The sequence below is a fragment of the Streptomyces sp. NPDC042201 genome (assembly GCF_055582185.1).
In genome coordinates this window covers 1-115,343 of record NZ_JBVJDS010000015.1, presented here as the reverse complement: position 1 = coordinate 115,343, position 115,343 = coordinate 1, and the positions used below count along the sequence as shown (strand labels likewise).

95 protein-coding genes, 2 pseudogenes and 1 riboswitch (1 of these 98 running past the window's edge) are annotated in these 115,343 nt (G+C 71.5%); of the genes and pseudogenes, 63 read left to right on the top strand and 34 right to left on the bottom strand.

The features are described 5' to 3' along the window. Positions 1–709, top strand: the 3' portion of a protein-coding gene (locus tag ACZ6MZ_RS30060; RefSeq protein ID WP_469355504.1) for an MFS transporter. Its footprint begins 686 nt before the window's first position; the window shows 709 of its 1,395 coding nt (coding positions 687–1,395); its start codon lies beyond the left edge, outside the window; it ends in the stop codon at positions 707–709. A gap of 53 nt (positions 710–762) precedes the next feature. Beyond that, positions 763–2,214: a pyridoxal phosphate-dependent decarboxylase family protein gene (locus ACZ6MZ_RS30055; RefSeq protein WP_469355540.1), complete on the top strand. Its 1,452-nt coding sequence runs from the start codon at positions 763–765 to the stop codon at positions 2,212–2,214. A gap of 154 nt (positions 2,215–2,368) precedes the next feature. On the opposite strand, the gene bldD is transcribed toward ACZ6MZ_RS30055, so the two are convergent. After that, a complete protein-coding gene (bldD, locus tag ACZ6MZ_RS30050; RefSeq protein ID WP_030355502.1) occupies positions 2,369–2,869 on the bottom strand; it encodes a transcriptional regulator BldD in 501 nt (166 codons plus the stop codon). Positions 2,870–3,078: 209 nt separating this feature from the next. On the opposite strand from bldD, the gene pyrR reads away from it, so the two are divergent. The 13 genes from pyrR (at position 3,079) to metK (ending at position 17,646) form a co-directional block, all read left to right on the top strand. Then, positions 3,079–3,675 carry a bifunctional pyr operon transcriptional regulator/uracil phosphoribosyltransferase PyrR gene (gene pyrR, locus ACZ6MZ_RS30045; RefSeq protein WP_384189978.1) on the top strand — a complete coding sequence of 199 codons (597 nt, stop codon included), beginning with the start codon at positions 3,079–3,081 and terminating at the stop codon, positions 3,673–3,675. 93 nt (positions 3,676–3,768) lie between these two features. Then, positions 3,769–4,779, top strand: a complete 1,011-nt coding sequence (locus ACZ6MZ_RS30040; RefSeq protein ID WP_469355501.1) for an aspartate carbamoyltransferase catalytic subunit — start codon at positions 3,769–3,771, stop codon at positions 4,777–4,779. 2 nt (positions 4,780–4,781) lie between these two features. Beyond that, positions 4,782–6,068, top strand: a complete 1,287-nt coding sequence (locus tag ACZ6MZ_RS30035; protein WP_469355499.1) for a dihydroorotase — start codon at positions 4,782–4,784, stop codon at positions 6,066–6,068. Continuing rightward, entirely contained in the window at positions 6,065–6,643 is a 579-nt protein-coding gene (locus ACZ6MZ_RS30030; RefSeq protein ID WP_384189971.1) for a PH-like domain-containing protein, read from the top strand. The genes ACZ6MZ_RS30035 and ACZ6MZ_RS30030 overlap by 4 nt, the downstream gene beginning before the upstream one ends. Beyond that, positions 6,640–7,785 (top strand): glutamine-hydrolyzing carbamoyl-phosphate synthase small subunit, encoded by a 1,146-nt coding sequence (gene carA, locus ACZ6MZ_RS30025; RefSeq protein ID WP_389787373.1) that lies wholly within the window; start codon positions 6,640–6,642, stop codon positions 7,783–7,785. Before ACZ6MZ_RS30030 ends, carA begins: the two co-directional genes overlap by 4 nt. Continuing rightward, entirely contained in the window at positions 7,778–11,089 is a 3,312-nt protein-coding gene (carB, locus tag ACZ6MZ_RS30020) for a carbamoyl-phosphate synthase large subunit (RefSeq protein ID WP_389787374.1), read from the top strand. The genes carA and carB overlap by 8 nt, the downstream gene beginning before the upstream one ends. A 132-nt stretch (positions 11,090–11,221) precedes the next feature. Next, entirely contained in the window at positions 11,222–12,331 is a 1,110-nt protein-coding gene (locus ACZ6MZ_RS30015; RefSeq protein ID WP_469355496.1) for a quinone-dependent dihydroorotate dehydrogenase, read from the top strand. Next, on the top strand, positions 12,328–13,203 hold the full coding sequence (pyrF, locus tag ACZ6MZ_RS30010; protein WP_469355494.1) for an orotidine-5'-phosphate decarboxylase: 876 nt from the start codon (positions 12,328–12,330) through the stop codon (positions 13,201–13,203). Before ACZ6MZ_RS30015 ends, pyrF begins: the two co-directional genes overlap by 4 nt. 310 nt (positions 13,204–13,513) lie before the next feature. Continuing rightward, entirely contained in the window at positions 13,514–13,837 is a 324-nt protein-coding gene (locus ACZ6MZ_RS30005) for an integration host factor (protein WP_384193264.1), read from the top strand. A gap of 38 nt (positions 13,838–13,875) precedes the next feature. Continuing rightward, the gene (gene gmk, locus ACZ6MZ_RS30000) at positions 13,876–14,439 is read left to right on the top strand and encodes a guanylate kinase (protein ID WP_389787382.1); all 564 of its coding nucleotides are present in this window, start codon (positions 13,876–13,878) and stop codon (positions 14,437–14,439) included. Between the two features lie 77 nt (positions 14,440–14,516). Continuing rightward, positions 14,517–14,789, top strand: a complete 273-nt coding sequence (gene rpoZ, locus ACZ6MZ_RS29995; protein ID WP_003970369.1) for a DNA-directed RNA polymerase subunit omega — start codon at positions 14,517–14,519, stop codon at positions 14,787–14,789. 111 nt (positions 14,790–14,900) lie between these two features. After that, a complete protein-coding gene (gene coaBC, locus ACZ6MZ_RS29990; RefSeq protein WP_469355491.1) occupies positions 14,901–16,145 on the top strand; it encodes a bifunctional phosphopantothenoylcysteine decarboxylase/phosphopantothenate--cysteine ligase CoaBC in 1,245 nt (414 codons plus the stop codon). 292 nt (positions 16,146–16,437) lie between these two features. Continuing rightward, positions 16,438–17,646: a methionine adenosyltransferase gene (gene metK, locus ACZ6MZ_RS29985; RefSeq protein ID WP_389787387.1), complete on the top strand. Its 1,209-nt coding sequence runs from the start codon at positions 16,438–16,440 to the stop codon at positions 17,644–17,646. Positions 17,647–17,747: 101 nt separating this feature from the next. Here metK and ACZ6MZ_RS29980 read toward each other — a convergent pair whose 3' ends face one another. The 4 genes from ACZ6MZ_RS29980 to ACZ6MZ_RS29965 form a co-directional block, all read right to left on the bottom strand. After that, positions 17,748–18,911, bottom strand: coding sequence for a hypothetical protein (locus ACZ6MZ_RS29980; protein WP_469355489.1), 1,164 nt, complete (start codon positions 18,909–18,911; stop codon positions 17,748–17,750). After that, entirely contained in the window at positions 18,908–20,917 is a 2,010-nt protein-coding gene (locus ACZ6MZ_RS29975) for a hypothetical protein (RefSeq protein ID WP_469355487.1), read from the bottom strand. The genes ACZ6MZ_RS29980 and ACZ6MZ_RS29975 overlap by 4 nt, the downstream gene beginning before the upstream one ends. Continuing rightward, positions 20,914–21,660 carry a toll/interleukin-1 receptor domain-containing protein gene (locus ACZ6MZ_RS29970; protein WP_469355485.1) on the bottom strand — a complete coding sequence of 249 codons (747 nt, stop codon included), beginning with the start codon at positions 21,658–21,660 and terminating at the stop codon, positions 20,914–20,916. The genes ACZ6MZ_RS29975 and ACZ6MZ_RS29970 overlap by 4 nt, the downstream gene beginning before the upstream one ends. Positions 21,661–21,742: 82 nt before the next feature. Further along, the gene (locus ACZ6MZ_RS29965) at positions 21,743–23,005 is read right to left on the bottom strand and encodes a helix-turn-helix domain-containing protein (RefSeq protein ID WP_469355483.1); all 1,263 of its coding nucleotides are present in this window, start codon (positions 23,003–23,005) and stop codon (positions 21,743–21,745) included. Between the two features lie 257 nt (positions 23,006–23,262). On the opposite strand from ACZ6MZ_RS29965, the gene ACZ6MZ_RS29960 reads away from it, so the two are divergent. Next, complete coding sequence (locus tag ACZ6MZ_RS29960) at positions 23,263–25,407, top strand: primosomal protein N' (protein ID WP_469355481.1); 2,145 nt, start codon at positions 23,263–23,265, stop codon at positions 25,405–25,407. Positions 25,408–25,652: 245 nt separating this feature from the next. Here ACZ6MZ_RS29960 and ACZ6MZ_RS29955 read toward each other — a convergent pair whose 3' ends face one another. Further along, entirely contained in the window at positions 25,653–26,204 is a 552-nt protein-coding gene (locus ACZ6MZ_RS29955; RefSeq protein WP_384330242.1) for a hypothetical protein, read from the bottom strand. A gap of 271 nt (positions 26,205–26,475) precedes the next feature. Here ACZ6MZ_RS29955 and fmt point away from each other — a divergent pair, with 271 nt between their 5' ends. The 6 genes from fmt to ACZ6MZ_RS29925 all read left to right on the top strand — a co-directional run bounded on the left by fmt (position 26,476) and on the right by ACZ6MZ_RS29925 (position 33,605). After that, positions 26,476–27,420: a methionyl-tRNA formyltransferase gene (gene fmt / locus ACZ6MZ_RS29950; RefSeq protein ID WP_389787392.1), complete on the top strand. Its 945-nt coding sequence runs from the start codon at positions 26,476–26,478 to the stop codon at positions 27,418–27,420. A gap of 32 nt (positions 27,421–27,452) precedes the next feature. Further along, positions 27,453–28,886, top strand: a complete 1,434-nt coding sequence (locus ACZ6MZ_RS29945) for an RsmB/NOP family class I SAM-dependent RNA methyltransferase (protein WP_469355479.1) — start codon at positions 27,453–27,455, stop codon at positions 28,884–28,886. A 190-nt stretch (positions 28,887–29,076) separates the two neighbouring features. Next, positions 29,077–29,760: a ribulose-phosphate 3-epimerase gene (rpe, locus tag ACZ6MZ_RS29940; RefSeq protein ID WP_389787397.1), complete on the top strand. Its 684-nt coding sequence runs from the start codon at positions 29,077–29,079 to the stop codon at positions 29,758–29,760. Between the two features lie 181 nt (positions 29,761–29,941). Continuing rightward, the gene (locus ACZ6MZ_RS29935; RefSeq protein ID WP_469355538.1) at positions 29,942–30,958 is read left to right on the top strand and encodes a sugar-binding transcriptional regulator; all 1,017 of its coding nucleotides are present in this window, start codon (positions 29,942–29,944) and stop codon (positions 30,956–30,958) included. Positions 30,959–31,155: 197 nt separating this feature from the next. After that, positions 31,156–32,619 carry a GuaB1 family IMP dehydrogenase-related protein gene (locus ACZ6MZ_RS29930; protein WP_389787448.1) on the top strand — a complete coding sequence of 488 codons (1,464 nt, stop codon included), beginning with the start codon at positions 31,156–31,158 and terminating at the stop codon, positions 32,617–32,619. 110 nt (positions 32,620–32,729) lie between these two features. Beyond that, entirely contained in the window at positions 32,730–33,605 is an 876-nt protein-coding gene (locus ACZ6MZ_RS29925; protein ID WP_384193291.1) for an RNA polymerase sigma factor SigF, read from the top strand. A gap of 66 nt (positions 33,606–33,671) precedes the next feature. Here the strand turns inward: ACZ6MZ_RS29925 and ACZ6MZ_RS29920 are convergent, their stop codons facing one another. After that, positions 33,672–34,076 (bottom strand): ATP-binding protein, encoded by a 405-nt coding sequence (locus ACZ6MZ_RS29920; RefSeq protein WP_469355477.1) that lies wholly within the window; start codon positions 34,074–34,076, stop codon positions 33,672–33,674. A 139-nt stretch (positions 34,077–34,215) separates the two neighbouring features. On the opposite strand from ACZ6MZ_RS29920, the gene ACZ6MZ_RS29915 reads away from it, so the two are divergent. The 4 genes from ACZ6MZ_RS29915 (at position 34,216) to ACZ6MZ_RS29900 (ending at position 38,429) form a co-directional block, all read left to right on the top strand. Then, the gene (locus ACZ6MZ_RS29915) at positions 34,216–34,671 is read left to right on the top strand and encodes an Lrp/AsnC family transcriptional regulator (protein WP_384188678.1); all 456 of its coding nucleotides are present in this window, start codon (positions 34,216–34,218) and stop codon (positions 34,669–34,671) included. 320 nt (positions 34,672–34,991) lie between these two features. Beyond that, positions 34,992–35,561, top strand: a complete 570-nt coding sequence (locus tag ACZ6MZ_RS29910) for a TetR/AcrR family transcriptional regulator (protein WP_469355535.1) — start codon at positions 34,992–34,994, stop codon at positions 35,559–35,561. A gap of 256 nt (positions 35,562–35,817) precedes the next feature. Next, positions 35,818–36,615, top strand: coding sequence for a carbon-nitrogen hydrolase family protein (locus tag ACZ6MZ_RS29905; protein ID WP_469355475.1), 798 nt, complete (start codon positions 35,818–35,820; stop codon positions 36,613–36,615). A gap of 107 nt (positions 36,616–36,722) precedes the next feature. Then, positions 36,723–38,429, top strand: coding sequence for a flavin monoamine oxidase family protein (locus ACZ6MZ_RS29900; RefSeq protein WP_469355473.1), 1,707 nt, complete (start codon positions 36,723–36,725; stop codon positions 38,427–38,429). 119 nt (positions 38,430–38,548) lie between these two features. Here ACZ6MZ_RS29900 and ACZ6MZ_RS29895 read toward each other — a convergent pair whose 3' ends face one another. The 5 genes from ACZ6MZ_RS29895 to ACZ6MZ_RS29875 all read right to left on the bottom strand — a co-directional run bounded on the left by ACZ6MZ_RS29895 (position 38,549) and on the right by ACZ6MZ_RS29875 (position 43,948). Beyond that, positions 38,549–39,478, bottom strand: a complete 930-nt coding sequence (locus ACZ6MZ_RS29895) for an LLM class F420-dependent oxidoreductase (protein ID WP_469355472.1) — start codon at positions 39,476–39,478, stop codon at positions 38,549–38,551. Positions 39,479–40,100: 622 nt separating this feature from the next. Beyond that, positions 40,101–40,589 carry a glycine-rich domain-containing protein gene (locus ACZ6MZ_RS29890; protein ID WP_389787412.1) on the bottom strand — a complete coding sequence of 163 codons (489 nt, stop codon included), beginning with the start codon at positions 40,587–40,589 and terminating at the stop codon, positions 40,101–40,103. Between the two features lie 345 nt (positions 40,590–40,934). Further along, positions 40,935–41,501 carry a hypothetical protein gene (locus ACZ6MZ_RS29885; protein ID WP_469355470.1) on the bottom strand — a complete coding sequence of 189 codons (567 nt, stop codon included), beginning with the start codon at positions 41,499–41,501 and terminating at the stop codon, positions 40,935–40,937. Positions 41,502–41,715: 214 nt separating this feature from the next. Continuing rightward, on the bottom strand, positions 41,716–42,927 hold the full coding sequence (locus ACZ6MZ_RS29880) for a helix-turn-helix domain-containing protein (RefSeq protein ID WP_389787417.1): 1,212 nt from the start codon (positions 42,925–42,927) through the stop codon (positions 41,716–41,718). A gap of 241 nt (positions 42,928–43,168) precedes the next feature. Continuing rightward, a complete protein-coding gene (locus tag ACZ6MZ_RS29875) occupies positions 43,169–43,948 on the bottom strand; it encodes an SDR family NAD(P)-dependent oxidoreductase (protein WP_389787454.1) in 780 nt (259 codons plus the stop codon). A 54-nt stretch (positions 43,949–44,002) separates the two neighbouring features. Between ACZ6MZ_RS29875 and ACZ6MZ_RS29870 the strand changes: the two are divergent. Further along, positions 44,003–44,644, top strand: a pseudogene (locus ACZ6MZ_RS29870) (alginate lyase family protein); the annotation flags it as partial. 21 nt (positions 44,645–44,665) lie between these two features. Here the strand turns inward: ACZ6MZ_RS29870 and ACZ6MZ_RS29865 are convergent. Continuing rightward, positions 44,666–45,880: an MFS transporter gene (locus ACZ6MZ_RS29865; protein WP_384188688.1), complete on the bottom strand. Its 1,215-nt coding sequence runs from the start codon at positions 45,878–45,880 to the stop codon at positions 44,666–44,668. 137 nt (positions 45,881–46,017) lie between these two features. Between ACZ6MZ_RS29865 and ACZ6MZ_RS29860 the strand changes: the two genes are divergently transcribed. The 11 genes and pseudogenes from ACZ6MZ_RS29860 (at position 46,018) to ACZ6MZ_RS29810 (ending at position 56,480) form a co-directional block, all read left to right on the top strand. Beyond that, the gene (locus ACZ6MZ_RS29860) at positions 46,018–47,232 is read left to right on the top strand and encodes an ROK family transcriptional regulator (protein ID WP_389787420.1); all 1,215 of its coding nucleotides are present in this window, start codon (positions 46,018–46,020) and stop codon (positions 47,230–47,232) included. A 172-nt stretch (positions 47,233–47,404) separates the two neighbouring features. Continuing rightward, positions 47,405–47,535, top strand: a riboswitch (FMN riboswitch). Positions 47,536–47,717: 182 nt separating this feature from the next. Next, a pseudogene (ribD, locus tag ACZ6MZ_RS29855) lies at positions 47,718–48,764 on the top strand (bifunctional diaminohydroxyphosphoribosylaminopyrimidine deaminase/5-amino-6-(5-phosphoribosylamino)uracil reductase RibD); the annotation flags it as partial. A 78-nt stretch (positions 48,765–48,842) separates the two neighbouring features. Then, on the top strand, positions 48,843–49,451 hold the full coding sequence (locus tag ACZ6MZ_RS29850) for a riboflavin synthase (protein WP_389787423.1): 609 nt from the start codon (positions 48,843–48,845) through the stop codon (positions 49,449–49,451). Next, entirely contained in the window at positions 49,448–50,098 is a 651-nt protein-coding gene (locus ACZ6MZ_RS29845; RefSeq protein WP_386878802.1) for a nicotinamide mononucleotide transporter family protein, read from the top strand. The genes ACZ6MZ_RS29850 and ACZ6MZ_RS29845 overlap by 4 nt, the downstream gene beginning before the upstream one ends. Then, entirely contained in the window at positions 50,095–51,438 is a 1,344-nt protein-coding gene (locus ACZ6MZ_RS29840; protein ID WP_389787426.1) for a bifunctional 3,4-dihydroxy-2-butanone-4-phosphate synthase/GTP cyclohydrolase II, read from the top strand. Before ACZ6MZ_RS29845 ends, ACZ6MZ_RS29840 begins: the two co-directional genes overlap by 4 nt. Before the next feature lie 78 nt (positions 51,439–51,516). Beyond that, entirely contained in the window at positions 51,517–52,002 is a 486-nt protein-coding gene (gene ribH, locus ACZ6MZ_RS29835; RefSeq protein ID WP_384188697.1) for a 6,7-dimethyl-8-ribityllumazine synthase, read from the top strand. Between the two features lie 34 nt (positions 52,003–52,036). Next, the gene (locus ACZ6MZ_RS29830) at positions 52,037–52,309 is read left to right on the top strand and encodes a phosphoribosyl-ATP diphosphatase (protein WP_365649386.1); all 273 of its coding nucleotides are present in this window, start codon (positions 52,037–52,039) and stop codon (positions 52,307–52,309) included. Positions 52,310–52,374: 65 nt separating this feature from the next. Then, positions 52,375–53,223: an ATP phosphoribosyltransferase gene (hisG, locus tag ACZ6MZ_RS29825; protein WP_389787430.1), complete on the top strand. Its 849-nt coding sequence runs from the start codon at positions 52,375–52,377 to the stop codon at positions 53,221–53,223. 26 nt (positions 53,224–53,249) lie between these two features. Further along, positions 53,250–53,714, top strand: coding sequence for a PH domain-containing protein (locus tag ACZ6MZ_RS29820; protein WP_389787433.1), 465 nt, complete (start codon positions 53,250–53,252; stop codon positions 53,712–53,714). 211 nt (positions 53,715–53,925) lie between these two features. Then, the gene (locus tag ACZ6MZ_RS29815; RefSeq protein ID WP_389787436.1) at positions 53,926–55,383 is read left to right on the top strand and encodes a hemolysin family protein; all 1,458 of its coding nucleotides are present in this window, start codon (positions 53,926–53,928) and stop codon (positions 55,381–55,383) included. Beyond that, positions 55,380–56,480, top strand: a complete 1,101-nt coding sequence (locus ACZ6MZ_RS29810; protein WP_389787438.1) for a hemolysin family protein — start codon at positions 55,380–55,382, stop codon at positions 56,478–56,480. The genes ACZ6MZ_RS29815 and ACZ6MZ_RS29810 overlap by 4 nt, the downstream gene beginning before the upstream one ends. 39 nt (positions 56,481–56,519) lie before the next feature. Here the strand turns inward: ACZ6MZ_RS29810 and ACZ6MZ_RS29805 are convergent, their stop codons facing one another. Together ACZ6MZ_RS29805 and ACZ6MZ_RS29800 are read right to left on the bottom strand one after the other, a co-directional pair. Further along, on the bottom strand, positions 56,520–58,424 hold the full coding sequence (locus ACZ6MZ_RS29805) for an AAA family ATPase (RefSeq protein ID WP_389787441.1): 1,905 nt from the start codon (positions 58,422–58,424) through the stop codon (positions 56,520–56,522). 362 nt (positions 58,425–58,786) lie between these two features. Beyond that, a complete protein-coding gene (locus tag ACZ6MZ_RS29800) occupies positions 58,787–59,410 on the bottom strand; it encodes a uridine kinase family protein (protein WP_389787456.1) in 624 nt (207 codons plus the stop codon). Positions 59,411–59,644: 234 nt separating this feature from the next. Between ACZ6MZ_RS29800 and ACZ6MZ_RS29795 the strand changes: the two genes are divergently transcribed. After that, positions 59,645–61,000, top strand: coding sequence for a peptidase C39 family protein (locus ACZ6MZ_RS29795; protein ID WP_469355465.1), 1,356 nt, complete (start codon positions 59,645–59,647; stop codon positions 60,998–61,000). Between the two features lie 129 nt (positions 61,001–61,129). Further along, the gene (locus ACZ6MZ_RS29790) at positions 61,130–61,810 is read left to right on the top strand and encodes a TetR/AcrR family transcriptional regulator (RefSeq protein WP_384188710.1); all 681 of its coding nucleotides are present in this window, start codon (positions 61,130–61,132) and stop codon (positions 61,808–61,810) included. Positions 61,811–61,875: 65 nt separating this feature from the next. Here the strand turns inward: ACZ6MZ_RS29790 and ACZ6MZ_RS29785 are convergent, their stop codons facing one another. Continuing rightward, positions 61,876–63,120 carry a glycoside hydrolase family 18 protein gene (locus tag ACZ6MZ_RS29785; protein ID WP_389792063.1) on the bottom strand — a complete coding sequence of 415 codons (1,245 nt, stop codon included), beginning with the start codon at positions 63,118–63,120 and terminating at the stop codon, positions 61,876–61,878. A gap of 356 nt (positions 63,121–63,476) precedes the next feature. Between ACZ6MZ_RS29785 and ACZ6MZ_RS29780 the strand changes: the two genes are divergently transcribed. After that, positions 63,477–64,649 carry an acyl-CoA dehydrogenase family protein gene (locus ACZ6MZ_RS29780; RefSeq protein ID WP_389792065.1) on the top strand — a complete coding sequence of 391 codons (1,173 nt, stop codon included), beginning with the start codon at positions 63,477–63,479 and terminating at the stop codon, positions 64,647–64,649. 71 nt (positions 64,650–64,720) lie between these two features. Here the strand turns inward: ACZ6MZ_RS29780 and ACZ6MZ_RS29775 are convergent, their stop codons facing one another. Next, the gene (locus ACZ6MZ_RS29775; RefSeq protein ID WP_389792067.1) at positions 64,721–65,110 is read right to left on the bottom strand and encodes a hypothetical protein; all 390 of its coding nucleotides are present in this window, start codon (positions 65,108–65,110) and stop codon (positions 64,721–64,723) included. A 204-nt stretch (positions 65,111–65,314) separates the two neighbouring features. On the opposite strand from ACZ6MZ_RS29775, the gene ACZ6MZ_RS29770 reads away from it, so the two are divergent. From ACZ6MZ_RS29770 to fxsA, 4 genes are all read left to right on the top strand, one after another. Further along, a complete protein-coding gene (locus tag ACZ6MZ_RS29770; RefSeq protein WP_384330287.1) occupies positions 65,315–65,755 on the top strand; it encodes an Lrp/AsnC family transcriptional regulator in 441 nt (146 codons plus the stop codon). Between the two features lie 519 nt (positions 65,756–66,274). After that, positions 66,275–67,951 (top strand): amidohydrolase, encoded by a 1,677-nt coding sequence (locus ACZ6MZ_RS29765; RefSeq protein WP_469355462.1) that lies wholly within the window; start codon positions 66,275–66,277, stop codon positions 67,949–67,951. A 559-nt stretch (positions 67,952–68,510) separates the two neighbouring features. Further along, on the top strand, positions 68,511–69,278 hold the full coding sequence (locus ACZ6MZ_RS29760) for a polyprenol monophosphomannose synthase (RefSeq protein WP_389792072.1): 768 nt from the start codon (positions 68,511–68,513) through the stop codon (positions 69,276–69,278). Positions 69,279–69,351: 73 nt separating this feature from the next. Further along, positions 69,352–69,957 (top strand): FxsA family membrane protein, encoded by a 606-nt coding sequence (fxsA, locus tag ACZ6MZ_RS29755; RefSeq protein WP_469355460.1) that lies wholly within the window; start codon positions 69,352–69,354, stop codon positions 69,955–69,957. Between the two features lie 137 nt (positions 69,958–70,094). On the opposite strand, the gene ACZ6MZ_RS29750 is transcribed toward fxsA, so the two are convergent. The 4 genes from ACZ6MZ_RS29750 to yczE form a co-directional block, all read right to left on the bottom strand. After that, positions 70,095–70,469, bottom strand: coding sequence for an RNA polymerase-binding protein RbpA (locus ACZ6MZ_RS29750; protein WP_003959706.1), 375 nt, complete (start codon positions 70,467–70,469; stop codon positions 70,095–70,097). Between the two features lie 255 nt (positions 70,470–70,724). Beyond that, positions 70,725–72,071 carry an MFS transporter gene (locus tag ACZ6MZ_RS29745; protein WP_384188726.1) on the bottom strand — a complete coding sequence of 449 codons (1,347 nt, stop codon included), beginning with the start codon at positions 72,069–72,071 and terminating at the stop codon, positions 70,725–70,727. A 40-nt stretch (positions 72,072–72,111) separates the two neighbouring features. Continuing rightward, positions 72,112–72,876, bottom strand: a complete 765-nt coding sequence (locus tag ACZ6MZ_RS29740; RefSeq protein ID WP_469355458.1) for a glycerophosphodiester phosphodiesterase — start codon at positions 72,874–72,876, stop codon at positions 72,112–72,114. Continuing rightward, entirely contained in the window at positions 72,873–73,541 is a 669-nt protein-coding gene (gene yczE / locus ACZ6MZ_RS29735; protein WP_469355456.1) for a membrane protein YczE, read from the bottom strand. Before yczE ends, ACZ6MZ_RS29740 begins: the two co-directional genes overlap by 4 nt. A gap of 100 nt (positions 73,542–73,641) precedes the next feature. Between yczE and ACZ6MZ_RS29730 the strand changes: the two genes are divergently transcribed. Further along, complete coding sequence (locus tag ACZ6MZ_RS29730; RefSeq protein ID WP_469355453.1) at positions 73,642–75,141, top strand: SCO1417 family PLP biosynthesis transcription factor; 1,500 nt, start codon at positions 73,642–73,644, stop codon at positions 75,139–75,141. Between the two features lie 58 nt (positions 75,142–75,199). Here ACZ6MZ_RS29730 and ACZ6MZ_RS29725 read toward each other — a convergent pair whose 3' ends face one another. Both ACZ6MZ_RS29725 and ACZ6MZ_RS29720 read right to left on the bottom strand, forming a co-directional pair. Then, positions 75,200–76,861: a P-loop NTPase family protein gene (locus tag ACZ6MZ_RS29725; RefSeq protein WP_469355451.1), complete on the bottom strand. Its 1,662-nt coding sequence runs from the start codon at positions 76,859–76,861 to the stop codon at positions 75,200–75,202. Positions 76,862–76,902: 41 nt separating this feature from the next. Next, positions 76,903–77,097 (bottom strand): hypothetical protein, encoded by a 195-nt coding sequence (locus ACZ6MZ_RS29720; protein WP_384188735.1) that lies wholly within the window; start codon positions 77,095–77,097, stop codon positions 76,903–76,905. 292 nt (positions 77,098–77,389) lie between these two features. Between ACZ6MZ_RS29720 and ACZ6MZ_RS29715 the strand changes: the two genes are divergently transcribed. The 6 genes from ACZ6MZ_RS29715 (at position 77,390) to ACZ6MZ_RS29690 (ending at position 86,382) form a co-directional block, all read left to right on the top strand. Beyond that, positions 77,390–77,782, top strand: coding sequence for an ankyrin repeat domain-containing protein (locus tag ACZ6MZ_RS29715; RefSeq protein WP_469355448.1), 393 nt, complete (start codon positions 77,390–77,392; stop codon positions 77,780–77,782). 198 nt (positions 77,783–77,980) lie between these two features. Continuing rightward, positions 77,981–79,399 (top strand): HEAT repeat domain-containing protein, encoded by a 1,419-nt coding sequence (locus tag ACZ6MZ_RS29710; protein WP_469355446.1) that lies wholly within the window; start codon positions 77,981–77,983, stop codon positions 79,397–79,399. Positions 79,400–79,551: 152 nt separating this feature from the next. Continuing rightward, positions 79,552–80,670 (top strand): glycosyltransferase family 4 protein, encoded by a 1,119-nt coding sequence (locus ACZ6MZ_RS29705; RefSeq protein ID WP_469355444.1) that lies wholly within the window; start codon positions 79,552–79,554, stop codon positions 80,668–80,670. Further along, entirely contained in the window at positions 80,667–81,833 is a 1,167-nt protein-coding gene (locus ACZ6MZ_RS29700; protein ID WP_469355442.1) for a glycosyltransferase, read from the top strand. The genes ACZ6MZ_RS29705 and ACZ6MZ_RS29700 overlap by 4 nt, the downstream gene beginning before the upstream one ends. Continuing rightward, complete coding sequence (locus ACZ6MZ_RS29695; protein ID WP_469355441.1) at positions 81,830–82,768, top strand: SGNH/GDSL hydrolase family protein; 939 nt, start codon at positions 81,830–81,832, stop codon at positions 82,766–82,768. The genes ACZ6MZ_RS29700 and ACZ6MZ_RS29695 overlap by 4 nt, the downstream gene beginning before the upstream one ends. Further along, a complete protein-coding gene (locus ACZ6MZ_RS29690; protein ID WP_469355439.1) occupies positions 82,765–86,382 on the top strand; it encodes a hydantoinase B/oxoprolinase family protein in 3,618 nt (1,205 codons plus the stop codon). Before ACZ6MZ_RS29695 ends, ACZ6MZ_RS29690 begins: the two co-directional genes overlap by 4 nt. Here the strand turns inward: ACZ6MZ_RS29690 and ACZ6MZ_RS29685 are convergent, their stop codons facing one another. Genes ACZ6MZ_RS29685 through ACZ6MZ_RS29675 form a run of 3 tightly spaced genes read right to left on the bottom strand, consistent with a single transcriptional unit; the run spans position 86,383 to position 88,624 of the window. After that, complete coding sequence (locus ACZ6MZ_RS29685; protein ID WP_469355437.1) at positions 86,383–87,249, bottom strand: 5-oxoprolinase subunit C family protein; 867 nt, start codon at positions 87,247–87,249, stop codon at positions 86,383–86,385. After that, a complete protein-coding gene (pxpB, locus tag ACZ6MZ_RS29680) occupies positions 87,246–87,863 on the bottom strand; it encodes a 5-oxoprolinase subunit PxpB (RefSeq protein WP_469355435.1) in 618 nt (205 codons plus the stop codon). Before pxpB ends, ACZ6MZ_RS29685 begins: the two co-directional genes overlap by 4 nt. After that, the gene (locus tag ACZ6MZ_RS29675) at positions 87,860–88,624 is read right to left on the bottom strand and encodes a LamB/YcsF family protein (protein WP_389792096.1); all 765 of its coding nucleotides are present in this window, start codon (positions 88,622–88,624) and stop codon (positions 87,860–87,862) included. The genes pxpB and ACZ6MZ_RS29675 overlap by 4 nt, the downstream gene beginning before the upstream one ends. 233 nt (positions 88,625–88,857) lie before the next feature. On the opposite strand from ACZ6MZ_RS29675, the gene ACZ6MZ_RS29670 reads away from it, so the two are divergent. From ACZ6MZ_RS29670 to ACZ6MZ_RS29655, 4 genes are all read left to right on the top strand, one after another. Further along, positions 88,858–89,562 (top strand): GntR family transcriptional regulator, encoded by a 705-nt coding sequence (locus tag ACZ6MZ_RS29670; protein ID WP_469355433.1) that lies wholly within the window; start codon positions 88,858–88,860, stop codon positions 89,560–89,562. 55 nt (positions 89,563–89,617) lie between these two features. Next, the gene (locus ACZ6MZ_RS29665) at positions 89,618–91,162 is read left to right on the top strand and encodes a hypothetical protein (protein WP_469355432.1); all 1,545 of its coding nucleotides are present in this window, start codon (positions 89,618–89,620) and stop codon (positions 91,160–91,162) included. Between the two features lie 279 nt (positions 91,163–91,441). Then, a complete protein-coding gene (locus ACZ6MZ_RS29660) occupies positions 91,442–92,401 on the top strand; it encodes a hypothetical protein (protein ID WP_469355430.1) in 960 nt (319 codons plus the stop codon). A gap of 96 nt (positions 92,402–92,497) precedes the next feature. Continuing rightward, positions 92,498–97,270, top strand: a complete 4,773-nt coding sequence (locus ACZ6MZ_RS29655; RefSeq protein ID WP_469355428.1) for a hypothetical protein — start codon at positions 92,498–92,500, stop codon at positions 97,268–97,270. Between the two features lie 52 nt (positions 97,271–97,322). Here ACZ6MZ_RS29655 and ACZ6MZ_RS29650 read toward each other — a convergent pair whose 3' ends face one another. After that, positions 97,323–97,775, bottom strand: a complete 453-nt coding sequence (locus ACZ6MZ_RS29650; RefSeq protein WP_384188758.1) for a hypothetical protein — start codon at positions 97,773–97,775, stop codon at positions 97,323–97,325. A 412-nt stretch (positions 97,776–98,187) separates the two neighbouring features. Between ACZ6MZ_RS29650 and ACZ6MZ_RS29645 the strand changes: the two genes are divergently transcribed. The 4 genes from ACZ6MZ_RS29645 to ACZ6MZ_RS29630 are packed head-to-tail and all read left to right on the top strand — an operon-like array spanning position 98,188 to position 102,342. Then, positions 98,188–100,911, top strand: a complete 2,724-nt coding sequence (locus tag ACZ6MZ_RS29645) for a nitrate- and nitrite sensing domain-containing protein (protein WP_469355426.1) — start codon at positions 98,188–98,190, stop codon at positions 100,909–100,911. Then, a complete protein-coding gene (locus tag ACZ6MZ_RS29640; RefSeq protein WP_389792782.1) occupies positions 100,908–101,351 on the top strand; it encodes a roadblock/LC7 domain-containing protein in 444 nt (147 codons plus the stop codon). Before ACZ6MZ_RS29645 ends, ACZ6MZ_RS29640 begins: the two co-directional genes overlap by 4 nt. A 9-nt stretch (positions 101,352–101,360) precedes the next feature. After that, positions 101,361–101,756, top strand: a complete 396-nt coding sequence (locus ACZ6MZ_RS29635) for a DUF742 domain-containing protein (RefSeq protein ID WP_386878822.1) — start codon at positions 101,361–101,363, stop codon at positions 101,754–101,756. Further along, a complete protein-coding gene (locus ACZ6MZ_RS29630) occupies positions 101,737–102,342 on the top strand; it encodes a GTP-binding protein (protein WP_384188765.1) in 606 nt (201 codons plus the stop codon). Before ACZ6MZ_RS29635 ends, ACZ6MZ_RS29630 begins: the two co-directional genes overlap by 20 nt. 161 nt (positions 102,343–102,503) lie before the next feature. Here ACZ6MZ_RS29630 and glpK read toward each other — a convergent pair whose 3' ends face one another. From glpK to ACZ6MZ_RS29610, 4 genes are all read right to left on the bottom strand, one after another. Beyond that, positions 102,504–104,015, bottom strand: coding sequence for a glycerol kinase GlpK (gene glpK, locus ACZ6MZ_RS29625; protein ID WP_389792779.1), 1,512 nt, complete (start codon positions 104,013–104,015; stop codon positions 102,504–102,506). 58 nt (positions 104,016–104,073) lie between these two features. Then, positions 104,074–104,832 carry an MIP/aquaporin family protein gene (locus tag ACZ6MZ_RS29620; RefSeq protein WP_384188769.1) on the bottom strand — a complete coding sequence of 253 codons (759 nt, stop codon included), beginning with the start codon at positions 104,830–104,832 and terminating at the stop codon, positions 104,074–104,076. Between the two features lie 206 nt (positions 104,833–105,038). Further along, positions 105,039–105,401 (bottom strand): Mpo1-like protein, encoded by a 363-nt coding sequence (locus tag ACZ6MZ_RS29615; RefSeq protein ID WP_384330347.1) that lies wholly within the window; start codon positions 105,399–105,401, stop codon positions 105,039–105,041. 41 nt (positions 105,402–105,442) lie between these two features. Then, positions 105,443–106,249 (bottom strand): M15 family metallopeptidase, encoded by an 807-nt coding sequence (locus ACZ6MZ_RS29610; protein WP_469355423.1) that lies wholly within the window; start codon positions 106,247–106,249, stop codon positions 105,443–105,445. A 60-nt stretch (positions 106,250–106,309) separates the two neighbouring features. On the opposite strand from ACZ6MZ_RS29610, the gene ACZ6MZ_RS29605 reads away from it, so the two are divergent. Next, positions 106,310–106,849 carry an NUDIX domain-containing protein gene (locus tag ACZ6MZ_RS29605; protein WP_469355421.1) on the top strand — a complete coding sequence of 180 codons (540 nt, stop codon included), beginning with the start codon at positions 106,310–106,312 and terminating at the stop codon, positions 106,847–106,849. A 78-nt stretch (positions 106,850–106,927) separates the two neighbouring features. On the opposite strand, the gene ACZ6MZ_RS29600 is transcribed toward ACZ6MZ_RS29605, so the two are convergent. Next, positions 106,928–109,300, bottom strand: coding sequence for a glycoside hydrolase family 31 protein (locus ACZ6MZ_RS29600; protein WP_469355419.1), 2,373 nt, complete (start codon positions 109,298–109,300; stop codon positions 106,928–106,930). A 218-nt stretch (positions 109,301–109,518) separates the two neighbouring features. Between ACZ6MZ_RS29600 and ACZ6MZ_RS29595 the strand changes: the two genes are divergently transcribed. Further along, on the top strand, positions 109,519–111,510 hold the full coding sequence (locus ACZ6MZ_RS29595) for an acetoacetate--CoA ligase (protein ID WP_469355418.1): 1,992 nt from the start codon (positions 109,519–109,521) through the stop codon (positions 111,508–111,510). Between the two features lie 99 nt (positions 111,511–111,609). Next, complete coding sequence (locus ACZ6MZ_RS29590) at positions 111,610–112,545, top strand: hypothetical protein (protein WP_469355416.1); 936 nt, start codon at positions 111,610–111,612, stop codon at positions 112,543–112,545. Between the two features lie 73 nt (positions 112,546–112,618). Here the strand turns inward: ACZ6MZ_RS29590 and ptsP are convergent, their stop codons facing one another. Then, positions 112,619–114,289: a phosphoenolpyruvate--protein phosphotransferase gene (gene ptsP, locus ACZ6MZ_RS29585; RefSeq protein ID WP_389792767.1), complete on the bottom strand. Its 1,671-nt coding sequence runs from the start codon at positions 114,287–114,289 to the stop codon at positions 112,619–112,621. Positions 114,290–114,378: 89 nt separating this feature from the next. After that, complete coding sequence (locus ACZ6MZ_RS29580; protein ID WP_389792765.1) at positions 114,379–114,828, bottom strand: PTS sugar transporter subunit IIA; 450 nt, start codon at positions 114,826–114,828, stop codon at positions 114,379–114,381. Positions 114,829–115,343 lie beyond the last annotated feature (515 nt).

Sequence of the window (115,343 nt, the reverse complement as noted above, 5' to 3'; positions counted from 1 at the left end):
GTCCCACCGGCCCTTCCTGTGGCTGCTGGGGGCCTTTGTCGTCCAGGCCGCCGCGACCGGGCTGATGCTCGCGGGCACCCAGTACTTCGCCACGTACATCCTCGGCCGCCCGAGTGCGACCACCCTGCTCTTCGCCTGCCTGATCGTGCCCTCGCTGCTCGCCATGCCGCTGTGGCTGGCCGCCGGACGCCGTACGGGCAAACGCGCCGCGGCGCTCACCGCCTCGGTCTGCTTCCTGGCCGGCGCGCTGGTCGCGGCGGCGGCCCGGGAGCTGCCCGCGGCGGCGGTCTACGGCGGCGTGGCCCTGGCCGGTGTCGGCTACGCGGGCATGCAGATGCTCCCGATGGCGATGCTCGGGGACACCATCGCCGCCGACGCCTTCACCCACGGCCGGCGCAGGGCGGGGCTCTTCACCGGACTGTGGACGGCGGGGGAGACCCTGGGGCTCGCCCTCGGGCCCGGGCTGTTCGGTCTGGTGCTGTCCCTGGGCGGGTTCGTCTCGTCCGACGCGGCCCACCGGGTCGCCCAGCCGGGGTCCGCCCTCACCGCGATCGTCGTCGGCTTCGGCGCGCTGCCCGCCGCGCTGCTGCTCGTCAGCCTGCCGCTGCTCGCCCGCTACCGGCTGTCCGAATCCGAGCTGGTACGGCTGCGCGACGCGTCAGCGGGCCGTCCGCACGACCCTTCCGCAGCGACCGTGGAGCGCCCGTGAGCACTGACCGTACCGATGCCCAGGCCCATGCCGATGTCCCTGCCGATGCCGCTATGGGTACGGAGGCCGCCGACCGGCGGATCCTCGGCCGGCTCTCCGCCCTGCGCGAGGGCGACCTGCCCGTACGGGGCGGCAGGACCATGGCGTACGTGTACGACTCCGGTCTCGACGGGGTCGAGGAGCTCGCCTCCGAGGCCGCCGCCCGGTTCGCGGGCGTCAACGGGCTGGACATGACCGCCTTCCCCAGCGTGGTCACCCTGGAGAACGACATCGTGGCGCGGGCCGCCCGGCTGCTCGGCGGTGACGGGCACACGGCGGGGACCTTCACCAGCGGCGGTACCGAGAGCTGTCTGCTGGCCGTGCTCACCGCCCGCGAGCAGGCCCGGCGCACCCGTGGGGTCACCGCGCCGGAACTGGTGCTGCCCAGCACTGCCCACGCCGCGTTCCACAAGGCGGCGAAGCTCTTCGGGCTCACCCCCGTGGTGGTGCCGGTCGACCCCGCCACGTACCAGGTCTCCGCCGAGGCGATGGCCGCGGCGATCACCGAGAACACCGCGCTGGTCGTCGTCTCCGCGCCCTCGTACGCGCACGGGGTCATCGACCCGGTCTCCGAGGTGGCCGGGGAGGCCGCCCGCCGCGGGGTGCTGTGCCATGTGGACGCCTGCATCGGCGGCTGGTATCTGGGGCATCTGCGGCTCGCGGGCCCGGAAGTGCGGCCGTTCGATCTCGCCGTGCCCGGCGTGACCTCGCTCTCGGTCGATCTGCACAAGTACGGCTACACCGCCAAGGGCGCGTCCGTGCTGCTGTTCCGGGACGCGGAGCTGCGCCGGCACGGCTGGTTCGCGTATGCCTCCTGGCCCGGCTATCCGGTCGTCAACGCCACCCTTCAGGGCACCAAGCCGGCGGGTCCGCTCGCCGCGGCCTGGGCCGTGCTGGAGCGGATCGGCACGGACGGCTACATCGCGCTGTCCGCCCGGGTCCACCGGGCGACGACGGCGCTCGCCGAGGGCATCGGCCGGATCGACGGCCTGCGCGTGCTGGCCCGGCCCGAGGCCTCGCTGCTGGCCGTCGCCTCCGACGATCCGGGCGTCGATCCGTTCGTGGTCGCCGACGAGATCCGCAGCGAGGGCTGGTATCTGCAACCGCAGCCCGCCGTCGCCGGATCGCCGGCGAATCTGCATCTGACGGTGACGGCGGCGGTGGCGGACGAGGAGACCGTACGGCTGCTGCTCGACGCGCTGGGCGGGGCGGTGGCGCGGGCGAGGGAGCTGGGCCCCGCGCGCGTCGATCCGGCGCTCGCCGAAGCGGCGGCGCTGCTCGATCCCGAGCTGCTCGGGCCCGAGGAGATCGCGCTCGCCCTGGAGCTCGCGGGCATCGGCGCGGACGGCGCGCTCCCGGAGCGGATGGCGCCCGTGCTGGCCGTGCTCCAGTCGCTCCCGCCGCGCCTGACCGAACGCCTGCTGCCGGAGGTCATCGGCCGGCTCTACCGCACCGGCGCTCCCTGAGAGGAACCGGTGCTCCCTGAAGGCACCGGCGCTCCCTGAACGCGCCGGCGCTCCGGCCCCGCTCGCGCACGCTCCGAACGCACCGAAGGGCGGACCCGTGGCCACGGGCCCACCCTCCGGAGGTGACGTTTCTGCTGATTTGCGCCAGGCGCGATCAGCCCTCCTCGTGGGCGACCGCGCGACGGGCGTCCGCGTCCAGGACACCCCAGCTGATGAGCTGTTCGGTCAGGACCGAAGGCGACTGGTCGTAGATCACGGCCAGGGTGCGCAGGTCGTCCTGGCGGATCGACAGCACCTTGCCGTTGTAGTCGCCGCGCTGGCTCTGGATCGTCGCCGCGTAGCGCTGGAGCGGGCCCGCCTTCTCCTGCGGTACATGGGCCAGTCGCTCCAGGTCAAGGACGAGCTTCGGCGGCGGCTCGGCGGCTCCGCCGGGCGTGGTGCCGGGAAGGAGCTCCTGTACCGGGACACCGTAGAAATCCGCCAGCTCGGCGAGACGCTGCACCGTAACGGCACGGTCGCCGCGCTCGTACGAACCGACCACGACGGCCTTCCACCGGCCCTGGGACTTCTCCTCCACACCGTGGAGGGAAAGGCCCTGCTGGGTGCGGATGGCGCGGAGTTTGGCCCCGAGCTGCTTTGCGTATTCGCTGGACATATAGCTCCCCGGACGAAGTCTGGTAACTCACTGTGAGGTTACGCAGCGTTACTTGGATGCGTCAAGCCGAGGGAGTGGCACCGCGGTCCTCACCGCCTCCCGACAGGGGCCGCCACCAGGTGATCCGTCGGCTCCTGGTAGCGTGGGTGGCGTAATTTCGACGTCCTTTAAGGTCCGTCCCGTGAGGCGGAGAAGGAGGTCCGTTTCATATGGACACTGTCAATACTGGCACCACGGCAGACAGCTCCGGCGCGGCCCGCCCGGTTCTGGAAGCCCCCGACATCGCACGGGTCCTGACCCGCATCGCCCACGAGATCGTCGAACGCGCCAAGGGCGCCGACGACGTGGTGCTGCTCGGCATTCCGACCCGAGGCGTCTTCCTGGCCCGCCGGCTGGCCGCGAAACTCGCGGAGATCACCGGCCGCACGATCCCGGTCGGCTCCCTCGACATCACCATGTACCGCGACGACCTGCGCCTGCGGCCCGCCCGGGCGCTGGCCCGCACCGACATCCCCGCCGACGGCGTCGACGGACGTCTCGTGGTCCTCGTCGACGATGTGCTCTTCTCCGGCCGTACGATCCGCGCCGCGCTCGACGCGCTCGGCGACATCGGCCGCCCCCGGGCCGTACAGCTCGCGGTCCTGGTCGACCGAGGCCACCGCGAGCTGCCGATCCGCGCCGACTACGTCGGCAAGAACCTCCCCACGTCGCTGCGGGAGACGGTCAAGGTCCAGCTCTCCGAGGAGGACGGGCGCGACACCGTGCTGCTCGGTCTCCAGCAGCCCGCCGCGTCCGGCGAGCAGTAGCCCGCACAGAGCTCCGTACGCCACTGATCCCGTACGGATTCCGCCTGCGCGCCCGCACGCCCGCACACCTCCACACACCGGAGCACACTCCAGATGCTGCGCCTCCCAGGGGCAAGCCCCCGCACCCCCGGCCACCTCATCTCCGCCGCCGATCTCAGCCGCGACGACGCCGTCCTGATCCTCGACACCGCGGAAGAGATGGCCCGGGTCGCCGACCGGCCCATCAAGAAGCTGCCGACGCTGCGCGGACGTACCGTCGTCAATCTCTTCTTCGAGGACTCGACCCGCACCCGGATCTCCTTCGAGGCCGCCGCCAAACGCCTCTCGGCCGATGTCATCAACTTCTCCGCCAAGGGCTCGTCCGTCTCCAAGGGCGAGTCGCTCAAGGACACCGCGCTGACGCTGGAGGCGATGGGCGCGGACGCCGTCGTCATCCGTCACCCCGCCTCCGGCGCCCCCTACCGGCTCGCCACCTCCGGCTGGATCGACGGCGCGGTCGTCAACGCCGGCGACGGCACCCATGAACACCCCACGCAGGCGCTGCTCGACGCCTTCACGCTGCGCCGCCGCCTGGTCGGCGCGGACGCCGGCATCGGGCGCGACCTGGACGGGCAGCGGGTCACCATCGTCGGCGACGTGCTGCACAGCCGGGTCGCCCGCTCCAATGTCCTGCTGCTCCACACGCTCGGCGCGCAGGTCACGGTGGTCGCCCCGCCGACCCTCGTCCCCATCGGCGTCGAGCACTGGCCCTGCGAGGTGTCGTACGACCTGGACCGGGTGCTGCCCGCGTCGGACGCCGTGATGATGCTGCGGGTGCAGCGCGAGCGGATGAACGCCGCCTTCTTCCCGACCGAGCGCGAGTACTCCCGCCGCTACGGCCTGAACGGCGAGCGGATGGGCCGGATGCCCGAGCACTCCGTCGTGATGCACCCCGGCCCGATGAACCGCGGCATGGAGATCACCGCCGAGGTCGCCGACTCCGACCGCTGCACGGCCGTCGAGCAGGTCGCCAACGGTGTCTCGATCCGGATGGCCGTGCTGTACCTGCTGCTGGGCGGCAACGAGCCCGCCGTCACCCACGCCCGTACCGAGGAGAACAAGTAATCATGAGCAAGATCCTTATCCGGGGCGCGAAGGTGCTCGGCGGCGAGGTGCGGGACGTCCTGATCGACGGCGGGACCATCGAGGCGGTGGGCACCGGCCTCGACGCGGGTGACGCCACGGTCGTCGAGGCCGGCGGACAGGTCCTGCTGCCCGGTCTCGTCGATCTGCACACCCATCTGCGTGAGCCGGGCCGCGAGGACTCCGAGACCGTCCTCACCGGCACGAAGGCCGCCGCGGTCGGCGGCTTCACCGCGGTCCACGCCATGGCCAACACCTTCCCGGTCGCCGACACGGCCGGTGTGGTGGAGCAGGTCTGGCGGCTGGGCAGGGAGTCCGGCTACTGCGACGTACAGCCCGTCGGGGCCGTCACGGTTGGCCTGGAGGGCAAGCACCTCGCCGAGCTGGGCGCCATGCACGACTCGGCGGCGAACGTCCGGGTCTTCTCCGACGACGGCAAGTGCGTCGACGACGCCGTGATCATGCGGCGGGCGCTGGAGTACGTGAAGGCCCTCGACGGCGTGATCGCGCAGCACGCCCAGGAGCCGCGGCTCACCGAGGGCGCGCAGATGAACGAGGGCGTCGTCTCCGCCGAGCTGGGACTCGGCGGCTGGCCGGCCGTGGCCGAGGAGTCGATCATCGCCCGCGATGTCCTTCTCGCCGCCCATGTCGGCTCCCGCGTCCACATCTGCCATCTCTCCACGGCCGGCTCGGTCGAGCTGGTCCGCTGGGCGAAGTCCAAGGGCTGGAACGTCACCGCCGAGGTCACCCCGCACCACCTGCTCCTCACCGACGAACTCGTACGGTCCTACAACCCCGTCTACAAGGTGAACCCGCCGCTGCGTACCGAGGCCGATGTGATGGCGCTGCGCGAGGCGCTGGCCGACGGCACGATCGACTGCGTCGCCACCGACCACGCACCGCACCCGCACGAGGACAAGGACTGCGAGTGGGCCGCGGCCGCCATGGGCATGGTGGGCCTGGAGACCGCGCTCTCCGTCGTCCAGCAGACGATGGTCGACACCGGTCTGCTCGACTGGGCGGGGGTCGCCGACCGGATGTCGTTCCGGCCGGCCCGTATCGGACGTCTGGAGGGCCACGGCCGTCCCGTCTCGGCAGGTGAGCCCGCCAACCTGACACTGGTCGATCCGGCTTACCGTGGTGTCGTGGACCCCGCGGGCTTCGCCTCCCGCAGCCGCAACACCCCCTACGAGGGGCGTGAGCTGCCGGGACGCGTGACCCACACCTTCCTGCGGGGCCGGGCCACGGTCGTCGACGGGAATCTGGCGTGACAAGTGTGAAGCTCCTCCTGCCCCTGGCCGCCGAGCAGAAATCGGCGGACGTGACCGACTGGGCCGCCCGCATCGGCTGGGTCGTCGGTCTGCTGCTCTTCATCGCGTTCGTCTACTGGCTGATGCGCCAGGGCTGGAAATGGCGCGGCAGCCTGCAGTCCGGTCTGCCCGCACTGCCCACCGCGCCGGAGACGCCCGGTGAGGCGAGGCTCTCCATGGCCGGCCGCTACCACGGGTCCACCACCGCCGGGCACTGGCTCGACCGCATCGTGGCCCACGGCCTGGGCGCCCGCAGCCGCGTGGAGCTGACCCTCACCGACGCGGGCCTGGAGGTCGTACGCCCCGGGGCGAACGACTTCTTCGTCCCGGCCGGGTGCCTGCGCGAGGCCCGGCTCGACAAGGGCATCGCCGGCAAGGTCCTCGCCGAGGGCGGGCTGCTGATCGTCACCTGGCAGCACGGCGACACGCTGATCGACTCCGGATTCCGCTCCGACCGCTCCGCCGAGCACCCCGCATGGGTCGAGGCGGTCAACGCCATGAACCCATCCATCACGACGGAAGGCCCCGCACGATGACCACCTCCACCCGGGGAACCGCCCAGCCAAAGGCGCTTCCCGCCGTACTCGTCCTGGAGGACGGCCGCAGCTTCCGCGGCCGCGCCTACGGGGCCGTGGGGGAGACCTTCGGCGAGGCGGTGTTCTCCACCGGCATGACCGGCTATCAGGAGACCCTCACCGACCCCTCGTACCACCGCCAGGTCGTCGTGATGACCGCCCCGCACGTCGGCAACACCGGCGTCAACGACGAGGACCCCGAGTCGCGGCGGATCTGGGTCTCCGGCTATGTCGTCCGCGACCCCGCGCGCGTGCCGTCCAACTGGCGCTCCCGGCGCTCCCTCGACGAGGAGCTGGTCGCGCAGGGCGTCGTCGGCATCAGCGGCATCGACACCCGCGCGCTCACCCGCCATCTGCGCGAGCGCGGCGCCATGCGCGTCGGCATCTTCTCCGGCGCGTCGCTGTCCGACGAGGCGACGCTGCTCGCCCGCGTCCAGCAGGCCCCGGAGATGACCGGCGCGGACCTCTCCGCCGAGGTCGCCACGGAACAGGCGTACGTCGTCCCCGCGATCGGCACCAAGCGCTTCACCGTCGCCGCCCTCGACCTGGGCATCAAGGGCATGACCCCGCACCGGATGGCCGAGCGCGGCATCGAGGTGCATGTCCTGCCCGCCACCGCCACCCTCGACGAGGTGTACGCGACCGGGCCCGACGGAGTCTTCCTCTCCAACGGCCCCGGCGACCCGGCCACCGCCGACCTGACCGTCGTCAAGGGCGTGCTGGAACGCGGCACACCGCTCTTCGGCATCTGCTTCGGCAACCAGCTGCTCGGCCGCGCGCTCGGCTTCGGCACGTACAAGCTGAAGTACGGCCACCGGGGCATCAACCAGCCTGTGCAGGACCGGACGACCGGCAAGGTCGAGGTCACCGCGCACAACCACGGGTTCGCCGTCGACGCCCCGCTCGACCAGGTCACCGACACCCCCTACGGCCGCGCCGAGGTCTCCCACGTCTGCCTCAACGACAACGTGGTGGAGGGCCTCAGGCTGCTCGACCGGCCGGTCTTCAGCGTCCAGTACCACCCCGAGGCGGCAGCGGGTCCGCACGACGCCGCGTACCTCTTCGACCGCTTCGTATCCCTGATGGAGGACCAGCGTGCCTAAGCGCACCGACATCCAGTCCGTCCTGGTCATCGGTTCAGGACCGATCGTCATCGGCCAGGCCGCCGAGTTCGACTACTCGGGCACCCAGGCCTGCCGGGTCCTCAAGGCCGAGGGCCTGCGCGTCATCCTGGTCAACTCCAACCCGGCCACGATCATGACGGACCCGGAGATCGCCGACGCGACGTATGTCGAGCCGATCACCCCCGAGTTCGTCGAGAAGATCATCGCCAAGGAGCGCCCCGACGCGCTGCTGCCCACCCTCGGCGGCCAGACCGCGCTCAACACCGCGATCTCGCTCCATGAGGCGGGCGTCCTCGACACCTACGGCGTCGAGCTGATCGGCGCCAATGTCGAGGCGATCAACAAGGGCGAGGACCGCGACCTCTTCAAGGAGGTCGTCGCGGCCGTCCACGCGAAGATCGGCCACGGCGAGTCCGCGCGCTCGGTCATCTGCCACTCCATGGACGACGTCCTGGGCGGCGTCGAGACGCTCGGCGGCTACCCCGTCGTCGTACGCCCCTCCTTCACCATGGGCGGCGCGGGCTCCGGCTTCGCGCACAACGAGGACGACCTGCGCCGGATCGCCGGACAGGGCCTGATGCTCTCCCCGACCACCGAGGTGCTCCTCGAGGAGTCCATCCTCGGCTGGAAGGAGTACGAGCTGGAGCTGATGCGCGACAAGAACGACAACGTCGTGGTCGTCTGCTCCATCGAGAACTTCGACCCGATGGGCGTGCACACCGGGGACTCGATCACCGTCGCGCCCGCGATGACCCTCACCGACCGCGAGTACCAGACCCTGCGGGACGTCGGCATCGCCGTGATCCGCGAGGTCGGGGTCGACACCGGCGGCTGCAACATCCAGTTCGCGGTCAACCCCGAGGACGGCCGGGTCATCGTCATCGAGATGAACCCGCGTGTCTCCCGCTCCTCCGCGCTCGCCTCCAAGGCCACCGGATTCCCGATCGCGAAGATCGCGGCCAGGCTCGCCGTCGGCTACACGCTGGACGAGATCCCTAACGACATCACCGAGAAGACCCCGGCGTCCTTCGAGCCCACGCTCGACTACGTGGTCGTCAAGGTGCCGCGCTTCGCCTTCGAGAAGTTCCCGGCCGCCGACGCCAGCCTCACCACCACCATGAAGTCGGTCGGCGAGGCCATGGCCATCGGCCGTAACTTCACCGAGGCGCTGCAGAAGGCGCTGCGCTCGCTGGAGAAGAAGGGCAGCCAGTTCTCCTTCACCGGCGAACCGGGCGAGAAGGACGCGCTTCTGGAGACCGCCAAGGTCCCCACCGACGGCCGGATCAACACCGTCATGCAGGCCATCAGGGCCGGCGCCACCCCCGAGGAGATCTTCGACGCGACGAAGATCGATCCGTGGTTCGTCGACCAGCTGTTCCTGATCAAGGAGTACGCGGACGAGCTGGCCACCGCCGCCGAGCTCTTTCCCGAGCTGCTCGCCGAGGCCAAGCGGCACGGCTTCTCCGACGCCCAGATCGCCGGGATACGCGGTCTGCGCGAGGACGTGGTCCGCGAGGTCAGGCACGCCCTCGGGGTCCGCCCCGTCTACAAGACGGTCGACACCTGCGCGGCCGAGTTCGCCGCGAAGACCCCGTACTTCTACTCCTCGTACGACGAGGAGAACGAGGTCGCCCCGCGCGAGAAGCCCGCCGTGATCATTCTCGGCTCGGGCCCCAACCGCATCGGCCAGGGCATCGAGTTCGACTACTCCTGCGTCCACGCCTCCTTCGCGCTCAGCGAGGCCGGCTACGAGACCGTGATGGTCAACTGCAACCCGGAGACCGTCTCCACCGACTACGACACCTCCGACCGGCTCTACTTCGAGCCGCTCACCCTGGAGGACGTCCTGGAGATCGTGCACGCCGAGTCGCTGGCGGGACCGATCGCGGGCGTCATCGTGCAGCTCGGCGGCCAGACCCCGCTCGGCCTCGCCCAGGACCTCAAGGACAACGGCGTCCCCGTCGTCGGTACACCCCCCGAGGCGATCCACGCCGCCGAGGACCGCGGAGCCTTCGGCCGGGTCCTCGCGGAGGCCGGGCTGCCCGCGCCCAAGCACGGCACCGCCACCACCTTCGCCGAGGCCAAGGCCATCGCCGACGAGATCGGCTACCCCGTCCTCGTACGGCCGTCGTACGTCCTCGGCGGACGCGGCATGGAGATCGTGTACGACGAGACCAGGCTCTCCTCGTACATCGCCGAGTCCACCGAGATCAGTCCCACCCGGCCGGTCCTGGTGGACCGCTTCCTCGACGACGCCATCGAGATCGACGTCGACGCGCTGTACGACGGCACGGAGCTGTACCTCGGCGGCGTCATGGAGCACATCGAGGAGGCCGGCATCCACTCCGGTGACTCGGCGTGCGCCCTGCCCCCCATCACGCTGGGCGGCTTCGACATCAAGCGGCTGCGCGCCTCGACCGAAGCCATCGCGAAGGGGGTCGGGGTCCGCGGACTGATCAACATCCAGTTCGCGATGGCCGGCGACATCCTCTACGTCCTGGAGGCCAACCCGCGCGCCTCCCGTACGGTCCCCTTCACCTCGAAGGCGACCGCCGTACCGCTCGCCAAGGCCGCGGCCCGTATCTCGCTGGGCGCCACCATCGCGGGACTGCGCGCCGAAGGCATGCTGCCGGCCCACGGCGACGGCGGCACGCTGCCCCTCGACGCGCCCATCTCCGTCAAGGAGGCCGTGATGCCGTGGTCGCGCTTCCGCGACATCCACGGCCGCGGGGTGGACACCATCCTCGGCCCGGAGATGCGCTCCACCGGCGAGGTCATGGGCATCGACTCGGCCTTCGGCACCGCGTACGCCAAATCGCAGGCCGGCGCGTACGGCCCGCTGCCCACCAAGGGCCGCGCCTTCATCTCCGTGGCCAACCGCGACAAGCGCTCGATGATCTTCCCGGCGCGCGAGCTGGTCGCCCATGGCTTCGAGCTGCTCGCCACATCTGGCACGGCCGAGGTCCTCAGGCGCAACGGCATCAGCGCCACCGTCGTACGCAAGCAGAGCGAGGGCGAGGGCCCGGACGGCGAGAAGACCGTCGTCCAGCTGATCCACGACGGCGCGGTCGACCTCATCGTCAACACGCCGTACGGCACCGGCGGCCGCCTCGACGGCTACGACATCCGTACGGCCGCCGTGGCGCGCGGTGTCCCCTGCCTGACGACGGTCCAGGCGCTGGCCGCGGCCGTCCAGGGCATCGACGCCCTCAAGCAGGGCGACGTCGGAGTCCGCTCCCTCCAGGAACACGCGCGACATCTGATCGCGGCACGCGAGGAGTAGCCACCAGCCCGAAGCGGGGGACACCGGATCCGGTGTCCCCCGCTTCATGAGGCCATCGCATGAGGTCACCCCATGAGGTCTGCTTCATGCGGTCATCGAGTTTCATGAGGTCATCGAGGAGAGACCCACTCCATGTACAGATTCTTCTTCCGGCTGGTCTTCCGGCGGATGGACCCGGAGCAGGCCCACCGGCTGGCCTTCCGGTGGATCCGGTTCGCCGCCCGTATCCCCGTGCTGCGTACCGTCGTCGCCGCTGTCCTCGCGCCCCGCTTCCAGGAGCTGCGCACCAAGGCGTTCGGCCTGCGGATGCACGGCCCCTTCGGCCTCGCCGCGGGCTTCGACAAGAACGCCGTCGCCATCGACGGCATGGCGATGCTCGGCTTCGACCACATCGAGATCGGTACGGTCACCGGCGAGCCGCAGCCCGGCAACCCCGGGAAGCGGCTCTTCCGGCTCGTGGCCGACCGCGCGCTGATCAACCGCATGGGCTTCAACAACGAGGGCTCGGCCGCCGTGGCGGCGCGGCTGGCGGCCCGCACGCCGGTCTTCAGGACCACCGTCGGCGTCAACATCGGCAAGACCAAGGTCGTCCCTGAGGGTGAGGCGATCGGCGACTACGTCACCTCGGCGGAGCGGCTGGCCGGCCACGCCGACTATCTCGTGGTCAACGTCAGCTCGCCCAACACCCCGGGATTGCGCAGCCTCCAGGCCGTCGACCAGCTGCGGCCGCTGCTGACCGCCGTACGCGAGGCGGCCGACCGGACCGTCACGGACCGCCGGGTTCCGCTCCTGGTCAAGATCGCGCCCGACCTCGCGGACGCGGACATCGACGCCGTCGCCGATCTCGCCGTCGACCTCGGGCTGGACGGCATCATCGCCACCAACACCACCATCGCGCGGGACGGACTCGGCCTGACCTCCGGCGTGGCCCTGACCGCGGAGACCGGCGGACTGTCCGGTGCGCCCCTCAAGGCGCGCTCGCTGGAGGTCCTGCGCCGGCTGTACGCGCGCGTGGGCGACCGGATCACCCTGGTCGGGGTCGGCGGCGTCGAGAACGCCGACGACGTCTGGCAGCGCATCCTCGCGGGCGCGACGCTGGTCCAGGGCTACAGCGCCTTCATCTACGAGGGCCCGTTCTGGAGCCGCGCGATCCACCGGGGGCTCGCCGCGCGCCTGGCCGCCGGCCCGTACGCCACGCTCGCCGACGCGGTCGGCGCCGACACCCGGAAGGTGATCGCATGACCCCTCAGGTGACCCCTCGGGCGACCCCTCAAGACCTCGAACGGCCGTTCGGGGCCCGGCTGCGGCACGCCATGGACACCCGGGGACCACTCTGCGTCGGCATCGACCCGCACGGCTCGCTGCTCACGGACTGGGGCCTCAACGACGACATCGCGGGCCTGGAGCGCTTCACCCGTACGACGGTGGAGGCCCTGGCCGGCCGGGTCGCCGTCCTCAAGCCCCAGTCGGCGTTCTTCGAGCGCTTCGGGTCGCGCGGCATCGCCATACTGGAAAAGGCCGTCGAGGAAGCACGGGCGGCCGGCGCGCTGGTCCTGATGGACGCCAAGCGCGGTGACATCGGCTCGACGATGGGCGCGTACGCGGCGACCTATCTGGACAAGGACTCGCCGCTCTTCTCGGACGCGGTCACGGTCTCGCCGTACCTCGGCTTCGAATCCCTGCGCCCGGCGCTGGACGCGGCCGCCGTCTCCGGCGCGGGAGTCTTCGTCCTGGCCCTCACCTCCAACCCGGAGGGCGCCGAGGTGCAGCGGGCCACCACCGCCGACGGCCGGTCGCTCGCGCAGCTGATGCTCGACCACCTGGCCGCCGAGAACGCCGGTGCGACGCCCCTCGGCTCGGTCGGCGCGGTCGTCGGCGCCACCCTCGGCGACGCGGGCGTGGATCTCGCGATCAACGGGCCGCTGCTCGCCCCCGGGATCGGCGCGCAGGGCGCGACCCCGGCGGACCTGCCCGCGGTGTTCGGCTCGGCGGTCGGCAATGTGGTCCCGAGCATCAGCAGGGGCGTCCTGCGGCACGGTCCGGACGTCGTCGCACTGCGGGACGCCGCGGAGCGCTTCGCCGACGAGGTACGGGCGGCCGTCGGCGGCGCGTGAGGAGTCCGGCGGGAGCCCGGCGAGAGCGGTCGGGGCGTCCGCGGACGTCGCCCGGCGCGACCTCGGACGCCGCTCGGGAAGTCCGATCACGGGGCTCGGGACAGAAAAGCAGGGCAAAATGACCGATATGTCGGCCCCGATCGATGCTGACCAGGACTTTTCGTCTGTTCTCGCTGACTCAGGCGGCCTTGGCCGCTAGTCTCCGTCGAGAGCCAACGTGCAGTCCGTTGCCCGTTGCTCGCCTGGTGTGGGGCGATCAGGTCCCGCACCGGTCCGTATCCGACAGTTCGACATCCGAGGTGACGTAGGCGTGGCTCTTCCGCCCCTTACCCCTGAACAGCGCGCAGCCGCGCTCGAAAAGGCCGCCGCGGCTCGCCGGGAGCGGGCCGAGGTCAAGAATCGACTCAAGCACTCCGGCGCATCCCTCCATGACGTCATCAAGCAGGGTCAGGAGAACGACGTCATCGGGAAGATGAAGGTCTCCGCCCTGCTCGAGTCCCTGCCCGGCGTCGGCAAGGTCCGCGCCAAGCAGCTCATGGAGCGGCTCGGTATCTCCGAGAGCCGTCGCGTGCGCGGTCTCGGCTCCAACCAGATCGCCTCCCTGGAGCGCGAGTTCGGCGGCAGCGGCGCCTGACGTTCCCGGGCACTCCCGGGAACCTGGATAATCGCTGCATGGCAGCAGAGGTACGACCGCGGCTGACCGTGCTCTCCGGCCCCTCCGGGGTCGGCAAGAGCACGGTCGTCGCGCATATGCGCAAGGTCCACCCCGAGGTATGGCTCTCGGTGTCGGCCACCACGAGAAAGCCCCGCCCCGGCGAGCGCCACGGCGTCCAGTATTTCTTCGTCTCCGACGAGGAATTCGACAAGCTGGTCGCCAATGGCGAGCTGCTGGAATGGGCGGAGTTCGCGGGCAACCGCTACGGCACGCCCCGCCGGGCGGTCCTCGACCGCCTGGAGGCGGGCGAGCCCGTGCTCCTGGAGATCGATCTCCAGGGCGCCCGGCAGGTCAAGGAGTCGATGTCCGATTCCCTGCTGGTCTTCCTGGCGCCGCCGAGCTGGGACGAGCTGGTGCGCCGGCTCACCGGCCGGGGCACCGAATCACCCCAGGTGATCGAGCGCCGGCTGGCGGCCGCCAAGGTCGAGCTGGCCGCGGAATCGGAGTTCGATACGACGCTGGTCAACACCTCCGTCGAGGACGTCGCGCGCGAGCTGCTAGCCTTGATGCAAGTTGCATGATCTTTTGTGGGCTTTTCCTGAATGGTGAATCCCACGATTACCGGTTTCTCCCTGAATTTTCTTCGGAAGGCTAGAGAGTGTCCTCTTCCATCACCACGCCCGAGGGCATCATCAACCCGCCGATCGATGAGCTGCTCGAGGCCACGGACTCGAAGTACAGCCTCGTGATCTACGCGGCCAAGCGCGCGCGCCAGATCAACGCGTACTACTCGCAGCTCGGTGAGGGCCTGCTCGAGTACGTCGGTCCGCTGGTGGACACCCACGTCCACGAGAAGCCGCTCTCGATCGCCCTGCGCGAGATCAACGCGGGCCTGCTGACCTCCGAGGCCATCGAGGGCCCGGCTCAGTAGGCGGTACAGGCTCTTCATCCAGGCCCGGCAGCGCGACTGCCGGGCCTGTGGTGTGTCATAGGTGCTGTCATTGGGTGCGGGACCGTAGGTGTTCGAGAGCGGGGAGACACGGTGGACAAGCCGAAGGTCGTTCTGGGGGTCGCCGGCGGGATCGCCGCCTACAAGGCGTGCGAGCTGCTGCGACGGCTGACCGAGTCCGGCCATGACGTACGGGTCGTACCGACCGAGTCCGCGCTTCATTTCGTCGGCGCCGCGACCTGGTCGGCGCTCTCCGGCCACCCCGTCTCCACCGGCGTCTGGTCCGATGTCCATGAGGTGCCCCACGTACGGATCGGGCAGTCCGCCGATCTGGTCGTCGTCGCCCCGGCCACCGCCGATCTGCTCGCCAGGGCGGCGCACGGGCTCGCCGACGACCTGCTCACGAACACGCTTCTCACCGCCCGCTGTCCGGTCGTCTTCGCCCCGGCCATGCACACCGAGATGTGGGAGCACCCCGCCACCCAGGAGAACGTCGCGACGCTGCGCCGCCGCGGCGCCGTCGTCATCGAACCCGCCGTCGGCCGGCTCACCGGCGTCGACACCGGCAAGGGCCGGCTGCCCGATCCGGGGGAGATCTTCGAGATCTGCCGCCGCGTACTGGCGCGCGGCGCCGCGGAGCCCGACCTCGCCGGCCGTCATGTCGTGGTCAGCGCGGGCGGTACGCGCGAGCCGCTCGACCCCGTCCGCTATCTCGGGAACCGCTCCTCGGGGAAGCAGGGGTACGCCCTGGCCCGTACGGCGGCGGCCCGGGGCGCCCGGGTGACCCTCATCGAGGCCAACACGGGGATGACCGACCCCGCCGGAGTGGACGTGGTCCATGTCGGGACGGCCGTACAGCTGCGCGAGGCCGTGCTGAAGGCGGCGGCGCGGGCCGACGCCGTGGTCATGGCGGCCGCCGTCGCGGACTTCCGGCCCGCGTCCTACGCCGAGGGCAAGATCAAGAAGAAGGACGGTGAGGAGCCCGTGCCCGTCGTGCTGGTCCGTAACCCGGACATACTCGCCGAGATCTCGGCCGAACGGGCGCACGCCGAACAGGTGGTTGTCGGCTTCGCCGCAGAGACGGACGACGTCCTCGCCAACGGCCGGCAGAAGCTGCTGCGCAAGCGATGCGACCTGCTGGTCGTCAACGAGGTCGGGGAGCGCAAGACCTTCGGCGCCGAGGAGAACGAGGCGATCGTGCTCGCGGCGGACGGCGCCGAGACCCCGGTGCCGTACGGGCCCAAGGAGGCCCTCGCGGATGTCGTCTGGGATCTGGTGGTGCCGAGGCTGGGACCGGAGCACCGGGACACGGGAACACCGGGACACCGGAACACCTGAACGCGACACGTTGCTCGGATGAATTCTTTGTTTCGCCTCTTTCGGGGCGCCCCTTCGGATCCGTCGCCCCGGCGCTCAAGAACCGCTCAAATCCGGCGTAGCGGCCCCTGGCCAGGGTTGTTCGGCGTATCGCATAATGCAGTGCCGCGGGCGTCGGGACTCCCACAGATCGAGACACTTCGCCCCGTGGCCTCATACGACCGATAAAGTGGTCGTGGACCGTCGCGGGGCTGCAGCCCCCCGCCGGTCCGCCAATGATCAGCCAGCAGCCGCTGCAACCTCAGGGAGCGATGTGTCCCGCCGTCTGTTCACCTCGGAGTCAGTGACCGAAGGTCACCCCGACAAGATCGCTGACCAGATCAGCGACACCATTCTTGACGCGCTCCTGCAGGAGGACCCGTCCTCCCGGGTCGCCGTGGAGACCTTGATCACCACCGGCCTGGTGCATGTGGCCGGCGAAGTGACCACCAAGGCCTACGCCCCGATCGCGCAGCTCGTGCGGAACAAGATCCTGGAGATCGGCTACGACTCCTCGAAGAAGGGCTTCGACGGCGCCTCCTGCGGCGTTTCGGTGTCCATCGGCGCCCAGTCGCCCGACATCGCGCAGGGCGTCGACACGGCGTACGAGCAGCGCGTCGAGGGCGACGAGGACGAGCTGGACAAGCAGGGCGCCGGCGACCAGGGCCTGATGTTCGGCTACGCCTGCGACGAGACGCCCGAGCTGATGCCGCTCCCGATCCACCTCGCGCACCGGCTCTCGCGCCGCCTCTCCGAGGTCCGCAAGAACGGGACCATCCCGTACCTGCGCCCCGACGGCAAGACGCAGGTCACCATCGAGTACGACGGCGACAAGGCCGTCCGCCTCGACACGGTCGTCGTCTCCTCGCAGCACGCGTCGGACATCGACCTGGACTCGCTGCTCGCCCCCGACGTCCGTGAGTTCGTCGTGGAGCACGTCCTCAAGGAGCTCGTCGACGACGGCATCAAGCTGGAGACCGACGGCTACCGCCTGCTGGTCAACCCGACCGGCCGCTTCGAGATCGGCGGCCCGATGGGCGACGCCGGTCTGACCGGCCGCAAGATCATCATCGACACCTACGGCGGCATGGCCCGCCACGGCGGCGGCGCCTTCTCCGGCAAGGACCCGTCCAAGGTCGACCGCTCCGCCGCGTACGCCATGCGCTGGGTCGCCAAGAACGTCGTGGCCGCCGGCCTCGCCTCGCGCTGCGAGGTCCAGGTCGCGTACGCGATCGGCAAGGCCGAGCCGGTCGGTCTCTTCGTCGAGACCTTCGGCACCGCCAAGGTCGACACCGAAAAGATCGAGCAGGCCATCGCCTCGGTCTTCGACCTCCGCCCGGCCGCGATCATCCGCGACCTCGACCTGCTCCGCCCGATCTACGCCCAGACGGCGGCATACGGCCACTTCGGCCGCGAACTCCCGGACTTCACCTGGGAGCGCACCGACCGAGTAGACGCCCTCCGCAAGGCCGCAGGCGTCTGACCCACCCCACACCGCTCACCAGAACGGCCCCGGACCGCACGACGGTCCGGGGCCGTTCTGTATGCGCCTGGTACACCGTGAGACGTCAGGGGTGCGTGACGTCAGGAGTGAACGATGGAATCCGGCGGTGTCACGACGTCCGGGCCCGCACCGTTCATTCCTGAAGACACGGGATCCGGACTGCCGGCCGGCTCCGCTGGAACGTCGACGAGCCGCCGGATTTCCGCGGCCTGATCCTCGTCGCGGTGGTCGAGTGTCGACGCCACGTACTCGGCGAGCAGAGCGCTCTCGCTGTCCTCGGGCGAGAGCCCGGCTGCCTGCAGGAGGTGTGAGAACGCGCGACCGACTTCCCCTTCCGCAGGTGGAGTCGGTGCGTAGGCGGCCGTGTGAGGATCCCAGCCCGGCACGTGCGGTCCCGGACGGTATGGGGGGTCCGCGGCCGGCGGATCTCCTGGGTCCTGCCCGGGAAACGGTGACGGCACCAGATGCCGAAGACGTTCAGTGATGTCCTCGTTGTTGGCCGCCGAGGTGAGCTGGGCCAGTAGACCGAGGTCCTTGACGGTTTTGTCGATCCGGTCATCGTTCCTGTGCAGCCACCACACGACCGCACTACCGGTGCTCCGGAGCACATCGCCGCCCAGGTAGGCCCGGCGGCTCTGTTCGTACTTGCGCTCGTGTTCCCACACCGCCTCGTCCTTACGCACCGCGGCGAGTTTGGCGAGTCGTACGTGATCCTGCTCCGAGAGCGTGAGAGTGACCTCCAGGGCCATGGCCTGCACCCTGCCGGCGGCGTCCTCATGCATGGTGGCAAGAGTCCCGTTGAGCTCGTGCTGCACCAGAGAACCGCGGGCGGGATGGCGGACTGCCGTGATGCGCGCCGCCCGTTCCAAGACGGCTTCTACCGCAAGTCCGCTCTGGCTGATGGGCGGGGATCCGGCCGGAGCTGCCACCGGGCACCAGCGCACCGTTGCGGAAAGGAGGAAGTCGTAGTCATCCAGCTGGCTGGGCAGTGCGACGTCAGTGATACGCAGTTCACGGCGTTCCACGGGAGGTAACGGCCTGTCGGGCTCTTGAAGGTACTGCGGCGGGAACGGATCCTGACGCCGCGCCGCGAGGCGTACCGCGACCACGGGGGCGGCAAGGAGCGCGAAGGCCGCCGCCGGCCATGCCCACAACGGCCAGCGCGTGGAGAAGCCGACAATGGTAAGGATCAGCCCGCAGATAAGGGTGAGAAAGACCGTCACGGTCTTGTGGCCGGAACTCATGGCGTTGTTGTCTCCCGCGCGAAGGGGGCCTGGACTCGTTGGGCTGCGCTGATCTTCTGGAAGAGACGGGCGGGCAGCCCCTTGGCGCGGGCGTCCTGGACAGGTTGCCCTGCCGCCCAGCCGCGGCCCGTGCGATACAACAGCCCGAGATGGTCGCCGCGTTTTCGGCATGCGGCGACCAGGACGTCGAGGAACAGGTCCTCGACGGGGGACTGTGCACAGGCTGCGCTCAGCCAGGCGTGTGCGGGGGCGATCCACCGCTCGGCAGGCAGCCTGCCGAACATGGTGGCCCACCCGACCGCGAGATCCTTCCGCACCGTCCACTCGGCGATCAGGGGTCGGGAACGGGTTCCAGGATCGCCGAGTCCCCCTGGGACGCTGAATGCGAGGAAGAGGTCCATGTCCGCCGCCAGGTGGGTCTCGGCGCTCCTTCCGTGGGCGGCGGTGAAGGTGGTCACGAGGCGGGCCAGCATGCGGCGGCGGAGCCGGTGGTCCTCGTCCACCAGCCGAAGCAGGGCATCGCGCGCCAGGCTGCCAGGGTTCTCACGGCGAGCCAGATGATGGAGGCGTACCAATGCCGCGTGGGGATGGCGGACGGCCATGTCCTCATGACAGACGGCGACGAGCACGCGTCGTAGCTCAGGAGAAGGCCCCTGGCCTATCGACCAATCGTAGATACGACTGCGGAACTTCTTGCCGAACTCACGACTGTGGAGTCCGTGTCTGAGGGCGTGCACAGCCGCTCGCTGACTGCTCGGTATGCGGGCCCAGCGCTCCGCGAGGGTGAGCAGGTCGTCGGGGCGGCGGCAGGCGAAGCACTGCTCCGCGAACCGCTGGACCAGTGCGTCCCGGTCGCAGTCGTCCAGTTCCGGCAAGTTCACGATCTTGCCGACCCATTCCCGCAAGGCCTCCCGCAGGTCGGGAAGGTCGTTCCACACTCGAGTCCGGACAGCGGCATCGAGCTCGAGTCCCGAAAAGGTGACTCGCCCCTTGGAGTCGGCCCGGGCCTCGATGTCTTCCAAACGTTCGGACAGCGGCCTGTGTTGCAGAGCCGGTCGAGTCGGCGCCGTCGGATCCACGGCGCTGAGCAGGAGAGCAGCTGCCCGGTGTACGGCGTCGCCGCGAGCCTCATGCAGCATCGCCGCCGCCACCAGAAGGGCCCGTGGGGCTCCTTTTCGTACGGAACGCAGCAGCGACGCGGCATGTTCGGGCTGCCCTCGGAGGGCGTCGAGGGCGCGGGCACACCAGGCATCGAACGAGCCGCCGTCGGCCGCCGTCCGGCACAGGTATTGGGCAAAGGTGGCGACCTCGGTGAGTGTGCGCCCGCCGGCCAGGAAGCCCTTCAGCACATCGGGGACAGACTCCAAAAGCGTGGGGTCGAGTCCTTCCAACCGCAGGTGGCGCTTGATGATGTCGAGTTCCAGGAGCGGGGGCCGTGAAATGACGCATCGCAGATCCGCCAGCTCGGAGGTGAGGAGGTGTCCGACCCCGCGCGGCAGAACCACCACCAGACCGGCGTGCCGGTCCCGGACCGACGCTCGGTACGACGAAAGTTCTGCCTGAATGCCAAGCCAGCGCCGGTCGTCCTCCCCGGACAGGTCCAACAGCAGCCGGCCCTCATCCTCGATCAGTTCAGGGTCGAGGAGGCGGGAGGAATCCTCATTGTCCTTTTCGGGCAGAAGCTCACGCATCGTGCCGCGGCTATGCGGAAGCCGGTGGAGCAGCACCCTGGCTGCCGCGTTCCGTCCCTCTCCGGCTTTCCCGTCCAGCAGAACCGTGCCGCGCTCCTCCAGCTTCGCGACTGCGTCAGCGAAGCCGTCCGGAGCTTGGAAGCGCCTCTGTAGCCAGAGAAGTTCTTCTTCCGCGACGGCGCGCGGTGTCTTGCCCTCGGAGTTCTTCGACAGTGACGCTTCAGCCACGTACTGGTTGTAGATGTACTGGCTACCGGAACCCGTATGGGTGCCGGACCTCACCTCGCCGATCTGTGTCGTCGGCGCCTCGTTCATCGAGCGTCGTCCCGGCGTCGGGGTTCTGTGCCGAATGTGCGGCGGTTGCCGCCGCCATGCTGGTCTCCGGCCACATACGACGAGCCGTCGCCCGTCAGATGCGGGGCATGGTGGTGCTGGTCGCCCGGCCCGGTGTGCAGCGGGCCGTGGGCCTCTCTGATGATGGTGCCGCCGACGTCACCGGAGATGTCCCGGGCCTGAACCGCGGTGCCTCCGCTCACCGCGCCCATGGAGTAGTGAGTGGAGCCGGGTTCTGGCTGCTCCTGGGGCTGTGCTGCCTTTTCCGCTTCGGCCAGCGCCGGTATTTCCTCGGCGAGGAAGTCGCCGAGGCGGAGCAGGTCGTACTCCGAGTTCTGGGTGTCGTAACGGATTGACTGGCACCGTGCGAGTTTGCGCAGTGCGGACGGCAGCCCTGCTGGCTGCAGCCGTTTGGTCTCTCGGCCCACGAGGACGGGCACCACGGTAATGGCGCAGCGAAACGCCTCCAGGATCTCCTTGCGCACCCAGTCGTCACGGTCGTGCAGCCGGGGCGACTCGGCCCAGTGTGTTCCGATCACCGCGATGAGTACGGAGCTGGTCCTGACGCTTGCCAGCAGCTTGTCGTCGAACAACTGCCCGGGACGGATGGACGGGCTGGCCCGGAAGATCCGCCCCTCCCCGAAGCGCTGGGTGAGGTTCTGTTCGAGGGCGACGGCGGTTTCTTCTCCGTCGCCCGTGCGGTAGTTGATGAAGACGTCGGTCATAACGTGCTGTCCTTTCGACAGATGAGCGGGGCCTGGAAGCGAATCCACGGACAACGGCATCCGTGTCCGATGTTCGCCGGAGCTACAGGACTTGTGCGGTAGGAGAGAGCGCGAAGGCCAGCAGAGGGGCCAGTTCCTGTACAGCCGGATTCTTCGGGTGGCGGCCCAGCGTCCGCGAGAGCCTGCGGAGATCCAGGGCGATGGTCGCGGATCCGACAGTGTGAGCCGCGCTCAGCAGACCGCGGGCCAGCTCGCACGCATGGTCGATCTCTCCGGCCAGCGCGTGGGCGAGGGCTCGGCGCGCACCGTAGCGAGCGTGGGTCCGCATCGCCTTGGCGGGTATCCGTCCGATCTCTTCGTCCAGGATCTTCGCGGACTGTCGTGGCTTACCCAGATCGAGCAGGCACCATCCGGTAATCATCGCTACCGGATCCGTGAGATGGGTCGTGCCGAGTACCGGGCCCGCACCGTCGTTGGCACCCTGGGCTAGCAGACCGCGCGCACGGTCCAGCTCGCGCAGACACGCGGCCTGATCCCCGGCGAGCGCATGCCCCTGGGCTTCACGCTGAGCCGCGAGACCAAGAATGCGGCGCGGCAGCCGACGCGACCGGGCACCCTGGGCGAGTGCCACGGTTCCGGCCGCGTCGCCCCGGTAGTAGGCGACGAGTCCTCGGCGTACCAGGGCGTATGAGGCGAGGCTCTCGTCGCCGGTTGCGGCGGCGAGTTCCACCGCGTAGTCCGTCCACCGCAGGGCGGCTTGTTCCTCACCGGCTTCTTGGGCCATCCACCCGGCGAATTCGGCATACCGAGCGGACAGTGTGAGCAGTCCGTGCCCTGTACGAGGACCGCTCCGGGCGGCCAGCGCTCGCAAGGCACGGGTCTGTTCCGCCAGCGCCGGCAGAACCGCGCCCGGCGGTGCGGTCTGTCCGAGTCGGCGGAACTGGTCGAACAGCGCGCTGGAGGCATCGAGCAGAGTGCCGTCGGCCAGGGAAGCGACAGGAGGCTGATTGTTGGGGACCGCCACCCCGAGCACGGATGCTGCGCCCGCGGTCAGCACCTGCCGTCGTCGAGGAGGATCCCACCGTGAAGATGTGGTCCGTGCGTCAGGTGAGGGCCCTTCGCTGCGGGGGCGGTCCGGCACGAGGGCGATCAGAGCGCCGCTGTTGTCCAGTGCCGCGTCACAGAGACGGGCCAGCTCCGAGGTAGGGCGCTTGTGCCCTGTCTCCACCTTGCTGAGCTGGCCTTTGCTGTAGTGGACGAGTGAGGACAGCTCGGCAAGTGTCATTCCGGCCGCTAAGCGCGCCCGTCGAAGTTCGCTGCCGAACGTGGATGGCTGTTCCAGCATGCTCTCCCCCTGATGCTGTTCACGGTCGGCTCCGTGGGCCGCCCGTCGATGCGTGCCAGCGTCGTCCCGGCAAGTTCACACGTGCAAGGCGGTCGGTGGAGTTTCCCGTTTCCGGTTCTGGAGGCAACCGGATCCGGCTGTACCTGTCGAGACAGCCATATCGGCCACTTGCGGCCGACGGCAGTCGGGAGGGGCCCGGAGTGGGCGAGCGGCTGTGGGTAGTGGTGGTGTCAGTGCGGTCTGGTAGGTATGAAGCTGTGAGCAGCGATGACAGGCAGTCTGAGGATCCCGGGGGTGGGGGGCCTGAGCAGCTTGCGCTTATTCGGGAGAGTGTGCGGAAGGCCAAGGTGCCGCGGGCGAAGCCGCGGACGTGGCGGGGGGCCGCGTTGGCCGGGGAGTTGCCGGTTGCGCGGGTGGTGGTCAACAAGGGGGTGCTGCATCTTGATCAGTTCTTCGACTACGCCGTGCCGGAGGAGCTGGACGAGGTGGCGCAGCCGGGGGTGCGGGTGCGGGTGCGGTTCGGGGCCGGGGCGCATCAGGTGCGGGGTGGGCGGCGTGAGGGCGGGCGGCTGATCGACGGGTTCGTCGTCGAGCGGCGGGCCGATTCCGACTATTCCGGGCCGCTCGCGGCGCTCGCCGATGTGGTGTCGCCGGAGCCCGTGCTCAGCGCCGAGCTGCTCGGGCTCGCGCGGGCCGTCGCCGACCGCTATGCCGGGAGCCTCGCGGACGTCCTGCAGCTCGCGGTCCCGCCGAGGAACGCGCGCGCCGAGTCGAAGCCCTCCCCGGAGCCGCTGCCGTCGCCGGCCGCGCCGGAGGCGGGGACGTGGGAGCGGTACGTGAAGGGGGCCGCGTTCCTGGACGCGCTGGCCGGGGGTGGCGCGCCGCGGGCCGTATGGACCGCGCTGCCCGGACCCCACTGGGCGCAGGAGCTGGCGCGGGCGGTGGCGGCGACGCTGGCATCGGGCCGGGGGGCGCTCGTCGTCGTACCGGACGGGCGGGTCGCGGCGCGGGTCGACACCGCGCTCACGGCGCTGCTCGGCGAGGGCCGGCACGCGCTGCTCACGGCGGAGGCGGGGCCGGAGAAGCGGTACCGGGAGTGGCTCGCCGTACGGCGCGGTTCGGTGCGGGCGGTGGTCGGTACCCGCGCGGCCATGTTCGCGCCGGTACGGGACCTGGGACTCGTCGCCATCTGGGACGACGGGGACGGCAGCCACAGCGAGCAGCACGCCCCCCAGCCGCACGCCCGCGAGGTGCTGCTCCTGCGCGCCGCCCACGACAAGTGCGCTTTCCTGCTGGGCAGTACGGGATGCACGGTCGAGGCGGCCCAGCTGGTGGAGACGGGGTGGGCGTTGCCCCTGGCGGCGGGCCGCGAGCAGGTGCGTACGGCCGCGCCGCTGGTCCGTACCGTCGGCGACGGTGAGCTGGCCCGGGACGAGGCGGCGCGCGTGGCCCGGCTGCCCAGTCTCGCCTGGCAGGCCGTCAGGGAAGGACTGAAGACCGGTCCGGTGCTGGTGCAGGTGCCCCGGCGCGGCTATGTGCCCAAGCTGGCCTGCGAACGCTGCCGTACGCCGGCCCGGTGCCGCCACTGCGCGGGCCCGCTGGAGGCTCCGCAGGAACGTGAGCTGCACTGCGCGTGGTGCGGCCGTGACGAGCCGGGCTGGCAGTGCGTGGAGTGCGGGAACACCCGGCTGCGCGCGCAGATCGTCGGAGCGCGGCGGACGGCGGAGGAGCTGGGCCGGGCGTTCCCGGCCGTCCCGGTCCGTACCTCGGGCCGGGACCATGTGCTCGATTCCGTGCCGGGCCGCCCGGCGCTCGTGGTCAGCACCCCCGGGGCCGAGCCGGTGGCGGAGGGCGGTTACGCGGCCGCCCTGCTGCTGGACGGCTGGGCGATGCTCGGGCGGCCGGATCTGCGGGCGGGCGAGGAGGCCCTGCGGCGCTGGATGCAGGCGAGCTCCCTGGTGCGCGGGCAGAGCGAGGGCGGCACGGTGGTCGTGGTGGCCGAGCCGACACTGCGGCCGGTGCAGGCACTGGTGCGCTGGGATCCGGTGGGCCACGCGCAGCGCGAGCTGGCGGAGCGGGCCGAGCTGGGGTTTCCGCCGGTGTCACGGATGGCGGCGGTGACCGGCCGGGCGGAGGCGGTGGGCGTCTTCCTTGCGGCCGCCGAACTGCCGGGCGACGCCGAGGTGCTGGGCCCCGTACCGCTGCCGCTCACGGATCCGGGCAGGCCGCGCAGACCCGGCGACCCCCCGCCGGGGGAGCGCTGGGAGCGGGCCTTGCTGCGGGTGCCACCGGGCAGTGGCGCCGCGCTGGCCGGCGCGCTGAAGGCGGCGCAGGCAGCACGGCTGGCCCGGGGCGGCGGCGATCCGGTACGGGTCAGGATCGATCCACCGGACATCGGCTGACGGCGCGGCGAACCCGGCTGTTTGCGTACCGGGTGGGGGAAGGCCCGTTCGCCCCCCGGGCATAGGTGGCCCGGGGGCGGTGCGGCCGTGCGGCTGCCGGCCACACCGCCCCGTCCTTCGTCCGCACGAGCAACGCCGGGCGGGGCCGGTGTGTGGAGTGGCCCCGGTGCCCTCGCCGCGCGTACGGCCGGTCATGTCCCGCACAGGGCCGTCCCCCGGCCCGGCCCCGGCTCCTCCTCCCGGGATCAGCCGCCACGTGGGCCGGGGAAGGCGCCCGGGCGGGTTTCCTCGCGGAGGGAGTGGGTGCTCGCCGTCGGCTGCGGGGGCATCGACCGCGCGGCGGGGACCGCGGGTACGGCGCCCGGTACGGCCTGCAGGGGCGGGCGGGGCGCGGTGGGGTCCTGCGGCGGGCGGTCCGCCTCGACCGCGGCGGGCTGCTGCTGTGCCGCGGCCCGCCGGGTGCCGTAACGGCGGTGGACCGCCTGCTTGGTGACACCCAGCGCCGAACCCACCGCGTCCCACGAGAAGCCCAGCGAGCGGTCGAAGTCCACGGCCGCGGTCACCAGGGTCTCGACGCTGTCCCTCAGCTCCTGCGCGAGACGGACGGTCGGAGCGGGGGCCCTGCCGTAGACGACGAAGCCCGTGGACGGGCCTGAGCGGCGCGGGCGGTAGACATTGCCCAGCTGGGCGGTGAGGGTGCGCAGCGCGTCCACCTGCCGTCGGACCCGCTCGATGTCCCGCACCAACAGGTGCAGACTTGCCCGGGCTTGTGCGTCGTGGGTTGCGTGGTCGGCCATGAACAAGCCTCTCGAACCGGCGTTGAAAAGGATCCGGGCCGCACCGGTGCGGCCCGTGTTGGTCAATCTCCCTTGACAACGCGCCACCCGGCGTTGTGGTCACGCTGTGGGGGCGTATCCGCATATGTGCGGGGGCGCGCGGGCCGTCGTACGCCCCCCGTGGCGCGGGCCCATAGACTGGTGCGCTGCTCGATCACCGCGCGCACCGGCCCGAGATCACGCACCGGATCACGCACCGGTCCTCACCAGTCCGAGAGGCAGTCAGCCACCGATGAAGCTCGTCTTCGCCGGCACCCCCGAGGTCGCCGTACCCGCCCTGGACGCACTCATCGCCTCCGACCGGCATGACGTCGTCGCCGTCGTGACCAGGCCCGACGCGCCCGCGGGACGCGGCCGCAGGCTGGTCGCCAGCCCCGTCGCCCAGCGCGCGGAGGAGGCCGGCATCGAGGTGCTCAAGCCGGCCAAGCCGCGTGACGAGGACTTTCTCGCGCGGCTGCGGGAGATCGGTCCCGACTGCTGCCCGGTCGTCGCGTACGGCGCCCTGCTGCCCAAGGTCGCCCTCGGCGTACCGGTCCACGGCTGGGTGAATCTGCACTTCTCGCTGTTGCCGGCCTGGCGCGGCGCGGCGCCCGTCCAGCACGCGGTCATGGCGGGCGACGAGATGACCGGCGCGGCCACCTTCCAGATCGAGGAGGGCCTCGACTCCGGGCCGGTGTACGGCGTGATCACCGAGCATGTACGGCCCACCGACACCAGCGGTGATCTGCTGACCCGGCTCGCCTTCGCCGGCGCCGGCCTGCTCTCCGCGACCATGGACGGGATCGAGGACGGCACCCTCAAGCCCGTACCGCAGCCCGCCGAGGGCATCTCCCTCGCCCCCAAGATCTCCGTCGAGGACGCACAGGTGGAGTGGGCGGCGCCGGCGCTGCGCGTCGACCGCGTGGTCCGCGCCTGCACACCCGCGCCCGGCGCCTGGACCGTCTTCCGCGGCGAGCGGCTCAAGCTGGTGCATCTGGGGCTGCTGCCCGGGCGTACGGAACTGGCGCCCGGGGAGCTGGCCGTCGGCAAGAACAATGTCTACGCGGGCACCGGTTCGCACGACGTCGAGCTGCTCTGGGTCCAGCCGCAGGGCAAGAAGCCGATGCGCGCCGCCGACTGGGCGCGCGGGGTGCGGATCGCCCCGGGCGAACGGCTCGGCGCGGCGCACGTAGGCTGAGAGGGATCGACTCTTCTCACCGCGGAGCACCTTTGAACGAGCAGGCCCATCGCCGTCCCCCCAAGCCGTACCGCCGCCCCAAGAAGGATCCCGTGCGGATCCTCGCCTTCGAGGCGCTCAGGGCCGTCGACGAGCGGGACGCGTACGCGAACCTCGTCCTGCCCCCGCTGCTGAAGAAGGCCCGCGAGGACAGCGCCTTCGAGGCGCGCGACGCCGCGCTCGCCACCGAGCTGGTGTACGGGACGCTGCGCCGCCAGGGCACGTACGACGCGATCATCTCGGCGTGCATCGACCGGCCGCTGCGCGAGGTCGACCCGCCGGTGCTGGATGTGCTCGCGCTCGGCGCGCACCAGCTGCTCGGGACGCGGATCCCGACCCACGCGGCGGTCTCCGCGAGTGTGGAGCTGGCCCGGGTGGTGCTCGGCGACGGCCGCGCCAGGTTCGTCAACGCCGTGCTGCGGAAGATCGCGCAGGACGATCTGGACACCTGGCTGGAGCGGGTCGCTCCGCCGTACGACGAGGACGCCGAGGACCATCTCGCGGTCGTCCACTCGCATCCGCGCTGGGTGGTCTCCGCCCTCTGGGACGCGCTGGGCGGCGGCCGCGCCGGTATCGAGGATCTCCTCGAAGCCGACAACGAACGGCCCGAGGTGACGCTGGTCGCCCGTCCCGGCCGCTCGACCACCGATGAGCTGATGGAGGTGCTCGGCGAGGACGCCGGGACGCCGGGCCGCTGGTCGCCCTATGCCGTACGGCTCACCGAGGGCGGCGAACCGGGCGCGCTCGACGCCGTACGCGACGGGCGGGCCGGCGTCCAGGACGAGGGCAGTCAGCTGGTCGCGGTCGCCGTCGCCAACGCACCGGTGGACGGCTCCGACGCCCGCTGGCTCGACGGCTGCGCGGGGCCCGGCGGCAAGGCGGCGCTGATGGCCGCGCTGGCCGCCGAACGCGGCGCGTTCCTGCTCGCCGCGGAGAAGCAGCCGCACCGGGCGCGGCTCGTCGAACGCGCGCTCGCCGGGAACCCCGGCCCGTACCAGGTGATCACCGCGGACGGCACCCGGCCGCCGTGGGTTCCCGGCTCCTTCGACCGGGTCCTGGTCGATGTCCCCTGCTCGGGCCTCGGCGCACTGCGGCGCAGGCCGGAGGCGCGCTGGCGGCGGCGCGCGGCGGACCTGGAGGGCTTCGCGCCCCTTCAGCGCGCCCTGCTGCGCGAGGCGTTCGGCGCGGTACGGGTCGGCGGCGTCGTCGGGTACGCGACCTGCTCCCCGCATCTCGCCGAGACCCGGGTGGTCGTGGAGGACGTCCTCAAGGGGCGCGGCGGCCCTGCCGTCGAGGCGGAGTGGATCGACGCCAGGCCGCTGATGCCGGGCGTACCGGCGCTGGGGGACGGCCCGGACGTCCAGCTGTGGCCGCATCTGCACGGCACGGACGCCATGTACCTGGCCCTGCTGCGCCGTACCGCCTGAGAAGCGCCGGCCGGCCGACGGCCGTGGCGACCAGCACGGGGTACGGCCGACGGCCGCGTGCCGCCGGCCTCGCTGAAACGCGAGGATTGCGCGGACTGTGCCGTTCCCGTCCGGCACCGGCTCGTACAGAGGTCCGTATCCAGGCCCGGAAGAGGTCGGGAACACGTCCGGAGCATGGCAGGCTTGGCACATGGCCCAGATCAACCCCAGCATCCTGTCCGCCGACTTCTCCCGACTCGCCGAGGAGGCGAAGGCCGTCCAAGGCGCCGACTGGCTCCACGTCGATGTCATGGACAATCACTTCGTGCCCAATCTGACCCTGGGCGTGCCCGTGGTCGAAGCGCTCGGCCGGGCGACGGACATCCCGCTGGACTGCCATCTGATGATCGAGGAACCCGATCGCTGGGCCCCGCAGTTCGTCGAGGCGGGCGCCGGTTCCGTGACCTTCCACGTGGAGGCCGCGGCCGCCCCCGTACGGCTGGCGCGCGAGATCCGCGCCAAGGGCGCCAGGGCGTCCATGGCGCTGAAGCCCGCGACGCCCATCGAGCCGTACGAGGATCTGCTCCCCGAGCTCGACATGCTGCTGATCATGACGGTGGAGCCGGGCTTCGGCGGCCAGGCCTTCCTGGACATCATGCTGCCCAAGATCCGCCGCACCCGGGAGCTGATCTCCAAGCACGGCCTCGAGCTGTGGCTCCAGGTCGACGGCGGGGTCTCGGCCGCCACCATCGAGCGGTGCGCCGAGGCCGGCGCCGATGTCTTCGTCGCGGGATCCGCGGTGTACGGGACGGACGATCCGGCCGCGGCGGTACGGATGCTGCGCAACCAGGCGACCGAGGCGACCGCCTCCGCCCCCTGGGCGTGCGGCCACTGACGCGGCCCCCGGGCCGGTCACCGCACGGCCCCGGAACCGGTCGCTGAACCGACCCCGGGCCGGCCACCGAGCCACAGGAACATGAACGGGCCCATCAGGGCTGATCGAGGACCGTTGCATCTGACAGGATGAACAGCGAGTCCAGAGTGTGAACAGCAGTGAGGAGATCGCGGTGTCTGGTATGTCGGCAGGTCGGCCAGCCCTGCGGATGGGACCCGCGGAACTGGTGCAGGCGGCGGCCATGGCACGCCGCTTCTACCTGGAGGGCAAGTCCAAGATCCAGATCGCCGAGGAGTTCGGCGTCAGCCGCTTCAAGGTGGCGCGGGTCCTGGAGACGGCTCTCGAACGCGATCTTGTACGGATCGAGATCCGCGTCCCCGCCGAACTGGACGCGGAGCGCTCCGACGCGCTGCGCGCCCGCTACGGCCTGCGCCACGCGGTGGTCGTCGAGTCGCCCGCGGAGGGCGCGGACGAGTCGCCCGACCCGGAGAACCTGGGCGAGGTCGCCGCCGATCTGCTCGGTGAGCTGGTGGTCGAGGGCGATGTGCTGGGGCTGGCCTGGGGCCGGTCCACCATCCATATGGCGGCCGCGCTCGACCGGCTGCCGCCCTGTACGGTCGTCCAGCTCACCGGTGTGTACGACGCGGGGACCGCCGAGCGCGGCTCGGTCGAGGCGGTACGGCGTGCCGCCCAGGTGTCCGGGGGAGAGGCACACCCCATCTACGCCCCGATGCTGCTGCCCGACCCGGCGACGGCCGCCGCGCTGCGCAGCCAGACCGGTATCGCGCGCGCCTTCGAGTACTTCGACAAGGTCACCGTCGCGGCCGTCTCCATCGGTTCGTGGGAGCCGGGCATCTCCACGGTGCACGACATGCTCACCGACGAGGAGAGGGCCCACTACGCCTCGCTCGGCGTCGCCGCCGAGATGTCCGCGCATCTCTTCGACGCCGACGGCCGCCGGGTCGGCCGCGATCTGGGCGAGCGGTGCATCACGGTCGAGGCCGACCGGCTGCGCCGCATCCCGGAGGTCGTGGCCATCGCGGGCGGGCTGCGCAAGGCCGTGGCGATCGGCGCCGTCCTGCGCTCGGGCCTGGTCACCAGCCTCGTCACCGACACCGCGGCGGCGGACTTCCTGCTCACCGAGTTCACGCCCGCGCCACGGCCCGCGCTGGAGCGGTCCGACCCGGACGGGGAGTAACCCGGTCGGGGAGTAACCCGGTCGGGGAGCGTCCCGCCCGGCCGTTTGGCGGCGGGACCGCCGGGGCAGCCATGGGAGCATCGCACCAGGACACCCCTCCTGAACTGGACGTTTCTCCCCGATGGGGTACGCGGTCCGGCATGGGAGAATGAAGTACGTGCGCTTTCCCCGGCTCCACCGACCGGGGTCCGACTCCGATCGACTGGGATGTTCAGCACGTGCGTTTCCTCAATGACTTGCAGCCGCCGTACGACCTGACGTACGACGACGTCTTCATGGTGCCGAGCCGTTCGGCCGTGGGCTCCCGCCAGGCCGTGGACCTCTCCTCGCCCGACGGCACCGGGACCACCATCCCCCTGGTCGTCGCGAACATGACCGCCATCGCCGGCCGCCGGATGGCCGAGACCGTCGCCCGGCGCGGCGGCCTCGTCGTCATCCCGCAGGACATCCCGATCGAGGTCGTCACCGACGTCATCTCCTGGGTCAAGACACGCCATCTCGTGCTCGACACCCCGATCGTCCTGGCCCCGGCCCAGACCGTCGGCGACGCGTTGTCGCTGCTGCCCAAGCGGGCGCACGGCGCGGGTGTCGTGGTGGACGAGGAGAAGCGGCCCGTCGGGATCGTCACCGATCACGATCTGACCGGCGTCGACCGCTTCACCCAGCTGTCCGAGGTCATGTCCAAGGACCTGCTGCTGATCGCCGCGGACATGGACCCGCGCGAGGCGTTCACCACGCTCGACAACGCCAACCGCAAGCTCGCCCCGGCCATCGACGCCGACGGCAGGCTGGTCGGCATCCTCACCAGGAAGGGCGCGCTGCGCGCGACCCTCTACACGCCCGCCACCGACGCCCGGGGCAAGCTGCGGATCGCCGCCGCCGTCGGCATCAACGGCGATGTCGCGGGCAAGGCCAAGCAGCTCCTCGACGCGGGCGTCGACACACTCGTCGTCGACACGGCGCACGGTCACCAGGAGTCGATGATCGCCGCCATCAGGGCCGTACGGGCGCTCAGCCCGGAGGTGCCGATCGTGGCGGGCAACATCGTCGGCGCGGAGGGCGTACGCGATCTGATCGAGGCCGGCGCGGACATCATCAAGGTCGGTGTCGGGCCCGGCGCGATGTGCACCACCCGCATGATGACCGGCGTGGGCCGGCCGCAGTTCTCGGCCGTGCGGGAATGCGCCGCCGAGGCGGGGAAGTTCGGCAAGCACGTGTGGGCCGACGGCGGAGTCCGGCACCCGCGCGATGTCGCCATGGCCCTCGCCGCCGGCGCCTCCAATGTCATGATCGGCTCCTGGTTCGCCGGTACGTACGAGTCCCCGGGCGACCTTCAGGAGGCTGCCGACGGACGGCTGTACAAGGAGTCGTTCGGCATGGCCTCCGCGCGCGCCGTACGGAACCGTACGAGCGAGGAGTCGGCGTACGACCGGGCCCGCAAAGGGCTGTTCGAGGAGGGCATCTCGACATCGCGGATGTTCCTCGACCCGTCGCGTCCCGGTGTCGAGGATCTGATCGACTCGATCATCGCGGGGGTGCGCTCCTCCTGCACCTACGCCGGTGCGAACTCCCTGGAGGAGTTCGCGGAGAAAGCGATCGTCGGCGTCCAGAGCGCCGCCGGCTACGCCGAGGGAAAGCCCCTGCACGCCAGTTGGAGCTAGAGCTCCTCCCGGCTACCCTGCGGCATATCTCAATCTGGAATCAACAGGCATGAGTGCGTCAGGACGGGGTATCCGGGTCCTGCACTGATCACGGAGCAGGGGAGGACGAAGTGTCCATCGCGAGCACGGTCCCGACCGAACGTACGCGGTACGGAATCCGGTGGCGGGCCGACGCGGCCGAGCTGGACCTTCCGTACGTGGAGAGCCCCGGGGATGTGGCACCCAAGGACGCACGGGAAATCTCGAAGCTCTTCTTCGTCCGGCTGACCCAGCTGGACGAAGGCACGCACGAGTACCAGTACGTGCGCAACACGCTGATCGAGCTGAATGTCGCGCTGGTCCGCTACGCGGCCACGCGCTTCCGGAACCGCGCGGACCAGATGGAGGACATCGTCCAGGTCGGCACCATCGGCCTGATCAAGGCGATCGACCGCTTCGAACTCAGCCGCGAGGTGGAGTTCGCGACCTTCGCCGTCCCGTACATCGTCGGCGAGATCAAGCGGTTCTTCCGGGACACCAGCTGGGCCGTGCACGTACCGCGCCGGCTCCAGGAGCTGCGGATCGACCTGGCCAAGGCGACCGACGAGCTGTCCCAGCGCCTCGACCGCGCGCCCACCACGGCCGAACTGGCCGGGCATCTCGGTCTGGACGAGGACGAGATCATCGAGGGGATCGTCGCGAGCAACGGCTACACGGCCGGCTCGATCGACATGCCGACCGACGACGCGGCGGAAGCCTCCGCCCCGCTCTCCGACCGGCTCGGCGCGCCCGACGCGGGTCTGGAGACGGCGGAGAACGTCCAGGCGCTCAAGCCGCTCATCGAGGAACTCGACGAGCGGGAGCGGCAGATCCTGCGGATGCGCTTCGGCGACGAGATGACCCAGTCGGAGATCGGCGCCGAACTGGGCGTCTCCCAGATGCATGTGTCCCGGCTGCTGTCGCGGATCACCGGACGGCTGCGCGAAGGGCTGCTGGTGGTGGAGTAGGGCGGGGAGTACGGCGTTACGGAGGGGGCGGGCCCGCATCTGGGGGCCCGCCCCCTCCGTACGCCGTCAGCAGGCCGGGGCGGGGACCATGACCGCCGACCGGTGCCAGACCGCCTTCACCCGCTTGCCGTCCGGCAGCGGCGTGATCTCGACATGACCCGCGAGCCTCAGCACCATGTGCCAGCCGAATCCGCCGCCGCCCGCGAAGTCGGGCCGGCGGGCGACCGGCGGCAGCGGACTGGAGTCGTCCATCTCCACCGTCAAGGTCTCGTTTGCCGCGGTGAGATGGAGCCGCCACCACCCCGAGGTATGCCGGATGGCGTTCGTGGCGAGTTCCGAGACGACCAGCAGCACCGCGTCCAGGTCGGCCCAGGGACAGTGCTGCTTCAGGAATTCGGCGGCTGTTCCCCGGGCCGCCGCACTGTCCCGGTGCGGCGAGTCCACAACCACCACATGGGGCTCGGCACTCATCACAGGCCCGCCTACCCCATTATCCGACTTCCACCGCCACCCGGGTGGTCAGGGTCGTGTTCTACTTCCGTTACGGCCCCCCGCCGCCCCCGGACCCGCCGCCCCCGAGCGGCCACCGCAGAGAAGTGAACCACCAGCAGTGCGACTCAACGATCTCGACGAACGCATCGTCCACGCCCTCGCCGAGGACGCCCGCCGCTCCTATGCCGACATCGGCTCGCTCGTCGGCCTGTCCGCGCCCGCCGTGAAGCGGCGTGTCGACCGGCTGCGCGCCGAGGGAGCGATCACCGGCTTCACGGTACGGGTGGACCCGGCGGCGCTCGGCTGGGAGACCGAGGGCTTCATCGAGATCTACTGCAGCCGCAGAACCTCGCCCGAGGCCATTCAGCGCGGTCTGGAGCGCTACCCGGAGGTCGTGTCCGCGTCCACCGTCACCGGAGACGCGGACGCGCTCGTCCAGGTCTTCGCCGCGGACATGCGCCACTTCGAGCAGGTACTGGAACGGATCGCGGGCGAGCCCTACGTGGAGCGCACGAAGTCGGTGCTCGTGCTGTCGCCCCTGTTCAGGCGCTACTCCTCGGGCTCGCCCGGCTAAGGGCTGTCCCGTAATCCGTGGCGGGCGCACGACGACAGCTACGGCACCTCGCTGCGTTGTCGGAACGCCCGAATACATCCAGTATGCGGGCGTCCCTCCGCCTTGCGATGCACCGCATCTGACGCCGTGCGCTGATCCACCACGGATTACGGGACAGCCCTTAGGCCCTGTCCGACCTGGGACCAGCCCGGGGGGCGCGTCCTGGGTACGGGATGCCCCGCCGACCCGTCGCCCGTACGGGACCTAGAGTGGACCGAACAGTCCAGTGAGGGGAGCGGGTCGTGTCACGTGCTCTGACGCCCAAGGGGCAGGCCACGCGGATGCGGATCGTCGTCGGGGCCGCAGAGGTCCTGCGGGAGGCGGGGCTCACCGCCACGCTGGACGACATCCGGGAGCGGACGGGTACGAGCAAGAGCCAGCTGTTCCACTATTTCCCGCAGGGCAAGGATCAGCTGTTGCTGGCGGTCGCCCAGTACGAGGCGGACCGGGTCCTGGACGATCAGCAGCCGTATCTGGGCTGTCTGGACACGTGGGAGGCGTGGCACCGATGGCGGGACGTGGTCGTCCGGCGGTACACGGAGCAGGGAGACACCTGTCCGCTCGGGTCGCTGCTCCAGCAGGTCGGCCGTACCTCCCCGGGAACCCGGGCCATCGTCAGCGCGCTGATGCGGGAGTGGCAGGACCATCTCGCCGGCGGAATCCGGGCTCTGCAGAGCAATGGGCGGCTGCCTCATTCGTTCGATGTGGACAGGACGGCCGCCGCGTTGCTGGCCGGTGTGCAGGGCGGGGTGGCGATCCTGCTCTCGACGGGGAGCACCACACACCTGGAAGCCGCTCTCGACTGGGGGATCGCGCGGCTCGAGGAGGCCGCGGAGTCAGCGGCCGGGTGAGAGGCGCCGCCGGCCCCGGCGCCGGTGACGGTCCCGCCGGGCCGCACCCCGAGCCGTACCAGCCCTCCGCCAAGGGGCCGAAAACACCCTCCTGACCAGGGGAGACGCTCCCGCGCAATAAATCGCCGGGCGCGCGGCCGATCGCGCAACGGATCGATGGTCGGAACGCAACGGTCGCGTCTTGTCCGGGCCGACGGCCGGACCGTACCGTCATTGCGTCCCCCCGGAACCCCCTTCGCACCGTCCGAGGTCAGCCATGCCGCCGTTGCGCACCGCCCTGCTCCAGAGCTCCGGCCGACCCGGTTCGGTCGCCGGAAATCTCAAGGTGCTCGACGAAGCGGCGGGCAGCGCGGCGGCCGCCGGCGCCGGACTGCTGGTCTGCCCCGAGATGTTCCTGACCGGGTACGCCATCGGCGACGACATGCCCCGGCTGGCCGAGCCCGCCGACGGCCCCGGGGCCGGGGCCGTCGCCGAGATCGCCGTACGCCATGGACTCGCGGTGCTGTACGGCTACCCCGAGCGCGACGGCGAGCGGATCTTCAACGCCGCGCAGCTCATCGGTCCCGAGGGCGCGCGGCTGGCGAACTACCGCAAGACCCATCTCTTCGGCGGCTTCGAGCGTGCGTGGTTCACGCCGGGGGAGCAGCCCGTCGTCCAGGCCGAACTGGCCGGGCTGCGGCTGGGCATCATGATCTGTTACGACGTCGAATTCCCGGAGAACGTCCGGGGCCATGCCCTGGCCGGCACCGATCTGCTGCTGGTGCCCACCGCCCAGATGCATCCGTTCCAGTTCGTCGCCGAGTCGCTGGTGCCGGTGCGGGCCTTCGAGAGCCAGATGTACGTCGCGTACGTGAACAGGACCGGCCAGGAGGGCGACTTCGAGTTCGTCGGGCTGAGCTGTCTCGCCGGCCCCGACGGCGCCACCCGGGCGCGGGCCGGACGCGGTGAGGAACTGCTCCTCGGCGAGGTCGACCGCGAGCTGCTGAACGCTTCCCGGGCGGCCAATCCGTATCTGCGGGACCGCCGCCCCGGCCTGTACACCTCCCTCGTCTGAGCCGCCCGCACCGCCCGAATCGCCCGAGCCGAGCCGCCCGAGCCCGCCAAGCCGTCCCAACGCCCGCCCTTGTTCTTCTCCGCCTCCGCGCAAGGAGTCCGTACCCCATGACGTCCACGCTGCCCACCGCCGTCCAGCACACCGACGCGCAGCCGCCGATCACCATGTTCGGGCCGGACTTCCCCTACGCGTACGACGACTTCCTCGCGCACCCCGCCGGGCTCGGCCAGATCCCCGCGACCGAGCACGGCGCCGAGGTCGCGGTCATCGGTGGCGGGCTCTCCGGCATCATCGCGGCGTACGAGCTGATGAAGATGGGCCTGAAGCCCGTCGTGTACGAGGCCGACAAGATCGGCGGACGGCTCCGCACCGTCGGGTTCCAGGGCTGTGACCCCGAGCTGACCGCCGAGATGGGCGCGATGCGCTTCCCGCCCTCGTCGACCGCGCTCCAGCACTACATCGATCTGGTGGGCCTGCGGACCCGCCCGTTCCCCAATCCGCTGGCCGCCGGAACCCCGTCGACCGTGGTCGACCTCAAGGGCCGGTCCCACTACGCCGAGACCATCGGCGATCTGCCGCAGGTCTACCGCGACGTGATGGACGCCTGGAACACCTGTCTGGAGGAGGGCGCGGACTTCTCCGACATGAACCAGGCCCTGCGCGAGCGGGATGTCCCGCGGATCCGGGAGATCTGGGCGCGGCTGGTCGAAAAGCTCGACAACCAGACCTTCTACGGTTTCCTCTGCGACTCCCCGGCCTTCAAGTCCTTCCGGCACCGGGAGATCTTCGGCCAGGTCGGCTTCGGCACCGGCGGCTGGGACACCGACTTCCCCAACTCCATCCTGGAGATCCTGCGGGTCGTCTACACCGAGGCCGACGACCACCACCGCTCCATCGACGGAGGCAGCCAGCAGCTGCCGCTGCGGCTGTGGCAGCGCGAGCCGCGGAAGATCACACACTGGCCCGCCGGGACCTCGCTGTCCTCGCTGCACGGCGGCGAGCCGCGGCCCGCGGTGACCAGACTGCACCGCACGGCGGGCAACCGGATCACCGTCACGGACTCCTCGGGCCATATCCGTACCTACCGCGCGGCGATCTTCACCGCCCAGTCCTGGCTGCTGCTCGCCAAGATCGCCTGCGATGACTCGCTCTTCCCGATCGACCACTGGACGGCGATGGAGCGCACCCACTACATGGAGTCCTCCAAGCTGTTCGTCCCGGTCGACCGGCCGTTCTGGCTGGACGAGGCCGTCGACGACACCGGACGTCCCACCGGGCGTGACGTGATGTCGATGACGCTCACCGACCGGATGACGCGCGGCACGTATCTGCTGGACAACGGCCCCGACAAGCCGGCCGTCATCTGCCTCTCGTACACCTGGTGCGACGACAGCCTCAAATGGCTGCCGCTGTCCGCCGAGGAGCGGATGGAGGTCATGCTCAACTCGCTGCGCGAGATCTATCCCAAGGTCGACATCCGCCGTCACATCATCGGCAGCCCTGTGACTGTCTCCTGGGAGAACGAGCCGTACTTCATGGGCGCGTTCAAGGCCAATCTGCCGGGTCACTACCGCTACCAGCGGCGGCTGTTCACGCACTTCATGCAGGACCGGCTGCCCGCGGACAAGCGGGGGATCTTCCTGGCCGGGGACGACATCTCCTGGACGGCGGGCTGGGCCGAGGGCGCCGTTCAGACCGCGCTCAACGCGGTGTGGGGTGTGATGCACCACTTCGGCGGCGCCACGGACGACACGAACCCCGGGCCGGGTGACCTGTACGACGACATCGCGCCCGTCGAACTGCCCGAGGACTGAAGGGGATCCGGGATCGGCCGGGGCCGGCCGCCGTCGGGCGGCGAGCCCCGGCACGATCACCGTACGGTCAGTGGCCGGCGAGCGACCGGCCCCCGGTCAGACACCGGCCGGCCCCCCGGTCAGACGCCGGCCGCGCGCGCCGCCGCGTACACCTCCGCCGCCACATCGCTCAGCTCCGCGGCGTCCCGCGTCGAGTTCTGGAGGTCCAGCAGGATTTCCGGTACGCCCACCTCGGCGTGCGCCGCCAGATCCTCCACGATCTGCGCCACGCTGCCCTGGAAGGGGTGGCGGTCCTTGCCCTCGAACGGCTTGGCGCTGTACTGCGCGTTGGCGCGGGCGCAGGCGTCGAGCGGCCGCTCCCGGCCGCGCTCGGCGGCCACGTCCCGTACCCGCTGCCACTGTTCCGCCAGCTGCGCGACGCCCATGGCCACGGGCATCCAGCCGTCCGCACGGTCCACCAGCCGGCGGGTGGCGCGCGGGCTGTTCGCGGGCAGATAGACCGGGATGGGCCGGACCGGCTTCGGCCCGACCTCGGACGGCGCGATGGTGGTCAGTTCGCCCTCGTACGAGACGGGGTCGGGGCCCCAGACGGCCGCGCACACGTCCAGCAGCTCGTCCAGGACCGCGCCGCGCTTCTCGAACGGCGCGACCGAGGCGGCGGCGAACTCGTCATGCGACCAGCCCGTACCGATCCCCGCGACCACCCGGCCGCCGCTCGCCACATCCAGCGAGGCGAGCGAACGGGCCAGCTGGAACGGCATATGCAGCGGTGCGACCAGGACGCTCGTGCCGAGCCGTGGCCGCTCGGTGGCCGCGGCCGCCAGTGCGAGCGTCACCAGCGGTTCGGCGACCGAGCGGTAGTGGTCGGGCCAGGGCAGCCCCGGGATGTTGTACAGCCCCTGGGTGGCGGGCTCGGGGAAGAGAACGCGCTCGAAAACCCACAGACTCTCGTAGCCGGCCTCCTCCGCTGCCCGCGCCACGGTGGCCACATCGCGGCCGATGTCGTACTGCTTCGTCTGCGGAAGACCGAGACCGAGCTTGACCGGCATACGTGAACTCCTTCGTGCGGACGCTGAAGGTAATCACCGTATGGCAGAAGGTTATTGATTCCTCGAACTGACATCCCGGCCGCGTCTGACCCATTGTCAGCGTTATCCGCCGCCCCTACGCTCGCACGGTCTCGTTCATGAACTTCGTTCATATACATGATGGGAGTGCTTGATGAACGGAAGCTACCCAGCCGGCCCCGGAGTCGCTCGACGAGCAGGATAGCGAGACGTCCGACGGGTCGGCCAGGTCGACGTTACGGGCCTCACCCGGCGGTACCAGCGATCCCACTCTGGGGATGCTGCTCCGTATCGCTTCTGCAGTCGGTGTCCCGCTCGGCAGGCTCGTACGAGAGGAGCCCCGGCCGCCATCACGGCGGCCGGGGCTCTGGGGCAGTGCAGCTACGACGCTGGTGCTCCGGCGCCGCAGCGCGGGCACGGGATCGTGACCGGTCCCCTGGTGGTGACCATCACGGTGAAGCCGGGGCCGTGGCAGCGACGTTTCCGAGGCCGCTCGGACCGCTGGCTCCTGACGATGCGCCACAGGCGCTGGCACTCACGGACCGCAGCCATCTGCTGGTCCCGTTCAGATGCGCTCATATCAGCACCATAGGGGCCGGTGCGGTCAGTTTGGGCCCGATTCGCATTGGACCTCGCAGTCCTTGTCCCCGCAGCCCGGGACGTGCTGGCAGTCGGCCGACGCCGTCGGGCCGGGCTGCCACAGCTCGGTGTCGACCTCGAAGCCGGCCAGCGCGATGGCGGCCTGGGTGCGCTCCAGGATGCCGGGGACCTCCTTGTGGGTGGGGTTCGGGGGCTGGGGGATGTGGTGGACGAAGCGGCCGCCGAGCCGATCGTTGAGTTCCGCGTACACGCGGGTGTGGAGAATGACGGCGTGCCAGCCTTGATCAACTACGGGGGACGGCGCCATGCGCCCGCTGGTGTGGCTGGCGGCGGTGGCCACGAACTTCAGACCCTCCAGGGTGATGCGCTGCGCGAGGACTGCGTCCATGCCCGGGTTGGCGCGCTGGACTGTGGAGACGACGCCGTCGAATTCCTCGGCCGTCAGCAGTGCGCGGGCGTCCCGCCTGGCAGGTGCCTGGGTGGTCATACTCATACGTGCCTCCTGGTCTGGTGGATGGGTGGTGCATTGACCCGCCCCGGTCGGGGTTTCCTGGCCGGATGAGTCCGGCCGGGGCGGAGATCAGTGGAGGTGCAGAGGCGCGCGACGGGCACGTACCGGCGTCCTCGGGGTGGAGCGCCCCGACCGGCGTCGACGGGGAACGAGCCGGCCGGGGCAGTAGGGGAGTTCAGGGGCGCAGAGGGTGGCGCCGGCGGGCTGTGTTCTTCGGGGGACACTCGCGGTGTACACGTACTGCTGGGGCCGCGCCGGAGCCGGTCTCGACCTCGTACGTGTCGTACGGCTGGCCGTCCAGGATCGGCCTGTCGCATTGGCTGCAGATCACGGGGTGGATGTGTCCCTCCGGGCAGTCAGGTAGGTCTGCCACAGCCGGGCGCCATCGGGGCACCGGTCCACGCCGCTGGTGCAGGTGGCGCAGCCCTTCGTGTGTGTCAGCCATGCCGAGTACTTCGTGAGGAACGGGGTGACGTCTTCGCATTTCGCCCGGCCAACTCGGAGGAACTCCACCACGGCGCTCGGGGTGCACAGCTTTCCCGCCTGCGTGATGGGTACGGTCCAGTGGATGCCGGGCGGCCGTGTGCGGTCGACGCGGGGGACGGTGAGCCATCCGCTGCGGCCGAGGACGGTCGCAAGCGGTGAGCGCCATGTCTCGGTGGTCTGCGCCGCGACTAGGGCGTAGTACTGCGCGGACGGATGGTAGATCACCGGACCGTCAAGGGTCCGCGCCAGGGCTCCGCCCACGAGGTCCGGCCGCGTGCTCTCGACTGCGGCGTGCACCAGCTCCGGAGACATTTTGACGGCATCGAAGACCACGCCGGTCCGCAGCACGGCGGGCCTGCCCATCTCCCAGTCGTGGCGGGCCACTGAGGGCGTATCGAGAGAGGACATCAGCCACCGCGCAATCGTTGCGTCGGTTTGTGCTTTGGCGTATGTGCCGCGGCTGTGTGTCATGGTCGGCTCCCGGGGCTGCATGGAGTGCGGCGCCGACCATCCCTGGCGGGGAGTAGTCGGCGCCGCGTCATGCCAATCACGCTACGAATCCGCGCGATCACAGCCCAGGGGCGGACTGTCCTACATTCTGGATCTGGTAGGGCGCAGTGTCCTACCCCACCAGGCCAAGCCGGTCGGCCAAGCCCAGAACAGCATCCCTGCGGGAGGCCCGCCCTCGCAGCTCTTCCACCAACCGACGGGAAGTGGAGTGGTAGCGCAGCCACTCGGGGGCGTTCTTCTCGGCCAGCAGGAGCGCACTCTCGGACGCCCGGTCCTTCCCGAGATCGTTGTACGCCAGGGCGCGATCGACGTGGAATCGCGCCCGCCAGGTGGGCGGCAGACTGCCCAGGTCCGGAATGCTGCGGGAGGACCGCACCGCTTCGTCGCTCTTCTCCATCTCCACCAGAAAATTCACCTTGGCGATGCCCGCGTTCGTCGGCCCGAACGGTGTGGCGTAGACGAGCAGATCCTGCCCCATGCTCTCCGCAGCGCCCTTCGCCATCCTCAGCAGGTCGGTGACCGTGTCATGCTTCTCCTGCCGCACAGCGGCAGTTGCGGCACGTAGAAGCAACACGCCCCACAGCGCGAGGTCTTCGGGGCTGGAGCGGAACCCGGGCTCGATCTGGTGCGCGCGGGCGAGCGCGACACGTTCGGCGTCGGCCAGTCGCCCTTGCTTGGTGAACACCCACGCGAGGGTCGACGCGGCCAGGGTCTCGAGGTTCGGGTCGTCACACTGGCGGATCGCGAGGAGTGAGCGCTCCATCGCGGTGAATGCGGCGTCCTCTTTACCGAGTGCCGTCAGCGTGGTGGCCGCAACCTGGTAGGCCACCGCGAGCACAGAGTTCGCCGCTGCTGCGTCGCTGCCGGTGTAGGCGTGCGCCGCCATCCGTGCGTCGCGGATGAGCTGAGGGAGTAGGGCTCCGATCTCTCCCATGCGGCCGTCGCGACGAATGGCCTCGGTCGACAGCAGTGAGGCTCGTAGTTCGGTAATGCTCGGTGGGTCATTGAGGTCTGTGTCGCCGCCCAGTAGATCGGCCACCGGGGATACGGCCTGCCGGAGTGCGAGTACGGATGGCAGGCCGTCCTCCGATTCGTTGACCTCGAAGGTGGTCGGCTGTCCGAGAAGGTAGCTCGGCTCCGTGTCGAGCGCTTGGGCCATCGCATTGATGCTGGCCAGGCGGGCCGTCTTGCGCCTGCCCTGCTCAAGTTTGCGGATCAGGTCGACGGACAGTCCGGCGGTTGCGGCCAGCTTCTCCTGGGTCATGTTTCGTCGCATCCGCAGTTCTGCAATGCGGTCGCCAAGGCTCGCTTCGGATGTGTTCACCGATACCCCCGCCAGAGAGTGAGGTCTCCACGGTACTGGTGGCGGGGAGAGCGAGGGCGCGCTTCGTCGTGCCCGTTTTCGACAGGGTGAACGGGAGCCACTGAGGCAAGGGGAACGGGAGTCGCGTTGCCTCATTCGTGAGAGGGATGGACGCGAAACGGGTTCATGATCGGCAACGAGACTGGGAAGCCACCCCTATCGAGTGGCTTGCTCGATGTCTGAGCGCCCCCCCGGTGTTGGCTCAGTGAACGGAGAATCCGCCGTCGATGAAGATTGCCTGCCCTGTGACGTAGGCGGAGGCACGGCTCGCCAGGAACACCGCTGCGCCCGCGAAGTCCTCCGCCAGGCCGTTGCGCCCGACCATCGTGCGAGCGGCCAGCGCCGCTACCCTCTCAGGATCGGACGACAGCCGTGCGTTGAGCGGCGTCATGACGAACCCCGGCACAAGGGTGTTGCAGGTGACGCCATACGGCGACCAAGTTTCGGCCTGGGAACGGGCCAGTGACTCCAACGCCCCTTTGGAGACGCCGTAGGCACCGCTCTGAACGAACGCCCTATGCGCCTGCTGGGAGGTGATGTGGATGATCCGCCCGAAGCCCCGTTCAGCCATGCGAGGCCCGAACCGCTGTCCCAGCAGATAGGGCGCCTCCAGGTTCACCGCCATCGTGGTGTCCCACACCTCCTCGCTCAGCTCGCCCATCGGGGGCCGCAGGTTGACCCCGGCGGAGTTGACAAGGATGTCGGGCTCTCCGAATACCTCTGCTGCCTCCTCAGCCGCTGCGCGCATGCCGTCGCGAGTACTCAGGTCGGCGCTCACCCAGGCCGTCCGGCAGCCGTCGGCCGCCAGCTCGCCGACCGTCTCGACCAGATCCGCCTCCTTGCGCGCCATGACCACGACGCTCGCCCCTGCGCGCGCGAGGGCCGCGGCGATAGCGCGGCCGATGCCGGAACTGCCGCCGGTCACCACGGCAACCCGTCCGTCCAGCGAGAACAGTTCGGAGAGATAGGTCTGCGAAGTCATGCCCGGACCCTAGACGGCGAGTCCCTGGCGGTACCGGTCGGGGCGTCACGTAGGTGCGTCCTCGACGCCCTCGCGGTCCTGGACACCGGAGCGCCGGGCTGGACCGCGAGCGACCGTGCCGGAATGCGGGCGTGGAACGAGGACTTCCTGGACTGGCTGGTCACGTCCCCCTTCGGCAAGGAGGAGTCGGCGGCCCAGAACAACCACGGCACCTTCATGGACATGCAGGTCGCGGGACTCGCGCTGGCCACCGGGGACAAGGACCTCGCGCGCACGGTGGTCCGCGCCGCGCGTACGAAGCGGATCGACACCCAGATCGCGGCCGACGGCAGCCAGCCCCAGGAGCTGGCCCGCACCCGCAGCTGGCACTACTCGACCTTCGACCTGGTCGCCTACACCCGCCTCGCCGCGATCGGCGAGCAGGTCGGCGTGGACCTCTGGGCCCATCGAGGGCCGCAGGGCCAGAGCCTGTTCAAGGCGGTCGGCTATCTGCTGCCCGCCGCGACCGGGGCCGCGCCCTGGCCGCATCCGGAGCTGGAGTTCTACCGCTACGCCGCGAGCGACATCGTGCACGCGGCGGCCGACGCCGGTGATCCGAACGCCCGCGCGGCCGTCCCGCGCCTCCAGGCACCGCCCGGCGGTGACCTCTGGGCCCTGCGGCCCGCCGCCGAACAGCTCGACTCGATAGCGGGCTGAGGCCGCCGGGGGCCGGCCGGTTCAGATCCGTGGACCGGGGGCTGTCGCGTCAGGGACGACGGCCTCGGCCGGCCGCCGGTCGCCGGTGCGCAGCACCCCGGCCCCCACCACCAGACCGCAGGCGAGCAGTGTCACCAGCCCGAAGGACACCACCAGTGAGGTCGCGTCGGCGACCGCGCCGATTGCCGAGGGGGCGATCAGGCCCGAGGTGTAGGTGATGGTCGCCACGCCCGCGATGGCCTGGCTGGGGTTCGGCCCGCTGCGGCCCGCCGCCGCGAAGGCGAGCGGTACGACCACGGCCACGCCGAGCCCGAGCAGCGCGAACCCGCCCATGGCGATCACCGGGTGAGGCGCCGTCACCACGAGCACGCCGCCCGCCGCCGCCAGCACACCGCCCGTCCGTACGGTCCGTACGGCGCCGAACCGGTCGACCACCTTGTCGCCCGCGAGCCGGGCGACGGCCATGGTGAGCGCGAAGGCCGTGGTCGACGCCGCGGCGACACCGGGCGAGGTGTCCAGGATGTCCCTGAGGTAGACCGCGGACCAGTCGAGGCTGGCGCCCTCCGCGAAGACCGCGCAGAACCCGACGGCCCCGATGAGCAGCGCGGACTTCGGCGGCAGCGCGAACCGCGGCGGCGGGTCCTCGTCGGGGGCGCTGCGCAGGTCCAGTACGCCCTGGCAGGCGAGCAGGCCCAGCACGGTGAGGACGGCGGCCGCCAGCAGATGGTGCAGCCGCGCGTCAGTGCCCAGATGCGCGGCGAGGGTGCCGGCGGCGGATCCGATCAGCGCGCCCGTGCTCCACATGCCGTGCAGGCTGGACATGATCGACTTGTTGAGACGGTTCTCCACCTCGACCCCGAGGGCGTTCATCGCCACATCCGACATGCCCGAGGTCGCGCCGTACACGAACAGGGTGGCGCACAGGGTGACGAGATTCGGCGCCAGGGCCGGCAGGGTCAGCGAGAGGGTCCACAGGGCGAGCAGTCCGCGCAGCGCGTTGCGGGCGCCGAAGCGATGACTGACCGCGCCGGCCAGCGGCATCGCGACCGAGGCGCCGATCGCGGGGAAGGCGAGCGCCAGCCCGAGCTGTCCCGCGCTGATCCCGGTGTGGTCCTGGATCCAGGGGATACGGGTGGCGAAGCTGCCGGTGACCGCGCCGTGCACACAGAAGACGGTGGCCACGGCGAACCTCGCACGCCGCAACCTCTGTTTGTCGAAGACCGCTTCAGCCGACATCCCGCCTCTTCCTCCCCTGAGAGGTGGCCGTACCCCGGCACACCGTGGACACGCCGGTCCACGGCGCTGGAGTAAATTATCAGGAACCCTGCCTGATAAATAGAGAGTTTCCCGACGCGATCTGGAAGGATCCCGGCATGGCCGCATCCCCGAGCACCGCCCGGGCCATCAACGACCGGCTTGCCCTGCGACTGCTCCAGCAGGAAGGCCCGTTGACGGCAGGACAGCTGAAGACGCTGACCGGACTCTCCCGCCCCACCGTCGCCGATCTGGTGGAACGGCTGCAGGACTCAGGGCTGGTGCAGGTCGTCGGAGAGACCGGCGACCGGCGACGCGGCCCCAACGCCCGGCTGTACGGGATCATCGCGGACCGGGCCCATCTGGCGGCCCTCGACGTACGGACCCACAGCGTCTCCGTCGTCGTCGCGGATCTGCTGGGCGCCACGCTCGCCGAGGCCGTCCTGCCCATCGGCAGCGACACCGCCACGGAAGCCGCCGTGGAACGCGCCGCGGCCCTGCTGGAACGGACGGCCCGTGAGGCCGGCGCGGTACGGCTGCACAGCGTGGGCATCGGCGCCCCCGGCCTGGTGGACCCGGTCACCGGCGAACTCCGCGACACCAGCGGACTGCCCGCCTGGCACCGGCGGCTCGTCGCCGCGCTCCAGGAGCGGCTGCCCGCCACCGTCCTGGTGGAGAACGAGACCAACCTCGCGGCCCTCGCGGAACAGCGCCTCGGCGCGGCCCGCGGCCAGGACACCTTCGTCCTGCTCTGGCTCGGCCACGGGGTGGGCGCGGCCGTCGTGCTCGACGGCAAGCTCCGCCGGGGCGCCTCGGGCGGCGCGGGCGAGATCGGTTTCCTGCCCGTGCCGGGCACCTCACGGCTGCCCTCGGCGCTCGCCTGCGACGGGGGCTTCCACAGCCTCGCGGGCTCGGCCGCCATCTGCGAACTCGCCGAGCAGTACGGCGTCTCGGCCGTCGCGGCGCCGCAGGAACCGCCGTCCGCCGCGCTCGTACGCGCCGCCGTCGAAGCGGTGACGAAGGGCGAGACGGGCGCGCAAGGCGACGCCGACAAGGACGCTGATGCCTTTCTCGACGCCCTCGCCGACCGGCTGACCATCGCCGCGGCGGCGGTCAGCGCGGTTCTCGACCCCGGCCGGGTCGTGCTGGCCGGCGAGGTGGGCCACGCGGGCGGCGAGACGCTGGCCGCCCGCGTCGAGGAGCGGCTGGCCGCGATGTCCCCGCTGCGTACGGAGGTCAGAGCCGGAGCGCTCGGCGGCGCGGGCGTCCTGCGGGGCGCCCTGCTGACCGCGCGCGACGCCGCCCAGGACGAGCTGTTCGCCCCCGGAATATGACCGGCCGGGACCTGACCGGCTGGGGCATGACCGACCGGGACCTGACCGGTCGGCGCACGGGCCGCACCGCGTGAGGTGCCGGCCGCCCCAGCGACGCCGCCTGTGAGCCAGGCCACAGTAGCCACCCATATGGCCGACGATCAGGCGTGGCACACTGGTCGAGTACCAGTAGCAGCGCACTCCGGGGTCGGTGTAATTCCGAACCGGCGGTTACAGTCCGCGACCCGTCCGCATCCAGCGGCCGGTTGACCAGGTGAAATTCCTGGACCGACGGTGAAAGTCCGGATGGGAGGCAGTGCGCGGCGGGCCGTCATGGGTACGCCGCCGTCGATGGGTCGTTTTCGGACGAGCCAGTTCCTCGGCCTCGGCGTCCTGATGTGCGTTCCCGCTTCTCTGTCGTCATCGACAGGCCCCGGAGTCCGTGCCCGAAGAGGCAGGAGGACCCGGTGGCCACCGAAGCCGAAGCCGTGGCTGACGCCGACGCCATGCGCCGGGCCGTTGTGCTCGCCGCTCGCGGGCTCGGCTCCACCCGCCCCAATCCGGTCGTCGGATGCGTGATCCTCGACGCCTCGGGACAGCTCGCCGGTGAGGGATTCCACCAGCGGGCCGGCGGCCCGCACGCCGAGATCCACGCCCTGCGCGCCGCCGGCGAGCGGGCCCGCGGCGGCACGGCGTACGTCACCCTCGAACCCTGCGATCACACCGGCCGCACAGGACCTTGCTCCCGGGCGCTCGTCGACGCCGGTGTCGCGCGGGTCAGTTACGCCGTCGCCGACCCGACCCCGCAGGCCACCGGCGGCGCCGGCACCCTGCGCGCGGCCGGCGTCACGGTCGAGCGGGGACTTCTCGCGGAGGAGGCCGAGGCGGGCAATATCGCCTGGCTCACCTCCGTACGGCGCGGCCGCCCCCATGTCGTGTGGAAGTACGCGGCCACGCTCGACGGCCGGATCGCCGCCGCCGACTCCACCAGCCGCTGGATCACCTCGGCCGAGGCCCGCGCCGATGTCCACCGGCTGCGCGCCGAGGCCGACGCGGTCGTGGTCGGCTCGGGAACCGCCCGCAGCGACGATCCGCATCTCGCGGTGCGCGGCATCGAGGGCGCCGTCCAGCCGCTGCGCGTCGTCGTGGACACCGAGGCCACCGCCGTACGGCCCGGCGCCCGGATCCTGGATGACGCCGCGCCCACCCTGATCGCGGTCGCCGAGGACGCCGACGCGAGCCATCTGCCCGAGGTCGTACGGCTGCCCCGCGCCGCCCACGGCCTGGACATCCCCGCCCTGCTGGCCGCCCTGCACGAGCGCGGCGTCCGCTCCGTCCTGCTGGAAGGCGGCCCGGCGCTGGCCGGCTCCTTCGTCGCCGCGGGCGCCGTCGACCTGGTCGTCGGCTATCTCGCGCCGGTCCTGCTCGGCGCAGGACCCACGGCCCTCGCCGACGCCGGAATCACCACCATCGCCGAGGCGTTGCGCCTGCGGATGACGGAGAGCGTCCGGATCGGCACCGATCTGCGGATCACCGCCGTCCCCCTCCCCGCCACCGCTGATCCCGCCGCCGACCCCGCTACCGCCGACCACGGCACCGTCCGTTCCGTCACCGCCACAAAGGAGCACTGAGTGTTCACCGGAATCGTCGAAGAACTGGGTGAGGTCACCGCCGTCGAAAACCTCGGCGACTCCTCCCGCTTCCGTCTGCGCGGACCCGTCGTCACCGAGAACGCCAAGCACGGCGACTCGATCGCCGTCAACGGGGTCTGTCTCACGGTCGTGGACTTCGGGGACGGCGAGTTCACCGCCGATGTGATGGCGGAAACGCTCAACCGCTCCAGCCTCGGCGCGCTGGAGACCGGCTCCCGGGTCAACCTGGAGCGGCCCATGGCCGTCGGCGGCCGCCTCGGCGGACACATCGTCCAGGGGCATGTGGACGGCACCGGCGCCATCGTCGAGCGCACGCTCTCCGAGCACTGGGAGATCGTCAAGATCTCGCTGCCCGCCGCGCTGACCCGCTATGTCGTCGAGAAGGGTTCGATCACCGTGGACGGCGTCAGCCTCACGGTCGTCGACGCGGGGCCCGACTACTTCACCATCAGCCTCATCCCCACCACCCTCGCGCTGACCACCCTCGGCATCAAGGGCCCCGGCGACCCGGTCAACCTGGAAGTCGACGTCATCGCCAAGTACGTCGAGCGGCTGCTCGGCGCCCGATCCGAGGAGCCCGCCCGGTGAGCGCCCTGTCCTGGCTGAACGGCGAGGCCTTCACGGCCTTCGGTCAGCACATCCTGTGGTCCGACATGATCGGCAACACCATCGGTCTGGTCGCCCTCGCGCTCGGCTGGCGGCGCTCCATCCTGACCTGGCCCGCCCAGTTCCTGTCCGGGGTCATCCTGGTCGGTGCCTACGCCTCCGCCCAGCTCAGCGGCGGAGTCGGCAAGCAGCTGCTGGTCATAGGAGTGGCGCTGTGGGGCTGGCGTCAGTGGCAGCGCGGCAGGCAGCGGGCCCAGGACGGCTCGATCGCCGTACGCTTCGCCACCTGGCGCGAGCGCGGAGTGCTCCTCGGCGGTACCGCCCTGGGCACCCTCGCCGTCGGCTCTCTGTTCGTCGCCGTCCCCGAACTGTCCTGGAACCCCTGGCCCGACGCGTACATCTTCGTCGGCACGCTCGCCGCGATGGTCGCCCAGGCCCGCGGTCTCGTCGAGTTCTGGTTCGCCTGGCTGCTCGTCGACATCGTCGGCGTACCGCTCGCGTTCAGCAGTGGGCTCGCCTTCTCCGGCTTCGTGTACGTGATCTACCTCGTCCTCGTCCTGTGGGGGCTGCGCGACTGGTGGCTGCGTACCCGCGCCGCCGCCATGCCCCTGGAAGGAGCAGCAGCATGACCTCCCGCCCCGCGCCCACCACCGCCCTGAACGAGGCGCTCCGCGCCGACCCCTCGACCTTCACCTGGTACTCCGCCGACCGGGTCGAGGGGCTCGGCCTCGACCCCGTCGAGCAGGCCATCCGTGACATCGCCGCCGGCCGGCCGGTCGTGGTCGTCGACGACGAGGACCGTGAGAACGAGGGCGATCTCGTCGTCGCGGCCGAGAAGGCCACCCCCGAGATCGTCGCCTTCATGATGAGCGAATGCCGCGGGCTGATCTGCGCCCCGATGGAGAGCGCGGAGCTGGAGCGGCTCGAACTCCCGCAGATGGTCGACCACAACACCGAATCGATGCGCACCGCCTTCACGGTCTCCGTCGACGCGTCCCCCGCCCATGGCGTCACCACCGGTATCTCCGCCGCGGACCGGGCCACCACGCTCCAGCTGCTCGCCGGCGGCGCCGCGCAGCCCGGCGACTTCGTCAGGCCGGGCCATGTCTTCCCGCTGCGCGCCCAGCCCGGCGGGGTGCTCGTACGCAACGGGCACACCGAGGCCGCCGTCGACCTGGCACGACTGGCGGGGCTCCGCCCGGCCGGCGCGATCGTGGAGATCGCCGGCGAGGACGGCGTGATGCTGCGGCTGCCCGAGCTGATCCCGTTCGCCCGCAAGCACGGCCTGACGATCATCTCCATCGAGGATCTGATCGCCTACCGCCGCCGCTCGGAGCCGACGGTCCGCCGTGAGGCGGAGGTACGGCTCCCCACCACCTTCGGCGAGTTCACGGCGTACGGCTACCGCTCCACGGTCGACGGCGTCGAACATGTCGCCTTCGTCCACGGGGACATCGGTGACGGCGAGGACCTGCTGGTCCGGATCCACTCCGAATGCCTCACCGGCGACATCTTCAACTCGCTGCGCTGCGACTGCGGCCCCCAGCTCCAGGCATCCCTGGAGCGCATCACCGAGGAGGGCCGCGGCATCGTCGTCTATCTGCGCGGCCACGAGGGACGCGGCATCGGACTGCTGTCCAAGCTGCGCGCGTACGAGCTCCAGGAGCGCGGCCGCGACACCCTCGACGCCAATCTGGAACTCGGCCTGCCCGCCGACGCCCGCGACTACGCGGCGGGCGCGCAGATCCTGCACGACCTCGGCGTACACGGTCTGCGGCTGATGACCAACAACCCCGACAAGGTCACCGCGCTCGTCCGGCACGGGCTCCGGGTCACCGAACGCGAGCCGATGCCCGTCGAGGCGGGCGAGCACAATCTCGGCTATCTGCGCACCAAGCGGGACCGGATGGGACACGACCTGCCCTGGCTCGACCCCGCCGTCGCCCCGTCCGGCTGCGGCAACCAGTAAGAGCAACCAGTAAGAGCCGTCAGCACCATCCGTAAGCATCATCCGTACGGCCGACAAGAACCAGCTTCGAGGAGAGACGTGAGCGGCAAGGGCGCACCCGAACTGAGTGTGAAGAACTGCGGAGACCTCCGGGTCGCCGTGATCGCGGCGCAGTGGCACGAGAAAATCATGGACGGCCTCGTCGACGGCGCCCTGCGCGCCCTGCACGACCTCGGCATCGACGAGCCGACCCTGCTGCGCGTCCCCGGCAGCTTCGAGCTGCCGGTGGTCGCCAAGGTGCTGGCAGGCCGCGGCTATGACGCGGTCGTCGCCCTCGGCGTCGTCATCCGGGGCGGCACCCCGCACTTCGAGTACGTGTGCCAGGGCGTCACCCAGGGCCTCACCAAGGTCTCGGTCGACACCGGAGTGCCGATCGGCTTCGGCGTGCTGACCTGCGACACCGAGCAGCAGGCCCTGGACCGGGCCGGTCTGGAAGGCTCGTACGAGGACAAGGGCCACGAGGCGGTCACCGCCGCCGTCGCCACCGCGGCCACCCTGCGCACCATCGCCGAACCCTGGCGCTGACCGCCCCGCCCCGCCGCGTAAAGTGAGCCTCACCATGTCCAAGAAGACGTTCGAGGAGCTCTTCGCCGAGCTCCAGCAGAAGGCCGCCCACGGCGACCCCGCCACCTCCCGCACCGCCGAGCTGGTGGACAAGGGCGTCCATGCCATCGGCAAAAAGGTCGTCGAAGAGGCGGCCGAGGTGTGGATGGCCGCCGAGTACGAAGGCAAGGAAGCCGCCGCCGAGGAGATCTCCCAGCTCCTCTACCACGTCCAGGTGATGATGGTCGCGCGCGGAATCTCCCTCGACGACGTGTACGCCCATCTCTGAGCCCCACCGCTCCGCACCGCCATCGGCACGCACCACCACCCCTACGCACAAAGGAATCCGACCTCATGCTGCGCATCGCCGTCCCCAACAAGGGTTCACTCTCAGGACCTGCGTCGGCGATGCTCCATGAGGCCGGCTACCAGCAGCGCAAGGAGTCCAAGGAACTCGTCCTGGTCGACCCGGACAACGAGGTCGAGTTCTTCTACCTCCGCCCCCGCGACATCGCGATCTATGTGAGCTCGGGCCGGCTCGACATCGGTATCACCGGACGCGATCTGCTCCAGGACTCCGGCGCCAGCGCGGAGGAGATCCTGCCGCTCGGCTTCGCACGCTCCACCTTCCGCTACGCCACCAAGCCGGGCATCGCCGGCGGTGTCGCGGACTTCACCGGTATGACCGTCGCCACCTCGTACGAGGGCATCGTCGCCAAGCACCTCGCGGATCACGGGGTCGACGCCTCCGTGGTCCACCTGGACGGCGCGGTCGAGACCGCCATCGAACTGGGCGTCGCCCAGGTCATCGCCGATGTGGTGGAGACCGGCACCTCGCTGCGCAACGCGGGCCTCGAAGTGATCGGCGAGCCGATCATGACCTCCGAGGCGGTCGTCATCCGCCGCACGGGCGCCGCGGCCGACGAGCCGAAGGTGCAGCAGTTCCTGCGCAGGCTTCAGGGCGTCCTCGTCGCCCGTACGTACGTGATGATGGACTACGACTGCCGCGCCGAGCACCTGGAGCGGGCCGTCGGCCTCACCCCCGGCCTGGAGTCGCCGACCATCTCCCCGCTGCACAACGAGGGCTGGGTCGCCGTCCGCGCGATGGTCCCGGCCAGGGAAGCGCAGCGGATCATGGACGATCTCTACGAGCTGGGCGCTCGCGCCATCCTCACCACGGCCATCCACGCCTGCCGCCTCTGACACGACCCCTGGAAGACCGAGAACTCATGTCCGTCCCCCCGCCCCCGCCCGGACCGCCCGTGCTTCCTGTCACCTTCCGGCCGACCCGTACCCGGGCGGTCCTGCTGAGCGTCGGCACGGTCATGTTCGCCGTCATCACGGCCATCGGCCTGCTGCTGGAACAGCTGAGCGCGGGGGAGCGGATGAGCTTCATCGTCACGGCCCTGCTGTTCTTCGGCGTCCTGGCCCTGCTCAGCCGGCCCAAGGTCGTCGCCGATGATTCCGGTGTGACAATCATCAACCTCACCCGTACGCGCCGGCTGGAATGGGCCGAGATCCTGCGGGTCAATCTGCGTCCCGGCGACCCCTGGGTCTTCCTCGACCTCAGCGACGGAAGCAGCCTGCCCGTGCTGGGCATTCAGCCCGGTATCGCCAAGGAACACGCCATCCGGGACGCCCGCGCGCTGCGCGCGCTGACCGAGGCCCGGGGCACCGGCGCGGACAACGGCTGAGAGCCAGGCTCTCAGCCTCAGCCCGTACGCCACTGCCCTCTCGCGCCCCGTCTTGATTACTCTGGTGGCGGAGGCGCCGAGTGCGCCCCCGCCCCGCATCCGACGGCCGCGACCGGCCCGTGGGGCACCTGCGACCCGAGGAGTGACTCCCTCCAGCAATGGACGGATCGTCCGGTAGTACCTGCGCCGCCCCCTTCGAAGAGGCGGCGGCATGACCATCCCCCTTCTGCTGCTCGCCGCAGCGTTCCTTCTGATCCTCGCCAACGGCTTCTTCGTGGCGGCCGAGTTCGGCCTTGTCACCGTGGACCGTCCTGACGCCGAGCGCGCCGCCGCCGCGGGTGACCGCCGCGCCCGCACCGTCGTCAGGTCACTGCGGGAACTCTCCTTCCAGCTCTCCGGCACCCAGCTGGGCATCACCATCACCTCGCTCGTCGTGGGCATGCTCGCCGAGCCGGCACTCGCCCAGCTGCTGGACGGGCCGATCTCCGCGACCGGGCTGCCCGAAGGGGCCGTGTCCGGGGTCGCGGTGGTGATCGGAATGCTGCTCGCCGCCGCCGTCCAGATGGTGATCGGCGAACTCGTCCCCAAGAACTGGGCGGTCTCGCGGCCGCTCCAGGTGGCACGGTTCGTCGCGGGCCCGCAGCATCTCTTCTCCACCGTGTTCCGGCCGGTGATCTCCCTGCTCAACACCGTCGCCAACCGTCTCGTCCGGATGCTGGGCGTGGAGCCGACGGACGAACTCGCCTCGGCCCGCACCCCCGGCGAACTCGTCTCCCTGGCTCGTCACTCGGCCCAGGCGGGCACCCTCGAACAGGACACCGCCGATCTGTTCGTCCGGACCCTCTCCCTCGGCCGGCTCACCGCGCAGCACGTCATGACCCCCCGCGTGAAGGTCAGCGCCCTGCAGTCCGACGCGACCGCGGCGGACGTCCTCAACCTCACCCGGGCCACCGGACTGTCCCGCTTCCCGGTCTACCGGGAGCGCATCGACGAGGTCGTGGGCATGGTGCACCTCAAGGACGCGCTCGCGGTGCCCGTACGGGAACGGCTGCGCACCCCGGCCGGACGGATCGCCGTCCCGGCGCTGCTGGTGCCCGAGACCCTGCCCGTACAGCAGCTGCTGGAGCGGCTGCGCAGTGAGCAGCCCATAGCCGTCGTGGTCGACGAGTACGGCGGTACGGCCGGGGTCGTCACCCTGGAGGACATCATCGAGGAGCTGGTCGGCGAGGTCCTCGACGAGCACGACACCGAGGGCGACGCGCGGCCGGAGCTGGCCCCCGTCGCACCCGAGGACGGCAGGCCGGCCTGGGAGGCCGAGGGCAGCTGCCGGGTCCTCACCCTGCGGCGGATCGGCCTCGAAGTGCCCGACGGGCCTTACGAGACCCTGGCGGGCCTGGTCGCCGATCTGCTGGGACGTATCCCGGCCCCCGGCGACAAGGCCGAGCTGCCCGGCTGGCGGCTCTCCGTGCGCCAGGTGGACCGCTACCGGGCCGAACGGGTCCGGCTGGTGCGCACCGCCGAGGTCGCGGGTCAGCACGCCGACATACCGGCCTGCGTACCGGCCGACGCCCTGGCAGGCGCCCCGGCCGATGCCCTGGCAGGCGCTCCGTCCGGCGTACCGGCAGGCGCGCCGGCCGGCGCCCCGGCGATGGCGGAGGGCACCCGATGAGCGCCCTGCAACTCGTCTTCGCTCTCCTCCTGGTCCTGGCCAACGGCTTCTTCGTCGGGGCCGAGTTCGCCCTCGTCTCCGTACGCCGCAGCCAGATCGAGCCGCACGCCGCACGCGGCTCGGCGCGGGCCCGGCAGGCGCTGCACGGGCTGGAGAATCTGCCGCAGATGATGGCGGCGGCGCAGTTCGGCATCACCATCTGCTCCCTGACGCTCGGCGCGGTCGCCGAGCCGACGGTGGCGCATCTGCTGGAGCCCGTCTTCCACGCGGCCCATATGCCCGAGGGCCTGATCCATCCGCTGGGCTATGTCATCGCCCTGGCGCTGGTCGTCTTCCTGCATCTGGTCATCGGCGAGATGGTCCCCAAGAACCTCGCCATGGCCGCCCCGGAGAAGACCGCGCTCTGGCTCAGCCCCGGCCTGGTCGGCTTCGCCCGGCTGTGCCGTCCGGTGACCGCCGCGCTCGGCGCCTGCGCCCGGCTGGTGCTGCGGGCCTTCCGCGTCGAGCCCAAGGACGAGGTGGAGGCGGTCTTCACCAGCGAGCAGCTCAACCGGCTCGTCGAGGACTCGGGCCAGGCCGGGCTGCTCGAACCGGAAGCGCAGGAACGGCTTGAGGACGCGTTGGAACTGGGCAGCCGCCCGGTCACCGACGTGCTGCTCACCCGCGCCTCCCTCATCACGGTGACCCCGGCCGTCACCCCGCGCGAGATCGAGGAGCTGACGGTACGCACCGGCTACTCCCGCTTCCCGGTGTGCGCGGAGGGCGGCGGCGCCTTCATGGGCTTTCTCCATGTCAAGGACGTCCTCGATCTGGAGGCCGGGGAGCGGGCCGTCCCGCAGCACGTCTGGCGGCCGATGGCGACCCTGCGGGCGGAACTGCCGCTCGACGACGCGCTCACCGTGATGCGCCGCGCCGCCACGCATCTTGCCCAGGTCGCGGACGCGTCCGGGCGGGTGCTCGGCCTGGTGGCGCTGGAGGACGTACTGGAAATGCTGGTCGGTGAGGTACGGGATCCGTCCCACAGGACCAGTGCGCCGAAGGCGGCCCTCGTCGGTGAGCAGCGCGTCGACCAGGCCGGTCAGGTCCTGGCGCGCTGAGTCCTGCCGTGCGGTGAAGCACTCAGGACCCGGCGGGGTTCACTGCCCCGTCGGGTCCTGGGGGCCGCGGTTCGCCGGACCGCGCCCCGAGAGCACCTCGCCGTACGCCTGCATCAGATCGGGCAGCCGCAGCGTGGCCAGATCGTCGCGGGTGGGCGTACCGATGTACCCGGAGAGCCGCAGATCGCGGTACGCGCAGCTCTTCTCGTACAGCGTGCGGACGAAGCGTCCGTTGCCCAGCTCGTCGAGCCACCCCTGATCGACGACATGCCCGCTGATCGAGCGCAGCTCGTCCACCGCTTCCTCGTCCCAGACATCGCCGTTCTCCGCGGCGAGCACGCCGCCGATGGCGGTCAGTTCGAGCGGCCGGTAGCTGGGGAAGTCGACGCGGCTGGTGAAGCGGGAGGAGAGGCCGGGATTGGTGGCGAGCAGCCGGTCCATGCCTTCCGGATAGCCGGCCAGGATGACCACGAGATGGTCGCGGTTGTCCTCGGCGCGCTTGAGCAGCACCTGAAGGGCCTCGTCGCCGTAGGCGTCGCCCTTGCTGTATCCGGAGTTGGAGAGGCTGTACGCCTCGTCGACGAAGAGCACCCCGCCGATCGCCGAGTCGATCAGCTCATTCGCCTTGACGGCGGTCTGGCCGAGGAACTCGCCCACCAGATCGGCCCGCTGGGCCTCCACCAGATGGTCGCCGCCGAGCAGTCCGAGGGCGTAGAAGATCCGGCCGAGAATACGGGCGACGGTCGTCTTGCCGGTGCCGGAGGGGCCCGAGAAGACAAAGTGACGTTTCGGCGGCTGGACGGGCAGGCCCTCGCCGGCCCGCAGCCGGGCCATGTTCAGCTGCGCGGAGACCGCCCTGACCTGCCGTTTCACCGGCTCCAGGCCGACCATCCGCTCCAGCTCGGCCAGGGCCTGCGCGAGCAGGGCGGGATCGGTCGGGCCCTCGGGGAAGCGCGGCGAAGCGGGCTGGGCGGGAGCCGGGACCTTCTCGCGCACGTCGTCGCGCGCGGCGGCCGGGACACCGCCGGCCGGCTGGGGCCCCGTCTCACCGCCGAGCAGCCGGTCGGACGCGGGCGGACCCTCCACCTCACCCCGCGTCTCCACGGTGTCCACCGCGTCCTGGCCGAAGCCGGCCAGCGCGACCGAGGCGAGGCCCACCGGATCGTCCGGTCCCTCGTACCCGTCGGAGTCGGTGATCGCGGCGAGCCGGGCCGCGGTATCCATGAACGCGGGATCGAGCCGGTGCACGGCCCGGTAGAGCGGTAAGGCGGCCGCGCTGCGGCCCTTGCCCTCATGGGCGCGCGCCAGCCAGTACCGCAGCTCCTTGCGCTGCGGCTGCTCGCTGCGGCAGCGCATCAGAGCGGTGGACAGCAGCGGCTCCGCCTGTCCGTACATCTCCAGCCGGACGCGGCCCATGCCGCCGAAGAGTCCCGCCTCGATGCCCAGTAGCGGATCGTCCACGAGCGGCTCGGTGTGCCGGACCAACTGGTCCCAGTCCTTGACCAGATAGGCGCGGCAGGCGTGCAGGAACCGCACCTGCGGATCTGCGTCCACGGGCGGCAGGCCCGCGAGCGCCCGGTCCAGCTCGGGCACATGCCGGCCGTCGAGCCAGTGCGAGGCGTGGGCGAGCAGCAGGTCCCGCCCGCTCTCCAGCACCGGCTGGACCCACCAGCCGAGCCAGTACCAGGAGTTCAGCGTGCGGCGGTGGCGGGAGCGCTGTTCGCCGAACCGGTCGCGGTGGCGGTACATGTGCAGCAGGGCGGTGGTGGTGTCGACGCGCAGCGCGTGCAGCCCGAGCCAGCCGTCGGCCATCCCGGGATCGAGCCGTACGGCAGCCTTGAACTCCTCCTCCGCCTGGGGATAGGCGCCCATCGTGTAGGCGTCCACGCCGCGCACCCAGGCGAGATCGGCCGGGGCTTGTGTGCCCTGCGTGCCGGTGTCCATGAGGTCCCCCACAAACCGTGCCCCCGTGATGTCCCGCCGGGCGGGCGCCCGTCGGCAGTGTGCTGAACCACCTTGTCGCGGACGGGAATTGACCGCACCGAGGGGCATCGTACCTGCGCGGAGAGTGCGCGACTAAGGGCACCGCACAGCGGCCGCGGCGGTGACCCACGGTGAGCGGAGGAGGGGATCGCGGGGGCGCGGGAGGCGGCGAAGAGGGCAGAACGAAGCCCCCGATCACGGGGGAACAACCGGGGGCTTCGCGTCCGCGGCGGCTCCGAAAAGCCGCACAATGAGAACGTAAGACCTCTCCCGCTCCCCGGTCAAGCCGAGCCGGAGCACTCACGGTGCCGATTTCCGACTGTTCAGTATGGTGGCGGAATTCGATCACCGTGGGTGAGGGACCGGTTCGGCCGTGCTGTCGCAGAGGGCCCCGGGCGCACCACGTACCCCTCCCGTCCCTCACGTACCAGAGCATCGGCGAAGGGGCGGGACGGGTCCGCCGCGAAATGGCGGATCTCCGCCGGTGTCCAGCCGTCCCAGAAAGCGGACTGCGCGGGGCCGTCCCGCCGTCGCCCCCGCTCCCAGGACTCCGCCGCGCCCCGGTCCATCCAGAGCAGCCGGGCGAGAGACGGCCGCAGCGCCCGCCGGCCGGCCCCCACGCCTTCGATGATCACGGCGGGCGCCGGGTCCAGGGAGCGCGGTGCGGTGAAGCGCCGCAGCGTCCAGTCGTACGGCGCGTAGTGCGCGGTACGGCCCCGCGAGAGCGGTTCGAGCACCTGCGCGGCCAGCCGCTCCGTCCACGCGAAGAGCTCTTCGTGCGTCGCCAGGTCGTCGAGACGCAGTACGGGCGCGCCGTCCAGCGCCGCCGCGAGCCGCGCCGCGAAGGTGCTCTTGCCGGAGCCCGCGTGGCCGTCGACGGCGATCAGCCGGACAGGGCCGCAGGAGGGCGGCAGGGCGCGCAGCCGCGCCACCACGGCGTCATCGATGGCGCGGTCAGGGGGCCCCACGGCCTCGGTCGGCTCTTCCACCCGGCCCACCCTACGAGTCGCCCGCGCGCGGGTCGGCCGCGGTCCGCCGTACCACCGCAGGTCACGCCACTGGTAGAGACCAATATTGTTCGGCCGACGCGACGCGAATCGCTGGCAGAAGCCCGCCACGAACCGCAATAGTGGGCGACTGCCGAGCAGCCGCCGTCTCTCCGCCTTCGACCGGAGGTCCCCATGACCAGTCCCACTTCGCGCAGAACCGTGCTCGCCGCCGCTCTCGCGGCCGCGGCGGGAGCCGGCGCGGTGTCCGCCGCTCCGGCGGCCGCCGCCCCGTCGGCGGCCGCCCGCGCCACGCCTCTCGTGGACAACGCCTTCTGGACCTCGTACGCCGACTGGCGCTCCGGTACGGCCCGGGGCACCCGGGCCGTGTCCGGCACCCGTCCCGCGCTGGTCATCGGCACCCCGGCGGGCCGAACCGACTACGCCGATCCGCACACCGGCAAAAGCGCCAGCTGGGAGTACGCGACCTGGACCTCGCCGCTCCACCGCTCGGCTGTCCCCGCCACCGAGGTGATCGCCTCCTGGAACGCCGAGACCCCGGCCGGCACCTGGCTCCAGATCGAACTGAGCGGCCGCTACTCGGACAACACCGCCACGCCGTGGTACGTCATGGGCCGCTGGAGCTCGGGAGACGGCGACGGTGACATCAGGCGCACCTCCGTCGACGACCAGACCGACGGGCGCAGCAGCATCTGGACCGACACCTTCTCGGTGGACGACGCGGCGAGCGGGCTCCGCCTCGCCTCGTACCAGCTGCGGCTGACCCTCTACCGCAAGCCGGGCACCCGGCTCACACCGGTGGTCCACCGGGCCGGCGCGATGGCCTCGGACATCCCCGACCGGTTCACCGTCCCGGCCTCCACGCCGGGGCTCGCCCGCGAGCTGACCGTGCCGCGCTACTCGCAGAACGTCCACGCCGGGCAGTACCCGGAGTACGACAACGGCGGCGAGGCCTGGTGCAGCCCCACCTCCTCGCAGATGATCATCGAATACTGGGGGCGCAAGCCCACCGCCGCGGATCTCGCCTGGGTGAATCCGGCCTTCGCCGACCCCCAGGTCTGCCACGCCGCCCGGTTCACCTTCGACTACCAGTACGACGGCTGCGGCAACTGGCCCTTCAACGCCGCGTACGCCGCCACGTACCGGGACATGAGCGCCGCCGTCACCCGGCTCGGCTCGCTCACCGACGTGGAGACCCTCATCCGCGCGGGCATCCCCGTCATCACCTCGCAGTCCTTCCTCAAGGAGGAGCTGACGGGAGCCGGCTACGGGACCTCCGGCCATCTGATGACCGTGATCGGCTTCACGGCCGGCGGCGACGTGATCGCCAACGACCCGGCCTCGCCCGACAACCCGGCGGTGCGCCGGGTCTACCGCCGCTCCGAGTGGGAGACGATCTGGCTGCGGACCAAACGGCACAACGCGGCCGGCACGGTGGTGTCCGGCACGGGCGGTGTCTGTTACGTCTACTGGCCGGCGCAGCCGACCTCGGCCCAGCGCCGCGCCCTCACGTCGGTGGGCCTGCTCTGACGGGCCCGCGGCCGGCCCCGGAGGTGAGAGACCATCTCCCGGGCCGGCCGCGGCTCACCGCCCTGCGGGCGTCACACGCGGCTCTGCCATACTGCGGAATCTGTGACGGCCGGAGAGCAGGACCCGAACGTGAACCGTAGGCAGCAGCGTGGCGCGACCGAACGGTCGGAGATACGGCGCTCCGAACTCATCACCACCGGGCGGAAGTTGTTCGCCAACACCTCGTACGACGCACTGTCGATGGATGACATCGCGCAGCACGCGGGGGTGGCGAAGGGGCTGATCTACTACTACTTCAACAACAAGCGCGGCTACTACCTCGCCATCGTCGAGGACTCGGTCGCGGAGCTGGTCACGCTCGCCGCCACCGGCGCCGACCTGCCGCGCACCCAGCGCGTGCAGCGCACGGTCGAGGCCTATCTCTCGTTCGCCCAGCACAACGAGGCGGCGTACCGCACCATCGTCACGGGCGGCGTCGGCTTCGACACAGAGGTGCAGGCGATCCGCGACGCCGTACGCACCGGACTGGTCGCCACGATCGCCGAAGGCGCCTACGGCCGCCAGGACATCCCGCCGATCGCCCGGCTCGCGCTGCTCGGCTGGCTCAGCAGCGTCGAGTGGCTCACGCTGGAATGGCTGGGCCATCAGGAACTGACGCTGGAGATCCCGCGCGATCTGCTGGTGCGGATGCTGCGTCATACGCTGGACACCATCGAGGAGTTCGCACCGGAGTGTCCGGCGCCGCCGCGGGATCCCGACTGGCGCCCGTTCACGGGCATCGCCCCGCCCCAGGACTCGCCGGAAACATGACGCCGGGGGCGGGGGCCGAACAGGCACCCCGCCCCCGACGAGTCTCGCTCGCGGCAATAGCGCGACTAGCTGATGGACTTGATCAGTTCACCGTTGGCGGTGTCCCCGCTCAGCTCCCAGAAGAACGTGCCGCCCAGGCCCTGCTGGTTCTTGTACGCCATCTTCCCGGCGATGGTGGCGGGGGTGTCGTAGCTCCACCACTGGTTGCCGCAGAAGGCGTACGCGGTGCCCGCGACCGTCCCGTTGGCCGGGCAGCTGTTCTTGAGGACCTTGTAGTCCTCGATGCCCGCCTCGTACGTACCCGGAGCGGCGCCCGTCGCGGTGCCGCCCGGCTCCGACTGGGTGACGCCGGTCCAGCCGCGTCCGTAGAAGCCGATGCCGAGCAGCAGCTTCTCGGACGGGATGCCGAGGCCCTTGAGCTTGCTGATGGCCGCGTCGGAGTTGAAGCCCTCCGTCGGAATGCCCTCGTAGGAGGTGAGCGGCGAGTGCGGGGCGGTGGGGCCCTGCGCCGCGAAGGCACCGAAGAAGTCGTACGTCATCGGGTTGTACCAGTCGAGGTACTGCGCCGCGCCGGCGTAGTCGGTGGCGTCGATCTTCCCGCCGTCCGAGCCGTCGGCCGTGATGGCCGCCGTCACCAGGTCGGAACCGAACTGGCCGCGCAGCGCGGACGCGACGTTCCTGAACGCGTCGGGCCCGCTGGTGTCGCAGGTCAGACCGCAGGCGTTGGGGTACTCCCAGTCGATGTCGATGCCGTCGAAGACATCGGCCCAGCGCGGGTCCTCGACCAGGGCGCGGCAGGACTCCGCGAAGGCGGCCGGGTTCTTCGCCGCCTCGGTGAAGCCGCCGGACCAGGACCAGCCGCCGAACGACCAGATGACCTTGAGACCGGGGTGGAGCGCCTTGAGCTTGCGCAGCTGGTTGAAGTTGCCGCGCAGCGGCTGGTCCCAGGTATCGGCGGCGCCGTCCACGCTCTGGTCGGCGGTGTACGCCTTCTCGTAGTCCGCGTACGAGTCGCCGATCACGCACTTTCCGCCGGTGACATTGCCGAAGGCGTAGTTGATGTGCGTGAGCTTGTCGGCGGAGCCCGAGGTCTCGATGTTCTTGACGTGATAATTCCGGTCGTACACACCCCAGTTGGTGAAGTAACCGACCACCTTGTCGCCCGCGGCGGCAGGCGCGGCAGCGGCGGCGGGGGCAGTGGTCCCCCCGGCCGAGGCGCTGCCCGCTCCGGCGAGCAGGGTCACACCGAGAGCGGCGGTACAGGCGGCGGCGACCAGCGCCCGCAAGCGGGGGCGGTGAAGTCCGAGCATGGTGTCTCCTCGTGGGGGAGGAAGAGCGAGTGGGGGAAATCGGTCGGCGATGACGTCGACTTGGCATGAACGCGAAATACGTTCAGGGGGACGTTAGAAGGACTAGACCACTGGGGTCAATGGTTCGGACCAAGTTCCGCCGCGCCGGAGGGACACTTTGCACCCGTGACGGAAGCCCGCCGATCGGGCATACTCAACGCGCCACAGCCGCTGGTCAGCCGCTTCCGTGATCCGGGAGGGCAGCATCGGCTGGGCAGAATTGCCGTCCGGGGATACCCCCGGACCTCAGCCGGCGGCGCTGCCACACCCTGCGCGCGCGACCGCCGTAGCGCCCCGACAGGGAGGAGAGCGCCGCCATGCCCGACCGCGCCCCGCAGCCGGTGGAACGTCAACTGCCCACCGAGGAGTCCACGCACCTCGTCGCCCTCGTACGCGACATCATCCAGCGGGAGATCGCCCCCAGGGCGGCCGAGGAGGAAGAGGCGAGCCACTTTCCGCGCGAACTCTTCAGACTTCTCTCCGCCTCGGGCCTGCTCGGCCTCCCCTACGACTCCGCCCTCGGCGGCGGGGACCAGCCGTACGAGGTCTATCTCCAGGTACTCGAAGAGCTGGCCGCCGCCCGGCTCACCGTCGGTCTCGGCGCCAGCGTGCACACCCTCGCCTGCCATGCCCTCGCCGGCTACGGCAGCAAGGAGCAGCAGGCGGAGCACCTCCCCGCCATGCTGAGCGGCGGCCTCCTCGGCGCCTACTGCCTCTCCGAGCCCGCCTCGGGCTCGGACGCCGCCTCGCTCCGTACGAAGGCCGTACGGGACGGCGACGACTGGGTCATCACCGGCACCAAGGCCTGGATCACCCATGGCGGTATCGCGGACTTCTACACCGTGCTGGCCCGCACGGGCGGCGAGGGCGCACGGGGCATCACGGCGTTCCTGGTACCCGGCGACGCGCCCGGCCTGCACGCGGCCGCCCCCGAGAAGAAGATGGGCATGAAGGGCTCGCCCACCGCCCAACTCCACTTCGACGGCGTACGGGTGGCCGGTGACCGCCGGCTCGGCGACGAGGGACAGGGCTTCGCCATCGCGCTGTCGGCGCTCGACTCGGGCCGGCTCGGCATCGCCGCCTGCGCCATCGGTCTGGCCCAGGCGGCCCTGGACGAGGCCGTCGGATACGCCACGGGACGACGGCAGTTCGGCAGGCCCATCGCGGACTTCCAGGGACTGCGCTTCCTGCTCGCCGACATGGCCACCCGGATCGAGGCCGGACGGTCGCTCTATCTCGCCGCCGCGCGGCTGCGGGACGCGGGCCGCCCGTTCTCCCAACAGGCCGCCATGGCCAAGCTGTTCTGCACGGACGCGGCGATGGCGGTCACCGTCGACGCCGTTCAGGTGCTGGGCGGCTACGGCTACACCACCGACTTCCCGGCGGAGCGCTACCTGCGCGAGGCGAAGGTCCTGCAGATCGTGGAAGGCACCAACCAGATCCAGCGCTTGGTGATCGCGCGGCATCTCGCGGGCCCCGAGACGCGCTGACGGACAGTCGGCAGGTCCCCCGGCACGCTTTCTGACCTGCGGTCAGCGGTCGCGCCGGGGTCTTGCGGGTCCTACGCGGCGTCGCGCATCTGCTTGAACGGACGCGAGCCCGGACCGCCCATGTGCGAGAAGGGCTGCGTCCTCCAGTCAAGCCCCTGAGGCAGCGTCAGCAGCAGTGCGGTGTCCTGCTCCTGAGCCTCGGGCGACGCGTCAGCGGGCCGCGCGTCCGCCGCCGAACGGCCCGTACCGGCACACACCGAGAGCACGAACGGATTCCACGGCGTGGGGCACAGCGCGTGCTCCGGCAGGACGTCCTCGTCCGCCAGCAGCGCGATCGGCTGCACACAGTCCGGGCAGACGACCCGGTACATCTCGAAGGTGTCGTAGAAGTCGAACTCGTCGGCCTCGACAAGATCAACGGGCTCCGGTTCTGTGCGTCCGGTGCGCTTCAGGCTCTGCATGGAGACATTCCCCCTCGGGTGGGCCGACCAGGCACTTGTGGTCTCGACCACACCAAGCAATTCCCTTCGCGCGAGCCGCGTAATCGTGACGTCTCGAACGACCGTCCCACAAATCTGTGGTCTTCGTCACATGCCCCCCGCAGGTACCCCCCGGAGCCGCCTCCGACTGTGCCGGAGGCGACCCGGGGCAATAGGTTGATCCGTATGGAGGAGCTGGATCGTCAGATCGTGGAGTTGCTCGTCAAGGACGGCCGGATGAGCTACACCGACCTGGGCAAGGCCACCGGCCTGTCCACCTCGGCGGTGCATCAGCGGGTACGCCGCCTGGAACAACGCGGCGTCATCCGCGGCTACGCGGCGGTCGTCGACCCGGAGGCCGTCGGCCTGCCGCTCACCGCGTTCATCTCGGTGAAACCGTTCGACCCCAGCGCCCCCGACGACATCGCGGAACGCCTCGCGGAAATCGCCGAGATCGAGGCGTGCCACAGCGTGGCGGGCGACGAGAACTACATCCTGAAGGTACGGGTCTCCACCCCACTGGAACTGGAGCACCTGCTCACCCGCATCCGCTCCCTGGCCGGCGTCTCCACCCGAACCACGGTGGTCCTCTCCACCCCCTACGAATCCCGAGCCCCTCTTTTTTAGGGCTCGGTTCGCCTCCGGGGCGCTTTATGCCACTGTCGACAGTCGACCGTGCACTCCTCTTTTTTGAGGCTCGGTTCGCCTCCGGGCGCTTTGTGCCACTGTCGACGGTCGATCGTGCTCGGTTCGCTTGTTCCTCGCGAACCTGTGCGCGTTCTCCCTTTCGACAGCGGCGCGCCCTTCGGCTCACTCGCCGGCGGTCGTGGAGACGGGCGGTCGGATGTGCGGGACGCGGCCCACCGGCGGGAGGGGGGGTGGGGGCGCAGGAGGTGTGTGTCCGGACGTAAAGCGTGATTTGTCGGCGCACACAAGCCGCACCCGACAAACGAGCCGCACGGCGCCGTAAATCATGCAGTCCGGACACACACCTCCGGAGCCCGCGACCCCCGCACCCCAACCGGACCGGCCCCCACCCCCGCCGGACGGCGAACCGCACCACCACCCCCGCCGGAGGCGCACCGCACCCCCACCGGACCGGCCCCCACCCCCGCACGCCGGAACACACCCGCCAGACTGGTCACCATGACCGACCGCACCGCCCCCCAGAACCACCACCGCACCGTCCTCCTGCGCGGTGGAGAAGTCCACAGCCCCGCCGACCCCTTCGCCACCGCCATGGTCGTCGAACGCGGCCATGTCGCCTGGGTCGGCTCCGAAGGCGCGGCCGACGCCTTCGCCTCCGGCGTGGACGAGGTCATCGACCTCGAAGGCGCGCTCGTCACCCCGGCGTTCACCGACGCCCATGTCCACACCACGGCGACCGGCCTCGCCCTCACCGGACTCGACCTGTCCGGCGCCCGGAGCCTGACGGAGGCGCTCGACCTGATCCGCGCTCACCGCGCCGCAGACGCGAACGTGGACGCGCACACACACCCGGACCCCCGCTCCGGCGACCGCGTGCTCCTGGGCCACGGCTGGGACTCCACCCGCTGGCCAGAACAGCGCCCACCCTCCCGCGCCGAACTGGACGACGCCGCCGGCGCCCGGCCGCTCTATCTGCCGCGCGTCGACGTTCACTCGGCCGTGGTCACCACCGCGCTGCTCGACCTCGTCCCCGGCGTCACCTCCCTCACCGGCTACCACCCGGACGCCCCGCTGACCGGCGCCGCCCACCACGCCGTGCGCGCCGCGGCCCACGCGGCCATCACCCCGCGCCAGCGCACCGAGGCGCAGCGGGCCGCCCGCCACCGGGCGGCCTCGCTCGGTATCGGCGCGCTCCACGAGTGCGCGGGGCCGGATATTTCCGACGAGGAGGACTTCACCTCCCTGCTGGCGCTCGCGGACGAGGAGCCGGGACCGCGGGTCCATGGCTACTGGGCCGAACACATCACCGACGAGAAGGGCGCCCGCCGCGTCCGTGAGCTGGGCGCCGTCGGCGCCGCCGGCGATCTCTTCGTCGACGGATCCCTCGGTTCCCACACCGCCGCCCTGCACGCCCCGTACGCCGATGCCCCGCACACCGGCACCGCCCATCTCGACGCGGCGGCCGTCGCGGTCCATGTCGTCGCCTGCACCGAGGCCGGGCTCCAGGCCGGCTTCCACGCCATCGGTGACGCCGCGATCAGCACGGTCGTCGCGGGGGTACGGGCCGCGGCCGAGCGCCTCGGCCTGGCGCGTATCAGGGCCGCCAGGCACCGCGTCGAGCACGCCGAGATGCTCACCCCCGAGACGATCGCCGCCTTCGCGGAGCTGGGACTCACCGCCTCCGTCCAGCCCGCCTTCGACGCGTTCTGGGGCGGCGAGGACGGGATGTACGCGCGCCGGCTCGGCGCCGAGCGCGCCCGCACGCTCAATCCGTACGCGGCGCTGCTGCGCGCCGGCGTCCCGCTGGCCTTCGGGTCCGACAGCCCCGTCACCCCGCTGGACCCGTGGGGCACCGTCAGGGCCGCCGCCTTCCACCGCACCCCCGAACACAGGATCTCGGTCAGGGCCGCGTTCACCGCCCATACCCGCGGCGGCCGGCGGGCCGTCGGCCGCGACGACGCCGGTACGCTCGTGCCGGGCGCCCCCGCCGACTACGCCGTCTGGCGCACCGGCGAACTGGTCGTCCAGGCCCCCGACGACCGGGTGTCGCGCTGGTCCACCGATCCGCGCTCCGGGACGCCTGGACTGCCGGATCTCACGCCGGGCCGGCCGCTGCCCGAGTGCCTGCGGACCGTCGTCGCGGGACAAACGGTATTCGTGCGCCCGAACGAGTGACGTGCGGACATTTCGTACCGCCGACCGATGCCCGCCACCCTCTGCCGCCACCTGCGGATCTTCCCCACTGACCTGCTGATTTAGGCAAACGCCGCAGGTCAAACGGCTATTGACAGTAAGCAGCCACCGCCGGGTAGGTTCGGCCGAGTCCACCACAGGACGTCCGTCCGGCAACCTCCACGCAGTCGTCGAACGCCCGCTGGGCCATGGGGCGGTGTGCCGCACCGGCGCACCACCACTGGGAGCCAGGTCCAGCACCCACGTCTCGGGGGCGAGGGAAGGATCGAGCCGGCCGGTAGGTGCGACCCGGGTGGGGCCCGGCGTTCAGTAGACAACGGCTTTCGGTCGACCCGCAGCCAGCGGGTTCCAGGTCGGCCCGAAGGACGCCGGGCCCCGATCCGCAGTTCATGAGTGCGTACGGGGTGCAACATCTCCGGTTCTGTCCGCCATCTCCGGACATCGCCCCTCGTCTCCCACCGACACCCCACGACCACCGTGGTCGTGGGGTGTCGCGTGCTCGCTAAGGTGGGCATCCGCGTACGGCGACTAAGGGGCAGCAGTGAACGACGGCGGTCAGAGGCGGTACGGCCCGCTGGGCACAACGTTGGTGATCATCCCGACCTTCAACGAGGCCGAGAACATCAAGCCGATCGTCTCCCGGGTGCGCGCCGCGGTGCCGGCGGCCGACATCCTCATCGCCGACGACAACAGCCCCGACGGCACCGGCAAGATCGCCGACGAACTGGCCGTCCAGGACAGCCAGGTCAAGGTGTTGCACCGGAAAGGCAAGGAAGGGCTCGGCGCCGCCTATCTGGCCGGCTTCCGCTGGGGCATCGAGCACGGCTACGGCGTCCTCGTCGAGATGGACGCCGACGGCTCCCATCAGCCCGAGGAACTGCCCCGCCTGCTGACCGCGCTCAAGGGCGCCGATCTCGTCCTCGGCTCGCGCTGGATGCCGGGCGGACGGGTCGTCAACTGGCCCACGACCCGGAAGCTGCTCTCACGCGGCGGCAGCACCTACTCACGGGTCCTGCTCGGCGTCCCGATCCGCGACATCACCGGCGGCTTCCGGGCCTTTCGCGCGGAGACCCTGGAGGGGCTCGGCCTGGACGCCGTCGCCTCCCAGGGCTACTGCTTCCAGGTCGACCTCGCCCGGCGCGCTGTCGAGGGGGGCTTTCATGTGGTCGAGGTGCCCATCACCTTCGTCGAGCGCGAGCGCGGCGACTCGAAGATGAGCCGGGACATCGTCGTCGAGGCCCTCTGGAGGGTCACCGCCTGGGGAGTCGAGTCCCGGGCGAACCGGCTGCTCGGCCGGAAGTCCCCCTGACCGGTTGGCTCGCCCCGCTCGCCTTGATCGCCCCCGGACGCCGTCCCGGCCCGTGCCCAGGCACACTGGGGGTATGACGACCGCGCAATCGCCCCGGCCCGTTCCCAAGCGCTCCCGCGCCCGCAGCTTCATTCCCCTGGGCATCGCCGTCTGGCTGGTGCTGGAGATCTGGCTGCTGGTCCTGGTGGCCGATGTGGCGGGCGGGTTCACCATCCTGTTGCTGCTGGTCGGCGCGGCCGTGCTCGGAGCGGTGGTCATCAAGATGGCCGGCCGCCGGGCCTTCCGCAATCTGACCGAGACCCTGCAACGCCAGCAGCGGCAGCAAGAGCAGCACCCCGGGGAGGCCGTCGCGCCGGAGACCGGCACCGGGAGCACCGGCAACGGCTTCCTCATGCTGGGCGGCCTGCTGATCATGCTGCCGGGACTGATCACCGATGTGCTGGGCCTGTTGCTGCTCGTACCGCCCGTCCGGATGGCGCTCGGCCGGTACACGGAACGGTCGCTGGAGCGGCGGATGAGCGCGGCGGCCCCTCCCGGCAGCCTGGGTGACGCCTTCCAGCAGGCCCGGATGCGTCAGCCCGACGGCAAGGTGGTCCAGGGCGAGGTCATCAAGGAGGACGGCCCCCGGCGCCCGAACCACCCCGAGGACAAGGGCCCGCGCCCGCCGCTGACCCCCTGACGGGGCGCCCAGCACAGAAAGCCGCGGGGCACAGAAAGCCGGAGAGCACAGAAAGCCGCGGGCTGTGGCACACACTCGGTGTGACACAGCCCGCGGCTTTGTTCGGTTATCGCTTGTTGTGTGCGGTGGTTACGCGGTCAGGCGGACTTCCGGCTGTCCCGCGGATGCACGGCGATGTTCATGGCGCCGGAGCGCAGGACGGCCAGCCTCTCGGCCAGCACCTCCTCCAGCTCCTCGCGTGTGCGCCGCTCCATGAGCATGTCCCAGTGCGTACGCGCAGGCTTGCCCTTCTTCTCTTCGGGGCCATCCCCGTCCACCAGGAGTGCCTGGGCGCCACACGCCTTGCACTCCCACTCCGGCGGAATTTCCGCCTCTACCGAGAACGGCATCTCAAATCGATGTCCGTTCTGGCATGCGTACTCCACCGCCTGGCGCGGGGCCAGATCGATGCCGCGGTCCGTCTCGTAGCTGGTAACCACGAGTCGCGTGCCGCGGAGAGCTCGCTCACTCATGAATCGTGCCTCCCGGGCTTGTCGCCCACAGGACAGGTGTCGCTGTCGTCGTCATCCGGTCAACGTCCGGTCGGCGGTAAAGATTCCCGTTCCGGGTCGTGCGTCGCCCGTCGTGCCGCCCCTTGTTGTACCCACCGGCGCCCGGTTTGTCACATCTATCAGGAGATGTCACCCGGCGATTCCATTTCCGCGGTTCGCAGTAACGGTCCGCCTGGCAGGCCAAACGCGTACACTACCGCCCTTTGACTGCCACGTCTAAATCCGCTCGGGAACGGGGTTGCCCGCGGCCGCGATGGCCTGTCTGATCGGCACCCGTGCCAGCAGGCCGAACCCGAGCGCGAAGAAGACCACCAGCGAGATGATCGCATCCCGGTAGCTCCCCGTGACCTGATAAGCGAGCCCGAACACCAGTGGCCCCAGCCAGCTGAGTCCCCGGTCGCTCATCTCGTACGCCGAGAAGTACTCGGCCTCCTTCCCGCTCGGCACTAGATGCGAGAAGAGCGAGCGGGACAGCGCCTGGCTGCCGCCCAGCACCAGACCGATCGCCGCGGCCAGCGCGAAGAACGCGCCCGGTGCGCCGGACGGCAGGAAATAGCCCGCCGCGAGGATCAGCGTCCAGACGGCCAGCGAGCCCAGAATGGTGCGCTTGGCGCCGTACGATCTGGCCATCCTGCCCATGCCCAGCGCGCCCGCGACCGCCAGGATCTGCACCAGCAGGACGGCGGTGATCAGCGTCGTCTGGTCCAGGTCCAGTTCCTCGGAGCCGTAGATCGAGGCCTGCGAGATCACCGTCTGTACCCCGTCGTTGTACACGAGGTAGGCGAGCAGGAAGGACAGCGTCAGCGGATGGCGCCGCATGTCCCGCAGGGTGTTCATCAGCTGCCGCCAGCCGGTGCCCACCGCCCCCTCGCCGTTCCGCGGCACCTTCCGGTCGCGCAGCCGCCGCAGCGGGACGAGCGTGAAGGCCCCCCACCAGACGCCGGCCGACGCCAGACAGATCCGTACCGCCGTCGACTCGGAGACACCGAACGACTCATGGCCGGTGTAGAGCACGAGATTGAGGACCAGCACGAAGGCGCCCGAGGTGTAGCCGAAGGCCCAGCCACGGGAGGAGACGGCGTCCCGCTCCTCGGGCCCGGCGATCTGCGGCAGATACGCGTTGTAGAGCACCATCGAGACGGACAGTGAGGCGTTCGCCACGATCAGCAGCAGCGCGCCCAGCAGATAGCGGTCGCCGTCCAGGAAGAACATGGCCGTCGTGGCGGCCGCCCCCAGATACGCGGCGGCGGCCAGCAGCGGCTTCTTGCGTCCCGTACGGTCCGCCGCCGCGCCCGCCAGCGGCATCACCAGCACCGCCACCACGACCGACACGGACACCGCGTACGCGAAGACCGAGCCCGCGCGCACGGGGATGCCCAGCGGATGAACGAAGCCCTCGGCGTCGGCGGCCGCCTTCGCCACCGAGGTCAGATACGGGCCGAGGAAGACCGTGAGCACACTCGTCGAATAGACGGAGCACGCGAAATCGTAGAAGTACCAGCCACGCTGCTCGCGTCTGCGGTCCGTCGCCTCATCGGCCCGGTCCACCGTCCCGGCGGTCACCTCGCGCTCCCTCGCTCTCCTGTGCGGGCACCCTGCCCGGTCATCGCCAGACTCCCCGCGCGGTGAACACCGTGCGCAGCGTCTCCAGTTGATCGGTCATGATGCCATCCACGCCCAGATCGAGCAGCGCCTCCATCCGGTCCGCCTCATTGACCGTCCAGACATGGACCTGAAGGCCGCGCGCGTGCGCCATCCGTACGAAGCGCTCGTCCACCACCCGGATACCGCTCCGCGTCTCGGGCACCTGCGCGCACACGGCGCCCGGCCGGACCGGGGCCGGGATGCCGTACGAGCGCAGCCGCAGGCCCAGCACTCCCCGCACCCCGTACGAGGTGGCGAGCCGGGGGCCCGCGAGACGTACCGCGCGGGCCAGCCGGGCCTCGGAGAAGGAGCCGACGCACACCCGGTCCCAGCTGTCGGTCCTGCGGATCAGATCGATCAACGGGACCACGGCGGGCGCGGCCTTGACGTCCACGTTCCAGCGGGCCTCGGGGAACTCTTCGAGCAGGTCCTCGAAGAGCGGCAGCGGCTCGCTCCCCGCCACCCTGGCCCGGCGCACCTCGTCCCACGGGAGGTCGTGGATCCGGCCCCGCGCGTCGGTCACCCGGTCCAGGGTCGCGTCGTGGAAGGCGACGAGCCGGCCGTCCGCGGTGGTGTGCACATCGGTCTCGAAGTAGCGGTATCCGAGTCCGGCCGCGCGGCGGAACGCCGCCGCGGTGTTCTCGAGGCCGTCCGCCGCGCCGCCGCGATGGGCGAACGGGATCGGGGCCGGCCGGTCCAGGTAGGGGTGGGGTACGCGAGTCACCGCCGCAGTATGGCGTGCTCCGGTGACCCGGCGGCGACGGCCGTGCTGCCGGTGGCCGCCGGCGGGATGTCGAAGACGCGCAGGAAGAGCTGGGCGAGCGGTCCGATGGCGAGGGCGTAGGCCACCGTGCCGATCCCCACCGAGCCGCCGAGCGCGAAGCCGGTGGCGACGACGGCGACCTCGATCGCCGTACGGACCAGCCGGACCGAGCGGCCGGTCAGCCGGTGCAGTCCTGTCATCAGACCGTCGCGTGGCCCCGGGCCGAAGCGGGCGGCTATGTACAGCCCGGTGGCCATGCCGTTGAGGACGATGCCGCAGGTCATCAGCGTGATCCGGACGGCCCACCCGTGGCCGTCGGGGACGAGGGCGAGCGTGGCGTCCATGGCGATGCCGACCGCGAACACATTGGAGACGGTGCCCAGCCCCGGCCGCTGTCCGAGCGGTATCCAGAGCAGCAGTACGACGGCGCCCACGATGATGGAGACGACCCCCATGGTCAGCCCGGTGAGCTCGGCCAGCCCCTGGTGCAGGACCCCCCACGGCTCCAGCCCGAGGCCGCCGCGGACCAGCAGCGCCGAACTCGCCCCGTACAGCGCCAGCCCGAGGTAGAGCTGCGACAGCCGGCGGGTGAGCCGCCTTCCCCGGCGGCCTGAGGTGATGGACACGATGCTGCCCCCTGGTGCGATGGTGGACTGATACACGACACTCTGTGGCGGGCCGGAAGATGCCAACCATGGCCAATTCGGGGAAGGTGGACTGATTTCAGTGGCGCAGTGGACCTCGGCGGTCGGGGCGGCTCAGCTCGCCCGGCAGCTCAACGCCCAGCAGCCCCGGCCCGCCGGACCCGGCACCCGCAGGCCGCCGGCCTACCGGGCGCTCGCCGACGGCATCCGGCTGCTCGTCCTGGAGGGCCGCGTCCCCGTCGCCGCCCGGCTTCCCGCCGAACGCGAACTGGCGCTCTCGCTGTCCGTGAGCCGGACGACCGTGGCGGCCGCGTACGAGGCGCTGCGCGCCGAGGGGTTCCTCGAATCGCGCCGGGGAGCGGGCAGCTGGACCGCCGTACCGGCGGGGAATCCGCTGCCGGCGCGCGGTCTGGAGCCGCTGCCGCCGGAGTCGCTCGGCTCGATGATCGACCTCGGCACCGCCGCCCTGCCCGCCCCCGAGCCCTGGCTGACCCGGGGGGTGCGAGGGGCGCTGGAGGAGCTGACGCCGTACGCGCACACCCACGGTGACTACCCGGCCGGAGTTCCCGCGCTGCGGCAGATGCTCGCCGACCGCTACACCGAGCGCGGCATTCCGACCATGCCGGAACAGATCATGGTCACCACCGGCGCGATGGGCGCGATGGACGCGATCTGCCATCTCTTCGCGGGCCGGGGCGAGCGGATCGCCGTGGAGTCGCCCTCGTACGCGAACATCCTCCAGCTGATGCGGGAAGCGGGCGCCCGGCTGGTGCCGGTCGCCATGGCGGAGGGACTGACCGGCTGGGATCTGGGGCGCTGGCGCCAGGTGCTCAGGGACGCCGCCCCCCGGCTCGCCTATGTCGTCGCCGACTTCCACAACCCGACGGGCGCGCTGGCCGACGAGGACCAGCGGCGGCAGCTGGTCGATGCCGCCCGCTCGGCGGGGACGGTGCTCGTCGTCGACGAGACCATGTCCGAACTGCATCTGGAAGCGGACATCGACATGCCGCGGCGGGTCTGCGCCTTCGACCCGGCGGGCAGCACGGTGCTCACGGTCGGCTCGGCCAGCAAGGCCTTCTGGGCGGGGATGCGGATCGGATGGGTGCGCGCGGCGCCGGACGTGATCAGGTCGCTGGTCGCCGCTCGCGCGTACGCCGATCTCGGCACCCCGGTGCTGGAGCAGCTCGCCGTCAACTGGCTGATGCGGACCGGCGGCTGGGAGGAGGCGGTGGCTCTGCGGCGGGCCCAGGCGCGCGAGAACCGGGACGCGCTGGTGGCGGCGGTGCGCGCGCAGCTGCCCAGCTGGGAGTTCGAGGTACCGCGCGGCGGGCTGACGCTCTGGGTGCGGACCGGCGGACTGTCCGGTTCACGCCTCGCCGAGGTCGGCGAACGGGTCGGTGTGCGGGTGCCCTCGGGGCCCCGCTTCGGGGTCGACGGGGCGTTCGAGGGGTACGTAAGGCTGCCGTTCACCGTCGGCGGCCCGGTCGCCGTCGAGGCGGCGGCCCGGCTGGCTGCGGCCGCGCGCCTCGTGGAGACCGGGGCGAGCACCGGCACGGACGCGCCGCGCACCTTCGTCGCCTGACGGCGGGGCGACGGGTGGGCGCCGGGAAGCCGGCGGGCGGCCGCGCGCCCGCCGGTGGTCAGCCCTCGGCCGGGACCGGACCGGCGGCGACCGGCCCCGGGGCGGCTGCCTGCGCGGTGGCACGCTCCGATTCCTGCCCCGGTACCCGGTCCTGAGCCGGTGCAGGACCCGGAGCGGGCGCCGCCACCTCGTCGAACGAGGGATGACGCGCCGGAAGGAGCTCCAGGACGGCCCGGCGGTGTGCCTCACTCGCCATGTCGTCGTACGGATCGGGCGTCGCCGGCACCTGCAGGCGGAGCACCGGGCCCGTGCCGAGCCGCGCGTAGCCCCGGCCGGGCGGGACGTCCCGGGCGGGCGTGGTGCGCGGTGGGGCCCCGAGCACCGACTCCACCTGCGAGGGCGTGGCGGACCCCAGGACGACCCGGGCGCGGGTGTGGGTCCGTACGGTCTCCGCGAGCGTGTCCAGGCTGTCGAGCTGGTCGGCCACGACGACCGTCACATGGGCGGCCCTGCCGTGGCGCAGCGGCACCCGCAGCAGCTCCTGCGGATCGGGCCGCCCGTCGGCCGCCGCCAGATGCGCGAAGACGCTCGGCCGGTCCACCAGGATCCACAGCGGCCGCCGGGTGTCCTCGGGCGCGGGACGGCCCGACTGCCGGGCGTCGTTGGCGGCGATCAGCCGCCGTTCCGTCTCCTGCGCGGCCCATTCGAGGCCGGCCAGCGCGCCCTCCAGTGCGCTTTCCACGGCGAGCACGCCGGTGCGCCCGGTCATACAGGTGAATTCACCGGTCCCGCTGCCCTCCACGATCAGTACCTCGCCGTGCTGGAGGGCCTGGAGGGCGAGGGAGCGCAGCAGGCTCGTCGAGCCGCTTCCCGGCAGGCCGACGACCAGCAGATGCGGCTCGGTGGAGCGGGGGCCTGTCCGCCAGACCACCGGGGGCGCGTCGCGGCTCTCGTCGCCCGCCCTGACCGGCACGGTGCGCTGCACCGCGCCGTCGTCGGTGAAGCCGAGGACGGTCTCGCCCGGGGCGGTGACGAAGCGCTGGGCGGCGATCGAGGTGGCCAGCGCCGGCAGCACGCTCAGCACGAGCTGGTTGATCTCCTCGTCCCAGTCGAAGAGATATTCGCGGCCGCGGCCGGACTTGGCGTGCAGCAGATGCTCGATCCGGCCGCGCGCGCCGGGCTCACCGTCCGGGAAGTACGGGGGGTAGGCCAGCCGCAGCCGGGTGAGCCGCCCCTCAGCGTCGAATTCCTGCTCGCTGAACGCCGCGTCCCACGAGCCGCCGTGCGCGAAGAGCGGACGCGGGTCCTCCGGCACGGAGAAGTACGGCACCAGCGCCTCGTAGAGGGACTGGAGCCGCCGCGCCTGCGCGTCGGCGGGCCCGGTCCGCGCGGTCGTGGGGGCACGCCCCTTCCAGGCGGCCGCGGCCATCACCGAGATCAGGGCCAGCAGCGGCCCGTACGGCAAGAGCGCGGCCACCATCACGCAGACCGCGACCAGGAACAGCGCGGGGCCGCGCCGGTCCCTGGGCGTGGCCGCCCACCGCTGGCGCCCCGCGGCGCTCAGCAGCCGCAGACCACGGCCGACGGTGATCAGCGGCTGGAGGACGTCGGTGGCGCTGCCGGCGGCCGTGCGGGCCAGATCGCGACTGCGTGCGATCCGGTCGCTGCCGCCGCTGCCGGTGCCGCTGCGCAGAATGCGGGGGAGTGGTCGCCGGGCCACGTCGGTCTCCTGACGGTGCGTGCGGAAGGGACGGTCGGGCGTCAGAACTTGATCCCGCCCAGGAGGCCGGCGAGGCTGGCGCTCCCGGCCGTGATGCTCGGGGCGATGGCGGTGCCCGCGAGATAGAAGCCGAAGAGGGCGCACACCATCGCGTGCGACGCCTTGAGTCCGTCCTTCCTGAAGAAGAGGAAGACGATGATTCCGAGCAGCACGACGCCTGACATGGACAGAATCATGAGATTTCTCCTGGTCGAGGGGACAGTCACCATGAGTTCTTCCAGGATCACCTAAAGTATCTATGCGATAAAAGGTGCAGATGAGTGAAATGTTGTGCATTTCACTGCATTGGCTCAGGTCGGAGCACCGCCGGGAGGCGGACCGCCCCGCCTCACCCGGTGAATGTCGCTCGCGATCATCCTTGCCGCGGGGGCGCGGGGCGGGGCGGCGTACGGGCAGTACCCTGTCGGTTCACTCGTACGGCGCCGCTGCCGTACGTACCAGGTCAACGGCGTGAAAGGCGGTCCACCGATGAGCGAAGCACCGGATCCCGAAGTGGTCGGGCTGGCGACGAAGATCTTCGATCTGGCCCGGCGCGGAGAGGCCGAGGCGCTCGCCGCGTATGTCGACGCCGGTGTGCCCGCGAACCTCACCAACGACAAGGGTGACTCCCTGGTGATGCTCGCCGCCTATCACGGCCACGCCCCCGCGGTGGAGGCGCTGCTCGCGCGCGGCGCCGACGCGGACCGGGCCAACGACCGCGGTCAGACCCCGCTCGCCGGCGCGGTCTTCAAGGGGGAGGACGCGGTGATCCGGGCACTGCTCGCCGGCGGGGCCGATCCGACCGGAGGCACCCCCTCCGCCGTGGATACCGCGCGGATGTTTGGGAAGACGGATCTCCTGGAGCTCTTCGGAGCCCAGTGAACAGAGACGTCGTAAATGTGGTCGCGGTGGCGAAATGGCTGGGTCATCATGACGTCGGGCCCGCAAGGGGCCACCGACGAGAGGCAGGGAAGATGGTCTGCACCAAGCGCACGACGACGATCGGCCAACCATGTTGCCGCGCGGCCTAGGCATCCACACCCCCCGGTTGCGTCGACAGCTTGATGTGAGGCTTTTCCGATGTTTGATCCAGTCATAGCGCCGAGCGGCACGCTGCTCGGCCTGTTGCAGAGGGGCCGTGGCGACGGCACGCTGCACGCGCTCGCCGCGCCCCGGGCGGAGGCGCTCGCCGCCCTCAACCACTGCGTCATGAACGACCCACGCCACGACTGGCAGGTCGAGAACCGCTCGCTGTACTACGCACGCCTGTATCTGGGTCTGCACGGCGGTCTCGACGCCATCGACCACCATCTCTTCCGGTCCGAGGACCACTTCGACACCGAGGAGTCGAGGACCGGGCTCTCGCTCGCCGTGCTCGGCCATCTCGCCTCGTACGGCCGGCGCGACGCCCTCGACCTGCTCCGGCGCTACGCCGCGGCGGGCACCAACTGGGCCTGGGCGCTGGACGAGCTCGCGCTGCGCGACGACGACGCGGGCCTGCGCTCGCTGGCCGTGCCGGTCCTCGCCAGATTCCCCGCCACCCCGGAGGGCGACGCCGAGCTGGCGGCCGCCGTACGGGACGCCTTCGAGCCCCGGCCCTGGCGGCTCTGGGCCGACGACCCGCGGCAAGCGGTCGGCGCGCGGATCAGGGCGGCCGGTGAACAGGGCTCGTTCGACCGCTGGCAGCGACAGATGCGGCCGAGCGGCCCCCGCCCCGGCTGGAGCGTGCAGGCCGTCTTCGACTGGGCGCAGCAGGCCCTCGAACGCGGCAGCGTGCTGCATGTGCCCGCGGCCCGCTGCCTCTCCGCCGTCGCGGGGCCCGACGACCGCCCGCTGATCGTCGAGGCCGCCCGCAACGGTCCCGACGGGGCGCGCTGCGCCGCGCTCCACTATCTCGCCGAGGTCCGCGACCCCGTCGTGCTCGATCTGATCGAGGCGGCGGCGCTCAGCGCCGACCGCACCGTCGCCGACGCCGCGGTCTCCGCGTTCGAGCGGATGTGCGGCGAGGAAGCCGTCGACCGGGCCCGTGGCTGGGTGCACCGGCCCGACGCCCTCGGGGCGTCCGCCGCGGGCGTGCTCGCCTGCCGGGGCGGCACCCAGGACACCCAGCTGGTGCTCGGCGCACTGCGCGAGACCGTACGGGCCGAAGGCCCCGACGCCCCGCCGCTGTGGACCCTCGTCGACGGCGCGGGACGTCTCGGCATCGTCTGCGCCGCTCCCGTACTGCGCCATGTCTACCGCGAGACCGCCTCCTCGCAGCTGCGCGGCCGCGCGGCCCGCGCGCTCGCGGCCACCGATCCCTCCTACGCCAACGGGTTCGCCGTCGAATGCCTGTGGGACTGCGAGGAGACCACCAGAGAGGTCGCCGCGCTGCACGCGGAGACCGGTGACGTACGGGTGGTGGACCGGCTGCGGCGACTGGCCGCGGATCCGGCCGAGGAAGCCGAGGTGCAGACCGCCGTACGCAGCCGGATGGGCCCGGACGCCGCCGCGCTCTGAGGCCGGAATCTCTCGCTCCGTAAGAGCGCGCGCACGGCCTGTGCACCCTGCCGTCCCCGGGGAACGTCCCCGCGTCCAATGCTCACGGGACGTTCCCCGCGCGGAAAGATCCACGTTGGCGGGGACACGCTCGGTGCGACGACAACACGGGTATGCGTGTCGTCATCGTCACCGAATCCTTCCCGCCCGACGTCAACGGCGTAGCTCATTGCGCCTTGCAGACCGCGCGGCATCTCGCCGCCCGCGGTCATGATCCGCTCGTCATCGCCCCGGCGGTCGCCGGCGATTCCGAGACCGACGCACCGTGCCCCGTGGTACGTGTGCCCTCGCTTCCCCTTCCCGGCTATCCGCAGGTGCGGGTGGCGCTTCCCAGCCGGCGGGTGGCGGCGACGATCGCCGCGCACCGGGCCGAGCTCGTCCATCTCGCCGGGCCCTTCGTGCTCGGCGTGCGCGGCATGACCGCCGCCGCGCGGCTCCGGGTGCCCGCCGTCGCCGTCTACCAGACCGACCTGGCCGGCTACGCCCGTACCTACGTCGGCGCGGGTGAGGCCGCGGCCTGGCGGCGGATCCGCGCCGTGCACACCGCCGCCGACCGCACCCTCGCGCCGTCCAGCGCCGCCGTCCGCGATCTCGCCGAGCACGGCGTACCGCGGGTACGGCTCTGGCCGCGGGGCGTGGACACCGTACGGTTCCGGCCCGCGCTGCGGGACGAGGCGCTGCGCCGGCGCCTCGCGCCCAACGGGGAGCTGATCGTCGGATACGTCGGCCGGCTGGCGCCCGAGAAGCATGTCGAGCTCCTCGCCGGTGTCTGCGCGCTGCCGGGCGTCCGGGTGGTGATCGTCGGGGACGGCCCCAGCGAGACGTCGCTGCGCGGCGCGCTCCCCGGCGCGGTCTTCCTCGGCCGGACGACCGGGGACGAACTGGCACGGGCCTTCGCCTCGTTCGACGTGTTCGCGCACACCGGCCCGTACGAGACCTTCTGCCAGACCGTGCAGGAGGCCATGGCGAGCGGGGTGCCGGTGATCGCGCCCGCCGCCGGCGGCCCGCTCGACCTCGTCGACCACGGGCGTACCGGACTGCTGGTGACGCCGCACGACGCCGGCGCCGTCACCGCGGCGGTGACGGACCTCATCTGCGCCCCCGCGCTCCGCGCCTCCTACGGGCGCGCGGGACGGGCCATGGTGGAGGACAGGACCTGGGCCGTGGTGGGGGACCAGCTGCTCGGCCACTACGACGAGGTGCTCGGCGCGCGCACGGCGGTGGTCGCGTGAGCGCCCTGCGGATCGTACGGCTGGCGAACTTCGTCACCCCGTCCTCCGGCGGTCTGCGTACCGCGCTGCGGGAGCTGGGCAGCGGCTATCTGGCCGCGGGGCATCACCCCGTGCTGATCGTGCCCGGGGAGCGGGAGACCGACGAGGAGACCGCGCAGGGCCGGGTGATCACCCTGCCGGGGCCGGTGCTGCCCGGCACCGGCGGCTACCGGGTGCTGACCGCCAGGCGCCGGCTCAGGGAGGTCCTCGAAGGGATCGGGACCGACCGGCTCGAAGTGTCCGACCGGACCACCCTGCGCTGGACGGGGGAGTGGGCACGGCGCCACCGGATCCCCTCCGTGATGGTCTCCCACGAGACGGCGGACGGGGTACTGCGTACCTGGGGCGTGCCCGCGGTCGCCGCGGGGCGGGCGGCCGACCGGATCAACCTGCGCAGCGCGTGGGCGTATTCGCGGATCGTGTGCACCACCGAGTGGGCGGAGCGTGAATTCCTGCGTGTGGGTGCGCGCAACGTGGTGCGCGCACCGCTCGGGGTCGATCTGAGCCGGTGCAGGCCGGGACGGCGTGACACGGCCCTGCGCGAGCGGTACACGCGCGGGGCGGACGCGTTGCTGGTGCTCGGCTCGCGGCTGTCGGTGGAGAAGCGGCCCGGTACGGCGCTCGACGCGCTCGCCGAGCTGCGGAACCGGGGCGTACGGGCGGTGCTGGTCGTCGCCGGCGAGGGACCGCTGCGGAGCAGTCTGGTCCGCAGGGCCCGCGCGCAGCGGCTGCCCGCGCTGTTCCTCGGGCACGTCGCAGACCGGGAGGCGATGGCCGATCTGCAGGCCGCCGCGGACATCTGCCTGGCGCCCGGCCCGGCCGAGACGTTCGGACTCTCGGCCCTGGAGGCGCTCGCCTGCGGCACCCCGGTCGTCGCGAGCGCGTCCTCGGCGCTGCCCGAGGTGATCGGTGACGCGGGCGTGGCCGCCGCGGACCACGCGACGTCCTTCGCCGACGCGGTCCAGACCCTGCTGGCCCGCCCGGAGCAGGACCGCCGCGCCGCGGCCCGCGCCCGCGCGGAACTCTTCAGCTGGGAGAACTCGGTGGCCGCGTTCCTGTCGGCCCATGACGCCCCGTTGGCGAAGATCCCGGCGCCACGACGCCCGGACGGAGCACCGAGATGACGATCCGTACGGAGACGGAGAGACAGACGCAGACGGAGACGGAGACGGGGGCGCAGACGCAGGCCGCCGCGCCGCCGCGGGTCCTGCGCTTCGCCGCGCTCGGGGACTCCCTCACCGCCGGGGTCGGCGATCCCGTGCCCGGCGGATGGCGCGGATGGGCCGCGCTGCTCGGCGGGGGCTCCGCCGAGCCCCAGGCGGGCGTCCTGTTCCACAACTTCGCCATCAGCGGCGCGCTGACCCGGGACGTCGAGGAGCGGCAGGTCCCGGCCGCCCTCGATTTCGAACCCTCCATCGCCTCCGTCCTCGTCGGCGTCAACGACACCCTGCGCCGCGCCTTCGACATCCAGGACCTCGCCCCACGGCTCGACCGGGCCTGCGGCGCCCTCGCCGCGCGCGGCACGGTCCTGCTCACCGCCTGTCTGCCGGACCCCGGCAGCATGCTCGGCCTGCCCGCGCCCCTCGCCCGGCCGCTCGCCCGTCGCCAGCGCGCCGTCAACGCCGTCGTCCACGCCCTGTCCGCGCGGTACGACGCCATCCATCTCCATATGGCGGACGCCTCCTGGGTGGCGGAGCGGTCCCTGTGGAGCGCCGACCGACTGCACCCCGGGGAGCGCGGCCACCGGATGATCGCCGCGCGCTTCCACGAGCTGCTCACGGCACGGGGACTCACCCTCGGCCCGCCGCCCGCCCTCGAAGCCGACCAGCCCCCGCCCACCCGTACGGCCGCACTGCGCTGGCTCGCCACCTCGGGCACCGGATGGGTCGCACGCCGCTGCAAGGATCTCCTCCCGGAACTGCTGCGGCTGGCGGGTGACGAGGTACGGCACCGGGCGCGCGGCAGCAGCGCCCGGCTCGATCTCCACGCCGATCACACGCTCTCCTGCGCGCTCGCCGCCCTCTCCCCGGGCGCTCCCGTTGCGAGAATGGGGGAATGACCGGGCGCTGGGAATTCTGGATCGACCGGGGCGGCACCTTCACCGATGTGGTGGGTAGGCGCCCCGACGGGGAGCTCGTCACCCGGAAACTGCTCTCGCACGATCCGGAGCGGTACAAGGACGCGGCGGTGGCCGGCATCCGGCTGCTGCTCGGGATCGGGCCGCACGACCCGATCCCGGCCGACCGGATCGATGTCGTCAAGATGGGGACGACCGTCGCCACCAACGCCCTCCTGGAGCGGCGGGGCGAGCCGACCGTCCTGCTCATCACCGAGGGCTTCCGGGACGCCCTGCGCATCGCCTACCAGAACCGGCCCCGGCTGTTCGACCGCCATATCGTGCTGCCCGAGGCGGTGTACGAGCGCGTCATCGAGGTTCCGGAGCGCGTCGACGCGCACGGCGCCACCGTACGGCCGCTCGAACCGGACACCGTCGCCGAGCAGCTGCGCGCGGCCCACGGTGACGGCTTCCGCAGCGCCGCCGTCGTACTGATGCACGGCTACCGTCACCCCGCGCACGAGAGCGCCGTCGCCGAGGCGGCCCGCGCCGCCGGCTTCACCCAGGTCAGCTGTTCGCACGAGGTCAGCCCCCTGATCAAACTGGTGCCGCGCGGCGACACCACCGTCGTGGACGCCTATCTGTCACCGATCCTGCGGCGCTATGTCGACGAGGTCGCCGGGGAGCTCCAGGGCATCCGGCTGATGTTCATGCAGTCCAACGGCGGGCTGCGGGAAGCCGCTCACTTCCGCGGCAAGGACGCCGTGCTGTCGGGACCGGCCGGTGGTGTCGTCGGGATGGCCCGTACGTCGCAGCAGGCGGGCTTCACCCGCGTCATCGGCTTCGACATGGGCGGCACCTCCACCGATGTCTCGCACTACGCGGGCGCGTTCGAGCGCGAGCTCGGCACCCAGGTCGCCGGGGTCCGGATGCGCGCCCCCATGATGAACATCCACACCGTCGCGGCGGGCGGCGGCTCCGTCCTGCACTTCGACGGACAGCGCTACCGCGTCGGCCCCGACTCGGCGGGCGCCGAGCCGGGCCCCGCCTGCTACCGGCGCGGCGGCCCGCTCACCGTGACCGACGCCAATGTGATGCTCGGCCGCGTCCAGCCCGCCCACTTCCCCGCGCTGTTCGGGCCCGGCGGCGACCAGCCCCTGGACGCCGAGGTGGTGCGCGCACGGTTCACCGAACTCGCCGAGGAGGTACGGCAGGCAACCGGCGTGCGGCGCACCCCGGAGGAGGTCGCGGCCGGCTATCTGGAGATCGCCGTCCTCAACATGGCCAACGCCGTCAAGAAGATCTCCGTACAGCGCGGACACGACATCACCCGCTACGCGCTCACCAGCTTCGGCGGCGCGGGCGGCCAGCACGCCTGCGCGGTCGCCGACTCCCTCGGGGTCGACACCGTGATCGTCCCGCCGCTCGCCGGGGTTCTCTCCGCGTACGGCATCGGACTCGCCGACGCCGCCGCCATGCGGGAACAGTCCGTCGAGGCCGAGCTGACCGACGACACCGTGCGCCGGGTGCGCGAGCTGTGCGACTCCCTCGCGGCGCGCACCCGCGCCGAACTGCGCGCCGACTCCGTCCCGGACAGCGCCATCACCACGCACGCGCGCGTGCTCCTGCGCTACGCCGGTACGGACGCGAGCCTGCCGGTCGCCCTGGACACCCGCTCCGCCATGACCGCGGCGTTCGCCGGCGAACACCGGGCCCGCTACGCCTTCACCATGGACAAACCCCTGGTCGTCGAGGCGGTCTCCGTCGAAGCCGTCGGGACGGCGGGCGCGCACGGCCCGCACACACCGCGGCGCTCCGGCGGGCCGGGCGGGACGGGGCCGTACGCGACCGTCAGGATGTTCACCGACGGCCGCACACGGGACACCCCGCTGCACCGCCGCGAGGACCTGCGGCCGTCCGACACCGTGACCGGACCCGCGGTGATCGCCGAGGCCGACGCCACGACCGTCGTCGAACCGGGCTGGCAGGCGGCCGCGGGCGAGCTGGGCCATCTGCTGCTCACGCGCGTACGGCCCCGCCCCTCACGGGTCGCGGTCGGCACGGACGTCGATCCCGTGCTCCTGGAGGTCTTCAACAGCCTCTTCATGGCCATCGCCGAGCAGATGGGCGTGCGGCTGGAGAACACCGCCCACTCCGTCAACATCAAGGAACGGCTCGACTTCTCCTGCGCGCTCTTCGACGCCGAAGGCAATCTGATCGCCAACGCGCCCCATATCCCCGTCCATCTCGGCTCGATGGGTGAATCCATCAAGGAGGTGCTCCGGCGCAACCGGGGCACACTGCGCCCCGGTGACGTGTACGCCATCAACGACCCGTACCACGGCGGCACCCATCTGCCCGATGTGACCGTGGTGACGCCCGTCTTCGACGAGGACGACGAACAGGGCGACCGGCCGCGCTTCCTGGTGGCCTCGCGCGGCCACCACGCGGAGATCGGCGGCATCACCCCGGGCTCCATGCCCGCCTTCAGCACGACCGTGCACGAGGAGGGCGTCCTCTTCGACAACTGGCTGCTCGTCCGGGACGGCCGGCTCCGCGAGGCCGAGACCCGGGACCTGCTCACCACCGCGCGGTATCCGTCCCGCGACCCGGACACCAACCTCGCCGACCTGCGGGCCCAGATCGCGGCCAACGAGAAGGGCATCGCCGAACTGCGCCGCACGGTCGAGGAGTTCGGCCTCGATGTCGTCCAGGCCTATATGGGGCACGTACGGCGCAACGCCGAGGAGTCCGTACGCCGGATCGTCGCCGGGCTGCACGACGGCTCGTACCGCTACGAGACCGACGGCGGCGCCGTGATCGAGGTCGCGCTGCGGGTCGACCGGGCGGCGCGCGGCGCGGTCCTGGACTTCACCGGCAGCTCGCCCCAGCTGCCCGGCAACTTCAACGCCCCCACCTCCGTGGTGATGGCCGCCGTGCTGTACGTCTTCAGGACGCTCGTCGCCGACGACATCCCGCTCAACAGCGGCTGTCTGGAGCCGCTGGAGGTGCGCGTCCCGGACGGCTCGATGCTGGCGCCCCGCTACCCGGCGGCGACCGTCGCGGGCAATGTGGAGACCTCTCAGGCCGTCACCGGGGCGCTGTACGCGGCGCTCGGCGCCCAGGCGGAGGGCTCGGGCACCATGAACAACCTGACCTTCGGCAATGCCCGGGTGCAGTACTACGAGACCATCGCGAGCGGCTCGGGCGCGGGGGACGGCTTCGACGGCGCCGACGCCGTACAGACCCATATGACCAACTCCCGGCTCACCGACCCCGAAGTGCTGGAGTGGCGCTACCCGGTACGGGTCGACGCCTTCTCCATCCGGGACGGCAGTGGCGGAACCGGGCGATGGCACGGCGGCGAGGGGGTGGTACGGCGGCTGCGCTTCCTGGAGCCGATGACGGTGACGCTGCTCACCGGCCACCGCACCGTCCCGCCGTACGGCATGGCGGGCGGCGGACCCGGAGCGCTCGGCAGCAACGAGGTGGAGCGCGCGGACGGTACGGTCACGCCGCTGCGGGGCGTCGACTCGGCGGAGGTGGGACCGGACGATGTGCTGGTCATCAGGACGCCGGGCGGTGGTGGCTACGGGACACCGGACGGCCGCCGCTGATCAGCGTCCGGCGTACACGAAACGCACCGGCGTGCCCGGCGCCGCCTGCGCCGCCGCCGGGAGGTCCCGCTCCGCGACCACCGCGACCACCGGATAGCCGCCGGTCGTCGGATGGTCGGCGAGAAACACCAGCGGACGGCCGTCCGGCGGCACCTGCACGGCCCCGGTCACCAAGCCCTCGCTGGGCAGTTCGGTGTGTACGGCGCGCTCCAGGGGCGGACCTTCCGTGCGCAGCCCGATGCGGTTGCTCGCGGGCGACACCCGGTAGGCGCGGGTGACCAGCGTCCGCAGCGCCCCGGCGGTGAACCAGTCGTCGCGCGGCCCGAGCCGTACACGCAGCACCAGTTCGGCGGGCGGGGCCTGCGTCGGAGCCCCGTCGACCGGCGCCGCCCCGCCCACCGTACGGCCCAGCGACAGCACGGCCCCGTCGCGCAGCGGCCCGGGTCCGAGGCCGGACAGCAGATCGGTGGACCGACTGCCCAGCACCGGTTCCACCGCGATCCCGCCGCCGAACGCCACATAGCCGCGGACCCCGGAGACCGCCGCCCCGACATCGAGCACCGCGCCCGCCGGTACCCGTACGGGGGCGCCCCAGGGCGCCGGACGCCCGTCGACCGTGACCGGGCACGGCGCCCCGGCGACCGCCACGGTGACCGCGCAACGCGGCCGTACCGCGCACCCGCTGAGCGTCGTCTCCAGAGCCGCAGCGCCCTCCGGATTGCCCACCAGCCGGTTGACGAGCCGCAGGGCCGGCAGGTCGAGCGCGCCGGAACGCGGCACTCCCAGGTGGGCGTGCCCGTACCGGCCCAGATCCTGCACCGTGGTCAGCGCACCGGCCCGGACGACCGAGAGGGCCCGGTCCGTCATCGGCCCGCCGCCGTGAACCGCACCCGCGTCCCGGGCGCGAGCAGCGCGGCGGGCTCGCGGGCCGGATCCCACAGCACGCTGTCCGTCGTCCCGATCAGCTGCCAGCCGCCGGGTGAGGAGCGTGGGTAGACCCCGGTGTACGGGCCGGCGAGACCGACGGATCCTGCCGGTACCGCCGTACGGGGCGTGGGCCTGCGGGGTACGGCGTACCGCTGGGGGAGCCCGGTGAGGTAGCCGAAGCCGGGCGCGAACCCGCAGAAGGCGACCCGGAATTCCGTCGCCGAGTGGATCCGTACCACCTCCTCGGCCGGCACCCCCCACAGCGCCGCGACCTCCGCCAGATCGGGACCGTCGTAGCGGACGGGCAGCTCGACCGTGTCCGTGGCGCGCGCGTGCGGCGCGGGGGCCTCCCAGCCGTCCAGCCGCGCCGCGAAGCCCGCCGGATCGTCGAGCCCCTCCAGCAGTACGGTGCGGGCCGCGGGCACGATCTCCCGCACCGGCGGCAGGGTGCCGGCGGCGCGGCGGCGCAGCAGCTCTCCATGGAGCGCCGCGGTCTCCTCGCCGTCGGCCAGCTCCACGAGGAGCGCCCGGTCGCCGACGGGCAGCGCCCTCATACGAAGGCCTCCACGCGGACGCCGGCGGCCTCCAGCTGGCTGCGGACGCGGCGGGCGAGATCGACGGCGCCCGGGGTGTCCCCGTGCAGGCAGAGCGAGCGGGCGCGGACGCCGACGGACTGCCCGCAGCGGGAGGTCACCACCCCGAACCTGGCCATGGAGACGGACCGTTCCACGACGGCCGACGCGTCGGTGATCACGGCGCCTTCCTGCCCGCGCGGCACGAGCGTGCCCTCCGCGGTGTACGCCCGGTCGGCGAACGCCTCCGTGACGACCGGCAGTCCGGCCTTCTCCGCCATCTCGTGCAGCGTGGATCCTGGCAGTCCGAGCAGCGGCAGCCGTTCGCCGGTGAGCTTGACGCCCTCGGCCACTGCCTCGGCCTGCGCCGCGTCGTGGACGACACGGTTGTAGAGCGCGCCATGGGGTTTGACATAGGCGACCCGGGCGCCGGCCGCCTTGGCGAACACCGCCAGCGCGCCGATCTGGTAGGCGATCTCGGCGGCGAGTTCGTCCGGCGGCACATCCATCGAGCGGCGGCCGAAGCCCGCCAGATCGCGGTACGAGACCTGGGCGCCGATCCGCACCCCGCGCTCGGCGGCCCACGCGCAGACCCGCCGCATGGTGGCCGCGTCCCCGGCGTGGAAGCCGCAGGCCACATTGGCGCTGGTGACGACGGAGAGCAGCTGCTCGTCGTCGGTCAGCCGCCAGCGGCCGAAGCCCTCGCCGAGGTCGGCGTTGAGATCGATGGACGCCCAGGTCATGGAGTCACCTTCCGATCGGATCGGATCAGTTCGCGGCCGCGCGTCTCGGGCAGACCGATCAGCGCGAGTACCGCGAGACCGTAGCGAAGACCAGGGCGCCGCCCACGCCCCAGCCGCCGGGCTGGGACCGTGAGCTGAGAACAACGTAGAGGATCGTTCAACGATCCGACAAGAGTCGTGTTGTTTCGTTCTTGCTTCTACGATGGGTCGCCCAGGCCGACGGAGGAGACGCTGTGGGGACGAGCGGGGCCGGACTCGGCGAACTGGCGGACGACCGACCCCTGCTGGGCCGTACGAGTACGGCGGAGCGGGTCGCCGACATCCTGCGCACCCGTATCGCCGAGGGGTACTTCCAGCCGGGGGAACGGCTCTCCGAGGACGCCATCGGCAAGGCCCTCGGTGTCTCGCGCAATACGCTGCGCGAGGCGTTCCGGCTGCTCACGCACGAGCGGCTACTCGTCCATGAGCTCAACCGGGGCGTCTTCGTACGGGTGCTCGCGGTCGAGGACGTCAAGGACATCTACCGCACCCGCCGGCTGATCGAATGCGCCGTCGTCCGGGGGCTCGACGGGCCGCCCTTCACGGTGAGCGGTCTGGAGGAGGCGGTCTCCGAGGGCGAGCGGGCCGCGATGGAGCGGGTCTGGACGGGTGTCTCGACGGCGAACATCCACTTCCACCGAGAACTGGTCGCCCTGGCCGGCAGCGCGCGCACCGACGAACTGATGCGCGGGGTGCTGGCCGAACTACGGCTCGCCTTCCATGTGGTGGACGATCCGCGCCGGCTGCACGAGCCGTATCTCGTACGGAACCGGCAGCTCCTGGAATCCCTCAAGTCCGGGGACCGGGACGGCACGGAACGCCTGCTCGCCGCGTATCTGGACGACTCGCGCGAGCAACTCGTCGAGGTGTACGCGGCGCTCGTCGCGGACAGCGGCTGAAGGCCCTTCTGCGCCGTTTCGGCCGATGTCGGTGTGAGGACATAATCTGTGCAGCGTGACTTCGCCTGCCTCGACGGACTCCGTTCCGCCCCAGCTCAGCGCGGGGCCGCGGCCCGCACAGGGCCCGGCCGCCGACGAAGGGCTGGCGCGGCGGCTGCGCGCGCTCGCCTGCACCGCGCCGCTGCACGACCTGGACACCCGCAAGGCCAATCTCGCGGGGGAGTACTCCATCTACGCGATGGCCGAGGTCGCGCTCTCCGCCATCGACCTGGTCACGCTCAACATGGACTTCGACACCGGCGCCGACCACGAACAGATAGTGGCCAGACTCCTGCCCCGCGTCGCCGCCCAGGCCCCGGGCCGCCCGGTCGCCGAGCATGAGCGCGTCGCCCGCTGGGTGCTGGAGAACCTGATCAACGTCGGCAGTGTGGACCGCGGATTCCGCGCCGTCTACGGCACGTTCGGCACCGACGGCGTGTACACCCGCAGGGACTACGACTTCAAGCTCATCGAAGAGGTGCCGGGGCACGGCGGCAGCGTCTATCTCCGTACGACCGACGAAGCGGTCAATGTGCTGGTCGGCGCGCTCGACACGGACGTCACCAGCGCCCAGATCGCCGCCGAGGTCAAGCTCGAGGTCCTGATCAACCGGGGCAGGCTCGCCGACGCCCAGCTCGCCGCCGAGCAGGCGCGCTACCGCACCGTCCAGTACGCGGAAACGCTCCGCAGGACGCTGGAGGCGACCCGGCGCAACGTGCGCGCGGTCGACTGGCTGAGCGCGGTACCGGACATGATCGACGAGGCGCTCGACCATGTCGCCGACCGCTACCGCCACGAGAACGCGATCCTGACGAACATCCGCAAGGCGCGCGACGAGACCGAGACCGGCGCCGACCCCAAGACGGCGGAGCACAAGCGGCGCGCGGCCGAACTGGTCGACATCGTCAAGGACTGCATCCGCCGCCACACCCAGCTCCAGTCCCGGCTGCTGGAGGCGGGCCCGCTGTTCCGCGCGGAGCAGGACCGGCAGGCCTTCGCCAGACCCAGCGCCCACACCGGTCTCGACCTGTACGGACAGCTGCTCGCCCCGCTGCTGCCGCTCCCCGTCGAGCAGGCGACGCGGGTGACGGACGCGTACTTCGCCCGTGGCACCGGGCTGCGTACGCCCACGTCCGTCCGGATCGGGGACCTGATCGGCCTGCTGCTGACGCCGCCGGTGGAGCGGGACCACCTGGGCGCGGAGATGCCCGAGCCGGATCTGATCGCGACACCGGACGACAGCCGCTTCAGCGAGGAGCAATTGGCGAGCGCCAAGGAACTGCTCGACCTGGAACACGACGCCCCGCGCCGCCTCTCCGGCCTCCTCGCGGAGGCCCGCCGCCGCGATCCGGAACTGCCCTATCTGGTCGCCCTCCTGGCCATCCACGCGGCCAGCCCCCCGGTGGGCACGGCCTACCGCCAGGGAGAGGGGCGCCTGTTGTTCGCGGTCGACGACGGCACCACGCTCGACGACGAGGAGTTCGGCGGAGCGGACCTCATAGTGGGCACCGCGCTCCTGGACGCGGCGGGCATGACGGCGGACCGCGCGGAGGGCCTGTGACACACAGGAGCCACCCGAAGCGAGGCGGCGGCCCACCGACGGGAGGGGGCAGGGGGTGCAGGAGGTGCGTGTCCGGACGTAAAGCGTGATTTGTCGGCGCATAGCAAGCCGCACCCTGCAACGCACCCGCACGGCGCCGTAAATCATGCAGTCCGGACACGCACCTCCGGAACCCCCGGCCCCCGCACCCCCCGGCCGGACGCCACCCCCGCACCCACCGCCGGACGCCACCCCGCACCACCGACCCCCCACCAGCCCCACCAGCAAGGAGCACCACCCGTGAGCGACCACCACGCCGAGCACACCGCCGCGTGGAGCGACCCCGGCCGCGCTGAGGCGGCCGAGGCGGCCGAGCGCGCCACGCAAGCCACGCCCGCCACGCCCGGCGCGGCCACCACCACCGCCGCCGGAGCCACCGCCGTCACCCCCGCGGACGCCGCCGACGCCGCCCGCCTCGTCTCCTTCGGCCTGCAGCCCAAGCTGCTGCCCGCCCGGGACGCCGAGTACACCGAGCTGCTCCGCCGCTACCGCGAAGACCCCGCCTTCGCGCGCGTCGCCGACGCCATCGCCACCGGATTCGGTCTGGTCGTCCTGGAGGTCTCCCCGCGCGCCGGCATGGCCGTGACCGCAGGCGAGGACTCGGTCTTCGCGGTCCGGATGGGCGACTACGCCCGCCGCGCCTCCACCGACTCCGCCGACCGCTTCCTGCACGGCCTCGCCCATCTGGCCGTCGCGGCCATGGCGTTCCCCCGGCCCGCCGACCTCGCCGACGACGGATACATCGGCCGGATCACGGTCAACGGCGTCGACACGTTCGTACGCCAGGCCTGCCGCAGGCTGGAAGAGCGCGCCGAGGAGCAGGGCGAGAACACCGACCCGTCGACCGACGCCCCCGGCCTCGAAGCCGCCTGGCGGATCTACGCACGGCGCAGCGCCACCGGCGCCACCAAGGACGCCCGCAGGCTCGCCGGCTCCACCACCGGCATCGTCGGCAAGGCCGTCGCCTTCCTCACCGACTCCGGCTTTCTGCAGCGGACCGGCGACGACGCCGGAGGCGCCTACCGCACCACCGCCCGCTTTCAGCTCCAGGTCCGGGACCTGGCCGGCCAGGCGGCCATGGCCGAGCTGCTGGAGCTGGGCGTCGTACCGGTCACCGACGGCTCCGCCACCCTGCTTCCGCCGCCCGACGGCGACGACCTGGAGCTGGCCGCCGACGCCGGGCTGCCCTTCCACGCCTGACCCCGCCCGCATCCGCCGCCCCCGCCCGCATCCCCGCCCCCGCCCCCGTCCCCGTCCCCGCCTCCACCGCTTTTCACCAGACGAGAGTCCCCCGCCATGTACGAGCTGTCCCGGGTCCGCCTCTACTCCATCGGGCCTGCCGGTGCGCGCTACGCCGACACCGTGCTCGACCTGCGCGGAGTGGGCGCGCCCGTGCCCCACCCCGCCCCCACGCAGGCGGAGTTCTTCGAGGAGGAGCCGGTGGGGCCACCGCGCCGCCCGGCCCCCGCGGGCGTGCTCTTCCTGGAGAACGGCGGCGGCAAGTCCGTACTGCTCAAGCTGATCTTCTCGGTGATGCTGCCGGGCCACCGCAACACGCTCGGCGGCGCCAGCTCCGGTGTGCTGCGGAAGTTCCTGCTCGCCGACGACTGCGGCCATGTCGCCCTGGAGTGGCAGCACACGCTCACCGGGGAACTCGTCGTGGTCGGCAAGGCCAGCGAGTGGCGCGGCCGCCAGGTGTCCAACGACCCCAGGAAGTTCGCCGAGGCCTGGTACTCCTTCCGCCCCGGCCCCGGGCTCAGCCTGGACTCCCTGCCGGTCGCCGAGGCCACCGCCGTCCGGCCGCCCGTCGAGGGCGTTTCCGGCGCGCGCGGCCGGCGCCGCACCATGAAGGGGTTCCGGGACGCCATCACCGACGCGGGCAAGGTGTATCCGCATCTCGACATCCACTGGGAGGAGATCCACGACCGTTGGAACGAACACCTCGGCGATCTGGGCCTCGATCCCGAACTGTTCCGCTACCAGCGGGAGATGAACGCCGACGAGGGCGAGGCCGCGGGCCTCTTCGCGGTCAAGAAGGACTCCGACTTCACCGATCTGCTGCTGCGCGCCGTCACCGACACCCGGGACACGGACGGACTCGCCGACCTTGTCGGGGGCTTCGGCAACAAACTGGGCCGCCGCGCCGAACTCACCGCGGAGCGCGACTTCACGGCCGGTTCCGCCGATCTGCTCGGCCGGATCGTCGAGGCCGCGGGCGTCCGCTCCCGGGCCCGTGACATCCACGCCGGCGCCGAGCGCCGCGCCCGTACCCTCGTACGCCGCCTCACGGCCCGCGCCGCCGAGGAGCGCGGCCGGGCCGCCGACCTCGCCCAGCAGGTCACCGCCGCCGCGCACACCGTCACCGGCGCCGAGCAGGCGCGCGGCCGCGGTGCGCTGATCGCCGCGGAGCTGTCCTACCGGCACGCCTCCCTGGCCCTCACCGTCGCCGAGAAGCGCGCCGCCGCCCAGCGCCGCGAGCTGACCGACGCCCGTACGCTGCACTCCGCGTGGCAGGCGGCCGAAGCCGTACTGCGCCATCGCGCCGCCGCCGACCGCTCGGCGCGTGTGGCCGTCGCGATCCGGGAGGCCGAGCGCGACGCCGCGCCCGCCCTGGCCGCGCGGGCCACGGCGGCGGCCGACCTCGTCCGCGCGCTGCACGCCGCCGCCGAGGACGGCGAGACCGTGGCGAACGAGCAGGAGGAGCGCTCCGCCGCCCTCCAGGAGACGGGCGAGGCCGCCCACCGCGACGCGACCTCCGCCGCCACCGAGGCACAGCGCGCCCGCAGCGAGGCCGGGCATCTGCGCCAGCGACTCGCCGAGGTCGGGCAGGAGACGGCCGAGGCGGTACGGGCCGGCTGGCTCGACGACACGGCGCCCGACGCGGACCCGGCCCGCGCCGCGCTCGCCGCGAGCGACGCGGAGAAGTCGGCCGTCGCGGGCTGGGACACCGCGCGCGAGGCCGCGCGTACGGCCGCCGAGCGGGCCAGGGAGAGCGCCTCGGCCGAGTCCCGCGCCGAACTGGCCGCCGCCCGCGCCGCCGACGCGGCGCTGGCCGCGGAACACGCCTACGACGCGGAGCGCCGCGCCGCCGAGTCGATCGCCGAGGACGAGCGGCTCGCCGAGCTGCTGAGCCTGCCCGCGACGGCCGCGGCCCTGGCCGGAGTCCCGGCGCCGCGCAGCGGCACGGCGGCGCGGGAGCGTACGGGCGACGCGTCCGCGGGCCACGACAGCGCGCCGAACGGCTCGGTGCCGCACCCGGCCCGCAGCCGGCCGGGCGGCGCGGCGTCCCGCGCGCCGCAGCGTTCCGCCGACGGGCCGCTGAGCCCCGAGGATCTTGACCGGTACGCCGACGATCTGCGCGAGCTGCTGGACCAGGGCATCGCCTCCGCCGAACGGCAGCTCTTCGATCTGCGCACCGCCGCCGCGGACGACTCCCGCATCCTCGGCGCGCTCGGGGACGGCGGGCTCCTGCCGCCGGGCCCCGACGTCCTCGCCACCGTCGAGTACCTGGGCGAGCAGGGCATCCCGGCCCTCCCCGGCTGGCGCTATCTGGCCCAGGCCGTCGACCCCGCCGACCACGCCGCCGTCCTGGCCGCCCGGCCCGAGCTGGTCGACGGGGTCGTGATCACCGACCCCGCCTCGCACGCCCGCGCCCGCGCCGCACTGGCCGGCGCCGCCCTGCTGCCGCGCTCCACCGTCGCCGTGGGCACCGCTGCCGCCCTGCTGGCGCCCGTCCCCGGCCCCGGCGCGGAAGGCGCCGACGACAGCGGGGTGTTCCTCGTACCGCCGAACCCCGCCATGCACGACGAACACGCCGCCGACGAGGAGCGGCAGGCGCTGCGTACCCGCGCCGCCGCCCGCGACGAGGAGATCCGCGTGCTCGCGGCCCGGCTCGCCGGTGACCGCTCGCTCGCCGCCCGGCTCGGCTCCTGGCGTACGGACTGCCCGCCCGGCATGCTCACGGAGCTCGCGGGGACGGCCAGGACCGCCAGGGACACCGCGGAGACCGCCGCGACGACGCTCGCCGAGGCCCGCACCGTACGGGCGGAGGCGGACGAAGCCGCCGCCGACACCGCCCGCGTCCGCGACGAGCGCCAGGAAGCCGCCCAGCGCGCCCGCCGGGCCGCCGATGCCCTGGCGGGCCTCGCGTTCCGGCTGCGCGAGCGGGCCGGCTGGCAGTCGAAACTCCGTGAACTGGCCGATGACGCGGCCGAGTCCGAGGCCAGGGCCGCCGTCTGCCTGGAGCGGGCCCGCGCCGCGGACGAGGACCGCAGGGCCGCCCAGCGCGCCGGTGACGACGCCCGCCGCACCGCCCGCGCGCTGCGCGCCGAGCGCGCCGAGATCGCCGGCGCGCCGGAAAGCCTCCCGGAGCCCGACGCGGCTGCCCCGCGCGCCGCGCTGCCCACCCTGCGCGAGGCCTACCGCGCCGCCTCCCAGCTGTACGAGAAGGTCGGCGTCGGCGCCGATCTCCGGGCCGAACAGGCCCGCGCGGAGAGCGACGAGAGCGCCGCCCTCGCCGAGCTGGACCGGCTCACCAACAAGGTCCGCGGCCGCGCCGCCCAGCTCCTCGAATCCACGGACGGCGCCGACGGCCCGTCCCGGCAGGCGGCCGCCGCGCGCGCCGAATCGCTCGTCCAGATGCTGGAGTCGCGCGCGTCGGCCGCCAGTGAACAGCTGGGCCGGTTCCGCGGCGAGGCGGAGCGGCTCGCGCCCGCCGACGGCGACGCGCACACCGAACTGCCCGAGGAGCTGGTCCCCGCCGACGCCGAGCAGGCGCAGAGCCTGCTCCGTACCGCCACCACCGAACTCGCCGTACGCACCGACGCGCTGGAGACGGCGCGCGCCGCGCACGGCGAGCTGCTGTACGCGCACCGCGCCGCGGAGGACGCGGCGGGCGGCTTCGACGAGACGGCCGCCCTCCTGCGCGACCTGCTGCGTGGCGCGGCGTCCGAAGACGAGCAGCGGCGCGGCGGGGACGAGGAGACGCCGCAGGCCCCTGAGCCGTATCCGGGCACCCTGGAGGAAGCGCGCAACTCCGCTGCCGAGGCCCGCCGTTCGCTGCGCGGCTGCGCGTCCGAGCTCTCTACGGCGGAAGCCGCCGTACGGGAAGCCTCCGACGTGCTCGTACGGCACGCCAACTCCACCCGCTACGAGCAGGTGCGCACCCCCGCCCGGCAGCAGATCCGTGAACTGCCCGCGTCGGCGCTGCCCGAGCACGCCGCGCAGTGGGCGCTGGCCTTCGCGCCCCGGCTGCGCGTGCTGACGGACGAGCTGGCACAGCTGGAGCGCAACCGCGACTCCATCGTCGACCGGCTGCGCGGGCTGGTGGAATCCGCGCTGACGACGCTCCGGTCGGCACAGCGGCTCTCCCGGCTGCCCGAGGGCCTCGGGGAGTGGTCGGGGCAGGAGTTCCTGCGGATCCGCTTCGAGGAACCCGACCGGTCGGTGCTCGCCGAGCGGCTCGGTGAGGTGATCGACGAGGCGACCAGCGCGGCCCTGAAGAAGAACTCCGATCTCCGCCGGGACGGTATGTCCCTGCTGCTGCGTGGTGTGCAGGCGGCGCTGCAGCCCAAGGGCGTCGCCGTGGAGATCCTCAAGCCCGATGCCGTACTGCGGGCCGAGCGCGTCCCGGTCGGGCAGATGGGAGACGTCTTCTCCGGTGGCCAGTTGCTCACCGCGGCTATCGCCCTCTACTGCACCATGGCGGCCCTGCGCAGCAACGACCGCGGCCGGGACAAGCACCGCCACGCCGGCACGCTCTTTCTCGACAATCCGATCGGCCGCGCCAACGCCACGTATCTGCTGGAGCTCCAGCGCGCGGTCTCGGACGCCCTGGGCGTCCAGCTCCTCTACACCACGGGCCTTTTCGACACGACGGCGCTGGCGGAGTTCCCCCTCGTCATCCGGCTGCGTAATGACGCCGACCTGCGCGCGGGACTGAAGTACATCAGCGTGGAGGAGCATCTGCGCCCCGGCCTGCCGCAGCAGGACCCCGACGGGGAGCCCGTGCACGGTGAGATCACCGCGACCCGGATGTTCAAGCGGACCCCCGAGTCCGTCGCGGAATAAAGACGGAGCGGGTGGACCGGAGCGCACCACCGCCTCCGGTCCGCCTCACGCCCTACGCCTCGCTGAGCCTGTTCGTCCCCCGGCGTCGTATCCGCGCTCCGTCCTGCCGCGCGCTCCGTCCCGCGCTCCGCGCCGCTCGCCGGGCCCTGCGCCGCTCCCGGCGCAACTGCCGCGCCGTACTGCTGGGAACGGACACCACTCCGTGCCGCTGGTTCCACACCTGGCGCGTCACCCATACGTCCAGCACGCCCCAGGTCGCCCCCACCGTGGACGCCACGCTGCTGAGCACCATGGGAAACGCCAGCCAGGAGCCGGCGAGCGTACTGAGGAACGCAATCATGGCCTGAATCAGCGTCACCGCCGCTATGATCACCGCCCGGACGGCGGCCTTTCTGACCGGATCCGGCATGCGATACCGCACCGCGGGCTCCTCGACCCAGAGCTCCCGGTAACCTCCCGCGAGCCCGCCCGCCGACGCGGCGTCACGCCGCTCATCCGTCTCCATGGACCGTCACTCCCCACCACTGTCCGTCTCAGGGGTGACTGCCCGGTTTCGGTCGCTTCACGCCGGCCAGGGCACCGAACGTGAGAGGCGAACCGCCCGCAGTGCTCCCAACTTCCCCCTGATCCCCGCACACAAGGACGAACAGCCGCGCGGGAAGATTCCCGGGGCATTCCGCGATCGAATGGATCCAGCCATCCGTTTGAACGAGTGAGACACCGTCCTGCCTGGTGGTGTGCGTCACCGTGGCCGAAGTCATCTCGTTGAATACCGGGACAACTCATGATCAAGGCGCCGGGGGGCGGCTGAAAAACATCCGGACGTGCCTTCGAGTTGCCGCTGTCGCAGTAGTAGGCTCGCGCCGTTTGTTGACGGAGTATCTCCGCACCGGGCGGGGATCGAGCTGGGGGAGGCCATGCGCTTTCGCGGGAAATCCATCCGCCGGAAGATCGTGGCACTGCTGCTCGTGCCGCTCCTCTCGCTCACCGCCCTCTGGGGTTTCGCCACCACACTGACCGGCCGTGAAGCCCTCCAGCTCCTCGATGTCAGCCGGGTCGTCACCAAGGTGGGCACCCCCATCGAGGAGATGGTCCACGACCTCCAGAACGAGCGCCGTCAGACGCTCATCTATCTGGCCGACCCCAGGGACACCGGTTCCCTGAGTGGGCTCCGGGACCTGCGTACCGCCACCGACCTGGCCGTGACCCTGGTCACGACGAACGCCGGGTCCGGCGTCCGGGGCCGGCTGGACCCCGCCACGGCCCAGACGCTCACCTCGCTCGTCGAGGCCCTGGACAACCTCAGGTCGCTGCGCCGCTCCGTGGACGAGCACGCCGTGACCCGCGCACAGGCGCTGTCCTCCTACAACCGGCTCGTGGATCCCAGCCACAGTTTCCTGGAGACCCTGCACCGGCAGGAGGACCTGGACAACTGGGGCCGCTCGCTGACCGGACTCGCCCGCGCCAACGAGATGTTCTCCCGTGAGGACGCGCTGATCGCGTCCTCGCTGGTCGCGCGCAGGTTCACCACGGACGAGATCCGCGCCGTCTCCGACCTGGTCGCCAACCGGACGCTGCTCTACCAGACCAACCTGTCCGACCTGCCCGCCGCGGACCGCGCGACACTGGAGCAGTACTGGCGTACCCCGGCCGCGCTGTCCCTGCGCAGCACCGAGGACCGCCTCATCGCGGCGGGCGCCGTCAAGGACCCGAAGACGATCGACGCGGTGCGCTGGCAGGAGATGACCGCCCCGGTCCTGGCGGACCTGACGCGCCAGAGCGCACGCGCCGAGACGCTCTACCAGCAGCATGTGGACCCGGTCCGCCGCGACGTGTTCCTCCGCGTCGGCGTCGCGGGCGTGCTCGGCTTCGCCGCGCTCCTCGCCTCCATCATCATTTCCGTACGCGTCGGACGCGACCTGATCCGCGACCTGTCCCAGCTGCGCAAGGAGGCCCACGAGGTCTCCGGTGTGCGCCTCCCCAGCGTCATGCGCCGCCTCGCCGCCGGCGAGCAGGTCGACGTGGAGACCGAGGCCCCACGGCTCGACTACGAGAAGGACGAGGTCGGCCAGGTCGGCCAGGCGCTCAACACACTCCAGCGCGCGGCGGTCGAGGCAGCCGTGAAACAGGCCGACCTGAGGCGCGGGGTCTCCGAGGTGTTCGTCAACCTCGCCCGCCGCAATCAGGTCCTGCTCCACCGTCAGCTGACGCTCCTCGACACCATGGAGCGCCGTACGGAGGACACCGAGGAACTCGCCGACCTCTTCCGTCTCGACCACCTGACCACGCGTATGCGGCGGCACGCCGAGGGCCTGGTGATCCTCTCCGGAGCCGCGCCGTCCCGGCAGTGGCGCAAGCCGGTCCAGCTGATGGACGTCGTACGCGCCGCCGTCGCCGAGGTCGAGGACTACGAGCGCATCGAGGTCCGCAGGCTGCCGCGGATCGGCGTCGGCGGCCCGGCCGTCGCCGACCTCACCCATCTCATCGCCGAACTCCTGGAGAACGCCACGGTGTTCTCGCCCCCGCACACCGCGGTACAGGTGCACGGCGAGCGGGTCGCCAACGGCTTCACCCTGGAGATCCACGACCGAGGTCTCGGCATGGCCCCCGAAGTGCTCCTCGACGCCAACCTGCGGCTCGCCGAGACCCCCGAGTTCGAGCTGTCCGACACCGACCGGCTCGGACTGTTCGTGGTCAGCCGGCTCGCCCAGCGGCAGAACGTACGCGTCTCGCTCCAGCCCTCCCCGTACGGCGGGACCACCGCGATCGTCTTCCTGCCGGTCGCGCTGCTCACCGACGCCCCCGAGACCGAGGGCACCGGCTTCCGGCTCGACCGCAAGAGCGCCCTGGAGCGCGGCCGCGGCCGCGCCGAGGGCGGCGGCAAGCTGACCGCGCTGGCCCAGGTCCCCGCCGGACTGGGCAGCGGCCCGTCCGCGCTCGACGGCCCGGTCGAGCTCGAACCCCCGGTCGGCGCTCGCGGCAGGCAGAGCGGGCCGGCCCTCGGCGGAGGTGACGGTGTCGCCGACATCGAGGACACGGAGAGCGAGCGCGGAGGCATCTTCCGCGCCCGGGAACACCTGCGCGACGCCGCCCGCGACCCGCGGGAGACCGGCCGTACCGCCCGTGACCGGCGTGACGGCCGCGCCGTCCAGGACGCGCGCGGCCGGTACGACCAGCATCAGCAGGCCCCGGACGCCGGGCCGGGCCGTCCCGGTGACCCCGGCAGGCTGCCCCGGCGCAAGCCCCCGACCCTGGTCGCGGACCGCGGCCGGCGGGTGGACGAACAGGGCCGTGCCCACCCGGCGTCAGAACCGCCGTCCGACGGGGCGCCTCCCGGCGGAGCGGCCCAGGTGCGGGACCAGCTGCCGCCCGACGTGGCCGAGGCCGCGTTCGGCGGACTGCCCCGCCGGGTCAGGCAGGCCAGCCTCGCCCCCCAGTTGAGGGACGCGGACCAGGGCCCCGCCACCACCGCCCCGGCGCCCGCCGCGGGCCAGGACACCGAGCGGGACGCGGACGAAGTGCGCAGCCGCATGGCTTCGCTCCAGCGGGGCTGGCAGCGCGGTCGTCGGCAGAACGATGCCGAGGACACCACCGGCCCCGGCGAGACACAAGGAACCACATCGGAGGGGGACGGTCGATGACCGCACCGAACGCCGCAGCACGCAACTTCACCGACCCCAACGGCGCGGGAGAGCTCAACTGGCTCCTGGACGAGCTCGTCGAGCGGGTCGCCAGCATCCGTAAGGCAGTGGTCCTCTCCGGTGACGGCCTCGCCACCGGTACGTCCAAGGACCTCACGCGTGAGGACGGCGAGCACCTCGCGGCCGTCGCCTCCGGATTCCACAGCCTGGCCAAGGGCGTGGGCCGCCACTTCGAGGCGGGCATGGTCCGGCAGACCGTCGTGGAACTCGACGAGGCATTCCTCTTCGTCACCGCGGCGGGGGACGGCAGCTGTCTGGCCGTGCTCTCCGACGCGGACTCCGACGTCGGCCAGGTCGCCTACGAGATGACGCTCATGGTCAAGCGGGTCGGCGCCCATCTCGGCACGGCGCCACGGACCGGTCTGCCCGCCGGAGGGTGATGGACCGGCATGAGTGACGCAGATCAGGAACAGCAGCACTGGTTCGACGGCGAAGCCGGACCGGTGGTACGCCCGTACGCGATGACGCGCGGCCGCACCAGCAGCGCGACCCGCCACCGGCTCGACCTGATCGCGGTCGTCGTCCCCGAACCGGCGGCCGATGACCCCGGCCGGGACCAGACGCTCTCCCCCGAGCATGTGGAGATCGTCGAACGCTGTTGTGAGACACCGCAGTCGATCGCCGAGCTCGCCGCCGGCCTCGACCTCCCCGTCGGGGTGGTCCGGGTCCTGGTCGGCGATCTCGTCGAGGACGAGATGGTGCACGTAACCCGTCCCGTTCCGCCGGCCGAGCTGCCGGACGTGAACATTCTCCGCGAGGTGATCAATGGTCTTCGGGCGCTCTAGCCACAGGCAGCGTCCGGTCGGTCCGGTAACGCTGAAGATTCTCGTCGCGGGCGGCTTCGGGGTGGGCAAGACCACCCTGGTGGGCGCGGTCAGCGAGATCAAACCGCTCCGTACCGAGGAAGTGCTGAGCGAGGCGGGCCGGCCCGTCGACGACGTCGACGGGGTCGAGGGCAAGACCACCACCACGGTCGCCATGGACTTCGGCCGGATCACCCTCCGCGAGGACCTGGTGCTGTACGTCTTCGGCACCCCGGGCCAGGACCGCTTCTGGTTTCTCTGGGACGAGCTGGCCCAGGGCGCCCTGGGCGCGGTCGTGCTGGCCGACACCCGGCGCCTCGCGGACTCCTTCGCCGCCGTCGACTACTTCGAGCGGCGCGGCATCCCGTTCACGGTCGCCGTCAACTGCTTCGAGGGCGCCGACCGCTTCCCCGGCGAGACCGTGCGCTCGGCGCTCGACCTCGACCCCGAGGTGCCGCTGGTGATGTGCGACGCGCGCGAGCGCGAGTCCGTCAAGGAGGTACTGGTGTCGGTCGTCGAGCACGCCATGAACCGCGCGGCGCGCCAACGCGAACACGCGACGACCTGAGCCGGTACCACCGCCGAACGCACGGAGCACGGCCCGCACCCCCGCGCCGTCGGGGATACGGGCCGTGGATCTCCGGGGCCGCCCGCGCGGCGGCCCCGGTGACGGCTGGGAGCCTGTCGGGTGACCTCTGATCGGGCGATCGAAGGTCACCCGACAGGCTCTCAGCGGGCGTCCTCCTCGTGCCAGCCGAAGCTGCGCTCCACCGCCTTGCGCCAGTTGCCGTACTCACGCTCGCGCACCTCCGCCGCCATCCGCGGCGACCACTCGACATCGCGCTTCCAGTGCGCCTTCAGCTCGTCCAGGTCCGACCAGACCCCGGTCGCGAGCCCCGCCGCGTACGCCGCGCCCAGACAGGTCGTCTCCGAGACCTTCGGCCGGATCACCGGCACCCCCAGCACATCCGCCTGATGCTGCATCAGCAGATTGTTGGCGGTCATCCCGCCGTCCACCTTGAGCGTGCTGATCCGCACCCCCGAGTCCTGGTACATCGCGTCCACCACCTCGCGCGTCTGCCAGCTGGTCGCCTCCAGCACCGCGCGGGCCAGATGCGCCTTGGTGACATAGCCGGTCAGACCGGTGATCACGCCGCGCGCGTCCGAGCGCCAGTACGGGGCGAACAGCCCGGAGAAGGCCGGCACGATGTACGCCCCGCCGTTGTCGTCCACGCTCGCCGCGAGCGTCTCGATCTCGCCGGCGGAGCGGATGAGGCCGAGCTGGTCCCGGAACCACTGCACCAGGGCGCCGGTGATCGCGATCGACCCCTCCAGACAGTAGACGGGCGCCTCCCCACCGATCTTGTAGCCGACGGTGGTGATGAGCCCGCTCTTCGACGGCACCGGCCGCTCACCGGTGTTGAGCAGCAGGAAGCTGCCCGTCCCGTACGTGTTCTTGGCGGTCCCCGTGTCGTAACAGGCCTGGCCGAAGATCGCGGCCTGCTGGTCGCCGAGCGCGGAGGCCACCGGCACCCCGGCGAGCCGGCCCACGGCCGTCCCGTACACCTCCGCCGAGGACCTGATCTCCGGCAGCACGGCCTCCGGCACATTCATCGCCGCGAGGATCGAGCGGTCCCACTGAAGGGTCTCCAGGTTCATCAGCATGGTGCGGGACGCGTTGGTCACGTCCGTGACATGCACCCCGCCGTCCGTCCCGCCCGTGAGGTTCCAGATCAGCCAGGAGTCGAGCGTGCCGAAGGCGATCTCACCGCGCTCGGCCCGGCGGCGCAGACCGGGGACGTTGTCCAGCAGCCAGGCCACCTTGGGCCCGGAGAAGTAGCTGGCGAGCGGCAGCCCCGTGGCGTCACGGAACCGGTCCTGGCCGTCCGTGCCGCCCAGCTCGTGGCAGAGCGCGGAGGTACGGGTGTCCTGCCAGACGATCGCGTTGTGCACCGGCCTGCCGGTCGCCCGGTCCCACAGGACGGTCGTCTCACGCTGGTTGGTGATGCCCAGCGCGCTGAGCTGGTCGGCCCGCAGGCCCGCCTTGGCGAGCGCGCCCGCCACCACGGCCTGGACCTTGGCCCAGATCTCGGTGGCGTCGTGCTCCACCCAGCCCGGCCTGGGGAAGATCTGGCGGTGTTCCCGCTGGTCGACGGCGACGATCGCGCCGTCGTGACCGAAGATGATGCAGCGGCTCGATGTGGTTCCCTGATCGATTGCGGCGACGAACTTGTCTGTCATGACGTCCCCTTGATCGGTCCGGCGATCGGTCTGACGGTCAGTCTGGCGACCGGTCTGGTCAGAAGGCGGCGTTGAAGACGATCCCGGCGAGGACCCCGCCGACGAGCGGCCCGGCCACCGGCACCCAGGCGTAAGCCCAGTCGGAACCGCCCTTGTTGGGGATCGGCAGCAGCGCGTGCACGATGCGCGGGCCCAGGTCCCTGGCCGGGTTGATGGCATAGCCGGTGGGTCCGCCGAGCGAGAGACCGATCCCCACGACCAGCAGGGAGACCAGCAGGACCGAGATGCCGGAGCCGTACACACCGGCACTGCCGGGGATTTCACCGATGCCGATGCCCGCGTTCTTCCCGAAGGCCAGGATCGGCAGCACCAGAGCGGCCGTGGCGATCACCTCGGTGAGCACGTTCGCCACCGGACTGCGGATCTCCGGCGCGGTGGAGAAGATTCCGAGGGTCGGCTGCGCCACGCCGGGGTCGGCGTTCGCGCGGAACTGCGCGTAGTACGCGAGCCAGCAGAGCACCGCGCCGATGATCGCGCCGGTCATCTGCCCGAGGATGTAGAGCGGGACCTTGTCCCACGCGCCGGTGTCGACGGCGATCCCCACGGTCACGGCCGGGTTCAGATGGCCGCCCGACAGCGGCGCCGCGGTGTACGCCCCCGCCAGCACCCCGAAGCCCCAGCCGAAGGCGATGACCACCCAGCCGGCGGCTCTGGCCTTGGAGTGATGCAGAGTGACCGCGGCGCAGACCCCCGCGCCGAAGAGGATGAGTATCGCGGTCCCGATGACCTCACCGACGAATATGTCCCCATTGCTCAAGGCGGCTCCTAGGCCCAGGCCGGGGCCGCAGGCCCCGGATCTCCGTGACGAGCGTGGTGAGCGTGCCGACGTGCGCTGATGTCGGCGGAATGGCAGTGTTCACCGGCCTTGACGGGTCGTCAAGACCGGTGACAGCAAGCCCAGTTCAGGGCAGTACTTGACACGCTCGGACGGAACGTAAGGCGCTCGGACGGGGCCCGGGAAGGTCAGCGGTGCTCGGCGAGCCACTCGGCGGCGATCTCCGCCAGCTCCCCGTCGCGGCCCGCCAGCATCATCCGGATCATCTGCACATCGCCGCGCAGCGACCAGGCCGGATGCCCGAACGAGGCCGGATTGTTCTTCTCGATGAAGAAGTGCGCGGGCCAGGCCGTCCCGTAGCCGATCAGCGGCAGTGCCGCCGCATACCGCTTCCGTCCGCGCGCCAGGCCGTAGACGCTGATCGCGAGCCCCGTGAGCGTCCCGGTCAGATGGACCCAGCGGGTCGCCGCTCTCGAATGCATGGCGACGTAGTAGGGCCAGAATTCCTCGTACGAATCAAACGTCTGCTGCTCACGTGTCTCCTGCGCCATAAGGGCACCGTAATGGCTCGGACAGGAACCGCAAACAGATGTCAGTGCCCGATGACCGAGCCCCATGCGACCGGGAAGTCGAAGTAGCTGTCCGGGAAGGTCTCCGGCTTGTAGGTGAAGTGCCACCACTCCTCGGGCAGGTTGGTGAACCCGGCCTCGGCCAGCGTCCCCTTCAGCAGCTGCCGGTTCGCGCGCTGCGCGCCCTGGACACGCGGATCGTCGGTGTGCGCGAGCGTGTCGAAACAGTCGTAGCCGGTGCCCATGTCCACGGAGTTGTCGGGGAACCGCTCGGCCTTCGGGCCGTAGCAGGGAGCGAGCTGCTCGCCGGGGACGTACGGCCGTGTCGGCAGAGCGGGCAGCTTCACGAGGGTCAGGTCCACCGTGCTGCCCCTGCTGTGCCCGGACTTCTCCGCGATGTAACCGTCCGCGAACAGCCGCGACTTGTCGACGCGCGGATAGAACTCCTGCTTCATCCGCTCGTCCTGGAGACCCTTCGCCCACCGCACGAAGTGATCGACGGCCCGCTGCGGCCGGTAGCAGTCGTACATCTTGAGTGAGTAGCCCTGCCGCAGCAGCCGTGCCTGGGCCCGGCGCAGCGCCTCGGCGGTGGGCCGGGTGACGATACAGACCGGCTGCCGGTAGCCGTCCACCGGCTCGCCCATGAAGGTGTGCGGGGTGACGTAGCGCATCTCCTGAATGATCGTCGGCGCGACCGAGCGGAGGGCCACGAACTCCTTCGGCGCCGCCGGCTCCGGCCCGGCCTGCGCGGCGGGCGCGGTGGCGGTGGCAGTGAGCAGTGCGGCGGCCGAGACGGCCAGGACGCGGAGTACGGACGCAAGTCTTGTCATGGGCACTTCGTTTATCAGGTCCGGCGGCCGCGGGGAAGGGAGATCGGATACAGTCCGCGCGTGTCGGAGCCCAAGAAGAAACCCGTGACGAACTCGCACTGCGGCAGCTGCGGCACGCCGTACCCCGCGGCGGCCGGCTGGCCCCGCACCTGCGCGGCCTGCGGCGCCACGGCCTACCGCAACCCGCTGCCCGTCGCCGTCGCCCTGCTGCCGGTGACGGACCACCAGGGCACCGCGCTCGTCGTCATCACCCGCACCATCGAACCCCAGCGCGGCGGTACCGCCCTCCCCGGCGGTTTCATCGACCACACCGAGGACTGGCGGCACGCGGTCGTACGGGAGCTGCGGGAGGAGACGGGTATCGAGGCGGCGTGGCAGGACGTACGGCTCGCCGACGCCCTCAGCTCGCCCCACGGCCATCTGCTGCTCTTCGGCCTGCTCCCGGAGCGCCCCGCCGCCCAGCTGCCGCCCTCGGCCCCGACGGACGAGACGGAGGGCTGGCACCTGCTGCGCGCCCCGGCGGAGCTGGCGTTCCCGCTGCACACGGAGGCCGTACGGTCCTGGTTCGCCGGCCGCTACGACCGCCGGGACCGCGCCTGACGGAGAGCCGGCGTGGCTAACGAGGAGCTCATCGCTCCGCGTGGCCCACGACGAGCTCATCCCTCTCCTCTCCTCACCTCACCCGCGCCCGCGGCGTACGGAACCCGCGCCCCGCGCCCGTACGGCCCACGCCGGCTCCGCCGTCCCCTCGTCCGTCACCCGCTCCACCAGGACCTCGCCGTCCACCAGCCGTGAGGTGTAGCGCTCCACCTCCGCCTGCTGCCAGCCGTCGCCCGGGTCGCGCACCACCAGCCCACCGCCCGTGCGGCCGGCCGCCGGCGCCCACGCCTCCAGTTCAAGACGGCCGTCCTCCGCCTGTACGGGGACCACCGCACCCGCCCGCGCCAGGACCGGGATACGTGACGGCGGCGCGTCCAGCAGTATCTGCCCCGGGCCCTCGTACGCCTGCTCCGTGGCCGTGTCGTACCACCGCCCGCGCGGCAGACGCACCGCCCGCCGGTCCGTGCCGGGTTCCAGCACCGGCGCGACCAGCAGCGAGTCACCGAGCAGAAACGCGTCCTCGCAGTCGCGCAGCGCCCGGTCCTCGGGAGCGCCCCACCACAGCGGCCGCACATACGGCGCCCCGGTGAGCCGGGCCAGCTGAGCCAGCGTCACGAAGTACGGCCGCAGCCGCTCCCGTTCGGCGAGCGCCGACCGCGCGTGTTCGAGCACCTGAGGACCGAACTCCCACGGCTCCCTGCGGCCCGCGTCGATCGCCGAGTGCGTACGGAACAGCGGCAGATACGCCCCCAGTTGGAACCAGCGCAGATACAGCTCGGGCGACGGAATGCCGTCGAAACCGCCCACATCGGGCCCGGAGTACGGCACCCCGCACAGCCCCATCCCCAGCACCAGCGAGAGCGAGGCCCGCAGCCCCGGCCAGCCCGTCGACACATCGCCCGACCAGGTGCCGCCGTACCGCTGCATCCCGGCCCAGCCGGATCGTGAGAAGAGGAAAGGACGCTCGTCGGGCCGCAGCCGCCGCAGACCGTCGAAACCGGCCCGCGCCATGGCGAGCGCGTACACATTGTGGGCCTCGCGGTGGTCGCCGCCCCTGCCCTCCAGCCGGTGCCTGGCCGACCGGGGCAGCGTCGTGTCACCGAACGGGGCGAAGGACACCGGCTCGTTCATGTCGTGCCACACCCCGGCGAACCCCTGCGCCAGCCGCTCCTCATAGAGTCCGCCCCACCACTCACGCGCCGCCGGATCCGTGAAATCGGGATAGACGCACTCGCCGGGCCAGACGACGCCCCGTACCTCCCGGCCCCGCGCGTCCCGGACGAACGCACCGGCCGCGGAGCCACCGTCGTACACCGCGCTCCCGCGCTCCGCCTTCACCGCGGGGTCGACGATCGAGACCAGCCGGACGCCGTCGGCACGCAGCTCCTTGGCGAGCACCGGCAGATCGGGGAAGCGCTCACGGTCGACGGTGAAGACCTGGTGCGCGTCGTAGTGGTCGATGTCGAGATGGACCGCGGACAGCGGCAGATTCCGCTCCCGGTACCCCGCGACGACCCGCCGCACCTCCCGCTCGCTGCCGAAGCCCCAGCGCGCGTGCTGCGGACCGAGCGCCCAGGACGGCGGCGGCACGGGCGCTCCGGTGAGCGCGGTCCAGCCGTGCAGCACGCGCGCGGGCGTGCCGATCACCACCCAGCAGCGCAGCGGCCCGCCGTCCATCCGCAGTTCGCTGGTGCCCGGCCTGTCGTGTCCCGAGCCCGCGCCCTCCTCACCCTCCCTGAGGACGACCCGGCCGTCCCACGAGTTGTCGTGGAACGCCAGATGCGTCCCCGCGTCGGCCACCACCAGCTGCACCGGCATCGTCACGTACAGCGGATCGTCGGCCGGGCCGAAGCCACCACCGGGATCGGTGTTCCACAGCCGGTACGTACCGTCCCGCAGCCGAGGCCCCGAGGCCCGCCCGCCCAGGCCGAAGAACCGCGCGTCCGCCGCCACCTCGGTCCGCTGCACCCAGCGCGCCGGACCGCCCGCGCTCCGGTCCCACCAGCGGGGCGGCAGCTCCCGGCGCAGCACGACACCGCCCGGCGTACGGACCTCGATACCGCCGTGGCGGGAGACCGCCACGGTCACCCGCTCCGACACCACCCGCCAGCCGCCGTCCGTATCGGGCTCCAGTTCGGCCCTCGGGTCCGGCTCGGGAGGGAGACCGGCGAGCGCGTACGACGGCAGCGGCTCCGCGCCGTCCCACCCCCAGAAGACGGCGCCGGCCACCGTCACGCACACATGTAGCTCGGCCCGCGCGAACCGTACGGTGCCGCCTCCCGGCAGCGGCTCGGCGCCGGTGACCTGACCCGGCACCCGGGCCCGCTCCGTGCCACGCGGCGTCGCCTCTCTGGCATCCGTACGCCGCTGGCGCCAGGCCGACCGCACAGCGCGGAGCCCCTGTACCGAGCCGACCATTTTTATCGAGCGCACCAGTTCACGACCGTCCATGCTGATCAGCCTGCCATCCGGCCGCGTTTTCCGGGGCTTCGTTCAACTCCCGTTCACCCGTGGTGAGAGCACATATCCGCCGTGTCCACCATGGGTGGCGAAACCTGGTGCGAATGACGATCACATGGCATCGTCCCTGTCAGCCGCGTCACGCGCACACCCACGCCGTGCGCGCGACATGCGCACACCACGCGTCGAGCCAGCCCGGGAGCCGCCCCATGACCGCAGCCGCCAGCCCAGCCCCCCTCTGGCAGCCGGACCCCGATCGCATCGCGGCCGCCCGCGTCACCCACTTCCAGAGCTGGGCGGCCGAGCGGTACGGGGCCCCGGCCGAGGGCGGCTACGCGGCGCTGCACCGCTGGTCCGTCGATGAGCTGGAGACGTTCTGGGCCGCCGTCGCCGACTGGTTCGACGTACGGTTCTCCACCCCGTACGAACGCGTCCTGGGCGACCGCACCATGCCCGGCGCCGCATGGTTCCCCGGCGCCACCCTCAACTACGCGGAACACGCCCTGCGCACCGCCGAAGACCCGGCCCGCGCCCATGAACCGGCACTCCTGTATGTCGACGAGACACAAGAACCGACCCCGGTCAGCTGGGCCGAGCTGCGCCGCCAGGTGACCGTGCTCGCCGCGGAACTGCGCGCCCTCGGCGTACGCCCCGGAGACCGCGTCAGCGGCTATCTCCCCAACATCCCGCAGGCCGTCACCGCGCTGCTCGCCACCGCGGCCGTCGGCGCGGTCTGGACCTCCTGCGCCCCCGACTTCGGCGCCCGCAGCGTCCTGGACCGCTTCCAGCAGGTCGAACCCGTCGTGCTGTTCACCGTCGATGGCTACCGCTACGGCGGCAAGGAACACGACCGCACCGAGACCGTCGCAGAACTCCGCCGCGAACTGCCCACTCTGCGGGCCGTGGTCCATATCCCCCTGCTGGGCACCCCGGCCCCCGAAGGCGCCCTGGCGTGGTCGGACCTCACCGCCGGCCTGGCGACACCCGGCGACGAAGAACCCGTCTTCGAACAGGTCCCCTTCGACCACCCCCTGTGGGTCCTGTACTCCTCGGGAACCACCGGCCTGCCCAAGGCCATCGTCCAGTCCCAGGGCGGCATCCTCCTGGAACACTTCAAGCAGCTCGGCCTGCACTGTGACCTCGGCCCCGAGGACCGCTTCTTCTGGTTCACCTCCACCGGCTGGATGATGTGGAACTTCCTCGTCTCCGGGCTGCTCACCGGCACCACGATCGTGCTGTACGACGGGAGCCCCGGCTTCCCCGCCATCGACGCCCAGTGGGGGGTCGCCGAGCGGACCCGCGCCACCGTCTTCGGCACCTCCGCCGCATACGTCATGGCCTGCCGCAAGGCGGAGGCACACCCCGGCCGCGACTATGACCTCTCCCGCGTGAAATGCGTCGCCACCACCGGATCACCGCTCCCGCCCGACGGATTCCGCTGGCTCCACGACGACGTCGCGGAGGACCTGTGGATCGCCTCCGTCAGCGGCGGCACGGACGTCTGCAGCTGCTTCGCCGGAGCGGTACCCACCCTCCCCGTCCATATCGGGGAGCTTCAGGCGGCCTGCCTGGGCACCGACCTCCAGTCCTGGGATCCGCAGGGCAAGCCCGTCATCGGCGAGGTCGGTGAACTCGTCGTCACCAACCCCATGCCGTCCATGCCGATCCGCTTCTGGAACGACCCCGACGGCAGCCGCTACCGCGACAGCTACTTCGAGATGTTCCCCGGTGTCTGGCGCCACGGCGACTGGATCACCATCACGGAGCGTGGCTCGGTGGTCATCCACGGCCGCTCCGACTCCACCCTGAACCGCCAGGGCGTCCGCATGGGCTCCGCCGACATCTACGAAGCCGTCGAACGGCTCCCCGAGATCCGCGAATCCCTCGTCATCGGCCTGGAGGAGCCGGACGGCGGGTACTGGATGCCGCTCTTCGTCCATCTCGCCGAGGGGGCCGTCCTCGACGACGCCCTGCGGACGCGCATCCAGCAGACGATCCGTACGCAGCTCTCGCCGCGCCATGTCCCGGACGAGATCATCGAAGTCCCCGGTGTCCCGCACACCCTGACCGGCAAGCGCATCGAAGTCCCGGTCAAACGCCTCCTCCAGGGCACCGCGCTGGACAAGGCCGTCAACGCGGGATCCGTCGACAACCTCGAACTGCTGCGTTTCTACGAGAACCTCGCCCGCGAACGTCACTGACCGCCTGACCGCCACCGGCCGCCGACGGCTCGCACGGCCGACTGTCAGACCCCCTGGTTACTGTCAGTGAGTCATTATCGACAGCGCTCAGGGGGAGTCATGGCGCACACCGAGCACAGCCGGCCGGCAGGCCGGGCGGAGAGGTCCGGCCAGGAGAGGACGGCCAGGACCATGCGGCGCAGACTGCGCCGCGAAGTCCCCAGCACCGTCGGCCTGCTGGCCGACGAGCGGGACTTCACCGCGATGCGGTGCTACCGCACCTTCACCTTCGACGACCACGCCACGTATCTGCGGCAGATCGACGGCCTGCTGAGATCCCTGGCGGCCCAGGGCGTGCACACCACCGTCGCCCTCTTCGACCCCGAGGAGTTCGCGGAGTACTGCGAAGACGCCGGGCTCGACCCCGACACCGCGGTCAGCCGCAGCCGCTTCACGGCCCGCATCGCCTCCGGCGGCGCCGCCGTCGCCTACACCGGCCAGTCCCTGGACAGCCTCGTCCCCCTCCTCATCAACACCGCGGTCCGCAAGGCCACCTGGGAGTACGCGACGACGCTCCTCGCCGACCTCGGAGCGTGCGCCGACTGCGGACTGGACATCGGACGCGCGGCCTTCGAGCGTGCCTCCCACATCCTCTTCCGACTGATCGAAGTGGCGGAACGAGGCACCCACCACCTCGTCTGCTCCATCCCCGCGGCCGACGAACAACTCCTTGCCGTCCTCCACACCGACCGCCCCGACGGGGAGCCCGGCCAACTCGACTCGTCCGAAGGCGCCGAATTCGTCAGCGTGCTCGCCGTCGGTATCGCCCTGGAGAGCTCCGGGGGAGTGGTGCTCCGTACGACAGCACCCGACACACCGGACCGGCTGCACGGCTGGCGCCTCCACCGCGGCAGCCTCGTCCCGCTCACCGAGGGCGAGGTCTTCAGCGCCTACTGCACCGACGCGGACACCGGAGAGCCGCTCTCCCCGGAGCCAGGGGTGGAGTACCGCGCGGGCTTCGACCTCGGCCTCGACGACACCGGCACCCACCACTGAACGCCGAAGGGGCTTCCCGCCACAGTGCGGCGGGAAGCCCCCTCAGAACCCGGCCGGAATCCGGCCGGCCGGCTCACTCGCCGGACAGCACCGCCTGTGCGGCCTCCCTGGCGCCCTCGGCCGTGTCCGCGGCCCGCGCGGCCGCGGCGGCACGCTCGCACTGCGCCAGCGTGTGCTTCGCCAGGGCCGACCGCACATAGGCGATGGACGCCGCACCCATCGACAACGACGTCACCCCCAGCCCGGTGAGCACACAGGCGAGCAGCGGATCGGAGGCAGCCTCACCACACACACCACAGCTCTTGCCCTCGGCCTTGGCGCCCTCGGCCGACAGCGCCACCAGATCGAGCAGCGCGGGCTGCCACGGATCCTGCAGCCGCGACACCGCACCCACCTGCCGGTCGGCGGCGAAGGTGTACTGCGCCAGATCGTTGGTCCCCAAGGAAAGGAACTCGACCTCCTGAAGAATCGACCGGGACCGCAGAGCGGCGGACGGAATCTCCACCATCGCGCCGACCTTCGCGGTCAGCCCCGCCTCACGGCACGCGTCCGCGAACGCCTTCGCATCCGTACGGTCGGCCACCATCGGCGCCATGACCTCCAGATACACGGGCAGCCCCGCAACGGCCTTCGACAGCGCCGTCAGCTGGGTCCGCAGCACATCCGGGTGATCCAGCAGACTCCGCAGACCACGCACACCGAGCGCCGGGTTCGGCTCGTCGGCGGGGGTCAGGAAGTCCAGCGGCTTGTCGGCGCCGGCGTCCAGCACCCGCACGACCACCCGGCCCTCGGGGAACGCCTCGAGCACCTTGCGGTACGCCTCGACCTGCTTCTCCTCCGACGGCGCCTGCCGGCTGTCGTCCAGGAACAGGAACTCGGTACGGAACAGCCCGACGCCCTCGGCACCCGCCTCGACGGCCGCCGGCACATCCGCGGGTCCGCCGATATTCGCGAGCAGCGGCACCTTGTGACCGTCCGAGGTCGCACCCGGCCCGGTGGCAGCGGACAGCGCGGCCTTCCGCGCGGCGGCCGCCCGCTCGAGCTCCGACCGCTTCTCGGCGCTCGGCTCGACAAAGACCTCACCGGTACTGCCGTCGACCGCGATCAGGGTGCCCTCGGCCAGCTCCTTGGCCCCCGGCAGCGCGACCACGGCCGGCACCCCGAGCGCCCGCGCCAGAATCGCGCTGTGGCTCGTCGGCCCGCCCTCCTCGGTCACAAAACCGAGCACCAGAGCCGGGTCGAGCAACGCCGTGTCCGCGGGGGCGAGATCGCGCGCGATCAGTACATACGGCTCGTCGCTGTCCGGCACACCCGGCATCGGAACGCCCAGCAGCCGGGCGACGATACGATTCCGCACGTCGTCCAGGTCCGCGACCCGCCCCGCCAGATACTCACCGGCATTGGCGAGCAGCGCGCGGTACGAGGCGAACGCGTCGTACACCCCGCGCTCCGCCGTGCTCCCGACGGCGATCCGCCGGTCCACATCGGCCATCAGCTCAGGATCCTGAGCCATCATCGCCTGCGCCTCGAGCACCGCCTGCGCCTCGCCGCCGGCCAGATTGCCCCGGGCCATCAGGTCGGCCGCCACCGCGTCGACGGCCTGGCGGGCGCGCCCCTGCTCGCGCTCCGCCTCCTCCGGCGGAATCTGCTTGGCCGGCGGCTCCAGTACCGCGGTCCCCATATGACGGACTTCGCCGATCGCCACTCCGTGGCTGACCCCGACCCCTCGCAGCGTTGTCTGCATTTCACCGTCTCCGATTGTGCGACGACCCTGTCGCCGCGATGGATGTGCGACGAGCGCTCAGTGCCCGTCCCTGAGATACGGCGCCGCCGTCACTGCCAGCCGAAGAGAGAGTCGCCGGCCTTCACCTCGCCGTCCTCGCGGAGGTCGGCGAGGGAGCCGGCCGACGCGTCGAGCGCCACGACCGGACAGACAGGGGACTTGCCGGCCGCTTCGACGGCAGCGGGGTTCCAGCGCACGACGGCCTGTCCGCGCGCGACCGTGTCGCCCTTCTCTACGAGCAGCTCGAAGCCCTCACCGTTGAGTTGCACGGTGTCGATGCCCAGGTGGGTCAGTACGCCGTGGTCGGCGGAGTCGACGACGACGAAGGCGTGCGGATGCAGGGAGACCACCACGCCGTCGACCGGAGACACGGCCTCGCCCGGCTCCCGCACCGGATCGATGGCGGTGCCGGGCCCCACCATCGCGCCGGAGAACACCGGATCGGGGACAGCGGCAAGCCCGATGACGCGTCCGGGCAGTGGGGCGGTCACGAGGGTCATGGGGAGCCTCCCAAGAGCGGAGAAAATCGGGTCCGCCGTCACCGCCTGTGAGGGGACGACGTGCTGTTCAGAAGGGTAAGTCATAGGAAGTGACGGTTCCGCATGAGAGCTGACGGTTGACAGATCGGGGGACGCACCGGAATGGATTTGCCTGCGTCGGCCGACCGCATGTAGTGTCGTACTCCTGCCTGACCCCAGCGCGACTTTGAGTCGGGGGTCGGCGGCATCTATCAAGTCTTGATCATTAACTCGATCTCCTTTTGCGTGTCCGCGAAACGGTGGTCGGGGAGAGCGAAAAAGCCTGATAGAGTTTGAAACACGAAATGCCGAAGGGAAGCCCGGAGGAAAGCCCGAGAGGGTGAGTACAAAGGAAGCGTCCGTTCCTTGAGAACTCAACAGCGTGCCAAAAGTCAACGCCAAATATGTTGATACCCCGACCTACCGCAAGGTGGGTTGAGGTTCCTTTGAAGAAAACACAGCGAGGACGCTGTGAACCATCGACCTTATTCCGGCCG

Bases quoted from the DNA above. Each gene is read 5' to 3' on its own strand.
- ACZ6MZ_RS29885 (WP_469355470.1), bottom strand. From the start codon at position 41,501: ATGTCCTCTCTCGATACGCCCTCAGTGGCCCGCCACGACTGGGAGATG.
- ACZ6MZ_RS29650 (WP_384188758.1), bottom strand. From the start codon at position 97,775: ATGGAGACGGATGAGCGGCGTGACGCCGCGTCGGCGGGCGGGCTCGCG.
- ACZ6MZ_RS29690 (WP_469355439.1), top strand. From the start codon at position 82,765: ATGACCGGGCGCTGGGAATTCTGGATCGACCGGGGCGGCACCTTCACC.
- fxsA (WP_469355460.1), top strand. From the start codon at position 69,352: ATGACGACCGCGCAATCGCCCCGGCCCGTTCCCAAGCGCTCCCGCGCC.
- ACZ6MZ_RS29890 (WP_389787412.1), bottom strand. From the start codon at position 40,589: ATGAGTATGACCACCCAGGCACCTGCCAGGCGGGACGCCCGCGCACTG.
- ACZ6MZ_RS29920 (WP_469355477.1), bottom strand. From the start codon at position 34,076: ATGAGTGCCGAGCCCCATGTGGTGGTTGTGGACTCGCCGCACCGGGAC.
- glpK (WP_389792779.1), bottom strand. From the start codon at position 104,015: ATGACAGACAAGTTCGTCGCCGCAATCGATCAGGGAACCACATCGAGC.
- pxpB (WP_469355435.1), bottom strand. From the start codon at position 87,863: ATGAGGGCGCTGCCCGTCGGCGACCGGGCGCTCCTCGTGGAGCTGGCC.
- ACZ6MZ_RS29615 (WP_384330347.1), bottom strand. From the start codon at position 105,401: ATGGCGCAGGAGACACGTGAGCAGCAGACGTTTGATTCGTACGAGGAA.
- ACZ6MZ_RS29635 (WP_386878822.1), top strand. From the start codon at position 101,361: ATGAGTGACGCAGATCAGGAACAGCAGCACTGGTTCGACGGCGAAGCC.
- ACZ6MZ_RS29955 (WP_384330242.1), bottom strand. From the start codon at position 26,204: ATGGCCGACCACGCAACCCACGACGCACAAGCCCGGGCAAGTCTGCAC.
- ACZ6MZ_RS29765 (WP_469355462.1), top strand. From the start codon at position 66,275: ATGACCGACCGCACCGCCCCCCAGAACCACCACCGCACCGTCCTCCTG.
- pyrR (WP_384189978.1), top strand. From the start codon at position 3,079: ATGGACACTGTCAATACTGGCACCACGGCAGACAGCTCCGGCGCGGCC.
- ACZ6MZ_RS29705 (WP_469355444.1), top strand. From the start codon at position 79,552: ATGCGTGTCGTCATCGTCACCGAATCCTTCCCGCCCGACGTCAACGGC.
- ACZ6MZ_RS29795 (WP_469355465.1), top strand. From the start codon at position 59,645: ATGACCAGTCCCACTTCGCGCAGAACCGTGCTCGCCGCCGCTCTCGCG.
- pyrF (WP_469355494.1), top strand. From the start codon at position 12,328: ATGACCCCTCAGGTGACCCCTCGGGCGACCCCTCAAGACCTCGAACGG.
- ACZ6MZ_RS29595 (WP_469355418.1), top strand. From the start codon at position 109,519: ATGACCGCAGCCGCCAGCCCAGCCCCCCTCTGGCAGCCGGACCCCGAT.
- ACZ6MZ_RS30040 (WP_469355501.1), top strand. From the start codon at position 3,769: ATGCTGCGCCTCCCAGGGGCAAGCCCCCGCACCCCCGGCCACCTCATC.
- ACZ6MZ_RS29875 (WP_389787454.1), bottom strand. From the start codon at position 43,948: ATGACTTCGCAGACCTATCTCTCCGAACTGTTCTCGCTGGACGGACGG.
- ACZ6MZ_RS29610 (WP_469355423.1), bottom strand. From the start codon at position 106,249: ATGACAAGACTTGCGTCCGTACTCCGCGTCCTGGCCGTCTCGGCCGCC.
- ACZ6MZ_RS29860 (WP_389787420.1), top strand. From the start codon at position 46,018: ATGGCCGCATCCCCGAGCACCGCCCGGGCCATCAACGACCGGCTTGCC.
- ACZ6MZ_RS30055 (WP_469355540.1), top strand. From the start codon at position 763: ATGGGTACGGAGGCCGCCGACCGGCGGATCCTCGGCCGGCTCTCCGCC.
- rpe (WP_389787397.1), top strand. From the start codon at position 29,077: ATGGCCCAGATCAACCCCAGCATCCTGTCCGCCGACTTCTCCCGACTC.
- ACZ6MZ_RS29775 (WP_389792067.1), bottom strand. From the start codon at position 65,110: ATGCAGAGCCTGAAGCGCACCGGACGCACAGAACCGGAGCCCGTTGAT.
- ACZ6MZ_RS29840 (WP_389787426.1), top strand. From the start codon at position 50,095: ATGACCTCCCGCCCCGCGCCCACCACCGCCCTGAACGAGGCGCTCCGC.
- carA (WP_389787373.1), top strand. From the start codon at position 6,640: ATGACCACCTCCACCCGGGGAACCGCCCAGCCAAAGGCGCTTCCCGCC.
- ACZ6MZ_RS29655 (WP_469355428.1), top strand. From the start codon at position 92,498: ATGTACGAGCTGTCCCGGGTCCGCCTCTACTCCATCGGGCCTGCCGGT.
- ACZ6MZ_RS29900 (WP_469355473.1), top strand. From the start codon at position 36,723: ATGACGTCCACGCTGCCCACCGCCGTCCAGCACACCGACGCGCAGCCG.
- ACZ6MZ_RS29910 (WP_469355535.1), top strand. From the start codon at position 34,992: ATGCGGATCGTCGTCGGGGCCGCAGAGGTCCTGCGGGAGGCGGGGCTC.
- ACZ6MZ_RS29780 (WP_389792065.1), top strand. From the start codon at position 63,477: ATGCCCGACCGCGCCCCGCAGCCGGTGGAACGTCAACTGCCCACCGAG.
- ACZ6MZ_RS29935 (WP_469355538.1), top strand. From the start codon at position 29,942: ATGTCGGCAGGTCGGCCAGCCCTGCGGATGGGACCCGCGGAACTGGTG.
- ACZ6MZ_RS29685 (WP_469355437.1), bottom strand. From the start codon at position 87,249: ATGACGGACCGGGCCCTCTCGGTCGTCCGGGCCGGTGCGCTGACCACG.
- ACZ6MZ_RS29815 (WP_389787436.1), top strand. From the start codon at position 53,926: ATGACCATCCCCCTTCTGCTGCTCGCCGCAGCGTTCCTTCTGATCCTC.
- ACZ6MZ_RS29965 (WP_469355483.1), bottom strand. From the start codon at position 23,005: ATGCTGGAACAGCCATCCACGTTCGGCAGCGAACTTCGACGGGCGCGC.
- ACZ6MZ_RS29980 (WP_469355489.1), bottom strand. From the start codon at position 18,911: ATGAGTTCCGGCCACAAGACCGTGACGGTCTTTCTCACCCTTATCTGC.
- ACZ6MZ_RS29590 (WP_469355416.1), top strand. From the start codon at position 111,610: ATGGCGCACACCGAGCACAGCCGGCCGGCAGGCCGGGCGGAGAGGTCC.
- ACZ6MZ_RS29720 (WP_384188735.1), bottom strand. From the start codon at position 77,097: ATGATTCTGTCCATGTCAGGCGTCGTGCTGCTCGGAATCATCGTCTTC.
- ACZ6MZ_RS29805 (WP_389787441.1), bottom strand. From the start codon at position 58,424: ATGGACACCGGCACGCAGGGCACACAAGCCCCGGCCGATCTCGCCTGG.
- ACZ6MZ_RS29970 (WP_469355485.1), bottom strand. From the start codon at position 21,660: ATGACCGACGTCTTCATCAACTACCGCACGGGCGACGGAGAAGAAACC.
- ptsP (WP_389792767.1), bottom strand. From the start codon at position 114,289: ATGCAGACAACGCTGCGAGGGGTCGGGGTCAGCCACGGAGTGGCGATC.
- ACZ6MZ_RS29750 (WP_003959706.1), bottom strand. From the start codon at position 70,469: ATGAGTGAGCGAGCTCTCCGCGGCACGCGACTCGTGGTTACCAGCTAC.
- ACZ6MZ_RS29820 (WP_389787433.1), top strand. From the start codon at position 53,250: ATGTCCGTCCCCCCGCCCCCGCCCGGACCGCCCGTGCTTCCTGTCACC.
- ACZ6MZ_RS29640 (WP_389792782.1), top strand. From the start codon at position 100,908: ATGACCGCACCGAACGCCGCAGCACGCAACTTCACCGACCCCAACGGC.
- ACZ6MZ_RS30035 (WP_469355499.1), top strand. From the start codon at position 4,782: ATGAGCAAGATCCTTATCCGGGGCGCGAAGGTGCTCGGCGGCGAGGTG.
- ACZ6MZ_RS29975 (WP_469355487.1), bottom strand. From the start codon at position 20,917: ATGAACGAGGCGCCGACGACACAGATCGGCGAGGTGAGGTCCGGCACC.
- fmt (WP_389787392.1), top strand. From the start codon at position 26,476: ATGAAGCTCGTCTTCGCCGGCACCCCCGAGGTCGCCGTACCCGCCCTG.
- ACZ6MZ_RS29675 (WP_389792096.1), bottom strand. From the start codon at position 88,624: ATGACCTGGGCGTCCATCGATCTCAACGCCGACCTCGGCGAGGGCTTC.
- ACZ6MZ_RS29810 (WP_389787438.1), top strand. From the start codon at position 55,380: ATGAGCGCCCTGCAACTCGTCTTCGCTCTCCTCCTGGTCCTGGCCAAC.
- ACZ6MZ_RS29770 (WP_384330287.1), top strand. From the start codon at position 65,315: ATGGAGGAGCTGGATCGTCAGATCGTGGAGTTGCTCGTCAAGGACGGC.
- ACZ6MZ_RS29580 (WP_389792765.1), bottom strand. From the start codon at position 114,828: ATGACCCTCGTGACCGCCCCACTGCCCGGACGCGTCATCGGGCTTGCC.
- ACZ6MZ_RS29830 (WP_365649386.1), top strand. From the start codon at position 52,037: ATGTCCAAGAAGACGTTCGAGGAGCTCTTCGCCGAGCTCCAGCAGAAG.
- bldD (WP_030355502.1), bottom strand. From the start codon at position 2,869: ATGTCCAGCGAATACGCAAAGCAGCTCGGGGCCAAACTCCGCGCCATC.
- ACZ6MZ_RS29695 (WP_469355441.1), top strand. From the start codon at position 81,830: ATGACGATCCGTACGGAGACGGAGAGACAGACGCAGACGGAGACGGAG.
- ACZ6MZ_RS29865 (WP_384188688.1), bottom strand. From the start codon at position 45,880: ATGTCGGCTGAAGCGGTCTTCGACAAACAGAGGTTGCGGCGTGCGAGG.
- ACZ6MZ_RS29710 (WP_469355446.1), top strand. From the start codon at position 77,981: ATGTTTGATCCAGTCATAGCGCCGAGCGGCACGCTGCTCGGCCTGTTG.
- ACZ6MZ_RS30015 (WP_469355496.1), top strand. From the start codon at position 11,222: ATGTACAGATTCTTCTTCCGGCTGGTCTTCCGGCGGATGGACCCGGAG.
- ACZ6MZ_RS29645 (WP_469355426.1), top strand. From the start codon at position 98,188: ATGCGCTTTCGCGGGAAATCCATCCGCCGGAAGATCGTGGCACTGCTG.
- ACZ6MZ_RS29715 (WP_469355448.1), top strand. From the start codon at position 77,390: ATGAGCGAAGCACCGGATCCCGAAGTGGTCGGGCTGGCGACGAAGATC.
- ACZ6MZ_RS29785 (WP_389792063.1), bottom strand. From the start codon at position 63,120: ATGCTCGGACTTCACCGCCCCCGCTTGCGGGCGCTGGTCGCCGCCGCC.
- ACZ6MZ_RS29895 (WP_469355472.1), bottom strand. From the start codon at position 39,478: ATGCCGGTCAAGCTCGGTCTCGGTCTTCCGCAGACGAAGCAGTACGAC.
- ACZ6MZ_RS29905 (WP_469355475.1), top strand. From the start codon at position 35,818: ATGCCGCCGTTGCGCACCGCCCTGCTCCAGAGCTCCGGCCGACCCGGT.
- ACZ6MZ_RS29630 (WP_384188765.1), top strand. From the start codon at position 101,737: ATGGTCTTCGGGCGCTCTAGCCACAGGCAGCGTCCGGTCGGTCCGGTA.
- gmk (WP_389787382.1), top strand. From the start codon at position 13,876: ATGGCAGCAGAGGTACGACCGCGGCTGACCGTGCTCTCCGGCCCCTCC.
- ACZ6MZ_RS29600 (WP_469355419.1), bottom strand. From the start codon at position 109,300: ATGGACGGTCGTGAACTGGTGCGCTCGATAAAAATGGTCGGCTCGGTA.
- hisG (WP_389787430.1), top strand. From the start codon at position 52,375: ATGCTGCGCATCGCCGTCCCCAACAAGGGTTCACTCTCAGGACCTGCG.